General features: G+C 42.3%; 94 protein-coding genes, 3 tRNA genes and 1 pseudogene (1 of these 98 running past the window's edge). 45 read left to right on the top strand and 53 right to left on the bottom strand.

Translation table 11 applies throughout. The features are described from left to right. The 4 genes from leuB to leuC all read right to left on the bottom strand — a co-directional run. Positions 1–70 carry the 5' end (the start) of a 3-isopropylmalate dehydrogenase gene (gene leuB / locus IPZ60_RS06990; protein ID WP_194197112.1) on the bottom strand. The gene continues 1,034 nt to the left of window position 1, outside the view, so 70 of the gene's 1,104 nt are visible here — the first part of the coding sequence; its start codon is at positions 68–70; its stop codon lies beyond the left edge, outside the window. 167 nt (positions 71–237) lie between these two features. Further along, positions 238–990 carry a hypothetical protein gene (locus tag IPZ60_RS06985; protein WP_194197111.1) on the bottom strand — a complete coding sequence of 251 codons (753 nt, stop codon included), beginning with the start codon at positions 988–990 and terminating at the stop codon, positions 238–240. 139 nt (positions 991–1,129) lie between these two features. Then, positions 1,130–1,780: a 3-isopropylmalate dehydratase small subunit gene (gene leuD / locus IPZ60_RS06980; protein WP_194197110.1), complete on the bottom strand. Its 651-nt coding sequence runs from the start codon at positions 1,778–1,780 to the stop codon at positions 1,130–1,132. Between the two features lie 42 nt (positions 1,781–1,822). After that, positions 1,823–3,241, bottom strand: a complete 1,419-nt coding sequence (gene leuC / locus IPZ60_RS06975; protein ID WP_194197109.1) for a 3-isopropylmalate dehydratase large subunit — start codon at positions 3,239–3,241, stop codon at positions 1,823–1,825. 447 nt (positions 3,242–3,688) lie between these two features. Here leuC and IPZ60_RS06970 point away from each other — a divergent pair, with 447 nt between their 5' ends. Continuing rightward, positions 3,689–4,561, top strand: a complete 873-nt coding sequence (locus IPZ60_RS06970) for a LysR family transcriptional regulator (protein WP_110922529.1) — start codon at positions 3,689–3,691, stop codon at positions 4,559–4,561. 501 nt (positions 4,562–5,062) lie between these two features. After that, positions 5,063–6,562 carry a sodium/proline symporter PutP gene (gene putP / locus IPZ60_RS06965; protein WP_194197108.1) on the top strand — a complete coding sequence of 500 codons (1,500 nt, stop codon included), beginning with the start codon at positions 5,063–5,065 and terminating at the stop codon, positions 6,560–6,562. A gap of 564 nt (positions 6,563–7,126) precedes the next feature. Here the strand turns inward: putP and IPZ60_RS06960 are convergent. The 3 genes from IPZ60_RS06960 to IPZ60_RS06950 form a co-directional block, all read right to left on the bottom strand. Beyond that, positions 7,127–8,551 (bottom strand): outer membrane protein transport protein, encoded by a 1,425-nt coding sequence (locus tag IPZ60_RS06960; protein WP_194197107.1) that lies wholly within the window; start codon positions 8,549–8,551, stop codon positions 7,127–7,129. 404 nt (positions 8,552–8,955) lie between these two features. Continuing rightward, on the bottom strand, positions 8,956–10,164 hold the full coding sequence (locus IPZ60_RS06955) for an OmpP1/FadL family transporter (RefSeq protein ID WP_194197106.1): 1,209 nt from the start codon (positions 10,162–10,164) through the stop codon (positions 8,956–8,958). Between the two features lie 209 nt (positions 10,165–10,373). After that, positions 10,374–10,670: a SlyX family protein gene (locus IPZ60_RS06950; RefSeq protein WP_194197105.1), complete on the bottom strand. Its 297-nt coding sequence runs from the start codon at positions 10,668–10,670 to the stop codon at positions 10,374–10,376. 226 nt (positions 10,671–10,896) lie between these two features. Between IPZ60_RS06950 and IPZ60_RS06945 the strand changes: the two genes are divergently transcribed. The 6 genes from IPZ60_RS06945 to IPZ60_RS06920 all read left to right on the top strand — a co-directional run bounded on the left by IPZ60_RS06945 (position 10,897) and on the right by IPZ60_RS06920 (position 17,239). Continuing rightward, positions 10,897–12,846: an ATP-binding cassette domain-containing protein gene (locus IPZ60_RS06945; protein ID WP_194197104.1), complete on the top strand. Its 1,950-nt coding sequence runs from the start codon at positions 10,897–10,899 to the stop codon at positions 12,844–12,846. Between the two features lie 472 nt (positions 12,847–13,318). Continuing rightward, a complete protein-coding gene (gene petA, locus IPZ60_RS06940; RefSeq protein ID WP_194197103.1) occupies positions 13,319–13,903 on the top strand; it encodes a ubiquinol-cytochrome c reductase iron-sulfur subunit in 585 nt (194 codons plus the stop codon). Between the two features lie 7 nt (positions 13,904–13,910). After that, positions 13,911–15,131, top strand: coding sequence for a cytochrome bc complex cytochrome b subunit (locus IPZ60_RS06935; RefSeq protein ID WP_370463022.1), 1,221 nt, complete (start codon positions 13,911–13,913; stop codon positions 15,129–15,131). Further along, complete coding sequence (locus tag IPZ60_RS06930) at positions 15,131–15,844, top strand: cytochrome c1 (RefSeq protein ID WP_194197102.1); 714 nt, start codon at positions 15,131–15,133, stop codon at positions 15,842–15,844. The genes IPZ60_RS06935 and IPZ60_RS06930 overlap by 1 nt, the downstream gene beginning before the upstream one ends. 208 nt (positions 15,845–16,052) lie before the next feature. Then, on the top strand, positions 16,053–16,667 hold the full coding sequence (locus IPZ60_RS06925) for a glutathione S-transferase N-terminal domain-containing protein (RefSeq protein WP_194197101.1): 615 nt from the start codon (positions 16,053–16,055) through the stop codon (positions 16,665–16,667). Positions 16,668–16,801: 134 nt separating this feature from the next. Next, positions 16,802–17,239: a ClpXP protease specificity-enhancing factor gene (locus IPZ60_RS06920; protein WP_194197100.1), complete on the top strand. Its 438-nt coding sequence runs from the start codon at positions 16,802–16,804 to the stop codon at positions 17,237–17,239. An 81-nt stretch (positions 17,240–17,320) separates the two neighbouring features. Here IPZ60_RS06920 and dcd read toward each other — a convergent pair whose 3' ends face one another. From dcd to IPZ60_RS06890, 6 genes are all read right to left on the bottom strand, one after another. Beyond that, complete coding sequence (gene dcd / locus IPZ60_RS06915; protein WP_010199897.1) at positions 17,321–17,896, bottom strand: dCTP deaminase; 576 nt, start codon at positions 17,894–17,896, stop codon at positions 17,321–17,323. A gap of 197 nt (positions 17,897–18,093) precedes the next feature. Then, positions 18,094–19,326, bottom strand: coding sequence for an iron-sulfur cluster carrier protein ApbC (gene apbC, locus IPZ60_RS06910; RefSeq protein ID WP_194197099.1), 1,233 nt, complete (start codon positions 19,324–19,326; stop codon positions 18,094–18,096). A 481-nt stretch (positions 19,327–19,807) separates the two neighbouring features. Then, positions 19,808–20,608, bottom strand: a complete 801-nt coding sequence (locus IPZ60_RS06905) for a 3-hydroxybutyrate dehydrogenase (RefSeq protein ID WP_194197098.1) — start codon at positions 20,606–20,608, stop codon at positions 19,808–19,810. 157 nt (positions 20,609–20,765) lie between these two features. Next, on the bottom strand, positions 20,766–21,395 hold the full coding sequence (locus IPZ60_RS06900) for a 3-oxoacid CoA-transferase subunit B (protein ID WP_194197097.1): 630 nt from the start codon (positions 21,393–21,395) through the stop codon (positions 20,766–20,768). 103 nt (positions 21,396–21,498) lie between these two features. Continuing rightward, on the bottom strand, positions 21,499–22,200 hold the full coding sequence (locus IPZ60_RS06895; RefSeq protein WP_194197096.1) for a CoA transferase subunit A: 702 nt from the start codon (positions 22,198–22,200) through the stop codon (positions 21,499–21,501). Positions 22,201–22,350: 150 nt separating this feature from the next. Next, a complete protein-coding gene (locus IPZ60_RS06890; protein ID WP_194197095.1) occupies positions 22,351–23,691 on the bottom strand; it encodes a short-chain fatty acid transporter in 1,341 nt (446 codons plus the stop codon). Between the two features lie 410 nt (positions 23,692–24,101). Between IPZ60_RS06890 and IPZ60_RS06885 the strand changes: the two genes are divergently transcribed. Both IPZ60_RS06885 and metG read left to right on the top strand, forming a co-directional pair. Continuing rightward, entirely contained in the window at positions 24,102–25,517 is a 1,416-nt protein-coding gene (locus IPZ60_RS06885) for a GntP family permease (protein ID WP_194197094.1), read from the top strand. Positions 25,518–25,828: 311 nt separating this feature from the next. Further along, positions 25,829–27,934 carry a methionine--tRNA ligase gene (gene metG / locus IPZ60_RS06880; RefSeq protein ID WP_194197093.1) on the top strand — a complete coding sequence of 702 codons (2,106 nt, stop codon included), beginning with the start codon at positions 25,829–25,831 and terminating at the stop codon, positions 27,932–27,934. Between the two features lie 88 nt (positions 27,935–28,022). Here metG and IPZ60_RS06875 read toward each other — a convergent pair whose 3' ends face one another. Beyond that, complete coding sequence (locus tag IPZ60_RS06875; protein ID WP_194197092.1) at positions 28,023–28,424, bottom strand: hypothetical protein; 402 nt, start codon at positions 28,422–28,424, stop codon at positions 28,023–28,025. A 558-nt stretch (positions 28,425–28,982) separates the two neighbouring features. Here IPZ60_RS06875 and IPZ60_RS06870 point away from each other — a divergent pair. The 5 genes and pseudogenes from IPZ60_RS06870 to IPZ60_RS06850 all read left to right on the top strand — a co-directional run. Beyond that, positions 28,983–30,029: an ABC transporter substrate-binding protein gene (locus IPZ60_RS06870; protein WP_194197091.1), complete on the top strand. Its 1,047-nt coding sequence runs from the start codon at positions 28,983–28,985 to the stop codon at positions 30,027–30,029. Positions 30,030–30,136: 107 nt separating this feature from the next. Next, the gene (locus IPZ60_RS06865) at positions 30,137–31,174 is read left to right on the top strand and encodes an ABC transporter substrate-binding protein (protein ID WP_194197090.1); all 1,038 of its coding nucleotides are present in this window, start codon (positions 30,137–30,139) and stop codon (positions 31,172–31,174) included. A 356-nt stretch (positions 31,175–31,530) separates the two neighbouring features. Next, the gene (locus IPZ60_RS06860) at positions 31,531–32,430 is read left to right on the top strand and encodes an ABC transporter permease (RefSeq protein WP_194197089.1); all 900 of its coding nucleotides are present in this window, start codon (positions 31,531–31,533) and stop codon (positions 32,428–32,430) included. A 31-nt stretch (positions 32,431–32,461) separates the two neighbouring features. Then, positions 32,462–33,256, top strand: coding sequence for an ABC transporter ATP-binding protein (locus IPZ60_RS06855; protein ID WP_194197088.1), 795 nt, complete (start codon positions 32,462–32,464; stop codon positions 33,254–33,256). Positions 33,257–33,389: 133 nt separating this feature from the next. Then, positions 33,390–33,536 (top strand): annotated as a pseudogene (locus tag IPZ60_RS06850) (IS5/IS1182 family transposase); the annotation flags it as partial. A gap of 27 nt (positions 33,537–33,563) precedes the next feature. Here the strand turns inward: IPZ60_RS06850 and IPZ60_RS06845 are convergent. Beyond that, positions 33,564–33,959: a VOC family protein gene (locus tag IPZ60_RS06845; RefSeq protein ID WP_194197087.1), complete on the bottom strand. Its 396-nt coding sequence runs from the start codon at positions 33,957–33,959 to the stop codon at positions 33,564–33,566. Between the two features lie 279 nt (positions 33,960–34,238). Beyond that, complete coding sequence (locus IPZ60_RS06840; protein ID WP_194197086.1) at positions 34,239–34,847, bottom strand: LysE family translocator; 609 nt, start codon at positions 34,845–34,847, stop codon at positions 34,239–34,241. 147 nt (positions 34,848–34,994) lie between these two features. Between IPZ60_RS06840 and IPZ60_RS06835 the strand changes: the two genes are divergently transcribed. The 7 genes from IPZ60_RS06835 (at position 34,995) to IPZ60_RS06810 (ending at position 43,010) form a co-directional block, all read left to right on the top strand. After that, on the top strand, positions 34,995–35,885 hold the full coding sequence (locus tag IPZ60_RS06835; RefSeq protein WP_194197085.1) for a LysR family transcriptional regulator: 891 nt from the start codon (positions 34,995–34,997) through the stop codon (positions 35,883–35,885). Between the two features lie 417 nt (positions 35,886–36,302). After that, positions 36,303–38,651 carry an FdhF/YdeP family oxidoreductase gene (locus IPZ60_RS06830; protein WP_194197084.1) on the top strand — a complete coding sequence of 783 codons (2,349 nt, stop codon included), beginning with the start codon at positions 36,303–36,305 and terminating at the stop codon, positions 38,649–38,651. 112 nt (positions 38,652–38,763) lie between these two features. After that, on the top strand, positions 38,764–39,705 hold the full coding sequence (locus tag IPZ60_RS06825; RefSeq protein WP_370463021.1) for a formate dehydrogenase accessory sulfurtransferase FdhD: 942 nt from the start codon (positions 38,764–38,766) through the stop codon (positions 39,703–39,705). Positions 39,706–40,654: 949 nt separating this feature from the next. Continuing rightward, positions 40,655–42,295 carry a sodium:solute symporter family protein gene (locus IPZ60_RS06820; protein ID WP_320108725.1) on the top strand — a complete coding sequence of 547 codons (1,641 nt, stop codon included), beginning with the start codon at positions 40,655–40,657 and terminating at the stop codon, positions 42,293–42,295. A gap of 107 nt (positions 42,296–42,402) precedes the next feature. Beyond that, on the top strand, positions 42,403–42,537 hold the full coding sequence (locus tag IPZ60_RS14185) for a putative transporter small subunit (protein ID WP_220034714.1): 135 nt from the start codon (positions 42,403–42,405) through the stop codon (positions 42,535–42,537). Positions 42,538–42,725: 188 nt separating this feature from the next. Beyond that, positions 42,726–42,799 (top strand) — tRNA-Cys (locus tag IPZ60_RS06815). Positions 42,800–42,923: 124 nt separating this feature from the next. After that, a tRNA-Leu gene (locus tag IPZ60_RS06810) sits at positions 42,924–43,010 on the top strand. Between the two features lie 366 nt (positions 43,011–43,376). Here IPZ60_RS06810 and IPZ60_RS06805 read toward each other — a convergent pair. The 3 genes from IPZ60_RS06805 to IPZ60_RS06795 all read right to left on the bottom strand — a co-directional run bounded on the left by IPZ60_RS06805 (position 43,377) and on the right by IPZ60_RS06795 (position 45,406). Further along, a complete protein-coding gene (locus tag IPZ60_RS06805) occupies positions 43,377–44,438 on the bottom strand; it encodes a hypothetical protein (protein ID WP_194197082.1) in 1,062 nt (353 codons plus the stop codon). A gap of 71 nt (positions 44,439–44,509) precedes the next feature. Then, complete coding sequence (locus IPZ60_RS06800; protein WP_194197081.1) at positions 44,510–44,944, bottom strand: hypothetical protein; 435 nt, start codon at positions 44,942–44,944, stop codon at positions 44,510–44,512. A 30-nt stretch (positions 44,945–44,974) separates the two neighbouring features. Continuing rightward, a complete protein-coding gene (locus tag IPZ60_RS06795) occupies positions 44,975–45,406 on the bottom strand; it encodes a hypothetical protein (RefSeq protein ID WP_194197080.1) in 432 nt (143 codons plus the stop codon). Between the two features lie 470 nt (positions 45,407–45,876). Here IPZ60_RS06795 and IPZ60_RS14355 point away from each other — a divergent pair, with 470 nt between their 5' ends. Then, entirely contained in the window at positions 45,877–46,044 is a 168-nt protein-coding gene (locus IPZ60_RS14355; RefSeq protein ID WP_369074414.1) for an IS3 family transposase, read from the top strand. A gap of 70 nt (positions 46,045–46,114) precedes the next feature. On the opposite strand, the gene IPZ60_RS06790 is transcribed toward IPZ60_RS14355, so the two are convergent. The 13 genes from IPZ60_RS06790 to IPZ60_RS06730 all read right to left on the bottom strand — a co-directional run bounded on the left by IPZ60_RS06790 (position 46,115) and on the right by IPZ60_RS06730 (position 63,206). Then, a complete protein-coding gene (locus IPZ60_RS06790; protein WP_194197079.1) occupies positions 46,115–46,864 on the bottom strand; it encodes a hypothetical protein in 750 nt (249 codons plus the stop codon). A 15-nt stretch (positions 46,865–46,879) separates the two neighbouring features. Next, positions 46,880–48,670 carry a hypothetical protein gene (locus IPZ60_RS06785; protein WP_194197078.1) on the bottom strand — a complete coding sequence of 597 codons (1,791 nt, stop codon included), beginning with the start codon at positions 48,668–48,670 and terminating at the stop codon, positions 46,880–46,882. A gap of 2 nt (positions 48,671–48,672) precedes the next feature. Further along, positions 48,673–51,585, bottom strand: coding sequence for a contractile injection system protein, VgrG/Pvc8 family (locus tag IPZ60_RS06780; RefSeq protein ID WP_194197077.1), 2,913 nt, complete (start codon positions 51,583–51,585; stop codon positions 48,673–48,675). 89 nt (positions 51,586–51,674) lie between these two features. Then, a complete protein-coding gene (tssA, locus tag IPZ60_RS06775) occupies positions 51,675–52,826 on the bottom strand; it encodes a type VI secretion system protein TssA (RefSeq protein ID WP_194197076.1) in 1,152 nt (383 codons plus the stop codon). Then, positions 52,826–55,738 (bottom strand): type VI secretion system ATPase TssH, encoded by a 2,913-nt coding sequence (gene tssH / locus IPZ60_RS06770; RefSeq protein WP_194197075.1) that lies wholly within the window; start codon positions 55,736–55,738, stop codon positions 52,826–52,828. The genes tssA and tssH overlap by 1 nt, the downstream gene beginning before the upstream one ends. Before the next feature lie 149 nt (positions 55,739–55,887). Continuing rightward, entirely contained in the window at positions 55,888–56,928 is a 1,041-nt protein-coding gene (tssG, locus tag IPZ60_RS06765) for a type VI secretion system baseplate subunit TssG (RefSeq protein ID WP_194197074.1), read from the bottom strand. Beyond that, complete coding sequence (gene tssF / locus IPZ60_RS06760) at positions 56,892–58,715, bottom strand: type VI secretion system baseplate subunit TssF (protein WP_194197073.1); 1,824 nt, start codon at positions 58,713–58,715, stop codon at positions 56,892–56,894. Before tssF ends, tssG begins: the two co-directional genes overlap by 37 nt. Before the next feature lie 54 nt (positions 58,716–58,769). Next, entirely contained in the window at positions 58,770–59,261 is a 492-nt protein-coding gene (gene tssE, locus IPZ60_RS06755) for a type VI secretion system baseplate subunit TssE (RefSeq protein ID WP_194197072.1), read from the bottom strand. A gap of 101 nt (positions 59,262–59,362) precedes the next feature. After that, on the bottom strand, positions 59,363–59,866 hold the full coding sequence (locus IPZ60_RS06750; protein WP_025651832.1) for a type VI secretion system tube protein Hcp: 504 nt from the start codon (positions 59,864–59,866) through the stop codon (positions 59,363–59,365). A 52-nt stretch (positions 59,867–59,918) separates the two neighbouring features. Then, positions 59,919–61,409 carry a type VI secretion system contractile sheath large subunit gene (tssC, locus tag IPZ60_RS06745; protein WP_194197071.1) on the bottom strand — a complete coding sequence of 497 codons (1,491 nt, stop codon included), beginning with the start codon at positions 61,407–61,409 and terminating at the stop codon, positions 59,919–59,921. 3 nt (positions 61,410–61,412) lie between these two features. Then, entirely contained in the window at positions 61,413–61,925 is a 513-nt protein-coding gene (gene tssB, locus IPZ60_RS06740; RefSeq protein ID WP_110922487.1) for a type VI secretion system contractile sheath small subunit, read from the bottom strand. 27 nt (positions 61,926–61,952) lie between these two features. After that, positions 61,953–62,660: a hypothetical protein gene (locus IPZ60_RS06735; protein WP_194197070.1), complete on the bottom strand. Its 708-nt coding sequence runs from the start codon at positions 62,658–62,660 to the stop codon at positions 61,953–61,955. A 105-nt stretch (positions 62,661–62,765) separates the two neighbouring features. Continuing rightward, on the bottom strand, positions 62,766–63,206 hold the full coding sequence (locus tag IPZ60_RS06730; protein WP_194197069.1) for a tetratricopeptide repeat protein: 441 nt from the start codon (positions 63,204–63,206) through the stop codon (positions 62,766–62,768). A gap of 198 nt (positions 63,207–63,404) precedes the next feature. Between IPZ60_RS06730 and IPZ60_RS06725 the strand changes: the two genes are divergently transcribed. From IPZ60_RS06725 to IPZ60_RS06700, 6 genes are all read left to right on the top strand, one after another. Continuing rightward, entirely contained in the window at positions 63,405–66,293 is a 2,889-nt protein-coding gene (locus tag IPZ60_RS06725; protein WP_194197068.1) for a contractile injection system protein, VgrG/Pvc8 family, read from the top strand. Next, positions 66,293–68,074 (top strand): phospholipase effector Tle1 domain-containing protein, encoded by a 1,782-nt coding sequence (locus tag IPZ60_RS06720; RefSeq protein WP_194197067.1) that lies wholly within the window; start codon positions 66,293–66,295, stop codon positions 68,072–68,074. The genes IPZ60_RS06725 and IPZ60_RS06720 overlap by 1 nt, the downstream gene beginning before the upstream one ends. A gap of 17 nt (positions 68,075–68,091) precedes the next feature. Then, complete coding sequence (locus tag IPZ60_RS06715) at positions 68,092–68,523, top strand: hypothetical protein (protein WP_194197066.1); 432 nt, start codon at positions 68,092–68,094, stop codon at positions 68,521–68,523. Between the two features lie 198 nt (positions 68,524–68,721). Beyond that, complete coding sequence (locus IPZ60_RS06710; protein ID WP_194197065.1) at positions 68,722–69,771, top strand: DUF2931 family protein; 1,050 nt, start codon at positions 68,722–68,724, stop codon at positions 69,769–69,771. A 219-nt stretch (positions 69,772–69,990) separates the two neighbouring features. Continuing rightward, positions 69,991–71,364 carry a hypothetical protein gene (locus tag IPZ60_RS06705; RefSeq protein ID WP_194197064.1) on the top strand — a complete coding sequence of 458 codons (1,374 nt, stop codon included), beginning with the start codon at positions 69,991–69,993 and terminating at the stop codon, positions 71,362–71,364. Between the two features lie 88 nt (positions 71,365–71,452). Further along, positions 71,453–72,616, top strand: coding sequence for a hypothetical protein (locus tag IPZ60_RS06700; RefSeq protein ID WP_194197063.1), 1,164 nt, complete (start codon positions 71,453–71,455; stop codon positions 72,614–72,616). Between the two features lie 201 nt (positions 72,617–72,817). Here IPZ60_RS06700 and acnB read toward each other — a convergent pair whose 3' ends face one another. Next, positions 72,818–75,421, bottom strand: coding sequence for a bifunctional aconitate hydratase 2/2-methylisocitrate dehydratase (gene acnB / locus IPZ60_RS06695; RefSeq protein WP_194197062.1), 2,604 nt, complete (start codon positions 75,419–75,421; stop codon positions 72,818–72,820). 457 nt (positions 75,422–75,878) lie between these two features. Here acnB and IPZ60_RS06690 point away from each other — a divergent pair, with 457 nt between their 5' ends. Further along, positions 75,879–76,283 (top strand): carboxymuconolactone decarboxylase family protein, encoded by a 405-nt coding sequence (locus tag IPZ60_RS06690; RefSeq protein WP_194197061.1) that lies wholly within the window; start codon positions 75,879–75,881, stop codon positions 76,281–76,283. Positions 76,284–76,431: 148 nt separating this feature from the next. After that, the gene (gene lipA / locus IPZ60_RS06685) at positions 76,432–77,475 is read left to right on the top strand and encodes a lipoyl synthase (protein WP_110922474.1); all 1,044 of its coding nucleotides are present in this window, start codon (positions 76,432–76,434) and stop codon (positions 77,473–77,475) included. Positions 77,476–77,729: 254 nt separating this feature from the next. Here lipA and IPZ60_RS06680 read toward each other — a convergent pair whose 3' ends face one another. From IPZ60_RS06680 to IPZ60_RS06670, 3 genes are read right to left on the bottom strand one after another with little or no spacing between them, the layout of a single operon-like run. Beyond that, the gene (locus IPZ60_RS06680; RefSeq protein WP_201590347.1) at positions 77,730–79,772 is read right to left on the bottom strand and encodes a TRAP transporter permease; all 2,043 of its coding nucleotides are present in this window, start codon (positions 79,770–79,772) and stop codon (positions 77,730–77,732) included. After that, the gene (locus IPZ60_RS06675; protein ID WP_194197060.1) at positions 79,744–80,307 is read right to left on the bottom strand and encodes a DUF1850 domain-containing protein; all 564 of its coding nucleotides are present in this window, start codon (positions 80,305–80,307) and stop codon (positions 79,744–79,746) included. Before IPZ60_RS06675 ends, IPZ60_RS06680 begins: the two co-directional genes overlap by 29 nt. Further along, positions 80,285–81,307: a TAXI family TRAP transporter solute-binding subunit gene (locus tag IPZ60_RS06670; RefSeq protein WP_194197059.1), complete on the bottom strand. Its 1,023-nt coding sequence runs from the start codon at positions 81,305–81,307 to the stop codon at positions 80,285–80,287. The genes IPZ60_RS06675 and IPZ60_RS06670 overlap by 23 nt, the downstream gene beginning before the upstream one ends. Before the next feature lie 503 nt (positions 81,308–81,810). Between IPZ60_RS06670 and mtnP the strand changes: the two genes are divergently transcribed. Further along, positions 81,811–82,704, top strand: a complete 894-nt coding sequence (mtnP, locus tag IPZ60_RS06665; protein WP_194197058.1) for an S-methyl-5'-thioadenosine phosphorylase — start codon at positions 81,811–81,813, stop codon at positions 82,702–82,704. Positions 82,705–82,896: 192 nt separating this feature from the next. On the opposite strand, the gene IPZ60_RS06660 is transcribed toward mtnP, so the two are convergent. The 5 genes from IPZ60_RS06660 to arsS form a co-directional block, all read right to left on the bottom strand. Then, positions 82,897–83,940: a methyltransferase domain-containing protein gene (locus tag IPZ60_RS06660; protein WP_194197057.1), complete on the bottom strand. Its 1,044-nt coding sequence runs from the start codon at positions 83,938–83,940 to the stop codon at positions 82,897–82,899. 130 nt (positions 83,941–84,070) lie between these two features. Beyond that, the gene (locus IPZ60_RS06655) at positions 84,071–84,745 is read right to left on the bottom strand and encodes a TIGR04282 family arsenosugar biosynthesis glycosyltransferase (RefSeq protein WP_110922469.1); all 675 of its coding nucleotides are present in this window, start codon (positions 84,743–84,745) and stop codon (positions 84,071–84,073) included. A gap of 130 nt (positions 84,746–84,875) precedes the next feature. After that, positions 84,876–85,592 (bottom strand): TIGR04283 family arsenosugar biosynthesis glycosyltransferase, encoded by a 717-nt coding sequence (locus IPZ60_RS06650; protein ID WP_320108724.1) that lies wholly within the window; start codon positions 85,590–85,592, stop codon positions 84,876–84,878. 73 nt (positions 85,593–85,665) lie between these two features. Further along, positions 85,666–86,487 (bottom strand): DUF547 domain-containing protein, encoded by an 822-nt coding sequence (locus tag IPZ60_RS06645; protein ID WP_194197055.1) that lies wholly within the window; start codon positions 86,485–86,487, stop codon positions 85,666–85,668. 128 nt (positions 86,488–86,615) lie between these two features. Further along, positions 86,616–87,611 carry an arsenosugar biosynthesis radical SAM (seleno)protein ArsS gene (arsS, locus tag IPZ60_RS06640; protein WP_194197054.1) on the bottom strand — a complete coding sequence of 332 codons (996 nt, stop codon included), beginning with the start codon at positions 87,609–87,611 and terminating at the stop codon, positions 86,616–86,618. A gap of 542 nt (positions 87,612–88,153) precedes the next feature. On the opposite strand from arsS, the gene IPZ60_RS06635 reads away from it, so the two are divergent. The 6 genes from IPZ60_RS06635 to IPZ60_RS06610 all read left to right on the top strand — a co-directional run bounded on the left by IPZ60_RS06635 (position 88,154) and on the right by IPZ60_RS06610 (position 93,787). Further along, complete coding sequence (locus IPZ60_RS06635) at positions 88,154–89,110, top strand: alpha/beta hydrolase (protein WP_194197053.1); 957 nt, start codon at positions 88,154–88,156, stop codon at positions 89,108–89,110. A 153-nt stretch (positions 89,111–89,263) separates the two neighbouring features. Further along, positions 89,264–90,085 carry a 2,3,4,5-tetrahydropyridine-2,6-dicarboxylate N-succinyltransferase gene (gene dapD / locus IPZ60_RS06630; RefSeq protein ID WP_194197052.1) on the top strand — a complete coding sequence of 274 codons (822 nt, stop codon included), beginning with the start codon at positions 89,264–89,266 and terminating at the stop codon, positions 90,083–90,085. Positions 90,086–90,326: 241 nt separating this feature from the next. Further along, positions 90,327–91,073, top strand: coding sequence for a radical SAM protein (locus IPZ60_RS06625; RefSeq protein ID WP_194197051.1), 747 nt, complete (start codon positions 90,327–90,329; stop codon positions 91,071–91,073). Between the two features lie 61 nt (positions 91,074–91,134). Next, a complete protein-coding gene (locus IPZ60_RS06620) occupies positions 91,135–92,280 on the top strand; it encodes a multidrug resistance efflux transporter family protein (RefSeq protein ID WP_194197050.1) in 1,146 nt (381 codons plus the stop codon). A 102-nt stretch (positions 92,281–92,382) separates the two neighbouring features. Then, on the top strand, positions 92,383–93,018 hold the full coding sequence (locus IPZ60_RS06615; protein WP_194197049.1) for a trimeric intracellular cation channel family protein: 636 nt from the start codon (positions 92,383–92,385) through the stop codon (positions 93,016–93,018). A 103-nt stretch (positions 93,019–93,121) separates the two neighbouring features. Further along, positions 93,122–93,787, top strand: a complete 666-nt coding sequence (locus IPZ60_RS06610; protein ID WP_194197048.1) for a trimeric intracellular cation channel family protein — start codon at positions 93,122–93,124, stop codon at positions 93,785–93,787. 102 nt (positions 93,788–93,889) lie between these two features. On the opposite strand, the gene recJ is transcribed toward IPZ60_RS06610, so the two are convergent. Then, positions 93,890–95,701 (bottom strand): single-stranded-DNA-specific exonuclease RecJ, encoded by a 1,812-nt coding sequence (recJ, locus tag IPZ60_RS06605; RefSeq protein WP_194197047.1) that lies wholly within the window; start codon positions 95,699–95,701, stop codon positions 93,890–93,892. A gap of 643 nt (positions 95,702–96,344) precedes the next feature. Here recJ and IPZ60_RS06600 point away from each other — a divergent pair. From IPZ60_RS06600 to IPZ60_RS06590, 3 genes are all read left to right on the top strand, one after another. Then, positions 96,345–96,944: a YbhB/YbcL family Raf kinase inhibitor-like protein gene (locus tag IPZ60_RS06600; RefSeq protein WP_227669260.1), complete on the top strand. Its 600-nt coding sequence runs from the start codon at positions 96,345–96,347 to the stop codon at positions 96,942–96,944. A gap of 267 nt (positions 96,945–97,211) precedes the next feature. After that, positions 97,212–97,727 carry a hypothetical protein gene (locus IPZ60_RS06595; RefSeq protein WP_194197046.1) on the top strand — a complete coding sequence of 172 codons (516 nt, stop codon included), beginning with the start codon at positions 97,212–97,214 and terminating at the stop codon, positions 97,725–97,727. Between the two features lie 299 nt (positions 97,728–98,026). Continuing rightward, positions 98,027–98,431, top strand: a complete 405-nt coding sequence (locus IPZ60_RS06590) for a hypothetical protein (RefSeq protein WP_194197045.1) — start codon at positions 98,027–98,029, stop codon at positions 98,429–98,431. Between the two features lie 131 nt (positions 98,432–98,562). On the opposite strand, the gene IPZ60_RS06585 is transcribed toward IPZ60_RS06590, so the two are convergent. Both IPZ60_RS06585 and IPZ60_RS06580 read right to left on the bottom strand, forming a co-directional pair. Next, a complete protein-coding gene (locus IPZ60_RS06585; RefSeq protein WP_227669259.1) occupies positions 98,563–98,946 on the bottom strand; it encodes a hypothetical protein in 384 nt (127 codons plus the stop codon). A 174-nt stretch (positions 98,947–99,120) separates the two neighbouring features. After that, positions 99,121–100,173, bottom strand: a complete 1,053-nt coding sequence (locus IPZ60_RS06580; RefSeq protein WP_320108722.1) for a histidinol-phosphate transaminase — start codon at positions 100,171–100,173, stop codon at positions 99,121–99,123. A 462-nt stretch (positions 100,174–100,635) separates the two neighbouring features. Between IPZ60_RS06580 and IPZ60_RS06575 the strand changes: the two genes are divergently transcribed. After that, complete coding sequence (locus tag IPZ60_RS06575; protein ID WP_227669258.1) at positions 100,636–101,202, top strand: hypothetical protein; 567 nt, start codon at positions 100,636–100,638, stop codon at positions 101,200–101,202. 88 nt (positions 101,203–101,290) lie between these two features. Here IPZ60_RS06575 and uvrB read toward each other — a convergent pair whose 3' ends face one another. Further along, entirely contained in the window at positions 101,291–103,402 is a 2,112-nt protein-coding gene (gene uvrB, locus IPZ60_RS06570) for an excinuclease ABC subunit UvrB (protein WP_194197044.1), read from the bottom strand. 390 nt (positions 103,403–103,792) lie between these two features. Between uvrB and dps the strand changes: the two genes are divergently transcribed. After that, the gene (dps, locus tag IPZ60_RS06565) at positions 103,793–104,275 is read left to right on the top strand and encodes a DNA starvation/stationary phase protection protein Dps (RefSeq protein ID WP_194197043.1); all 483 of its coding nucleotides are present in this window, start codon (positions 103,793–103,795) and stop codon (positions 104,273–104,275) included. 154 nt (positions 104,276–104,429) lie between these two features. On the opposite strand, the gene IPZ60_RS06560 is transcribed toward dps, so the two are convergent. The 8 genes from IPZ60_RS06560 to IPZ60_RS06525 form a co-directional block, all read right to left on the bottom strand. Then, positions 104,430–104,993 carry a DUF2059 domain-containing protein gene (locus tag IPZ60_RS06560; protein ID WP_194197042.1) on the bottom strand — a complete coding sequence of 188 codons (564 nt, stop codon included), beginning with the start codon at positions 104,991–104,993 and terminating at the stop codon, positions 104,430–104,432. Positions 104,994–105,005: 12 nt separating this feature from the next. Continuing rightward, complete coding sequence (locus IPZ60_RS06555) at positions 105,006–106,097, bottom strand: cation diffusion facilitator family transporter (RefSeq protein ID WP_194197041.1); 1,092 nt, start codon at positions 106,095–106,097, stop codon at positions 105,006–105,008. 190 nt (positions 106,098–106,287) lie between these two features. Then, positions 106,288–106,833, bottom strand: a complete 546-nt coding sequence (locus IPZ60_RS06550; protein WP_194197040.1) for an acyl-CoA thioesterase — start codon at positions 106,831–106,833, stop codon at positions 106,288–106,290. Between the two features lie 77 nt (positions 106,834–106,910). Continuing rightward, on the bottom strand, positions 106,911–107,321 hold the full coding sequence (locus IPZ60_RS06545; RefSeq protein ID WP_194197039.1) for a DUF2177 family protein: 411 nt from the start codon (positions 107,319–107,321) through the stop codon (positions 106,911–106,913). 207 nt (positions 107,322–107,528) lie between these two features. Further along, positions 107,529–108,983, bottom strand: coding sequence for a cyclopropane-fatty-acyl-phospholipid synthase family protein (locus tag IPZ60_RS06540; RefSeq protein WP_194197038.1), 1,455 nt, complete (start codon positions 108,981–108,983; stop codon positions 107,529–107,531). A gap of 140 nt (positions 108,984–109,123) precedes the next feature. Then, positions 109,124–110,074 (bottom strand): DUF1365 domain-containing protein, encoded by a 951-nt coding sequence (locus IPZ60_RS06535; RefSeq protein ID WP_194197037.1) that lies wholly within the window; start codon positions 110,072–110,074, stop codon positions 109,124–109,126. Positions 110,075–110,114: 40 nt separating this feature from the next. Next, positions 110,115–111,845 carry an NAD(P)/FAD-dependent oxidoreductase gene (locus tag IPZ60_RS06530; RefSeq protein ID WP_194197036.1) on the bottom strand — a complete coding sequence of 577 codons (1,731 nt, stop codon included), beginning with the start codon at positions 111,843–111,845 and terminating at the stop codon, positions 110,115–110,117. A 257-nt stretch (positions 111,846–112,102) separates the two neighbouring features. Beyond that, a complete protein-coding gene (locus tag IPZ60_RS06525; protein WP_194197035.1) occupies positions 112,103–112,840 on the bottom strand; it encodes an SDR family NAD(P)-dependent oxidoreductase in 738 nt (245 codons plus the stop codon). A gap of 669 nt (positions 112,841–113,509) precedes the next feature. Between IPZ60_RS06525 and IPZ60_RS06520 the strand changes: the two genes are divergently transcribed. After that, positions 113,510–114,712 carry a pyridoxal phosphate-dependent aminotransferase gene (locus tag IPZ60_RS06520; protein WP_194197034.1) on the top strand — a complete coding sequence of 401 codons (1,203 nt, stop codon included), beginning with the start codon at positions 113,510–113,512 and terminating at the stop codon, positions 114,710–114,712. Positions 114,713–115,001: 289 nt separating this feature from the next. Further along, positions 115,002–115,077, top strand: a tRNA-Asn gene (locus IPZ60_RS06515). Positions 115,078–115,343: the final 266 nt, after the last annotated feature.

The following is a 115,343-nucleotide window of genomic DNA, read 5'->3' as shown; positions in this document are numbered from 1 at the left end:
GCACATCAATGGCTTGAGTCATGATTTCAGGGCCAATACCATCGCCTGCTAATGTTAAAATCGTTGCCATACTGATCCTTGGGGGTAAGTAAGTTTTATTTATAATATTGCTATAAACTAATGATATTTTTTAAAATGAACCACTCATGCGATGAGCTACGCAAAAATTGCGATATATCTTCTTGAATGATTATCCGCATCAATATTAAAAGACTAATGCACTGACTTTACTGACTGTTAAGCTTTCGCTTTTGACGGTGCAGGCATAGCATTAGTGAGACGCGTTTCTACAAACTCGCCTTGATGCTCACTACCAATTTCTTTACAGAAGCGGCGCTGTACAATATTTCCTTGATACAGATCGACACACAGAGGTTCTGGTGATGCAGTGTCTAACAAACTACCTGAGTTATCGCTAGATTTCTTTTGATAAGCTCGAAGCTGATAGGTATCCGCCTCTACAAAATCATGAATCATCGCAAAACGCTCAACGTAACCCAAGTTGTTTTCTGGATAAAAATTCACTTGTACTTCTCGTTTGGCTGGCTTTACCCGTGCATAATAATTGGTTAGACCGACGATACCTGATGCAGACAAAGGTACAATTTTTATCTCGTTTTTATGAGCTATCGGTGTCATGTCCATTTTCATAGTGACTTTTGCAGGTTTATTACTATTGTAATTTGTCCCACTGCCACTTTCTCCGTTATCACTCGCTGCTGTCATCGCAACGACCATCGCAGAGTTAATAGGCTCATGGGTATCAGTACCTATTACTGGCACTTTGTCTATTCGCGCAATTTCACAATGATAAGTGCCTATGCAAGCAATATTCACCTCACCAGCAACAGGTTGAATCTTACCTGCCCACGCTGTTGCGTTTTCTGCCTCATCTATTTTTTGATAGCCACTCATGAGCTGACAGCCTGACAACCACAAGCTGGCAGCAACAATTGTACTTGTCCATAAAACATAACGTTTTTTATTCATAATGACGGCTACTATTCATAAGTGAAATAATAAAATACTTTACAAAACCATACTTCATTTTAGCCAGTTCGCCGCCATAACTCAACGCTACATTACTGTTGTTCAGCAGTTTTATGGGCAATAACTATCAATTGATTGTCTAAGCTCGCACTTCGTTAAAGATCCAAGGCGTTTTTTGCTTCATTTGTTGCTCATACTCTTTGATAGCATCACTTTGCTGCAAGGTAAGGCCGATATCATCAAGACCATTTAGCAAGCAGTGTTTACGGAAATCATCCACTTCAAAAGCGTACTCTTCACCTGTTGGCGTAATAACGACCTGACGCTCAAGATCAGCCGTCAGCTCATAGCCTTCATTGGCAACGGTCGCTTTCATCAATGTATCGACGATGTCTTCCGCCAATACAATTGGAAGCATGCCGTTTTTAAAACAGTTGTTATAAAAAATATCGGCAAAGCTTGGTGCAATAACCGTACGAAAGCCATATTCTGAAAGCGCCCATGGTGCATGCTCACGGCTAGAGCCACAGCCAAAGTTTCTGCGTGCCAGCAAGATGTTAGCACCCTGATAACGTGGCTGATTGAGAATAAAGTCTGGGTTGATAATGCGTGTGCTATTGTCCTGACCTGGATAGCCTTCGTCGAGATAACGCCAATCATCAAATAAATTGACGCCAAACCCTGTGCGTTTAATAGATTTTAGAAACTGTTTTGCGATAATTTGATCGGTATCGACGTTTGCGCGATCTAAAGGACAAACGATACCTGTTTGGGTGTTATAAGCTTGCATAAAATTTCCTATCAATGATGTTTTTATTGATGTGTATCTGTCTTAGAATGTGCGCACATCTACAAAGTGACCGGCCAATGCTGCTGCTGCTGCCATCGCTGGGCTAACCAAATGCGTACGACCACCATTACCCTGACGACCCTCAAAATTCCGATTAGACGTAGAGGCACAATGCTCTTGTGGCTCAAGCTTATCAGCATTCATAGCTAAGCACATAGAACAGCCAGGCTCGCGCCATTCAAATCCAGCATCCGTAAACAAGGTATTCAAACCTTCTGCTTCCGCTTGCAACTTCACTTGACCAGAACCAGCAACGACAATAGCTTCTTTGATATTGTTAGCCACCTTACGACCTTTGATCACCGCTGCTGCATCACGCAAATCTTCGATACGTGAGTTGGTGCATGACCCAATAAAGATACGATCTAGTTGAATATCGGTAATTTTTTGACCCGCTTCTAGACCCATATAGGTATAGGCACGTAACCAACCTTCTTCTTGTGCTTCATCCACAGCTTGGTCAGGTGTTGGTACTGACTGAGTGATGTCAACGACCATTTCAGGTGACGTACCCCATGACACTTGCGGCGCTATTTGGCTACCATCAATCTCGACCACGCTGTCAAATACTGCATCATCATCTGAATACAATGTGCGCCAATATTCTTCAGCTTGTTGCCATTGTGATTCCGTTGGTGCATAAGGACGACCTTTCACATAATCAATAGTGATGTCATCGACCGCAACCATACCCACGCGCGCACCCGCTTCAATAGCCATGTTACAGACGGTCATACGACCTTCCATACTCATCTCTTCAAATACTTGCCCAGCAAATTCAATTGCGTAGCCTGTGCCACCCGCTGTACCAATTTTTGCGATGATGGCCAATACAACATCTTTCGAGGTCACGCCAGCACCTAGCTGACCGGTCACACGAATTTGCATATTTTTTGATTTCTTTTGAATCAGGCATTGAGTGGCCAATACATGCTCCACTTCAGACGTACCGATACCATGCGCCAAGCAGCCGAGTGCACCATGGGTCGCTGTATGCGAATCACCACAAACGACTGTCATACCTGGCAATACAAGACCTTGCTCAGGACCAACAACATGCAAAATTCCTTGACGAGCATCGTTGATCGTAAATTCAGCGATATCAAATTTGGTGCAATTATCATCCAATGTGACCACTTGCAAGCGTGATACCTTGTCTTTGATACCAGATACACCTTCTAGGCGCTCTTTAGACACTGTGGGTACGTTGTGATCGGGACTCGCGATATTAGCAGACAAACGCCATGGCGCTCGATTGGCCAATTCCAAACCTTCAAATGCTTGTGGACTTGTCACTTCATGCAGTAGATGACGATCGATATAAATGAGGCTCGAACCATCATCACGTTTAGTGACTTCGTGAGCGTTCCAAAGTTTGTCATATAACGTTTGACTGGCCATGTTGCTATCCTTTATTGGTTGCTAGCTACTTAATTACTCGATGGCTTACACCATAATAAACGAGGATTCTATTTAAACTTTATGTATAACGGCTTGCTGCTATTTTCTTATCAATGTCTATTGGCTCAAAACTGAGACTTTTTAAACAAAACTTTCATCAAAACAGATCTATCAGAACATCTCTACTCTATAAATAAAAAATAATAATTTTCTATGTTTTTATATTTATTGCTGCAATTGAGGCTCAAAACAAGTTTTATAGCGTCATTTATCAAGTTAATCTAATAAATATGTCACAATACGTCCTGATGTCTTGTGATTATAGCAGGCTAATCCTATAATAATAATTGATGATTTTTAACCAGACGCAAACTTTTATTTCTAATACATTGTGATTAGGCCAGCCAACTTTTATTTATAGCTCGATAAGTAGCTAAGGACATCCGCTTGAACACCACAAACCTAACAACATTCGTCACTGTTATGCACACAGGCAGTATTTCAGGCGCGGCTGAAAAGCTGTTTATCACTCAGCCTGCTGTCAGTAAACGCATTAAAAATCTAGAAGATGAATTTAATATTACGTTGTTTGACACAGTAGGACGCGGGATTGTACCGACACAAGCAGCCAATGAGATGCTACCACATGCCAAACGTTGGTTAGAAGATTACGAAAATTTCAAAATTAACTTACAACACTCTCAACATATTGTATCTGGAAAACTGGTCATCGGTACCAGTCATCACATAGGCTTACATCATCTAGCGCCTGTGCTTAAACACTTTATTCAAGCTTATCCTGCCGTACAATTAGAAGTGCATTTTGTCGATTCAGAAAAAGCACACAAGGCCGTGTTAGATGGTGATTTATCGTTGGCTTTCGTCACGCTGCCACCTGTTTATGATAAGCGTTTGACCTATCACACGCTATGGTCAGATCCTCTCTACTTTATGACAGGTACTCTATCGCCTTTAGCGACCAAGTCTAATGTCACTTTAGAGCAATTGGCCCGTTATCCTGCTATTTTGCCATCTGCCAATACCTTTACCAGTCAGATTACCTTAGCTGAATTCGCCAAGCATAACCTCAAACCTTATGCCACGATGAGCACTAATCCACTTGAGTCTATTCGTATGCTCGTTTCTGTTGGACTTGGTTGGTCAGTGTTGCCACAGACCATGATCAGTCAAGATTTGGAACGTATCGATATGGCTGATAACGTTGAGCTACAGCGTCATTTGGGTGTTGTAATCAATCCAAAACTAACACAATCTAGTAGTGTGACAGCATTGTTAGACTTGCTTGCTCCTATCGAATAAAAACTGCTCTCTAAAGATAAATTTCTATAGTTACAATTGGGACAATTTATTGGGGCAAAAAAGCATGCTATTCGCATTTGCGTCAGTCATACGTTATAATACACTCGGCATTGTCTACATAACAAAAACTTACCATATGAACACTGATAGTCATATATTGAAGACTTCTAGTAAGATATGATGGTTAGTAGTAGGTTTGATGGTTTTAAATGATTGGTTATACAGGCGGCTTATATTGATATATAACGAGCAAATGCGAGCAATTAAGACAGATAGAAAGAGTGTAATATTTCTATTGCTCTCAAATGACTGCTTAACTAGTATTAGCCCTAAAACAGCATCAATCATATAAAACTAACAACAGATATTAAATAAAAGCCATTATGTCCTACTTAATGGCTTTTTTTGTCTTTAGATATTGTTTTGGACATCGTCTTGTAACACTTAATATTTATAGTTAAAAATAATTACAGCCAACATGGTTGGTTAAGGATCATTTATATGAACGGAGTTTCTAGTGGCGTGCTGATATCACTCGGCGCCTATTTCTTAGTGATGATTGGGATTGGTATTTACGCTTACTTTAAGCAAGCCAATGATACTGAAGGCTATATGCTGGGTGGTCGTAATTTAGGACCAGCAGTTACTGCATTGTCAGCAGGTGCATCAGATATGTCAGGTTGGTTATTACTTGGCCTACCTGGTTATATGTTCGCCGATGGTGTGGTCAGTATTTGGATTGCCCTGGGTTTGACACTTGGTGCATTCTTGAACTATCTCATCGTAGCACCCCGCCTTCGAGTTTATACCGAAGTAGCTGATAACGCTATTACCCTACCCGATTACTTCGCTAACCGCTTCGAAGATAAATCACATATGCTACGGGTTATTTCAGCCGTGGTTATCATCTTGTTTTTCACTGTTTACACCGCAGCCAGCTTAGTAGGTGGTGGTAAACTATTCGAAAGCTCACTCAACCTTTCTTACAGCACAGGCCTATGGGTCACTGCAGGCGTGGTTGTCGCATACACCTTGTTTGGTGGTTTCTTAGCTGTATCCATGACTGACTTTGTGCAGGGCGTTATCATGCTTTTTGCCATGGTTATCGTACCAGTTGTTGCTTTCACAGACTTAGGTGGTATTTCTGCCACCACAACAGCTGTTAGAAACATCGACCCTAGTTTGCTAGACATTACTAGTGGTATGACAGTTATTGGTATCATTTCTCTGATGGCATGGGGCTTAGGCTATTTTGGTCAGCCACATATTATTGTTCGTTTTATGGCGATTCGTTCAGTGAAAGACGTTCCTACTGCGCGTAATATCGGTATGAGCTGGATGGTAGTTAGTCTTGTAGGTTCATTAATGACTGGTTTTGCTGGTCGCGCTTATGTACAAAAAACTGCGATGACACTAGACGATCCTGAAACTATCTTTTTAGTATTCACTCAGTTTTTATTCCATCCACTGGTATCAGGTTTCTTATTAGCCGCTATTTTGGCCGCTATTATGAGTACGATTTCTTCACAGCTATTGGTGGTATCAAGCTCACTAACCAAAGATGTGTACAAATTGTTCTTTGATCAAGATGCACCAGAAGCTCGCCAAGTATTGGTTGGACGTATTTCTGTAGTCGCTGTTGCTTTAGTATCAATCTTACTTGCCTCTAATCCTGAAAGCTCTGTACTAAGCCTTGTATCTAACGCATGGGCTGGATTTGGTGCAGCATTTGGACCATTGGTTATATTTAGCTTGATATGGCGTGGTATGAACCGCAACGGTGCGGTTGCTGGTATGGTCATTGGTGCTTTGACCGTCATTCTATGGATATATGGTCCATTCGAGATGAATGGTATGGCATTGAATAGCTGGTTATATGCTATCGTTCCAGGCTTTGTATTAAGTACGATCGCAATCTTTGCTGTTAGTATCATGACTGGTGGTCCAAGACCTTCAGTATCTGCTAAGTTCGAAGAGATGGAGCTGAACCTAAACAAGTAACTTTGTTTAGCACTTTTAGCTTACTACAATAAAAAAACCTCGCCAACAATGGCGAGGTTTTTTTATTAACTGCAATTAATAAAAAAGTGAAAAGTAACTAAAACCTAAATCAACTGACTTCGAGCTTGTCGCTTAGTACCTACCATATATTGGCAATGCCAAATTACTACAACGACAGTATTAACATCTCTATCTTCTTTATGAGAGGCTAAAAGCAGTGAATAACTGATCTTGCAGACTATCATGTAAAGATTCCATCAATAGCTCACTATAGTATCCAATCTGAGTGATACACTTCTCAGATAACCCCACATAGTATACAAGCTAAAACTCTATAGCTTACCTTAAACCCCCTCTATAGCTTCAGTCTACCTAACCACAGTAATTTATCACTTATCTTATATTTACTCATAACGGTTGCAGCAATCAGCATTTTTTCACTGAACAGCATGTCCTATTATTCGTTATCAAATTCTTTATAAGAAAGTTCATATAAAAAACGCCATAAAAAAACGACCCTTTAGATGGTCGCTTTTTTTACTACACAACAGTTATCAGTTAATACTATTTTGCTTGATAGGAAACTTTTAGACCCGCGATGAAACCATCATTGTCTTGGAAGTCACCAACGAGTTTATCACTAGGTAACTGTCCTTTTGCATCACCGAACCACAGATATTTACCACCAGCTGATACGGCCCAGTTCTCAGTTAAATTGTATTTAGCGCCAAGACCAACGCTATAGTAACCTTCAACAGGGCCTAGTGAGGTCGTTGGGTCACCAGCGCCACTGTCCCAACCAACCGTACCACTAATTGCTAGTGCTGGTGCTACACGCTTCGCCAGGCCAAGCTCCACTACCCACTGATCATCAGTATACTCAACCAAGTTTAGACCATCAGGGCCATAACTTATTTTACTAGTATCATTATAAAGTGGTGGTGTAATGACGAAATCGCTCCACGGTACCCAACGTACTTTTGCCGTCGCTAGTGTCGTAGGATTGATACCAGTTTGAAAATCAAAGTTTACTGATTTAGGTGTAGTAATCTCATAGTTACTGGCTCTATTTGATAATGCCGTAGCCTGTTCTACAGTTGCTCCTGCTGCTACGGCTCTGATAGCTACTAACGGGTAACTCTCAGCGATATCTACATTGTGTTCAATCTCAGAACGGTACGTCAACGCCGCTTTTAGTGCAATTTCAGGCTTACTATAGGCAATACCTGCGATGTAACCATAATCCATATCAGGATTACTGGTTGAGGTGTAACCACTAGCAGGGCCGTAAGCCAGTCCACGTAGTTTGGTTTCTGCTTGAATACGCTGTGCCACTGGGCCGCCATAAATTTGGAAGTTTTTGTTAGCGCCAAACTTCATGCCAAGCATACCTGTTAGGCTTTGGCTACGAACTTCTACATTAGTATTTTCACCAGCAGTACTTGCTTCAGCTTGTGCTACTGCCACTGCTCCACGCAACCCATCTAATTGAGCTTGCTGTGCTGCGGTTAAAACACCAGCTGTTTCCCCTGCAGCCAGTGCACCGATTCCAGCTTGGGCTGCTGCAAGACTCGGAGCTGCGCCATCAGTGATAGAAGAAATGGAAGCATCCAAATCCCCTTGCGATACGAAGTTACTTTGAGTGTATTCAGCAGCCGCACCAAAAGGTTCATCGTATAAGACACCAACACTGAAAGTGTCATTGATGTCAGCTTTTACACCATAGCGGAAAAAGTCATAAGCTTCAGCAATATCACCAGTCTTGTCGCCACGTTCATAAGCATTTTGAGAAGGGTTAGTATTAGCACTGTCGTAACCACTCACATCAGCATCTATGTAGGTATAAACGGCTTCAGCATAGGTGCCATCTTGGAAAAAGGCGGTGACATCTTGACCTGAACGATCGAGACCAGCTGCATTTGTGACGCTGGCTATAGAAAGAGTAGCAATCGCTACTGCGAGGGTTTTCAAATGAAAGTGATTGCGCATTGTGTATCTCCAACGGTCCTTGTTGTATTACTACTTTAACAATCAATATGTAGCATTGCTGCGCTTAACATTGAGGTTATCAAAGTCGTGTCCTAAGTTGAATACTAATGCCTTTTTGACACTAAAACAACAATTAAAGTGCTTTATTTCCCAATTATGACTGGACAGTACAAATAGCATATAAATATAATACTGGTATATGTTTTTGAGATATGATTATTATTTAAACCATTGTTAGGGTTACTTAGATATAGCAGCTAGACAAGAATTTGATTGTAGTAAGGCATCTATAGGCTGTGCTTATTTTCTTCAAAAATAGTAATGCACGCACAAAAAAACGACCCATTATGAGTCGTTTTTTTTGCTGCTAAATTATACATTCAACAATATGAGGGACGTATGCCTTATAGCGCTTGGTAAGAAACCTTTACACCAAGTACAAAACCGTCGTTGTTTTCAAAGTTAGCAACAGTGTCACCAGTTGGTACCTGACCATCAGCATCACCAAGCCACAGGTATTTACCACCAGCTGAGATTGCCCAGTTTTCAGTGACGTTATACTTAGCACCTAAACCAGCACTATAGTAGCCTTCAGTAGGCCCTAATGAAGTCACAGGGTTGCCAGCACCACTATCCCAACCTACCGTACCACTGACAGCTAGTGCTGGCGCTAGGCGCTTCGCTAGACCTAGCTCGACTACCCATTGATCTTCATCGTAGCTGACTAATGGTAAACCATCTGGACCATAACTAAGTTGGCTCACGCCATTATATAGTGACGGTACGATAGCAAAATCACTCCATGGTACCCAGCGTACTTTGGCAGTCGCTAAAGTCGTTGGGTTAATACCCGTTTGGAAATCAAAGTTGACTGACTCAGGGGTAGTAATGTCGATACTACTACTTCTACTTGATGAAAGACCTAGTGCTGATATAGCAGAAGCTGGTATCAAACCACTATCAACGACAGGATAAATTTCAGCAGCATTAGCTGTATGCTTGATTTCTGAGCGATAGGTCAATGCTGCTTTTAATGCAATTTCAGGTTTGCTGTATGCAACACCAGCAATATAGCCATATTCTTGATCTGTACTAATATGCGTCGTATAACCATTAGCAGCACTATAAGCTGCACCGCGCAGCTTTACATCAGCTTGTACACGTTGAGCGACTGGGCCACCATATACTTGGAAGTTCTTGTTTTCACCAAATTTAGCACCAACAATAGCAGTAATGCTTTCGGTACGTACTTCTACGTTTGTACCTTCACCGCTTGCATCTACAAAGTTGTTTTCCCCACTATAGTCAGCCGCTGCACCAAAAGGCTCGTCATATAAGATACCAACACTAAAAGTATCATTGACGTCTGCTTTTACGCCATAACGAAAGAAATCATAAGATTCTGCAATATCACCAATTTTATTACCTGAGACGTCATTGCCTGTCACATCAGCATCGATATAAGTATAGACGGCTTCAGCATAAGTGCCATCTTGTAAAAATGCGGTGACATCCTGACCTGAGCGATCAAGACCAGCAGCACTAGCAATGCTAGTAATAGAAAGTGCAGCAACAGCTACTGTAAGAGTTTTTAAATGAAAGGTGTTGCGCATTATATGTCTCCAAACGTCCGCATTGTTTTACTGCTTTACCCATTTTTGACGAGTAAGTAGTATCCGAGATGGAGAATAGTAATGATTTTCGAACATTAAAACAACTATAAGAATACATTATTTCTTCATTATGACCAGATAGTCATAATATAGTGCCTTTATATAAATACGTGAATATAATTTTATTAGCGGTTCAATATTTATATATATCAATAATGAGGTGGTCTGTCTGCCATCACATCAAATGGTGCAATGCCAGTTTCTGTATCTTGACTATCCACTTGCTTATAAAGCAGCTGCAACTGTCGTTGTAGTGTCTGAATATCTTTATCTTGCCGTGCAATCACCGCATCGAGTCTCTCTACTGTCATCTCAAGATGCGCCATGCTCATTTGCAGGTCCATAATTTGTTGCGTTTGTAATTCAGCATGCACAGTTGAGTCATCGGTTTGAGCATCCTTTTGAGCATCGTTTTCAACATTGTCTTGAGTGTTAGATTGATTCATGTCTTTCTCTGAGTTATTGTAAATATAAAGCTAGTAGAATTGGTTAAATAAGCAAATGAGTAACCGATATATTACCGCTATTAAAAAATAAGACTTTTAAAACAGGTGCGTGTAAATAGTGTGTATAAAACTATTTACACGCACTACAGTCACGTAGTGGCATGTTATACTGCTAGCAATTCTGCAACAACCTCTACCTCACTATTATATAAGCTTAAGATATTCTATGGCACTGATACATTTAAAAGATATTCACCTTGCATTTGGCGTCGCCCCTGTACTTGATGGCATTGATTTTGCTATCGAAGCAGGCGAGCGCGTCTGTCTGATTGGCCGTAATGGCGAAGGCAAATCCACTTTATTTAAATTGATTAGCGGCACATTACAACCTGATAGTGGCGAAGTCATTATCAATAGTAGCGTACGTGTTGCGATGCTAGAACAAGACGTTCCTGAAACCAGTGGACGTATTTTAGATATCGTTATGGGTGGCAGCCGCCGCACGGCCGATCTGCTTATCAACTATAACGCCCAAACTGACTTATGTGCGAATGGCGATATGGATGCCTGCGAGCGTATGGCTGATTTGCAACATGATATCGATGCCGTACATGGCTGGGATCTAGAGCGCGAAGCAACCCGCCTTATCAAAACCATGGGGCTCAACCCAGACGATGATTTGTCTTCATTATCAGGTGGCCGTAAGCGCCGTGTACTACTAGCACGCTCGTTGGTAACCAAACCTGATGTACTGCTTCTCGATGAACCAACCAACCATTTGGATGTTGATAGTATTGAATGGTTAGAGCGCTTTTTATTAGACTGGCAAGGTCTGACACTGTTATTCGTCACGCATGATAGAGCATTCGTTAATAAACTATCGACTCGCATCATTGAGCTTGATCGTGGTCAATTGACCAGCTATGACGTCACTCAAGGCGAAGGTGGCTACGCACGCTATCAAGAGCTAAAAGAGCTACAGTTATTGGCTGAAGAAAAGAATAACGCTAACTTTGATAAAAAACTGGCACAAGAAGAAGTTTGGATTCGTCAAGGTATTAAAGCCCGTCGTACCCGTAATGAAGGCCGTGTCCGTGAGCTAAAAGCCTTACGTGAAGAGCGTAGCGATCGCCGTGAGCAAGTTGGTAATGTAAACATTACGATGGGTCAAGGCGAGAAAAGCGGTAAGCTCGTCTGTAAAGTTAAAAACTTACATCTTGAGTATGACGGCAATGTATTGGTTGAAAACTTTACGACGACTATCATGCGCGGCGATAAAATCGGTATTGTTGGACCTAACGGTGCTGGTAAAACCACCCTTATCAAAGCCCTACTCGATATGTCTGATGACGAAGTCACAAAATCTGGTAGTGTTGAATTAGGGACCAACCTAAAAATCGCTTTCTTCGACCAGCTACGTGATCAGTTAGATCTTGAAGCCAGTGTGGCGCAAAACGTCTCAGAAGGCTCGGATTTTGTAGAAGTGGGTGGTCGTAAGACACACATCATGAGCTATTTACAAGACTTCTTGTTTGCCCCAGAGCGTGCACGTACGCCCGTTAAGGCCTTGTCTGGTGGTGAGCGTAACCGCGTCCTACTTGCCAAGCAATTATTGAAACCTGCCAACATTCTGGTACTTGATGAGCCGACCAATGATTTGGATATGGCAACCCTTGAGCTACTAGAAGAGTCAGTCGCCAGCTTTGGTGGTACGATTTTGCTCATCAGTCATGATCGTTCATTCATGGACAACGTCGTTACCTCAACATGGGTCTTCGGCGAAGATGAAGATGGCAAAGGTACTGTCAGCGAGTATGTCGGTGGCTATCAAGAATATCTAGTACAGAAAAACCGTGCGCAAGCCGCACAAGCAGCCAGATCAAACAATAATGGTGCTGCAAACAGTAAGCCTGCTAATAAGTCAGCACAAGCGGTTGCTGCCAAGCCTACTAAAGCAGCTAAAAAGCTCAACTATAATGATCAGCGTGAACTAGACAATTTGCCAAAAGAAATTGCGGCATTAGAAGCTGAACAAAATCAGCTACAGGAAAAGCTGGCAGATGGCTCTTGGTTCAATAGCGACTTCGATGCGGCGACTGCTGCTAGTGAGCGTCTCTTGACTATCGAAGACGAGATGATGAACAAGCTTGAACGCTGGAGTACGCTAGAGGGTTAAGTATTCGTTTTAAGTTCTTTGATAAGTGTTCATTTGATGAGCATTTATAGTGATAAATCGTTAGATATTACAAAATAATCACCACTTGATTGTACAAAGTGGTGATTATTCGTTTATAGCGACTTACAAAGCAGTTAGATAGTGAAAGTTACCTTAATTTCAAGTATCATTCGCTATTGCTAAATATCCTTATTAATTATAAGGTCATCCGCATTTATAATCCTTGCTAGAAAACAGAGTCCAGATAGTGATAAACCTTCTGCTTTACTTGGGTTATCACTTTCAACCTTATAATATATCCTATTAAGGTTGCTTTATTTTTAACGCAATAATTTATTTTATCACCGAAATAGCTTAGAATAGCAACAATTAGCAAAATTAGGCATAGCCAAAGTGGCTTGATATTATATATTTTATAAGTCACAAACCCAGTGTGGGATAATCCCATTTCATTCACCTGGAGGAAGTATTAATGAGCCAAGCCGAAGGCGTTAATGTACAACGCCGTAGAGTTCTTATTGCCTCAACTGCCGCGATTGGTGCAGTTGGAGTCGCTGCTGTGGCAACACCTTTTGTCCGTTCTTGGTATCCAAGCGCTAAAGCTGAGGCTGCAGGGGCTGCAGTGACCCAAGACATTGGTTCTATCGAAGCAGGACAGATGATTGTTGTCAAATACCGTGGTAAACCTATCTATGTGGTTAAACGTACCGAAGAAATGATTGCAGGACTAGAGTCAGTCAAGCCATTATTGTCTGATCCTGAGTCTGCAGCATCGTTACAGCCTGAATATTGCAAAAATCCTACTCGCTCTTTAGAACCAACTGTGTTGGTCGTCGAAGGCGTTTGTACGCATCTAGGCTGTGCACCGAACTATCGTCCTGATGTTGGTGCAGCTGATTTGGGTGGTAATGACTGGTATGGTGGGTTTTTCTGCCCATGTCACGGGTCTAAATATGACTTAGCCGGTCGCGTCTTTAGTGGCGTTCCAGCACCGCTTAATTTACCTATTCCAGAGTACAACGTGGATGGTACCATCTTGACGGTTGGGGAGGCTTAATATGAGTATGGGTAAAAAGTTAATGCATTGGGTGGACGCTCGCTTCCCAGCGACCGAAACCTATGAATACCATATGTCAAAGTACTATGCACCAAAAAACTTTAACTTTTGGTACTTCTTTGGCGTATTGTCAATGATTGTACTGGTTAACCAATTGGTGACTGGTATTTGGCTGACGATGATGTATAACCCAAGTGCCGAAGGGGCGTTTGCATCTGTTGAATATATCATGCGTGATGTAAAAGGCGGTTGGCTCATTCGTTATATGCACTCGACTGGCGCATCAGCGTTCTTCGTCGTGGTATATTTGCATATGTTCCGCGCATTACTATATGGTTCATACCAAAAACCGCGTGAGCTTATTTGGCTCATCGGTATGGGTATCTACCTAGCGCTAATGGCAGAAGGCTTCTTTGGTTATCTATTACCTTGGGGTAACATGTCATTCTGGGGTGCACAGGTTATTTTGAACCTTCCTGCTGCCCTACCTGTGATCGGCGATGGTCTTGCTGAATGGGTACGTGGTGATTATATTATCTCTGGCATTACGCTAAACCGTTTCTTTGCTCTACACGTTGTTGCTATTCCATTAGTACTGGTAGGCTTAGTATTTATGCATTTGGTGGCACTGCATCACGTGGGTTCGAACAACCCTGATGGCATTGACATTAAAAAGCTAAAAGATAAAAATGGTGTGCCATTAGACGGTATCGAATTCCATCCGTACTACACTGTGCATGACATGGTTGGTATTGTTGTGTTCTTCATCTGCTTCTTTGCAGTGGTATTCTTCTTCCCAGAAGGCGGCGGTTTCTTCCTTGAGCCACCAAACTTTGAGACAGCGAACTCACTGAAAACACCAGCACATATTGCACCAGTATGGTACTACACGCCGTTCTACGCTATTTTACGTGCAGTTCCTGATAAGCTAGGTGGTGTGGTCGCGATGGGTGCTGCAATTGCCGTACTATTCTTGATACCATGGTTGGATAGATCACCAGTACGTTCTATACGCTATAAAGGCATATTGTCTAAGATTGCTTTAACAGTATTCGCTATTAGCTTTGTCGTACTAGGCTACTTGGGTGCAACACCAACGACCCCAACAGCAACTTTAATGGCTCGTATATTTACGGTCTTGTATTTCTTATTCTTCTTATTGATGCCGTTCTACACTGCTATTGAGAAGTGTAAACAGCCACCAGAACGCGTTACCGGAGGTCACTAATGAACACGCTAATTAAATCCCTAGCTGGTCTAGGCTTGGGCGCGGCATTAACCTTGACTGCTGGTACCGCAATGGCCGAAGGTAGTGGCTGTGGTACGTTCACTAATGCCGATGGCGTTGATGAACATCTGGCTTGTAGTACAGCTCCTATTGATTTTACCAATAAGGGCTCACTACAAAACGGTGCTAAAATCTTTATGAACTACTGTGCTGGGTGTCACTCAGCAGAGTATGTTCGTCACTCTCGTATTGCTCAAGATTTAGAGATACCGCCTGAGCTTGTTGAAAAGTATCTAATGGTAACGACTGATCAAATCGGTGACCATATCGATGCTGAAATCGATTCTGACGTTCAAGCATCTTGGTTTGGCGCAGCGCCTCCGGATTTGTCACTTGAAACCAGACTACGCGGCGATGACTGGGTCTATACTTACTTGCTATCATTTTATGAAGATCCAAATCGTCCTTGGGGCGCTAATAACTTAGTGCTAGCCAATGCTGCAATGCCTCATGTTTTGCATAATATGCAAGAAAAACTGAGCCAAGAAGAATTTGAATCTGAGGTTGGTGATTTGGTTAACTTTATGGCATGGATGGGCGAACCTGCTCGTCATGACCGTCAAGTGATTGGTTTCTTTGTAATTCTATTCTTATTGGTACTACTCATCCCAGTTTACTTATTGAACAAAGAATTCTGGAAAGATGTAAAATAAGATAGTAGTAGAAACATAAGAGACAAGCACAATATTAGGCACTACTTCGGTAGTGCCTTTTTCTGTTCTGATAAACCATCAAATAATAGAGCTATCGCCAAAGAAGTAGACAAATAAAGCGCTCACAAGCAATGTTTACGTACGTTGCCTTGATAATCAGGGTAACTTTGTTTACGATGATAGTCTTTACTATTAACATTAGGCTTTCATGATTGATGCGAACGACATTCCAAGTAGTCAGCTGATTTTATACGCTGATGACGGCTACGACAGTCATGTGGTACGCCTATTACTTGAAGAAAAAAAGCTCGCTTACTATTTATCACGTTTACACTCTGAGCGTCCTGAAGATTTGACTGAGCTGAACCCCTATCATACTTTGCCTGTCCTACAGCAGCGTGAGATTGCGCTCTATGAGATCAATGTTATCTTTGAATATCTCGAAGAACGTTATCACACAAACAAGCTATTACCTGATACCCCACAAGAGCGTGCACAGTTCAGACAGTTAGCGTGGCGTATTCAGCGTGATTGGCTCTCACTTGGTAAGCGCCTACTCGTACACCCAGATAGCTTTAATAAAGCACAAGCAGCAATTGCTAAAAAGCAGCTGAGTGACTCGCTGATTACCTTGTCGCCTTTGTTTGCTCATAAGCCTTATTTTATGGCAGATGAGTTTGGCTGGTGTGACATATTATTAGCACCGTTATTGTGGCGACTTGAAGAGATGAATATAGAACTGCCTCGTGCCATTAGTCGCCCATTGTTTGATTATCAAAAGCGTGTCTTTGAACGCGATAGCTTTCAAAAAAGTGTGCGTTGATTAGACAGCTGGTTTAGAATAAAAAACTATTAGAATAGAAACTGAGCAACATTTATTTAGGTTTTTTCAATGAATAAGCTACTCCAAGAAGTATCTGTTCACTATTAAAAATAATTCGTATAGGAAATCATCAAATGAGCGAAACTACCTCTATTACCCCAACACGTCCCTATATGGTGCGCGCGCTATATCAGTGGATAGAAGACAATGCCCTGACCCCGTATCTAATGGTCGATGCCACTGCTGAAGAAGTACAGATTCCAAGAGAGCATGTGCAAGATGGTCGTATCGTGCTCAATATTGCTAGCCGTGCAACTGGTAATATGAGTATGGGAAACGACTATATTAACTTCAGTGCCCGCTTCGGTGGTGTATCACAAGAAATTTGGGTGCCATTGACTGCCGTATTGGGTATCTATGCGAAAGAGAACTCACAAGGCATGTTCTTTGATCCTAACGAATATGATAATTATGTACCTGAAGAAGACTCAGACGTTACTGTTAAGAAAAGTCCCACTGCTGCACCTAAGCCAAAACGTGATAACAGAGCCGGCTTAAAAGTCTTAAAGTAGTCGATTTTTCTGTATAAAAAAGGCCAGTCATATAAAATATGACTGGCCTTTTTTTGTACTACGTATCGCCTAAGACCTAATCTAGGTTCTTGGTAATGTCACACCGCGTTGACCTTGGTATTTACCACCACGATCCTTATAACTGGTCTCACAAACGTCATCAGCATCACTTTGGAAAAACAGCATTTGTGCCACACCTTCTCCGGCATAGATACGTGCTGGTAGATTGGTAGTATTACTAAACTCTAAAGTGACGTGCCCTTCCCACTCAGGCTCAAGCGGCGTTACGTTGACAATAATACCGCAACGCGCATACGTTGATTTACCTAGGCAAATAGTCAATACGTCACGTGGAATACGGAAGTACTCCATGGTACGAGCCAATGCAAATGAGTTTGGCGGAATGATACATTCGTCACCAACGATATCAATAAAACTTTTTTCATCGAAGTTTTTAGGATCTACTACGACTGAATGTACGTTGGTGAATACCTTAAACTCAGGGGCACAGCGCACGTCATAGCCATAGCTTGATGTACCATAGCTAACCAAACGCTCGCCAGCATCGTTAAAGCGTACTTGACCCGCTTCAAATGGCTCAATCATGCCATGCTCTTCGGCCATTTTACGAATCCAGCGATCAGATTTGATAGACATTGTTATTCCTTAGCAAATATTTAATAGCGACGATTATACGGAATTGATGACTCAATTTATAGGGTAGCGATGACTTTAAAATCCACCACTCCATTAGATTGATAAATCAAATTGATGATTAGACAACTCTCAACACCTTCATTCCATACATGCCAAATGTTAGGCGTTGAGATTGAGACATCTACACTGAATAACTATCAGAAAATTCGCTTGTCATCGACAGGCTTTGCAAATTTATTAATATTGGTTTCAATGTTTTTAGCAATGCTCAAATAGTATGGCGCAAACTCATCATCAGCCAATACACTTGGTTCGCCTTTATCCACTTGTGCACGAATACCGCTGGCTAAAGGCAACTGCCCTAATAATGGCACATGATATTGTTCAGCAATTTTTTCACCGCCACCCGTACCAAAAATAGCTTCGGTATGGTTACAGTTGCTACAGGTATGCAGTGCCATGTTTTCAACCACACCAAGCACAGGGATGTTGGTTTTGTTAAACATCTCGATACCTTTTTGTGCATCCAGTAGCGCAACATGCTGCGGTGTCGTCACAATCACAGCTCCGGTGACTGGAATACGCTGTGCCAATGTCAGTTGTATATCGCCAGTACCGGGCGGCATATCAATGACCAAATAATCTAGCTGTGGCCAGTTGGTTTGATTATAAAGCTGCATCAAAGCACCGGTCGCTTTAGGTCCACGCCACGCGACAGGTGTGTTGTCGCCATCGAGTAAGCTACCAATAGACAGCATCGCAATGCCATGTGCATCAACAGGTACGAATTGCTCGTTTTCTAGTTGTGGTTTTACATCGGCGACGCCCAACATCGTAGGCATACTAGGACCATAAATATCAGCATCAAGCACACCAACACGATTGCCAAGCTTTTGTAATGCCAATGCGATATTGACTGTCGTTGTAGACTTACCAACGCCGCCCTTGCCTGATGCTACTACGATAATATGACGAATACGTGGATGTGCCGCAAGCGATGCTTGTGTCGGTGCTGCTTTAGTAATCGGTGGCTCAGCATCGGTATTGTTAGCACTGCTATCAACGTTCGATGATGGTTTAGATTGAGATGCCATCGCGTCAGTCGTTTTTGGCATTTTCTTTGGTAAGCTTGAACCAGCACCTTTCGCTGGTGCAGGCAGACGCACATTCATATGAATCGTCGTAATACCATGCGGATGCAGCAGCTGACCAAGCTCTTGCTGAATAGTTTCAGGCTTACTCTCTGGTGGCAGACGCAAATCTAACGTGAGTTGATCACCGTCGCGACTGAGACCCGTTACCATCGTCGCAATACTGACCATACCAACTTCATAACCAAGCAATACCTTGTCCACGGCACTATCTCGAGCCGCCCGCTGCTCTGGTGTTTCTGGTTTATTAGTGGGAGTTTTCTTCATAAAGTTAAACATAGCGACCATTACTGCCTATACAAGTGGGTTGGTATGCTAAAACAGCTCGTTCAATACCATAGTAGATATGATAAACCATATAGTCGGTTCAATATAATTTGAATACAAGGAAGGCGAGTGAAAGTGCTACAAGTAGTAGACTAAGCGAGCCTAACACCGTATCCAATTTATAGAGGATTGACTATATAATATATGAGCGTTTAGCCAGACCTTTTATCGTGATAGTGTAGCTGAATTACAAGCATAAAAAAACCACAACGCCAGTAGGACTGAGCTTTGCTACATATGTTTTACGATAGGCTATATTTGCTAACAGCTATTCCTTAGATTAGCTCAATTATTAGTCAAAAAATAGACAGGAATAAGCAATAAAAAAGAGCCAATTTAATTGGCTCTCATGTGCATAAAACAAGATGCTAATCTGACGAGAATCTAAAAGAAATCGAGTGTCTATTTCATCAAATGAATAGTTACTAATTTCTTAGTTCATAAACCAACCATGGCTGGCCACGATAGATTGTCCAGTGAATACATTGGTTGGGAAAGCCGCTAAAAATAGCGCCAATTGCGCAATGTCTTCTACTGTCGTAAATTCTTTATCTACCGTGTTAACTAGCATGATATCGTTAATGACAGACTCTTCACTGATACCTTTTTCAGCCGCTTGCTCTGGAATTTGTTTTTCTACCAAAGGTGTTTTGACAAACCCTGGACAAATTACATGCGAACGTACCTTATGCTCTGCACCTTCTTTGGCCAATACACGACACAAACCTAACAGTCCGTGCTTGGCGGTCACATAAGGGGCTTTATATAATGAGGCCTCATGCGAATGAGCAGAGCCCATATAAATGACCGTGCCGCCTTTATCGCCTTTATACATGTGCTTAATCGCTGCTTTAGTCGTCAAAAATGCACCATCCAAGTGGATGTTTAGCATTTTCTTCCAATCGCTGAAGGCCATTTTATCAATAGGGTCAATGATCTGAATACCAGCATTGGAGACGAGAATATCAATACCGCCAAAGATATCTACTAGTTGCTGCACACCGTCGTTTACTGCATCTTCTGACGTCACATCCATGGCAATCGCCAGAGCACGCCCACCAGCGGCTTCAATCGCATCAACGGTTTTCTGTGCCGCTTCTAGATTAATATCTGCAATACCAACTGCTGCTCCTGCTTTTGCATAGGTCTCAGCGATGTCACGTCCGATACCACTTGCAGAGCCAGTGACTAATGCTACTTTGCCTGTCAAATCTTGTTGTAATTGAGTCGCCATACATATTCCTTATAATGGTCTAAAATATTATTTGAATTTTATAAAAATAGAACTGAATGAATACGCCACTATAATTATAGTGGCGTATTCATCTGAGGGATGAAGCTCATTGATGTTAAAACAGTCACATGACAGTAAAGAGCTTACTGTACAAAGTTTACTGGATAATGTTTACTGGCGTTTTTTCTTGTAACGCTTCAAAGCTAACACCATCTGCTAATTCAACCAATTTTAACCCGCTGTCAGTCACGTCTAATACGGCAAGCTCAGTGATGATACGATCAACCACGCCTTTGCCTGTCAATGGTAGCTCACAATTGGCCAGAATTTTTGGGTCGCCATGTTTATTGACTTGTTCCATTAGGACAATCACACGCTGCACGCCTGCAACCAAGTCCATCGCGCCGCCCATGCCTTTGACCATCTTTTTTGGAATCATCCAATTGGCCAAATCACCATTTTCTGATACTTCCATTGCGCCTAATATCGCCAAATTAACATGACCACCGCGAATCATTGCAAAAGACTCTGAGCTGCTAAAATAACTGGAGCCTGGCGCTGCTGTGACCGTTTGCTTGCCAGCATTAATCAAGTCAGCATCGACTTTATCTACTGTTGGAAACTCGCCAATCCCTAGTAAGCCGTTCTCTGATTGTAACCACACATCCACGCCTTCAGGAATATAGTTGGCGACCAACGTTGGCAGACCAATGCCTAAGTTCACGTAATAGCCGTCTTGTAATTCCTGTGCAGCGCGTTGCGCCATTTGCTCTCTTGTCCATGCCATGCTGATTTCCTTATTTTTTACGATATTCTATTTTTACTTATCTAAACGATGAGCTATCTAAACTGTCATGAATATAAAAACTGATTATTAGTTTCAAACACAATTAAGCTTTAGTCGTGGTTTTTTCGATACGTTTTTCAGGGCTATTATTCAATACAATACGTTGAACAAAGATACCTGGCAGATGCACTTCATCTGGATCAAAGGTGCCTGTCTCGACGATTTCTTCGACTTCGACGATGGTGATTTTACCCGCCATTGCGCAATCTGGATTAAAGTTGCGAGCTGTTTTGTTAAAGATTAGATTGCCCGCTTTATCTGCTTTTTGCGCTTTGATCAATGCCACATCAGCACGCAGTGTATGCTCTAACACATAAGTGCGACCATCGAAATCACGTGTCTCTTTACCTTCAGCAACAAGTGTACCAACACCCGTTGCGGTATAAAATGCAGGAATACCTGCACCACCTGAGCGTAATTTCTCAGCCAATGTGCCTTGCGGGGTCAGCTCAACCTCTAACTCGCCTGCCAAGTACTGGCGCTCAAATTCTTTGTTTTCACCCACGTATGACGAAATCATTTTTTTGATTTGGCGTGTCTGCAATAACAGACCAAGACCGAAGTCGTCGACACCAGCGTTATTACTGATACAGGTCAAGCCTTTAACCTTGCTATCACGCAATGCTTCGATTAACGATTCTGGAATACCGCATAGACCAAAACCGCCGATAGCAAGTGTTTGCCCGTCAGTTACGACGCCTTTTATCGCTTCTTCGGCACTGCTATATATTTTTGATTGACTCATGTTTGTCTCCTATGATTATCATTTATATTTTTAATCCGTGCATAAACTAATGCTGAATTAGATGTATCAAGCATTCATTTGCTTGTTGCTTTTAATAAAAACTAACAGTGAATCTGACAGTGCTTATTTTTTCTTTTAAGTGCTGTAACGTTATACCACCAGCCAAAACACACCCATGATAACAGCACCAGATACCGCAAGCACTATCAGGCAATAGCCCATAATGGCTCGCGCATCTAAACCTGCGATACCCAGCAATGGCAAGGCCCAAAACGGCTGAATCATATTGGTCCACGCATCGCCCCATGCTATCGCCATCGCAGTGATTGCTGGATTCACACCCAGCTCAATACCAGCAGGAATCATAACAGGACCCTGTACCGCAAACTGTCCACCGCCTGACGGTACAAAGACGTTGACCAAACCAGCACTCAAAAAGGCAAAGATTGGAAAGCTGTCTGCGGAGGCAGAATTGACGAAAAATTCGGTCACTTGCGTACTGATAGAGATACCATCAACATTTGCACCAGTCATGATACCCATGATACCGCCATAGAACGGGAACAATAGCACAATACCCGTGATGCCACCTATCCCTGAGTGTACTGCCCGATAATAGCGCTCTAACGTGCCATGCGATAGCAAACCTATAAATAAAAACAGCCCAATGACGATGTTTAGCCCTAGGTTAAAACCGTTACTACCAAACTCGCTGATATAGTACATCAGTGCCAAGGCTAATAGGATAACCGCAATAATGCGACTGTCATCTAGTTTTTGTGCAGGCGTGTCTCTTGGAGGTGCGATATACACTTCTTGTTTGATAAGTTTAGGATCAATAACCGTAGGGTTTTTGGGATGCATAAAGCGATTAACGAGTGGCAAAATAATGATGAGCAAACCTACAAGCAACAAGTTATAGCCTGCAAATACCGTCTGTGACAGAGGCACTGCTTCGGTCATGGTATTGCCTGATAGCGTCAGCAGCGTATCACCGCCCGAGCTGAGCGTCAGTGGTATCGACCCTGAAAAACCACCATGCCAAATAACAAAACCTGAATACGCGGCCGCGACCAGCAAAGGATAGTCGACGTTGGCAACTTTTCTAGCTAGTGCTTTCGCAAAGATAGCACCGATGATAAGACCAAACCCCCAGTTTATCCATGAACCAACCAGTCCAACCAAGGTAGATACGATAATAGCCGTCGTAGGAGAATGCACTCTACTGGCAAGATTGTCTAACAAACGCTGAATAAATGGTGCGCTGGCAAATGCGTAGCCTGTCACTAAAACCAACGCCATTTGCATGGCAAAGCTATGCAGTGACCACAGTCCGTTGCCCCAATGCCCCGCCATCGCAATCATATCTTGGCCAGTGATAGCCAGTCCTACAGCAAATGCAATGAGTGTCAATACGATTGAAAACACGAATGGGGATGGTAGATAGCGATTGACTAACTGCACGCTCATATTAGTGATGGCACTAAACATATTCACATTCCTTGTAAATTTAATGTTTGGTTTTAAAAATTATAGTTAGAACTATGTTGAACGATTATCATATTTGAGAGTAATTACTGTTTACTGCACCTAATAAATGGAAAACATTGTATTTTATATTATCATCCATAACAATACATTTTATATCGCTATATCATGCATGAAATACTTATGCTAACTTAACATATTATTTTCGTAGCGACTAGAAAATAACAGTCAGCGCATGTGAGTCAACGCTGTGCAGTATATAGATCGGTAAAATATTAATGATGGATAGTGCATGAGTCTAGATTTATGTTTGATGAAACAGACGAAATAGACCTGTTTTGATTAATTTTATTGACCTATATGGACAAGCACGGCATACTCGCTGCCTTATTTTTTTGCCAAGGAGGGCCATCATGTTTAGTACGCTTGCTATTGTCATTACTCTATTGTTACTCATGTTCTTTGCTTATCGCGGTTATTCTGTGCTGATCTTAGCACCGATTATGGCGACATTAGCCGTATTTCTTTCAGGTGATTTTTTAAGCAGTATTCCCGCCTATACCGATGTCTTCATGGGTGCTTTGAGTGGATTTTTACTCAAGTTCTTCCCTATTTTCTTATTGGGCGCGCTCTTTGGGCGTTTGATGGCAGACTCTGGTGCAGCGACAGCGATTGCCAATACTGTGGTTGAAAAGCTTGGTGCTAGCAAAGCCATTTTGGCCGTTATCTTAGTCTGTGCTATTTTGACCTATGGCGGTGTGTCATTATTCGTCGTGGCATTTGCTATTTATCCAATCGCCAAAGACTTGTTCAAAGCTGCCGATATTCCTAAGCGCTTGATACCAGCAGCGATTGCTTTGGGCTCATTCACCTTTACCATGACAGCATTGCCAGGTACGCCTGCCATTCAGAATGCCATTCCAATTCCTTATTACAATACCAACGTATTTGCCGCGCCTATTTTGGGTATTATCGGTGGTCTGGTTATGTTTATTGGTGGTTGGTTGTGGTTACAGTCACGCGCCAGAAAGGCTAATGCAGCAGGTGAAGGCTATGGTCAGCATGATGAAGAGGATGTGGGCGGTATCAGTTCAACTGCAAAAGAAACTGAAGCGTTAAATACGCATCACACCTCATTTACCGTTGCGATGATTCCATTAATATTGGTCATTGGTTTAAACGCTATATTGACGTACGCTATCTTTCCATCGATGGACTTTAGCGGTTTGCAGACACAGTTCCCTGACTTAAATATCGCAGGCTCACTCGGATTATGGTCAATTATTCTCTCATTGGTTGTGGCTTGCGTGGTGTTAATCTTGCTACGTATTGGACATTGGAACAATCTACAAAAAACCATTAACCGTGGTACTTACGACTCTATGTTACCGATTTTTAACACGGCATCGGAAGTCGGTTATGGTGCGGTCATTGCCTCGTTGGCAGGCTTCCTTATCATTCGTGATAGCATCTTAAACCTAAGCCCTGAAAACCCACTCATCTCAGAAGCGGTCGCAATGACCACACTGGCGGGTATTACCGGTTCATCATCTGGTGGTTTGAGTATTGCTCTATCCACCTTGGGCGAAGATTATCTCAGAATGGCCGTAAATGCTGGTATCGATCCAGAGCTCATGCATCGAGTCGCCGTCATGGCAGCTGGTGGTTTGGATACCTTGCCACACAGTGGTGCAGTCATCACTTTGCTAGCAATTTGTGGTCTGACCCATAAACAGTCATATCTAAACGTTGCCATGGTCACAATGGCTATTCCTTTGGTCGCGGTCGTCACTGTTATCACTTTGGGTACTATGTTTGGTTCGTTTTAATTTTTAATCATAAAATCTGAATAACAGTACCTAACAAAAAACCCACTTAGAGATTGCTCGGTGGGTTTTTTATGGCCAGCTGATAACGTCTAAATTCGATGTAAGCCTATTGTTTATGGTTAGTAGATACCTGACGAATGAGAAGTAATTACCAAGGAATATCACAAATTTAGCCGAATTACGGTATCATAGGCACACTTTTTAAATTTTCATTATTTTTGGAAGTTTTTAGCATTGATAACATCGCGTCCAATAGCCATAAGCTGCTTAAGACGTTTGATAACTAACCCGTTTATATAAAAATATAGGTGATGAAAGTGCGTGAGATTCTAGTAACCAGTGCGCTGCCCTACGCCAATGGCTATATCCATTTGGGGCATCTTGTAGAGTATATTCAGACAGACATTTGGGTACGTGCGATGAAAGCGCAAGGCCATCAGGTCACTTATGTCTGCGCAGATGATGCACACGGTACCGCCATCATGCTAAAAGCAGAAGCCAATGGCGTGACACCAGAAGAACAAATTGCGTCAGTAAAAGCATCACATGAAGCTGATTTTTCTAAGTTTTTGATTAATTTTGATAATTATCATTCTACTCATTCAGAAGAAAATAAAGAGTTTTCTGAGCTTATTTATCGTCGTCTTAGTAGCGCTGGACACATCAGCACTAAAGACGTTGAACAGTTATTCGATCCTGAAAAGCAGTTATTTTTAGCCGATCGATTTGTCAAAGGCACCTGCCCTGAGTGTGATAGCCCAGACCAATATGGTGATAACTGTGAAGTATGCGGCACCACATACAATGCCACCGAACTTAAAAATCCACAGTCTACGCTGTCTGGGTCAACACCTGTACTCAAAACCTCTAAGCATTATTTCTTTAATTTGCCAGAGTTTGAGCAATTCTTAAAAGACTGGACACGCAGTGACAACCGTTTGCAAACGTCAGTGGCCAATAAATTGCAAGAGTGGTTTGAGGCAGGCTTAGCGACTTGGGACATCTCACGCGATGCGCCTTATTTTGGCTTTCAAATTCCAGATACCCCAAGCGATGAGCCAGATAAATACTTTTATGTATGGCTAGATGCACCAGTCGGCTACATGGCAAGTTTTAAAAACCTATGCGACAAACGCGCAGGTACAGAGCAAGCGCTTGATTTTGACCGCTATTGGGCACAAGAAAACGAACACAAAACCGAGGTTTACCACTTCATTGGTAAAGATATCGTTTACTTCCATGCGTTGTTTTGGCCAGCTATGCTTGCGGGCAGCGAGTATCGTACACCAACAGGCGTCTTTGCCCACGGCTTCTTGATGGTCAATGGCGAGAAGATGAGTAAGTCACGCGGTACCTTTATTAAGGCCGAAACGTACGCTGAGTATTTACACCCTGAGTACCTGCGCTATTACTTCGCCAGTAAACTGTCTGACAAAGTCGAAGATATCAATCTAGATTTAGAAGACTTTATGCAAAAGGTCAACTCTGATCTGGTTGGAAAAGTCGTCAATATCGCCAGTCGTAGTGCAGGGTTCTTGGTTAAGAAATACGACGGCATGCTTTCAGAAGTTTGTGCAGAGCCAGAACTGTTAGAAGACATCACCAAAACGGGTGATGAGATTGCTGCTGCCTATGAAAACCGCGAATTCTCACGTGCTATGCGCTTAATCATGCAGTGTGCGGATAAAGCCAACGAGTATATTGATGAGAAAAAACCATGGTCGCTTGCTAAGCAAGAAGGCACTGAACAAGAAGTTCAAGACGTCTGCTCGGTCGCGATTAATATCTTCCGTCAATTGATGGTCTACCTTGCACCTGTACTACCTGAGCTGACCAATAATGCCAAAGAATTCTTAAACATTGACAGCTTAGATTTCGCCAGTCGTAACCAGTGGTTACTTGGCCATAAAATCAATAAGTTCAAACCATTGATGCAGCGTATCGAAGAAAAAGATATTGAAGCTATGGTAGAAGACTCAAAAGCCTCTCTCGCACAAGTAGACGCGCCAGCGCCAGCTGCTATCACAAACAACAAGCCAGCAGCGAAAAATGCAGCACCAGAAGCCAATGCAGACGCTGAGCAAGCTGACTATATTGGTATCGAAGACTTTGCCAAAGTTGAGATGAAAGTGGCGCACGTCTTAGCCTGTAACCATGTCGAAGGCGCGGACAAGCTTTTACAGTTTACGTTAGATGTTGGTGAAGACAAGCCACGCAACGTGTTCAGCGGTATTCGTAAGTTTTATGAGCCTGAACAATTGGTTGATAAAAAGGTCATTTGTGTAACCAATCTTGCCCCGCGTAAGATGAAATTTGGTATCTCAGAAGGCATGGTACTATCAACTGGTGAGCCAAAGACGGGCTTGACGGTCGTTACCTTACCGGATGCTTGTGTCGTTGGTGACGTATTAGCTTAACGGTTATTTTTAGTGTTAAAAAATAAAAAAGATGCCCTAGCGGCATCTTTTTTTATGGTTGATTTATTAAATGAATAAAAACCACGCCTTACCTATTCAAAATATCAATGATCTGCAACGTATCACTAATCACCGTCACAATATTATTTTCTGGCGTACGAATACGAACGTAGCGATCGTTATAACGGTCTAAAATGACTGAACGATCATAATTCCTTCTATCAATCTTGCCGACCACTCTATAACCGTATCTATCGATATCACGCTTAAATGAGGCGTTAGGGCTAGCATTGCGATAAGCATTAATATTTGGGTGGGCTTTGCCATTATGCTTATAGTTTTTACTGATATGGGCAGAATTACCCTTTGCGTTTCCATGTCCATTACCGTGCCCGTTTCCATGACCATCTTTTGCCACAGCCGGCAAGCAAATCAAGGAGGTGGCAGTAATACCCGCGATGGTTAATAGTTTGAGATTAGCAGTGTTCATAATGTTACCTTCATAATGTTACCTTCATAATGGTGCTTTCATAATGTTGCTTGCAGAATATTCGTTTAGACAATATCAAGTAGAGACCAGCGTGAGTTCTATATTCGCCACGTCAGCGCAATAGTAATGTGAATTTTGGACTTACTATCATTCTCGTATCAGAAAATTCTCTTATAAAAATCAGCTTACGTTAATTATGAAGGCAGTCCGTAATAGATGCGTTGCTAGCTTGTAAGCTTTTTGATGGTGACTTTACTGAATAAGATAGCCAACCTACTCCTTATTAGCACCGATGACGAACACGACTGAATTTTTTATTGCGATAACTTACATTACTGTCATAATATGAACATAATGATCGATGGAACGATTACTTTATTGTTAGCCTGCTATTTTGGCATCAACATAGCATTGACTCGGCTAACCTGCATTTTCCAATATCATGTTCAAAACCCAAGCATAACGAAGATGATTAAGGTCTCTTATAAATAGACTGAACACATCTAACGATATGTACTTGGTTTTTACGATTGATATAACCTATGAGTTAACCTAATAATGACTATTGCTTCTACCTTACGCTTAAGCCTATACGGTGCTGCTATCAGCGCCACTCTCGGACTGATCGGCTGCTCAAACGCTACAGACACTGCTGCAACTGATGACAGTGCCACTGCTGATGCTAGCAAGCCCGCCAAAACATTGGCCATTACGCAAATTGTTGAACACCCTTCGTTAGATGAGATGCGCCGCGGTATCATAGATGAGCTGGCTGACAACGGTTATGTCGAAGGCCAAAATCTAACGATTAACTTCCAGAGCGCTCAAGGAAACACAGCGACAGCGGGTCAGATTGCCAAGCAATTCGCAGGAGACAACCCAGATGCCATCGTGGCCATCTCAACGCCTTCTGCTCAATCAATCGTGGCTTCAACTAAAACCGTTCCTGTCATCTATACCGCTATCTCAGATCCTGTCGCGGCAAAGCTTATCGACGCAAACGCTGTGCCTATCCAATCTAATGTGACAGGCTTGTCTAGCGAGTTGCCTATCGAGCCGCAATTAGACAACATTCAGAAAATTGCGCCTAATGCTAAGACCATTGGTTACGTTTATAGCCCAGGTGAAGTCAACTCTGTATCAGTACTCAACCAACTGAAAAAAGCAGCGCCCGCGCGTGGCCTTAAAATATTAGAAGTCACTGCCAATCGCCCAACGGACGTTGCTATGGCAACGCGTAGCTTATCTGGTCGTGCTGATATTATTTATACTTCTTTAGACAACAATGTCGTCTCTGCCTTTGAAGCGATGGCAGGTGCTGCCAATGAGCTTGATATTCCCGTCATTGCTTCAGACGAGTTTAGTGTGAGACGCGGTGCTACTGCGGCGCTTGGTGTCAATGACTATGACTTTGGTCGTACTACAGGCAAAATGGTGTATCGAGTATTAAGTGGCGAAGCCGTCAATACGATCAAGCCCGAAGTCATGAATACGTTAACCTTATATGCCAGCCCAAAACATGCAGCTGAGCAAGGCGTGAGCTTGACCGATGAGCTGCTAAAAAATGCCATCAATGTCGACAAAGAAGCAAAGAGTGCTAAATAAGTAATCGTTACCTATCTAAGGCGTTTTATCAATATAAGAACCGCTAGCAATCATGTTTATTTATTAAATAATGTACGGACACATTATTATTTTCAGGAGTGAGACCCATGTTGTATCAAAATCGTTTTGGTCATTTCAATTTTAGTAAGGCGCTATTATTAGGCGGTGTTTGTACCGCTCTATTGACTGGTTGTAATCAGTCAGCACAAGATACTGGTAGTACTGACAGCCCCACTGGCGATGCCGCAACAGAGATGAAAAACGTCGCTATTACGGCTATTGTTGAGCATCCCGCGCTTGATGACGTACGCAAAGGTGTCATCGATGAGCTAAATGAGGCCGGCTTTAAAGACGGTGAAAACTTAACCGTTAATTTCCAAAGCGCACAGGGCAACACTGCTACTGCAGGGCAGATTGCTAAGCAATTCGTTGCAGACAACTCAGATGTTATCGTTGCCATTGGTACGCCATCAGCACAATCGGTTGCAGCTGCTACCAGCACTATTCCTTTGGTATTCTCTGCCGTGACCGACCCAGTAGAAGCCAAATTGGTATCAAAGCTTGATGGTTCTGGCACCAATGTAACTGGCGGCTCTGATGCGCTCCCTTACGAGCCACAAATTGCCTTGATGCGCCAAATTATTCCAAGCTTGAAAAATGTAGGTTATGTTTATAGCCCAGGTGAAGTGAACTCTACTATTATCCTAAAAAATCTAAAAGAAAAGCTGACACCAATGGGCATCACTGTACATGAAGCCCCTGCCCAACGCAGTACCGACATCGCGATGGCTGCACGTAGCCTCGAAGGTAAAGTTGATATGATTTACACATCAACCGATAATAACGTGGTATCTGCTTACGAGTCACTGTTCCAAGTCGCTAAAGAAAGTAAAATTCCGCTGATTGCTTCAGACACCAGTTCTGTTGCACGCGGTGCCATTGCTGCATTGGGCGTTGACTATTATGCACTTGGCCGCGAAACAGGTAAAATTGTGGTGCGTATTTTGAACGGTGAAAAGGCAGGCGATATCCCTGTTTATACGCCGCAAGCACTTGATTTGTATGTCAGTCCAAAAAATGCCACAGCTGAAGGCATCACATTGCCACAAGCAGTTATCGATAAAGCAAAAGAAGTGGTAGAATAGCGCCCTCTGAATGTAAGCATCACGTTAAACGATTATATTGATGGTTTAATCATAGATTGTTGCTTATATTTACTGCTATTATTTCAGTATAAAAATGACCCAGCTACTGGTATATGAGCTGGGTTATTTTTAATGTGATATAAGCATTAAAACCGAATTTCGAACCAAGGTATTTTATGCTCATTCCTCATAGGAAGATGTTTTGGTTTACCCTAACCGCAGATTGCTTAATCTGTTAAATTCACCGCTTAGCCGTTTGGGTTATATAGGCTTATAGGCAGCATGCTTCATACCTTTGCTGTTTTTTGCTTGTGATAATAATCGCTAAACGCTTGATGATAACCGACTAATATCTTATGTCCTTAATTGCTTTTTTTGGTGCGCTTGAAAGCGGTCTAATTTATGGCCTTGTTGCACTTGGCGTGCTGATTTCATTTCGTACGCTCGACTTTCCTGACTTGACCGCTGACGGTAGCTTTCCGCTAGGTGGCGCAGTCGCTGGTATATCCATCATCGCTGGTATCAACCCATGGTTGGCCTGTGCCTTTGGTATGCTAGCAGGCTCCGTCGCTGGTATCGTTACTGCATGGTTGCATGTCAAACTTGGCATACTGCAATTACTTGCCAGTATCTTAGTCATGGTTGCCCTATATTCTATCAATTTACGTATTATGGGGGCGCCAAACTTACCACTATTGGGCGAAACCACGGTATTTAGTACCTTGGTGACCGATGGTAATGGCTATTGGATGCGCTGTTTGATTATTGGTATGGTTGTGATACTTGCCATGCTGTTTTTAAACTGGTTTTATAGTACCGAAACTGGTCTTTCGATGCGTGCGACTGGCTCGAACCTAAGAATGGCGCAGGCTCAAGGTATTAATACCTCATGGATGACCATCGTTGGTATGGCAGTGTCTAACGGTTTGATCGCTTTAGCGGGTGCTTTGTTTGTTCAGACTCAGGGCGGCGCAGATATCTCGATCGGTATCGGTACGATTGTCATTGGTCTAGCAGCGGTCATCATCGGTGAAACCATAATTCCGGCCAAGCGCATTTGGCTGATTACTTTTGCTGTGGTCGTTGGTGCTGTGCTGTACAAGCTATTTATTCAGGTCGCCCTATCGAGTGATACGCTGCGTAGTATTGGCTTTGGCCCGCAGGATTTGAACTTGATTACAGCGCTACTCGTCGTATTTGCCTTGGTATTGCCAAAAGCTAAAAATAAATTTTTAAGTCGTAAAGTTCGAGCTTAATGTCAATGTGCAACCATAAGGAAGAATTATTATGATGCAAGCTACAGATTTGCGGTTGACCTTTAATCCTGGAACGCCCATTGAAAACCCTGCACTACGCGGTATCAATTTAAACATTGCAGATGGTGAGTTTGTGACTGTCATCGGTACTAATGGTGCTGGTAAGTCGACCTTTCTAAACGCAGTCAGTGGTACCACGCGCGTCGATAGTGGCTCAATCCTGTTAAACGGTATTGATGTCACCAAAAAGACTGCGCATCAACGTGCTCATTGGGTTGCTCGTGTGTTTCAAGACCCAATGGCAGGAACTTGTGAAGCGCTCACTATCGAAGAAAATATGGCGCTTGCTTATAAGCGCGGCGGCAAGCGTGGTTTGAGCTTTGCGCTAAACCCAAATAACCGAGACTTGTTTAGAGAGAAACTCTCAGTCCTAAAGCTTGGACTAGAGAATCGACTGACTGACCGTATGGGACTGTTGTCTGGTGGTCAACGACAAGCCGTCAGTCTACTAATGGCATCATTGCAACCGTCTAAAATTCTATTACTTGATGAGCATACAGCGGCACTTGATCCAAAGACAGCGGCTTTCGTTTTAGAATTGACCGATAAAATTGTAACGGACAATAAGCTGACAACGATGATGGTCACGCACTCGATGCAACAAGCATTGGCGCATGGCACACGTACTGTTATGTTGCATCAAGGCCAAGTCGTACTAGATGTCGCTGGTGATATTCGTAAAGGCATGACCGTGCATGATTTACTCGATATGTTTGAGCAAACGCGTGGCGAAAAAGTTGAAGATGACAGCTTGATTTTGAGCTAATCCGCAAAACAGCTGCATTTGAATGCTAAATAAAAAACGTCTATTAAATAGGCGTATTGAACATTATGAGCAAAAAAATAGCAAACGAGTAATTTTTAAGTTCTCACACAAAAAAGACGTCGTTTGCTATGCCTTGCTCAAAGAGCAATACTGGACAAGACTAAGGTCTATATTACTAGAGCTTAATATCTATAACACAGGGAATCTTAGACAAACGGTCGAAGGTGTACTGTATCGTATGCGTGTCGGCTATCCTTGGCGTGATCTACCCTCCTCATTTTTAATCATCATAGTCATTATATAAATTTTATAAAGAATGACAAACGACTTCAATCTTGTTCCCTGAAGGATCAATTAGGAAAGCGGCATAGTAACCCTCATGATACTCAGCTCGAAGTCCTGGCTGCCCAGCGTCATATCCACCATTAGCAATGCCTTGAACATGAAAGGAATCAACTCTATCTCTCTTATCGACTTGAAAACACCAATGGTTAGCATGGTTACGAGTGAAGTCTTGTGCCTCAAAGATAGTCAGATAGCTATTATGATGAGCATCTGGCGTGTTCCGAACGCCGTATTTTAAAGCCTCGGCTGAACCCTCTACTTTCTTAGCACCTAAAATAGGCATAATAGCATCGTAAAATTTTTCAGCATTATTTAAGTTGGCAACCGATAGTGAGATATGATCAATTTGTAGCGTCATGAAAGTTCAACCTTAAAGTTATTAGAGTGTTAGGGTGTGTTATCAATTAGCACATTAATACATTATTTATCTACAATTTTTCTTATTTTAAGCCTCATAATCTAATCGATGACACACCCTAGGTGATTTAAGAATAAATAAGCATAATAGAGATACTTCTCTACTTTGCGCAAAAGCTTTTAATACCTATCAGCCGCAATGCTTACATTAATTTCCATATCTCCGGAACTAAAACCCCTTCCATATCGATAAAGGTAACTTTATTCATATTTAATTCCTTTAGTTTAAGTTTGCAAAGAGCAAGAACACACCTAATAGACCTAATATAAAACCAATGACACGATTGATTGCGACTTGCTGCTGTAGCATTTTTTCTCGTAGCGTCCGTTGAGAGAACAATAAAGCCACCAAGGCGAACCATATGAAGTGAGCCACAGACATAAACAAGCCATAACCGATTAAAATAGACTTTGGAGTACTGGCGCTAACAATCTGCGTATACGTGCTAATGACAAACAATGTAGTTTTGGGATTCAAAGCATTGGTAAAAAAACCATAGCGCAATGCTTGTCCGGAGCTGATGCGCGCAGAAGCGCCGACGTCATGTACAGGCTTTTGTGTGAATGTCTTATAACCAATATAAATAAGATAAAGTGCACCAAGATATTTTACGATTGTCAAAAAATTTGGCGCAAGCTTCATGACAATCGCAACAGCTACTAACGTATAAGTCACGTGTACTAAGACACCTAGCGCTATACCAATAGACGTTAGCACACCGACTGAACGCCCGTATAGGTAGCTATTCTTAGTAACAATAGCGAAATCAGCCCCAGGACTAATCACAGCAAGAATGGTAATCATGATAACGGTAAAAAATTCTGTCATTTAATGAACTCTATAAAGAAAATACCAATATATAAAGAGTTTTATCTTTATATTAGTTTTTTCATATTGTTAATTTAAGTGCATTCTCCTACATTTACAGATAAACTAAAATTGAGTTTATTACATCATCATCTATGAGTTTTTGGCATGATAGAAAAAATATCGTTGAATTCATTAAGGTTCTTTTACTACGTTGCAGAGCATAATAGTGTGACGCTTGCTTCTCAGAAACTGTTTGTGACACAAAGTGCAGTGAGTAAACAGATTAAGAATTTGGAAGATGCTTTAGATGTATCTTTGTTTAACCGAATCAATAAGAAACTGGTACTCACAGCCAATGGCAATCTACTTTTCTCTTGTTGTCAGCAAATTTTTGCGAAATTAGATGACTGTCTTGTGGATCTAACGAGGCAAGATCATCGAAAAAAGCAACTGGTACTCTCCTGTGAGCCCACTATTTCAATGAAATGGTTGATACCGCGTTTGGCTGAATTTAATTCATTAAATTATGGGTTTGAAATTGTATTACTGACGGGTGGCGGAATAGTAGACTTTCAAGGGAAATCTATTGATATTGCTTTGCGCAGAAATGATTTTGAATGGGACAAAAATATATTTCATGAGAAAATTATTGAAGAATACATAGTCGCTGTCCGCAACCCTAGAACTGAACCAACGAACACCCTATTACTGACTTCTTCTCGACCAAATTTTTGGCATCACATAAATAAATCTAAGTTAGTCAGTAGCGAGATTTTATCGTACGAGACCATGGTGTTAGAGCACTTTTACTTATGTATTGAGGGGTGCTTAGCTGGTTTGGGAACCGCTATTGTTTCAATGTTTATGGTGGAAAAAGAACTTTCGCATCACTTTTTAGAATTAATCCATCCTCCAATGGCAGACAGCTCGTCTTATCATTTATTGTCTTATCATCCTTTTTACGAAGATGAGAGAAAGGTGGTGTTTAAAAATTGGCTGAAAAAAGAGATGCTGAATAGCAAAATGCAGTTTATGCAAACTTTGCAATGCGTATAGAAATTATATCGTGATATTTCGACAATACTTGCATTTTGTTATAAGTAAAAATATATATTGAGTAAGATGAACCGCCCCAACTTTATCGGAGACTTAATATTCTGAGAAAATTGACTATATTAGATCCAACCCTCTTCGAAAAGCTGCTCAGTATTACGCACTTTATAGGTTTAGGCTATAGAACGCCAAGACAGATGTGGTTTGACTTTTATTGTCAGGCTACGTAACTAAAATCTCCCAAGTGAATGTCTACATATTTGACAGCATAGGTCACTTATCAACCTTTGAAAACGCTCAATCTTCTCAAAGGTTTTTTGTTATCTATAGTTACTGATTCTACAAATTTCTCGCTCATCATTATATAGTTGTCGTCTATAACAACAACTTATCCATCACCATTTATCTATGAGGTTTGTCATGCGCAAAATTCCTGTCTACTCCCACCCTGCTGCTGGTTGGCCTGCGCTGTTTTCCTCTACTCGTAAACTGATGGACTATCAAACTTTTTTGCGTGGCAGTGTCAGCGTATTCAAAAGCAACCAACCTCAAGGCGGATTTGATTGCCCAGGTTGTGCTTGGCCTGACCACAAGTCCCACAAAGCTATCGACGTCTGCGAAAATGGTATCAAGGTCATCGCTAGTGAAACCATGACAAAAAAAGCAGATGCCCAGTTCTTTGCACGACACACCGTCACTGAACTACAAGGATGGTCTGGCTATGAGCTTGAACATAGTGGCCGCTTATCAGAGCCGCTATACTATGATGTCGCGCAAGACCGCTATGTAGCGATCTCTTGGGAGATGGCTTACCAACGTATCGCTGAACAATTCAAACAGCTGAGCTCGCCAGATGAGGCGCTCTTTTACACCTCAGGCCGTGTCACCAACGAGCCAGCCTTTATGTATCAGCTGTTCGTACGCTGTTTCGGTACTAATAACCTACCTGACTGCTCAAACATGTGTCACGAGCCAACCTCGGTCATGCTAGGTAAGCAGTTAGGTATTGGTAAAGCAACAGTCAAGTTAGAAGATTTTGAGCAAGCCAAGCTTATCTTGATGTTTGGACAAAATCCAGCGACCAATCATCCACGAATGCTTGAGATGCTCGCCCATGCTCACGAGCAAGGATGTCGAATTATTTCTATCAATCCCATGCGCGAACAAGGTCTCAGTAAATTTAGAAACCCGCAAAAACCCACACATATGGCAGCAGGTCAAAGCAATGACATGGTCGATGAGGTGGTTCAACTTCAGATCGGTGGCGATGCGGCGTTATTGACAGGTATCGCCAAATGGCTGATTGAAAACGATAAAATCAACCACGAGTTCATTGCCACTCATACATCAGGTTTTGAGCCAATTAAGCAGTGGCTAGCAGAGCAGTCATGGGCAGATATCGAGCTTGGTTGCGGTATTCTAGAAACAGATATTATAAATCTCGCCAAACTGGTTGCTGCTAGTCCTGCAACAATTTGCACATGGGGTATGGGCATCACTCAGCATGTGCAAGGTGATGACAATGTCGCGATGATTACCAATCTATTATTATTGATGGGAATGATTGGTATTGATGGCGCAGGCGCGTCTCCTGTTCGTGGGCACTCTAATGTACAGGGCGATCGCACCATGGGCATCCATGAGCGTCCTAGCAAAAGCTTACTAGACAGTCTCGAGCGTGTCTTTGAGCATCCTATGCCGCAAGAGCATGGCTATGACGTGGTTACTGGGGCCAAAGCGCTTATCGCTGGTAAACTAAAAATATTTATGGGCATGGGTGGCAACTATGCTGTGGCAGCACCTGATACCAGTGCCATTGAACAAGCTTTGACGACAACGCAGCTTAATATATTCGTAGGTACCAAGCTAAATGAAACCATGTTGTACCCAGGTGCAAACAATCTAATCTTGCCATGTTTAGGGCGTACTGAACGCATCGTGACTGCTAAAGGTGAGCAGTTTGCGACCATCGAAGATTCGATGTGTCAGGTAGTACCCACTCAAGGCACGCTCAAACCTGTCAGTGATACCTTGAAATCTGAATCACAGATCGTGGCAGACATAGCCACTCATGTGCTTGGCCCTGACTCTACCATTCCTTGGCAAGCGATGAGCGAGGATTTTGACATCGTTCGTGACTATGTTGCTCAAGCTATCAATGGCTTCGAAGATTTTAATCATCGTATTCGCACTACTGAACGTGGCTTTCATTTGTATCATGCTGCTCGCCATCGCGTATGGAATACTGACAGCGGTAAAGCACAGTTTGAAGTACCCAAATATCCAATTACTTATGTCGCCGCACAAATGGCAGAAACCACATCAGTTCTTGAAGACAATGCGAGAAAAAATGGCAACGTTGATGACGATCAAAACGATGGACAAAAGATTTGGCAATTGACCAGTGTGCGTAGTCATGACCAATTTAATACGATGATTTTTGGCTATAAAGATCGCTATCGTCAAACCAATCGCCGTGATGTTTTATTGATGCATCCTGATGAAATCAGCCGCCTAGGCTGGCACGCAGGTGATAGTGTCATGGTATCTCGACAAGGTAACCCAAATGGTACTAGCCAGCCGCGTACACTAGGGCCACTGGTGTTGACTGAGATGGATATTGCGTCTAATGCCGTTGCTGCCTATTACCCTGAATGTAATGACTTATTTGACTTAGACACGCATGCGCCCGATTCACACATACCAGCGTATAAATCAACGACGGTTGTCTTACAGCGGGTCAATGCAAGCATCGCTGAGCCAGTATAGTAAGTGGGAAGTAGATCGTAAAATGATGACAACTGAAACCTATGTTAAAGAGAATGAGCGCACCAGTGAACCGCCGTATGCAAACAATGTGTTTGAAACCGTAAATACATCGATGACACCATTGGTACGTACCCATTTATCAGAAAAGCATTATTATTCATCCGCTAACAACAACGATGACAACATTGCTCAAGTACATATTGATCGCCAACCCGCCAGTCTCGCTGTAGAGGCGGCGGTTGCCATCATCATCAATGGTATTCACTATGCGGTATTGATGGCAAGCCCGCATCAGCTAGAATATTTAGCTGTTGGGTTTTTGTTTAGCGAAGGCTTGATCCAACACAGCCATGAATTGCTTGATTGGGACGTCACTCAACTAACCGATACAGCAAGCTACCAACCCCTTACTCAAGAATCAGCTGATCTGGAATCAGAAGGTGTTGAAGCAGAAAGCTTTGAGCAAACCTTACAACAGCTACAGGACTATGATATTTATATCGTGGAACTGGTCTTAAACCAACGCTGCCATCAACGTATCCAAGCACAGAAACGTCAGCTCGCAGGGCGGACAGGTTGCGGTATGTGCGGTATCACTGGACTGGCACAAGCACTGCCTGATTTGAGTAGTTACACCCAAGATAATGTACCGAGTAGCTCAAATAAAAAATCCGCCACACCGAGTCTAGACGACTTATTAAAAATGCGACAACAAGTCGATGCCACACAGCACACCCATCAACTAACAGGCGCCGTACACGCAGCGGCGACGATGCATCAGCAGCAGTTATATTTATTCGAAGATGTAGGACGTCATAACGCCCTCGATAAACTGATCGGCTGGCAACTGCGTCAAAAGGTCGATGTCGACTGTGTACTAATGACCTCACGCCTATCAATTGAACTGGTACAGAAATCTATCCGTGGTCGCATACCTTGGCTGGTTGGCATGTCTGCGCCTACCAGTACAGCGGTACGTGTCGCTGAGCGTTATGGATTGGGATTAGCAGGATTCTTACGTAACGATAGAGTGACCTACTACTCGGGCATTTGATCCATCATCACGTATTCTGTAATAAAGACTAATTCCTAGAACTAATGAATACGCACCATCCTAAATCTACTCATATTAGCTTCTCGTAACAACTCCCAATACCACCGCTTTCACTAAACCCAGACTATCTATTGATGGCTTACCTTGGGCGTTCCGACGCTCAAGGATAGGCCGTGTCTATATTTTGAAGATATTAATAAAAGTAAGATAAGTTACAGTCAAATGAGAAAGCTAGCGTAGATAATATCGAGACATTGACTAGATTTCTGATGTCATTTGACAAGATTTAGCTACTTTTAGCCCATTTAGGTGGTAAGCAATTGAATTGAGAAAATGCTCTATTAATCTCGCATAACATTTGAGGTTAGCGACGTAATAGGTTACCCTAACCTCACGAACATGTTACATACACTTAACAGATCTGTAGTTTTATTTATTAATACTAAGTTCACTGTGCTGATTATTCACACAGTACTGGATTTAGTATTTAAATTACAGATGATGCATCAATGCGATAGTTGAGCAAAAACCTCTTAACTATTGCTTATTACAGCTGATAAGGCTGTCTAAACCGAGCTCAAGTCATGCCCTCATGGCTTAGTGCTCATTCGTAATTCTGCTATAGACGCTCATCATATGAGCTTTCTTTAGCACTCAGCTACCTTTGTGTATGCATATTAATAGCGTCATGGTTTATCCATGAACTGACGCCTATTGAGAGTAGCCCCTGTCGTTTTGATTTAACACGATGTGAGTCATAAAACAGCGGCACGACACTTAGTACTTGCTCAACACTACAGTTGGTATTTTTGCTATTTACATTAGCCACATACATCCGGTATGAGGGCTTTTTAGGTTATGTCGTATGCTCAATAGTTTGGAATAGATAATTTTAATAAACTTTATTTACTTAAAACAATTGCGAGGTATAAGTTTGAAAACTGAGTCATTGTTCCAATTTTCATCATTAACCATTATTTTATTACTACTAGCTTTTTATGGCGGCACTTACCTGCTTTCTTTATTGATAAAGAAGGACAAAGAGACAACTTCTGGGTTTATGGTCGCAGGCCACGGTGTTGGCTTTGGTATGGGTGCGGCTAGTATGACCGCCACTTGGATTTGGGCTGCTTCATTTTATGCTGCTGCTACCTCTGGCTATAAATACGGCGTGTCAGGACCGATACATTATGGCTTCTGGGGCGCGTTGATGATTTTATTCATCTACCCTTTTGGTATGCGCTTTCGTGAGCTTGCCCCCAATGGTCACACGTTAGGCGAGCTCATCCATGCCCGCCATGGTTCATCAAGCCAATTAATTTTAGCAATATCTAATATTATGGGCAGCTTAATTAGCTTGATGGTCAACTTCACTGCTGCTGGAGCACTGGTGTCAGTCTTGTCACCATTATCGTTCCAAACCGGTGTGATGATCGCGGGTATCGGGGTATTGAGCTATACGTTGACGTCAGGCTTCCGTGCATCCGTGTTTACCGACTTTGCGCAACTAGTCGCGTTGATGGCCATTGGTGTTGTCATTATCCCAGCGGTACTATTTGCCATGGGTGGGCCTGAAGTCATGGTTCAAGGACTGTCAAATCTGACATTGGAGCAACAAAACTTCTTTTCTTCTGAAGCATTCTTTCAGCAAGGCGCGCCCTATTTCGTTGCGGTATTGGCTTACGCGATCGGCAACCAAACCATTACCCAACGATTATTTGCGATTGATAAAACCAAGATTAAGGCTACCTTTGTCACAGCCACCGTCGGCTATGCGGGCATTGTCATTGGTCTAGGTATGATTGGATTGATGGCCGTCACCATCGGTATCGAACCACTTGATGGCAATATGAATAACCTGATTCCACAGATGGTCAGCACTTATCTGCATCCCGTCTTTATCGCTTTATTCTTTATTTTAGTGATTGGTTCATTGTCCTCGACTGCTGATTCCGATTTATCAGCACTATCGACGATTATGATGGCGGATGTCTATGGTAAAAACATCGCTAAAAAAGGTCATATTAAACCAAAAACCATGATGCTCGTTGGTCGTGGCACGATGATTGTCGCGACGGCAGCTGGACTGATTTTTGCCAGCTTTAAGCTCGATATTTTAGTGATGCTAGTCTTCGTTGGCGCATTATGGGGTGCGATCGTTTTTCCTGTCATTGCCAGTGTCTTCTGGAATCGCGTCACCAATACTGCTTTCACCTCAGCCGTCATCATCGGACTTTTTCTGTTCTGTGTTGTACGTTTTGAATTATTGCCAATTACGGGTTTCACTGCCCTATTCTTCGAGATATTGGCCAGTGTCGGTGGTGCTGTCGTGATTGGCCTGATGGTCTTTGGATTCTTAGGTCGTAAGATTGGTATGGGAGCCGCTGCTATCACGCTCGTACTGATGCTAATCTTTGCCACTGGCTTCCTACGTCAATACATGGTCTTACTGGCCTCACTGACCGCTTACGGTGCCAGTACTATCGTCTGTGTGATAGTCAGCTTGATGGGTGATGAACATTTTGACTTTGAATTAATTAAGCAGCGTGTCGGTGACTACGATAATAAGCCTGATACACCACAAACTTAAATTGTTTTAACTGAAATTATTTAACGCAAACAGCGGTTGGTCAGTTTGTCATAGCGTCATCAAACTGATCATCCAACAATTATTAAAAGAGACTATAAGGAGATAGTATGGATAACGTCTTTATCTACGGCTCATATATTTTGATTTGGCCAGTGATTACGCTAGGCGTGCTCATATTAATTTGCACCGCAACTTATCGTGATATCAAAAAAGCAAAACGTGATAACAAGGATATTGTTTAGCGTATCATCGCCATTATTTTTAGAAAACATCACTGAGCACTGGCTTGGTGATAGCGTTATAAAGCCTATTAATCGTATAAATAACTCTAAATTAGGGTCATTTATAGATAAGGTAGCAAATAACCTGTTTTTAATGAAAAAAGGACTTGTAATTTATTATAATTTTGCTAATATAGGCCACCTTGATTGGCTGGATGGCAGAGTGGTCATGCAGCGGACTGCAACTCCGTTAACGCCGGTTCGATTCCGACTCCAGCCTCCAATTATTTATTAACTTTACGTTAATTTAAGCTTGCATTATTATCATAACTGACTATAATAGCGAGCACTTATCTAGTAACTAGATGGTCTATCAGCTAGCTTACATATTAGATAAAACAAGTTTTGCCCGGGTGGTGAAATTGGTAGACACAAGGGATTTAAAATCCCTCGCTAGCAATAGCGTGCCGGTTCAAGTCCGGCTCCGGGTACCATTACATTAAGAGGCTTCCAAGCAATTGGAAGCCTTTTTCTTATGCCTTAATATTTATTATTAAACTAAATCTCTTCTTTAAACTCCCACTCCTTAGATGGTCTTCAGTAAGAATTTCATCTATATCTTTTTAGAACCATGCTTCTTTACATATCACATGCTACCAGCAGCAAATTTTATTGTCTTGTGTTTGCATGGCAGAGTAAGTAAGCATTCATACAAATAATACTGTATCGATTTTAAAGTTATTAGATTATAGTTTGAGTCCATTACTTAAAATCATTATTGATTTCATGGGTCTTCTAGACAAACCCCCTACTTATATTATTTACTCTTCAAATCAGGGACTGTAGTAGATAACTACTAGCTAAGCATTATAAGCCACTACCGCCCATACAAATAAACCAACATTAATAAGTATGATACATACCCATCTGACATTAACTTCCCAATTGCTACCTTCAAAGGCTAATTCGGCTTCATCAGTTATAGACTGTATCGGATAGGGATTGTTTTGACCGTCCCAGGTTAAAAGCTTTTGCACGTCAGGATGTAATATGGCTCGCTTGGTACATTGATAATGATTAGCCTGAAATAGATTACCCAAAGCTATTATTGAGCCTATTATAAAAACCATGATCTGATCACCGCCAGAATGATTGCTAGGCAGTATGCCGTTTTTGCGAAAGACAATATCAGCGCAGGCAAATAGTGAACCACTTGTATCAGCTGGATAAGCCTCACAGAACTGAGCGTCTACTGGCAGATCATCCGCAGGGCTTTCCATATAGGTGCGAATAAACGCCCATTGCACTCTTGGATTGACGTTATAGTCCTCTAACTTTAGATGATGGGTGATGTCGCCTGTCTCAGGATCGGCGACATACAGATTAAGCGGTGTGTAGGCTCGATTGTATGGGTCTTGATGTAAGTCTGGATGCACATCTTTATAGTCTACTATCTTAAGCTCGTAGGGCTGTCGAATCTTCCAAAACGGTCGATAGTAATAAGCTATCTTTTGCTCCTTTTTTAAGAAATAGTACTGAGTACGGAAGGAATATTTTCTAATTAATTGATAGAAAAGGAGGATGATAGGTATTCCAGCTGCAACAAGATATAGTAATGTACCTAAGATATTAATTGCACCCCATCCTTCAGGTCTTATATAAAAATAAGTGATGTCATCATAAACGAAATTTGTTAAGAAAATCGCTGATACGTAAATCCAGCCAATAGCAAAATAAAATACCCAGAAGTATGCTGGTAGGAAGGTTAAGTAATCAGGATTAACATCATGAATTTCTTTGTTAAGATGTTCAATCTCTTCAGTGCTCTTTAATAAGCTTTTGTCTATACTGGCGGTGTAAGGACGGTCAATAGGATTGTGAAGCTCACTGATATGCTGGGCAAAGTCGTCGCGTAATTGCATTTACCGCCTTCTTATTTTTATTTAAACTATCTCACACATCAATGAATCCGTGCATTAATGATAGCGCTATATTAACTACCTGTACCTGCTCTTTTTGCTAAAAGCATAAAAAGCGTACTACCAAAGAACCAGAATAATGCCAGCCCTAAAGATATAACATTTAGTACTAACCATTGATAATGATCCTTGATCAGTAAAAGTGTATTTTTTTCGTCTAAGCTATTGTGCATGGTACTAGTACCATTTTTGAACATAGGAAAATATCCTTTCCTTTTATATATGCAGTGATATTGAATAAATATAGGAGTTGCTATGAAAGTCATAAACAACATTTCATACATATTCAACTTTCCTTTGTAAAAATTTTCACTACCATAAAGATACTTGCATAAAGGTTTTAAATTTTTCTGGGTATAACGAATAACTAGTTGCTGCGAAATCATCCATAAAATCATACCTCCCAAAAAAATAAGAGAGCCAATATCTACTAATAGATCATAAGTCATAATATATTATTTACCTCATCACCAATATGCCTAACTACCTACTCGCTTCGCCCACATCATGAAAAAACCGCTTCCAAATAACCAAAAAAAACCAAGCAATAAAGATATGAAGTTCAAAACCAACCATTTATAGTGTTTCTTAACTAATAAAAGTGCATTTTTTTCGTCTAAATTAGCATGCATCACACTAGTACCACCCTTAAACATTGGCAGATACCCTTTTCTTTTATATACAAAGTGGTACTGTACAAAAATAGGGCTAGCTATAAAGGTCATAAAAAACATATCATACATATTTAGCTTACCTTCGTAAAAGTATTCATCTCCATAAAGGTAATAACACAACGACCTTAAATTCTTTTGTGTATAACGGATTACAAGTTGTTGCGATATCAACCAAATAATTATACCTACAACAAAAATAAGAACGCTAATATCTGCTAAAAGGTCATAAGTAATCATAGTTTATTCACCCCATCTCCGATTCGTTCTCTAGCGAACTCTCCAATTTCACCCCCTGCCAAACCGCCAACTGTACCACCTATAACTGCTACAGCACTCAATACAGCAAAGCCTAATCCAGCAGTAATTACTCCAAAAACTATTGCTAAAATGCTATCCCTACCATAGCACCATAATATCCTTCATGGACACTACCACCAAATTCAAGGGTTCCTGTCACAGTTGTTTTTAACTGTGAGTGATATCTGACTGTTGATATCAGTGAGTTGTCCAGTAGGATCGTACTGGTGCTGAGATCCAACGACGATATAGTCGTTGTAGCTACTATTTTGGTTGGTGAGTCGCCCCATGGAGTCATAGGTGTAGACACTGTCAGGAACACCTTGTTAACAGATGGCCCTGACATGGAGTTTGTTACGCTAATTATGGCATATCTCAATATGCTGATCGGTACTTTAGTAATATAGGCTTTGGTTGTAGAAAGCTTTTGGGAAATACTAAAAAATGATTCGGTATATAACCATCTGTATAAAACTAAGCGCCATACTACTTGCAATATTATTGGCTATATTAAGCTGTATGACGATCATACTAGAATCCAAAAGAGTTTGGGCTATAAATCGCTAAGGCAGGTGTAGTTTAACTTTTATCGTCAGGACGCCTAACTAAAGCTTCCAAATGTAATGTCCATGGATTTGACGGCAAGGTTCAATCATCTAACTGTATTAGCGCAATTACTTTAAGCAATTCTCTCACTGCAAACGTTATTAAAAAAACGCCTAAGGCAATAGAAACAAGGCACATAACAATGTAAGCTAAAAAATCTTGATTACTGTCCAAAATAATTCTAGCAGATATTAGAGGGTTTCCACCGAAAAAACCTATTATAAGTACAGGAACTGTCAAAATAAGAAGTATGTATATTGATATGCCACTGCCCAAATTCGCAGATGAATTCTTTAGAGCTGTAATCCAAATATCAAATGAGAAAATAGATGCTTTATCATCAATACCTATAACTGACTTTTCTATTAATTGTTGGTATACATCAATTTTATTTCTGAACTGATACGACTCTATACTGAATATAGAAATGTACATAATTATTGTACTTACCACTAACATGGGTATTGATATATCAATATCTATAATTATAAAAAAAATCCATCCAATATAATAAAATACTAATGAAGTAGATAAAATACCGATAAAAGAGCCAATAAAAAAACGATAGACATTCTGCATATACCATTTAGTAGGAATAACCGCATATATGAAAAAAAATCCTAATATCGCAAGTGTCCATAACTGACTAATACCAATTAAATAATGACCTAATGCTAAAAACCAAGATACCATTACTACAATTATAGGAATACCAAATTTACCTCCAAAATGCATGTAAAGCTTTTCCGGAAACTTTACTGGATCAGGTAGTTGACAAGGTATGTTTTTCAAAAAATTACTCCAAGTTTAGTAGCCCAGTTCATTTATATAATCTTTGGCTCTGTTAGTTATTTGAAATTTTGTATCTAGTACTTCAAGACCGAATGAAACACCTATCACTGCCAGAGCACCAATCCCAATAATAACAATAGCTGGAGCTGCTGCTGCCGTAAAAGCGATTGCCATACCTCCAACAGCCAACCCTACTGCGGTAGCAATAACTGCCTTAATAGCACTACTACCAAGCCCCATCCATAAGTCTGACCAGTTGTTAAACGGATCGTCTGAAGTGAGCCATTCTGATATTTCAAAAACAGCAACGATGCCGAATCCAATACCTCCTAAGCTTCGTCCTGCTGTAGATGCTGTCGTCTTAGCTGCTGCTCCTAGACCTACTGATGCTGCCGCTGTATAAACGCTAGATGCGGAAGCAATCATTCCTACTTTCATATTATCAATACCATATCTTGTACCCGTTAAAAAACCTCTAAGACCAGAGTAGCCTTTAAATACAATCATATTGGCTCCAGTTTTAGACTTTTTAATATAAAATCTTAATATATCTTGCTTATCTTTACCGACTTTTAGTTTTCTTAATGCATCATAGATAAAGCTTCGATTATTAGCTCTTAGCGCGTTTTGCGCCTCCCCTACTGTAGGCAGTAAAACACCATCAAACGCTATTGAACCAAAGATAGTATTAGCAATTTTTTTTAAATCACTTGTAGAGCCTTTACTGTTTTCATCGAAGGTATAACTACCCTCCGCTAACGCTTCTTTGGTCTGAAAATGCCACATCATTGGTTCTAATTCATTAATACTATTAAGTGATGACTTTTGTTTTGCTACTGGTGTCGATTTATTACTTAAACAAAAAACAATTGGCACATTTTTTTTATTAGGGTCCAAATTTTCTAGTGGAAAAGTAGCTATAAGTTTACTGCCTTTTTTGAGTAGTAGTTTTCCGTTGTACTTTTTAGGAATGTAGACAGTGTGCGATGTACCGTCTTTAAAGTCTGATTTTCTAGTCTCAGATAATTTGTTATCGAAGAACTTAGCGTTATCTTCTCGAGTTATGGTATAGGTTGCTCCAGCTGTGATATCAATATCAAGTATAACTGTCCTACTCTCTTTTTTTTCTTGTAATTGAAGCTTGCTTTGAGTACTCGTTGTAGTACTAGACGCTAACTGAATTTGAAATTCACGATACTTTTTATCAGCACCTACTGGAATGACTCGTTTTGAGTCGACAAATCTCTCTCCTGTCAAAGGCTCGATGAATACGACTTCGACATTAGGCTGAGAACTTAAAGCAAGTTGGTTAAATCTTACTTTCGCTGTATTTTCATGCTCTTTTGCCATTGGCATTTTTTGTGAGTCATAAACCTTAGTTTTACCTTCTTCGTTCAATACACCTTTTAGGGTAATTGTTTTATTATTATCTCCTTTGAATATTACCTCGTACTTCCAAGGTTTCTTGAAGGTTACCCATTTATTAGCCATTAATTTGGCTTGAAAATAACAGTTGGAAACTATTACATTACCTGTTTGCCCTGATTTGGTCGCTGTAAAACCCATTCTTTTATAAGGATTGGGTGATTCCCATGTATTAGTCGAGATGTCTTTTAATTCAAGATAGAGCTTTTCCCCTTTTTTAACTGTAGCTTTAGCTGTTTCCCCATCTTTATCAGCTTTACCCATTCTGAGTACTGTTCCTCTTTTATCAACTATTCTATAATTAGCACCGCTAAAATCAATATCTCCGTTAGAGTTTCTATATTTTATCTGAAATTGCACTTCTACCTTTTGTATACTCATGCTTAACTCCCTGATCTGATAATCTCAACACCGCTCAATAACTCAGCAACGAAATGAATGGCAACCTCCTCAGGTTGTTCAGTTTGAAACTGTTGCGTTTCACCGTTAGCGTTAGTAGCACCTGAGACAATTTCTCCATTTTCTAAAAAAGCAATGTATTTAATATTTTGTTGCGGCTTTTTATCAGAGCCTAGTAACTGGAATCGCGTTGTGTATAACGCGTTATCTGATATTTCAGCTTGTATCAAATGAACTGCAGCATTTTCAACTCCACCCCCACTGCCCCGATCCACCTTACTAGCCTTATAGCCCACTTGAGCAGGCGTGATAAACGTCACATTACCACCTGTTATCTCAATACCACTGCCTGCCGCTTTTAGAGTCAACGTGTCAGGCGCGATGATCTCTATACTGTCTCGGCTATGGATGCGCAGCACTTGCTCACTGTCGAGTCGCATCTCGTTTTGGTGCGCTTGTATGGTGACATCCCCATGAGCTGCGGTATGGGTTTGGGCTTTGTTTGAGTAGTAATGGATATCGCCTGCCACCAGCTGATTCATCTGGGTTTGACTGTGATGATGGGTGCTGCCTGTTGCGTGGCTATGCGTATTCTCAGTACTGGTATGTTGGCTGTGTTGTCCTGTGAGCATGGCAAGGTGACGCTGAGAGTCGATGAGCAGGTTGGATTGTTGCCATTGCCCTGCATCATTTAGTGCACTGTCATTGGTGTCTTCGCTAAATTGACCAAATGGCGTTTGTTGCTCTCCTCCTTTGCTACTGCTTTGACTGCTGCCGTCTATGCCGACAGGTTGATGGGCTTCTGCTAGGCTTTGGTAGGCTATTTGATGTTGATCAGCAGTTTGCAGTTTGCTATGACTGTCATGACTCATGTGAGGGTTTGATGAGGGGTCTGACTGCCTGCTACTGATATGAATACCGGTGCTGCCTTGAATGTTGGCAGCCGCTTGGGTCTCGATACTGATACCTTGTCCACGTGCTTGACCACGGGTATGGTCAGTGTGTTGGTAGAGATGACCAATGGTTAGGCTGGACTGGTAGCTGCTGCTATAGACGTTGATCTGTGGACTCTCAGGATGGGCATCAAACATGAGCTGGTTGTAGCCATTAGTGATGCTGTCTTTGGTCGCATCGCCTGTACGACTGCTGTCGATGCTTTGGGTTTTGATACCGTCTATGGGGTAAGCATGGCTTTGGTTGATGAACCAAGCTGGACTGGTGGCGTCAAGGGAATCTGAGTCACTGACGATGCTGTTGTGCTGAGCATCAGAGTTGCCTTGGCCGTTATGAGTGCTGCCGATGATGATGGGATGGGTGATGTCACCACCGATGAAGTCAATGAGGACATGCTGTCCATGACGCAGAGGATGGGTCTGTCCCATGTGGTCGGCGACGAGGTGACTGGCGATGGGTATCCATTGGGCATCATCCTGACTATTGTCGCTTTCACTACTGTCATCAGATTGCCAGTGATATCTGATATGAGCACGATGATTACGGTCATGGGTGATAGCACTGCTGTCTGTGTCTATGATACTGGCACTCATGAGTCCTGTGAGACTCGGATGTGGTTGCCCAAGTTCGCTTAACTGTGCGCCATAGGGAATATGGTGATGATGCGGAAACGGTAGGTAGCAGGCATTGATGTGATGGACGTTGTCGTCGCCGTTGTTATCATCATTCTCATAATTGGCACGGTTGGTATTGGGCTGCAAGGTAATAGGGTCAAAGGCGACTGCGCCCAACCAATCTGCAGGTATGTGGTTATTAATGTGTTGATGAATGGAGACGAGACTGAGTGGATCGGTCAAATAAGGGTTGCCATCGATATAGTGGGCACTTGGTAGATTCAGGTGACGGATATTACCAGTTAGGCTGCCAATATTGGCAAGCTGCTCAGCGTTCTGCTGATAGCGAGTAGCAAGCGCGGTGAGTCCGTCATCATTTAGGTGACTATGACTTTGTAAGAAACGACTGTGAACACTGGGACTGTCCGAGTCAATAGGTTGCTCACTGGTGCTACTGCCAATATAGGTGCCAACTAAGCGGTTGTCATAACGATATAGACCTGTTTGCTGAGTGTGCTGGGCAACTTGCGGACGAATAGCGGTGATGCGGTCTTGCCTGTCAGCGAGGTTGGCTGGGTTTTGACTCAAGATGCTTTGAATGTCATTGGCATCAGGACGCAGTATTTCACCATCATGGGGTAGTAACACCAGCGTGTGACTGTCGGCTTCGTGACGGTAATAGCCAGTGATACCGTAAAGAGTGAGATACTGCGTTAAGTAAGCGAGATCAGTTTGGTTGTATTGCACGCTGTGCTGAATATGATAGTTGCTGTCATCACTGAGACGCTCATCAATCTCAACATTCATATCGTATGGACTGAGAATATCGGTGATCAACTCGCTTAGACTGAGATGATGATGGCGGCGGTTATGACTAGATAGGCGTAATTGATTCAGAGCGGGTTCGCAGATGATACGATACGCCGCCATACCACTGTTGCTACCCAAAGCTACAACTTCGGTGATGATGCCGTGACGGATCTGACTGGTTAACAGCGCGTCACCAGTATGCCAGTGAATGGCCAAACTCTGCCCTATCCAATCTTTGGTAGCCAGTCCTGCTTGCGGATGCAGTAGCGTAGTGCTGATACGGTAGCCGCAATAGAGCGCAAGTTGACGCTGCTGATAGGATTGCGCTCGTTGATCTTGATGATAAGGGCTTGGGTAAGCATCGGGCGTTGGCATCAGCGCGGGCTTACTCCACACGCTATCAGGCAGTGGCATGCCAAGCAAACTCTCTATAATGTCAGCTTGTTGAATAAGGCTAGTAGCAATATCAGGATGGGCACTACTAATTTGCAGATGCCGCTTCGTTTGAGTCCATACCATGACAAGCCCTTCTCTATCAGTCCAAAGGTGTAAACATACATTAAAAATGGCACACAAATTGCCAGTTAAGCCATAGCCAAATTGACTCTTTAGTTATAACTGTCATCAGATGAGTCACGTTTTGGCTGAATCCCAATCATGTCAGAGAGCATCGATAATTGGTCTTCATTTTTGATGATATGTGTGAGCCATTGATCTAGCGGCATATCAGCCCAATTAATCGCTCGACCGAGTAAAAACGTCACTGGGCTGTGCGGCTCATTGGTCGCAAAGTAGTCTTGGATTTGACCCAATAGTTTAAGCGCTTGCCGGCGATTGCTTTGATGATCGCGATTGTTCGGATTAAAGCTGGTTGATGCGCTTGTTTTGGCACCAATTGCTTGTCCATCATTTAGCACTGCATTGGCAGTAGAAAAATCTTCTTCCATATCGTCAATACCTTCTTGACTATTACTGTCTACTATATCAGCCTGCTCTGGTATCAATGAGTGCAGGTGTTGCTTCAGTCCAGCCAACAGCTCTGTCACTGGCGCGAAGACAGGCGCATCGATACCCATGAGATCATTTAGTTGGTCAGACAATGCCTGCCACTGCTCGGTAACGGTACTCAGAGTCGTCATCAATGCACGTTGCCATGATTCGCTACTGCTTTTGATGGCTTGGTTATAATCACTAAGCGTCAATTGGCTGGACGATTCGCTATCAGGATTCTGCTGACGCTGCTTGTCATGGTCACGAGCGGTTAGATAATAGTTATAATTATATTTTTCTGTCTTTGTATCAGAGAGCGATAGCTGTTTTAGATCATCAGTGAGCGCTTTTACAAACCATGACAATAGCCCTGCCCTAATATCCATGCTGTCTTCTTCACCATCCAATGGTGGGTACATGGTGAGCCAGTACTCGTCATTGAATGCTTGCAATACGCTTAGCCCATGACTAATACCTGCCAGATGATCTGTATGACTCAAGGCATCAACGTACCAAAGCGCCAACTTCATGTCCTTACTGGTATGGCTCAGCAACTCTGCACATTGGTTTTTGACAAAATCCCAATCAGCGACTTTTAATTCAGTGACCCAGTTGCCTTGTGCCAGCAGTGGATCGTCCTCTTGACGAGCAGCAACGATGGCATCGATACGTAAATCAAAAGTCAGGTCTTCGCCGACACCATGATGACTGCCATCAATAGGAGCGATAAGGGCATCCATATTGGTGGCTAAAGAGTTCTCAGTGCTCATTATAGTAATTCCTCTTTAACAGGTTTTTTGCGTGCTGTTTTTTTAACTGTTGGCTTTTTAGCAGCAGGCTTTTTGGCTGAAACTGGTTTGCTTGCCAACTTTTTACCCTTATCCTCAGTCTCATCTTCACTGTATTGCGCCATTTGATTCAGTGGCACAACCGCATCGGTATCCAGACGATACGCAAAATTATCTTCATCATCAACGAATACAGTGATTTTCTTTAGCACACTCTGACTGTCATCGTGAGCCAGTAGCTGACCTGCCAGCTGCGGTAGCAAGGTATGACTGATGATGGCATCGGCATTGCGTGCACCAGAGTCGACCTCATGACAACGCGATAAAATGAGCTCAATGACTTCATCGTCAATGACACAAGGCACATCATAATTGTCACGGATGCGGGCAGTAATTTTATCCAGTTTCAGGCGAATGATTTCTGCGAGCGCGTCATCCGTTAACGGATAATAAGGGATGACCGTTAGACGACCCAAAAAGGCAGGCTTAAATGATTTATATAAATGCGGATTGATCACCTGTTTTAGGTTGTCACTATCGGGCAAGCTAAAGTCAGTAACGGCTGGATCAGTATTGATGCACGCTTGCATAATCTGTGATGAACCCACATTACTGGTCAATAAGATCAGGGTATTTTTGAAATCAATTAAGCGCCCTTCACTGTCTTCCATGACTCCTTTGTCAAAGACCTGATAAAACAGATCCAATACGTCTGGATGGGCTTTTTCTACCTCGTCAAGCAAAAGCACACTATAGGGACGACGACGGACGGCCTCCGTTAGCACACCACCTTCACCATAGCCGACATAACCTGGAGGCGAGCCTTTTAAGGAGGCAACACTATGCGCTTCCTGATACTCTGATAGATTGATGGTAATAAGATTACGCTCACCACCATACAATACCTCTGATAGCGCCAATGCGGTTTCTGTCTTACCCACACCGCTTGGCCCGACGAGCATGAACACCCCTTGCGGGCGATTGGGGTCATCTAACCGTGCTTTTGCAGTATGAATCCGCTTCACGATAGCAGCCACAGAATAGTCTTGGCCAATCACGCGCGTCTGCAAAGTGTCAGCCAAGTTCAAGATATGGTCTTTTTCATTACCTGCCATATCGTTGAGTGGAATTCCTGTCCAATCCGAGATAATCTGCTTAATAACTTGCCTGTCTAATACAGGATGAATGAGGCGATGTGTCTCTTGTATTTGTTTTAGTGACTGCTCAATGCTTTGGTATTCAGACTGTTTGTCTAAGCGCTCTGTTGCACTGAGCATATCAGCACCATTAGCCTTACTATTCAACTGCTGATTAAGTGCATCAAGCTGATCATTAAGCTGACGTTGCTCATGCCAGCGACTGGTCATGTCAGCAATGCTTTGCTGATTGGTTTGACGCTGTTCATCAAGCACGGCAATTTTTTGACTGACTTTTTCTTTTTCGTCCACGCCGCCGATACGCTCAAGCTGTTGACTGAGATTATTGATATGCTGCTCTAATTGCACACCTTTGGCTTGTAATCTATCCAACTGATTGGGCATGGCGGTTTTCGATAAGCTCACCCGTGCGGCTGCCGTATCTAATACGCTGACCGCTTTATCAGGCAGTTGTCGATCACTGATATAACGTGCTGACAGCTCAACGGCTGCTTGTAGCGCATCATCGTCTATCAATATGCCAAAGTGCGCCTGCATCTTGGCACTCAAACCACGAATCATCGCCACTGCCGTATCGATATCAGGCTCATTGACTTTGACTACCTGAAAGCGACGTGACAATGCGGCGTCTTTTTCAAAGTATTTTTTATACTCTGACCACGTCGTTGCCGCAATGGTTCTCAGCTCACCACGAGCGAGCGCAGGCTTAAGCAAATTCGCCGCATCGTTTTGACCTGCTTGCCCGCCAGCGCCAATTAAGGTATGCGCTTCATCGATGAACAAGATAATCGGCTGTACCGAGGCTTGTACTTCTTCGATGACTTGCTTGAGACGGTTTTCAAATTCACCTTTGACACTCGCACCAGCTTGCAATAGCCCCATGTCGAGACTACGTATCGTCACGTCTTTAAGCTGATCAGGTACTTGACCAGCAACTATCTTCTGCGCCAATCCCTCTACCACAGCAGTTTTACCTACACCTGCCTCACCTGTCAAAATAGGATTGTTTTGACGACGACGAATCAAAATATCGATCAGCTGATGAATTTCAAACTCACGGCCTATCACTGGATCTATTTGCTCCGCGCTAGCTTTAGCAGTCAAATCATAAGTATATTTATCTAACGCAGGAGTTGGCTTAGTATGAGTTTGCTTAGCGTCTAAAGATTCTTGATTGTTAGTATCATTGTCTACACTATCATCAGCACCCTTATTTACGCCTTTATTATTGCTTGATCCACTACCCTCGGTACTACCAAGACATTGGCGTTCATAATCATCTTTTAGGGTAAAACGATCAATATACTGTAGCTGTTCAGGGAGGGTTTTGAGTAATGACTGATAACGCTCATACGCCAATAGCACGAGCAATATATGCCCAGAACGGATTTCGAGTGGGCTGTTACTGTCATTACTTTGGCTATGTTGGCTGCTGGCTAGCTCCCACGCATCTTCTAACAACGCCATCAGACCTTGACTGAACACAGGGGTCGAGCCTGTTGCCTGACTAAAAGTACTGAGCAAGTCTGTGATATCTACTAGCAATGCCTGCTGATTAATCTTATTGAATTTCAGTATTTGAGCCACATCATTGTGCGGCGTCGCAATCAACTCATGCAATAGATGGACAGTATCAACTTCACGATGCCCATTATTGATACAAAGCCTAGCTGCCTGCTGCAAACACTGTCGGCAGCTCGGACTCAAGCGGGTAATTACAGCTTTTAACTGGCTCATAAACCTTTTCCTTTGGCATTCTGATTAGACTTAACATTATTTTTATAAAACTGACGTATAAAACTTAGCGCGACTTCTTATAACCACTAATGAACAGGCCGTTTTTAGCCCATTTACTGTTTAGGGTTCAGACTGACGACACGCCCTAGCTATTGAATAGGCAACGCATAGCGAGTGTCGTCATGATGCTGGGTCGCGGGCTGAGATACCAAAAACCCGCCTCGCCCTAAGCCACCAAAACTGCTTTCTGATAATGACAGAGGAGTAATATACTTCTTGTCTAATTCCAGCTGCATTTCAACGGCAAGACAGACACCGCACCATTTACGGATAAAATCAATGATGACTTGATACATATCACCGGCTGGTAACAATCTCAAATAACGCTTGGCATCCAACTGGTGAAATACGATTCTAATTTTGCTATCGAACTGTACGACGCGCGCACCGCAAAATGCAGATAAGCCAAGTGCCGCATGTTGTCCACCAAGTGCGGTCTGCTCACTGGCTGGCAAGTCAAACCATTCTGGTACGAACTGCTCGACACTGACCGTACTATCCAAAAAGTGCGACAGTACATATGCTAACTGATCAGCGGTCAGACGTCCTGGGGCAATCATGCCAGCATAGGCAATCAAGCTATCGATTGCCGTTAGCTTTTTCGGCTGACGTGCCAGCGCCCGCAAGCTCAGCAAATAACTGTCTTTTTTATTGTTTATCTCATACTGTAATGGCAAATTATAAAACCAACTCGCTTGCACATATAGATCTGTCAAACGATGGTTGAATAAATCCAGAAAGGCTGGTGCTGCTTTGTCCTTTGCATGATTGACTCGCGATGCTAGATGGTCGGTATACATAGCGGGCAAAGCCGATAACGGACCTGTCAGTCCAATAACTGCTGGGCAAACCTCTACCTGCCTGGCCTTTAATGAACTGGCCTTTATTTGACCATCCTTTACTGAACTAACACTGCCTCCCATATTGTCTTGGGCAATAAGCGACATTGACTCAATTTCTGCTTGCGGATACGCTAACGACAGTGAGGCACGGTAGCGCACCTCAATAGGCGCATATCCCATACTGACTTCATGCTGAACCAAGCGCAGCGCTTGCAATAGCTCATAAGATTGCGGCGCCGCTAGTAAATCCGTTAGATAAGAGGACTGAGACCGCTGCGTGGCTGACATCTGTATATCTCCTCTTTCGTAACGGCATCACTAATGGCGACCTCAACGAAGCTATTCAAGCTAGCGTGATAGCCAAAGACATGAGCTAATAAATGGGCAAACTGGCGGATACTCACTCCAGCAAAATTCTTTTGGTTAATCTGAATATCAATGACCGTACCACGCACAAACCCAGGTTGTGGCAAGCGCTGAATACGTCTCGCCTCAATACTGGTCTCGACAGAGACAATACCTTCGACCAATAGCTTATTAGATGCAGACTGCGTAATATCATAAAGCGACAGATACTCTTTCATCAGCTCCGCATCTTGGGCCGCCAATGATAAAAAGTTCAGGCTAATCAGCGATATCAAACGCCAACGCTCCTCCCCTGTGTATTCAAACCGTGCCGTTCTGGTTGGCTGCTTCAATAATGACAGACTACTGAACCCCGACATCCCTTCACTAAACAAATCACCACGGCTTTGGCCGAATACCACTTGGGCGGGCAAATCTCTATTGGTACATAACAAAGACGCACTCATGCTCACTGCACCTGACAAGTCTTCACGGTTTTTTTCTACAAACATAATCTGATATTCAAAACCCTGCTTAAACTCGGCCATGTCTTTATCACGTTTGATATGATAATAACGACCTTCATCTTGCTGCTCGTAATGATTGAGCGCATAAAACGGATGGTACTCACGTTGTATCAGACGATTGTCGCTTTGTTTGGACTCTATGACTTTTTTTACCTCATAGATTTCATGCTGAAACAGCGCACGGGTATCGGGCACCAAATCGTAATAGACAGAACGATGGGTTACTTGGATAGGCTTGGCAGCTGCTTTGAATAGATTGACAACAGGCGTGCAAAACAACTTGATGCTGCTAGCACTTAACTGCTGCAAGTTTTTTAAACGGATGCTGTTTTTTTTATCAAACTTAAAATAACAACGAATCTCAAAGCCATTACTGTCAATTTTTAAATTCGGGCAAGCATGACCAAAATTCAGACGTAAAAAATTGAATTTTTCGGGAAAATAAAAGTACTCTTTTAATAAAGCAGAGGCCGCGTTACTCACTCGATGACTGGGCAGAATCTGCTGCTTAGGATCGAATCCTATGATCTCAAATGGACTGCCGGTTATCTTATTAATCTGCCTACCATGAAGATGCGTTTGCTTGACATCACACCATAATAAATCCCAGAGACTGGTGCCCTGACTGGCATCTTCGTCTATATACAAATCAAGCGAGTGATTTAATAACGCCTGATAGTCAAAGCTTGGGTTCAATGCTTTAAACTTAATACTGATACAACCATTCAATAGACCATGCTGATTGTCGTATATTTCTTGGCGCGTCTCAAAGCTGACGCTATCTATTTCTAGGGGTAGCAACGTCACGTCTTGGGTTGACTGAAACTGGCAAGGCGTACCGTTTATTTTTTGAGTGGCAAACGTACTTTGTTTCGGTGCTACGACGACTTCACTCATCGCATTGCCCTGCACGCCCAGATTGAACTGTGCGATAGAAACGGATGGAAAAGGCTTGAGATAATCAGGATAAACGACTTCTAATAGTGACTCAGTAAAATCAGAATACGAGTCATCTAGTTTCTTATTGATACGCGCGCTAATCAACGAAAAAGACTGTATTAACCGCTCAATATGAGGATCATCTACCGTGTCATGACCCATCAGCAGCCGATTGGCAATTTTTGGGTACTTTTTGGCAAACTCTTTTGACTGTTTATTAAACAGGCTAAGCTCATGCTCAAAATAAGGAAGTAGACTGTCCATGAGGCCTCAATATGATTAGCGCCGCTAACGGTGTTAGCTGAGCATAGATATAGGTTATTTTATTAAGTAACGTTGAGAGCTTGGCTCAAAAAATGCATCAAAACTGACCAGCTCTTGTGCTGGATAAACCTTTAATAACGCTTCAATAGAAAAACACAGCTGATTGACATCAACAGCGCCAATATCTAACGATACTCGAACGTTTCTCAGTCGGGTATCTTGCTGTTCAACGGTTGTTGCGATTTGTCGACAGATATAACCACAGTCGGTAGGATTGGCACTACTGAGCCCCACAAAATCCAAGATGCCAAAATTTAATATCGATGAGCGCACATGCTGATACTCTTGCAGCTTATTAGACACCACACAGCGCGTATTTAATAAAGCTTCAAGATCTCGTGCAACAGAGGACTTTAACTCCTCAATGTTGAGACGACGAACCACGAGCTCATGCGCCAAATGACGAGGCTGATCATCAAATAACTGTTCGAACAAATTTGGGCGAAACCCAAGTTCTTTGTTAGATGCGTTAGTAGCGTAGTTCATTGATAAGATCATTCCTATTTAGAAAAGTAAAAAAGAAAGGCCTAGATATAAACCTTTCTTTTTCGGTACGATAAGATAGACAACACCTGATACAACCTGACTTAGGCAGTATAAGTAGCAGTGTTATTGGCTAGTGACCATTTCTTAGTCACAGCACCTTTAGCAGTACCATCGATATCTTGCTGGGTATAAGTCCATTCAACAGCTGCATACTTGATACCGACTTTTTCGATTGGCACGCCTTCAGAGCGTACTGTTGGCTCAACACTTGCGATCAGCGCATGCTTGAGTTTTACTTCAAGATATTTAACACGTTTGTCACCGTTGGCACGATAAAAATCAATTTGAATCTCATCGAAAGTGTAACCAGCAGAACACGCTTCCCATAGCTTAGGACTGGTCGAGTCCAAGTCTTTCATAAACGTCATGTCAGCATGCTCACAACGCTCAGAAGTATGACCACCAACGCTACTTGCTGTCGCTGATTTTGGCTGACGGATCAAATGATCCCAAGTATTTACTTCAAGCCAACCTTTATGCTCGCTATCACGAGACTCGCCATCAATTTTATATTTACCACGGAACTGAATATAAATATCTTTCATATCTCATACCTTTTTTAAAAATTTAAATTTAACGTTAGTTTTTAATAAACGATTAGCTGTTGCTAGACTGCGGCAACTGAGTCACCAGACGCAAAGAAACAGACAATTCGTCAAGCTGAAAGTGTGGTCTCAAAAAGACCACTGACTTGTAGACACCAGGCTTACCCGGCACTTCTACAACTTGTACAGAAGCTTCGCGCAGTGGGTACTGGGCTTTTGCTTCTTGTGAGGCTCCGTCATCTAGCAAGACATAACGAGAAATCCAGTCATTCAAAAATGTCTCAACATTACCAGGTGCTAAGAAACTACCAACCTTATCGCGCATCATCGCTTTTAGATAATGAGCAATACGTGACACGGCCATAATGTACTGAATCTGCGTTGATAGCGCAGCATTGGCATTGGCATCATCGTTTTGATAAGTTTTGGCTTTTTGTACTGACTGCGCCCCAAAAAAAGCGGCATAATTGGTATTTTTGCAATGAACTAGTGGGATAAATCCTAAGTCACTGAGTTCTTTTTCACGGCGATCCGTAATAGATATCTCAGTTGGACACTTGAGTGCCAAATCCCCTTCATCTGTCTTAAAGGTATGGACAGGTAAACCTTCAACCAGACCACCGCCCTCAACACCGCGAATAGCAGCACACCAACGGTAATCAGAAAAAGCAGCTGTCAAGCGTGACGCAAATGCATACGCCGCGTTTACCCATAGATAATCACTATGATCGCTACCTGACACGTCTTCGGTAAAGTTGAACCCTTCAACCACTGTGCCGTCTTTAGGATCATAAGGCAGACGCCCTAAAAACCTAGGTGCAGTCAGCGCTACATAACGAGCATCTTCTGACTGTCTAAACGCGCGCCAGCGTATATATTCAGCGGTCTCAAATATCTTCGATAGATCTCGAGGACGACCAATATCGGTAAACGAATCTAGACCAAACATCTCAGCAGAAGCAGCTGATACAAAGGGCGCGTGAGCAGCAGCGGCGACATGAGACAGTTGCTCGAGTAGATACATGTCTGAATTTTGGCGAGTGAACTCAAAATCGCCAACGATGGCAGCATAAGGTTCACCACCAAAGCTACCAAACTCTTCTTCATAGATTTTTTTGAACAAAGTACTTTGGTCAAAATCAATTGAAGACTGAAAATCTTTGGTCAGCTCACGTTTGGTAGTATTCATCATGCGAATTTTCAGCATAGATTCTGATGGCGTTTGACTACATAGATAATGCAGTCCGCGCCAGCTAGACTCTAATTTTTGAAATTCAGGTGCATGCATGACAGTTGTCAATTGCTTAGATATCAATGCGTCAATTTGCGCAATACGAGCATCAATTGAGGCTGCTAAATTATCTGATAGCGTCACCGTACCTTGCATGACTTCATTTGCCAGCTCTGCAATTTGTGACTTCGCACGGTTTTTTTCGTCATCGGACTTGGCAACGTTACTTTTATTGACGATTTCTTCGAGTAGGTCGTAGTTTTCACTACTGACCGAATCCGTTGCTATATTCTGCTGGGCTTGGGCACTCATCGATTAATCCTCACCGTCAATTTGGTTTTGTTCTGCCATTTTTTTGACTTGCTCAGTGTTTTTGAGCACATCATCTAACAAATCTTCGAGTTTTTCATTGGCTGATATCTTGTTACGCAGGTCTGCTAAGCGATCTCGTGCTTGTACCAATTGTTTTAATGGCTCAATCTGATCAGCAACCGCTTCTGGACGAAAGTCATCGATACTATTAAATGCCAAGTCAACGGCAAACTCGCCACCCTTATCACTCAAGTCATTGCTGACACGGAAAGTCGCACGTGGTGCTAGGCCTGACATCACCTCGTCAAAGGTATCCAAATCCACTTCGACGAACTTTTTGTCTTTAAAGCGAGGCTGCTCAAGTTTAGAATCTCCCGAAAACTCTCCCAGCACACCGACGACGAAAGGAATCTCTTTCGTTTCGATTGCATCACCAACTTCGACGTCATAGGTAAGATGTACACGAGGAGCACGTACTTTTGCGAGTTTCTTTTGCACACTGTCTTGCTTTGCCATAATTAATTACCTCAGCATTTTTTGGTTTTAACGCAATATACTAAATGGATCAGTAGATACAGGAGTGTTGCTTCTAGGAGATGATGTTTGTGCCGGCTTAGTAACAGGCTTGACGTAAGTTGTTTTTGGTTTCACGACTGTTTTTTTCTTAACAGAAGCAGCTGATTTTTTTGTGCTGCTTGTTTTTTTAGGGACGTTACGCCTGATAACTTTCGGTGGTTTTGGCAAAGACTCATCGTAATTAAACCCGTAAACATCACCTGCTATCTTACTTAAGGTGTGCTGGTACTCTGTTTTAGACGCCGCATCCACATTATTTAAGTAGCCTGACTGCAACTGCTTTTGGGCGATGATGGCGCTGCTATTTAGCAAAATATTTTTGAGCTCAGCAGTGCTTTGACCTCGATCCATTGCCTCACTAGCGGCATAAACAGCATAGTCATGATAGCCATTGTTATAGTAAATCTGCGCCAAAATATCCCATGCCAAAGCGTCATTAGGATTGACAGCCAGTCTTTGATTCAAATCTGCAATCAGTTGGTGTAGCTCAGGTGATTGGGCATTCGCATTTTTGAGTGTGGCGAATTGATTGGTAATACTAGAACCAGGATCTCTTTCTTGAATCACCAATTCACTGTGTGCTGCACTCATCGCGGACCCCATGACTAACAAACCCGCCAAGAGTGCTTTCGGTAGCGTAAAGCTGACGTTAATACTACGTTGGATACTGGTCATTGTAAGTTGGTGCTCGTCATTATTAGTATTGGATGGGTACATTACTGCTTTATGTGTATTTACACTAAATATTGCCAATCAAACCAAAGGATTGAATTAGAAGCTCTAATTAGTGGATTGGATCATGGTTGTGATATTGGTTAACTTGTCTTTCAACAGGTCTTTATCATCGCTATCCATTAATGCATCGTTGTGATAAGCACTGATATTGCCTTCTGTCACTTTGATAGATGAGAGCATCGCAATTTGACGTGCTTCAACCGCTTGATTATCGATAGCAAGAGCTTCATTAGCAGCTCTGAGTGCTCGTGCGTATTCTTTTGAATCATAGTTAGTTTTAGCAATGGTCATCCATGCTTCAAAATCGCGTTGCACGGTGTTGGGACCAGACAAATAGACAAGTGATGGTGCACTCAATGCTTTAACACTTGCACTTGCACTCTTTTTTTCACCAGTCGTGTTACAACCAGTTATCAATACAGAAGCGCTCACCACTACGGAGAGCAATCCCATCTTTGTTAGATTGGTACGATAAATAGGGTTCATAAGTGCAGTATCATCACTAAAAGTGTCAAAACAAAGTCTGACTAAAGTTTGTTAAGTATAATATATTCGGTGAGATTGATTATACATACACTTGACAATATTTCAATAAACTCTATACTTTTATTGGTAAATAATTCAGTAACAATCCAATTCGGGCCATTCCCTTGGTATAAAGCCAGTAGTAACGGTACCCCTCTCATGCCCTCTCAGACCAATCGTTTACATACAATTACTATCCAAACCGATATATTAACGACAAATGTCTTATATCCTGTCGCGTTTTCTGGTATTAGTCGTATCAATCAAACCGACATTATTGACATACTAGTGTTCAGTTACGATTTTTTGGACTCGGACGCTTGTTTATCATTGGTCGGTACGCCTATCTGTCTGACCACGCTATCGGTCAGTCGTACTCCTACGAGTCGTACTGGACTGGTACGAGGTATCCGTTATCAGCAGTCTGATGGCGCGATGCATTTTTATGCGTTAGATATCGTGAGCCCTGATTGGCAATTGACGCAGTCGATACATACGCGCAGTTTCATTAATCAATCCACCCTCGATATCGTGACCGCTATCCTTGGTGATTATGATATGACGTGGGAAATGTCTGAGGCGCTTGTGTCATCGGACAGTAGTTCAGCAGAGCGATTATCTGCAACACTGCCTATGCGTATTCAGGCGGATATCAGTGACTATGAGTTTGTCATGGGTCTGCTTGCGGATATTGGTGTCTCTACTTTGTGGGTATCAGGGGATGCGGTAGATGAGCTTGGCACATGGTGGTTGGTCAGTGGTTTGGATGAGAGTGAGCAAATACCGCTGACCTACAGTTATGCCCAGTCATCGGTACAGTCAGGTCAAGACAGCGTCAACGCACTACAAATGAGCTCGCAGCAGCTAGGTAGTCATAGTGTCATGGTACGGGCAGATGGCCTTGCCGCTGATACCATCTATGAAGGTCAAGCAGTAGATGAGTCACCGCTTGCGATAGATGATACGACGATTCTGATTGCCGCACCATCACGTGTGTATAGCGATGACGCGGCGACTGCGATTGCTGAACAATGGATCGCGGCCAATCGCTGTCAGCGTGAGACGTATCAAGCGACTGGGGCCGTGCGTGGTCTAAGTGTCGGTAGTCCAGTAAGTATCAACAACCTACCCTCCATTGGCAGCTTGTCGACGCATTGTATCGCAGTGACATTGATCGGTATTGAGCCTGACAACGATAGCGTGTCGTATCATTATCAGACCTTTATCAAACAGTGGTTACAGCAAACGGTGCAGCAGATGCAGCGCTGCACCACAAACGCGACCCTATCATCAATGCCCGATCATGGCTTTGATATCGCTCGTGATACTGGTGTTTGGGTCTCTGCCACATTACTTGATGCGACTATTCCCTATCATCCTTATCCCAGCGCTCTGTCTTTTGCCAGTAGTAGCTATCACGGTCTGACGCAAGCACGTACTGGAGACACGAGTAGCTCGCCCTCTCCTAGTTACGCGTCTAGTATCACTGATGACAACCTGCAACAAACCATTACCACACCCGTCTGGTCAGGACTCAGTCCTCATGATGACGGCACAACTCCACCGCTACGCTCCTTGCAACTCTCCTCAGGCTCTACTCACGGCTGGCAGTTCGCCCCGCGTATCGGACAGTCCGTACTCCTTAACCACTGGTATGGTGATATTGACAGCCCCGTGATTAGCCGTGCGCTCTTTGACGGTATCGGTATGGGTGATGTAGATGAGAAAGACATTACTACTCAGGATGCAGGTTTATCTAATCGACATAACCTCAAAGGCGGTGCCTCTCCCAGATGGCATGGCGGTGGCTTGGGTCACTCACAAATCAGTGACGATGACACCCATAGCGGCTGGATCTCTGGTATTGCTCAGTACGGACTGACGGCTGACTCTGAAGTGGCGATAATCTTTGATGATACGCCAAACAAGGTCGGTCTACAGTGGACAGTAAATACTGGCACACGCGCCAATGCAGAGACGCCAACCATCACTTCTAGCGCTACCTTTGCTCCTGATGAGCATATCGTCGCATTGGGCACGCTACGTCATCGCTTTAGCAATCATCAATCAGGTGATAGTGGTCAAGGCATCAATGTCGCTACCGATCATGGGCTACAGATTAGTGGTGATACGGGAGTGCTACTCTCTACCTTTGATATCAGACACACGCAAACTGAGCATGAGTCTGCGTGGGTCAATGATGCAGGACAGCAGCAGCTTAAGTTAGGCGCTGAGCTGAGCGAGACGTTAGCGGAGGCCAAGCACGCACATCTGCAATCGACCGAGGCGCTCAGTGATGCCCGAGCGTCGATAGAAGGCTTTAAGAGTACGGCACAAATCATCGATGAGACGCTAAATACGGAAGTACTTGGCGCAGCGGATGTACTACTGGTGAGCAAAGATAGTATCCTCGCATCAAGCAGCAATACGCTGTGGACAGCGAAAACCATCGTCAGGCAATCAGGCAGCACGCAATCAGATGTGGTGGCAGGCAATTATACGCTGACGGCAAATACGATTGACTCACTCTCAGGGGTTGGTGGTCAAGCGGGTCAATCAGGACTACATATCAGTGCCAATACCAAACCTGTGGCGATACAAGCACAGGGCGGTGAATTGCAATTGCACAGTCAGCAGTCGATGACGATTGGCAGTGAGTCAGGACAGGTCAATGTATCGAGTCCTAAGCGGATTAAGCTGCAAACGTCAGGCGGAGCTTCTATTACCATCGATGACAGTGGTATTAAACTGGTATGTCCGGGAACGGTTAAGATTAAGGCGGTGAAGAAAGAGATGGTTGCGGGGGCTTTCGCAAAACACGGCATACTTGATTATCAAGATCCTCACGATGAGATGTTTGTCATTCGTGATCAAAATGGCGATCCTGTTCAAGGCTTCCGATATAAGATCGTTGATGATCTTGGTAAGATATTCTATGGTCGCACAGACGAAAAAGGTCAGACGGATCGCATCTTTAGCGGTGCTAGCAAGACCAAGCTAAAGGTATACCCAGATAGGCGTGGTAGTAGTTATGAGGATGATAAATAATGAGGGGCTATAGTACTCAAAAAGAAGAACCAATAAACGGCGAAGACGATCTAACCAATCCAGAAGAGAATTCGTCTGTAGATCTTACTATCGCTAATCTGACATTTAATATTTTCTTTGATGGTACATGGAATAGTAAAGAAAACTCAGATCTATATAACAAAATTGCACCAGAGCAGGTAAAAAAGCTAAAAGATAGAATGGATGAAAGGTATAACCCAGAGCCTATGATTGGCTCATCGCTCAGCTTTGCCCGAGCGCCAAGCGTAGTGGATCAGTTACATAGAGCGGCCGATAGCGATAGACCACACGTTATCAACCTATATACCGACGGCTCAGGTATCGAAACCAGAACAGAGTCAGACGATGCATCAGCTCCCGTACCAGGATGGGAGTATCATGCTGATAACGGCATAGGTTCAGGGTTAGGAATGGGAAGCACTGGTGCTAAAGCGAAGCTTGAGCGTATGTTAGAACATGTAAAGACGGCTTTAGCGTCTTATGTTGGTAAGGGCAATAATCCCCAACGGCTGGTATTCAATGTCTATGGCTTTAGCCGGGGGGCAGCAACTGCTCGTATGTTCTGTAAACGTATCTTTAAAGAGAGAGGTACTCCAGAAGTTAAGGAGTTCGTCGATCTAACAGAATATAATGTAGTCTTTGACTTTGTGGGTTTATTTGATACGGTGTCTTCTATCGGCACCAACCATGATGACGATATGGAAGAGGAAGGCCAAGAGCTAGATTTTAAAGAAATAGATGGAACTAAAGTCGTGCATATCGTTGCTGGTGACGAGTACCGTCAGAAATTTAATCTAACCAGTATCGGACAGTCTGTGCGAGCTAGCGTCGGACTAGAGTTCGTCATCCCTGGTTGCCATACTGATATCGGTGATGGCTTGAGTACTTTGGGAAAGGTGCATCCAAAAACCAAAAAATGGTACATCAGCGGTCAAGATGATGATAGTCAAGTCGTCCTCAGCAAAGGCCGTCATAAACTACCTCAGTTTGGCTCCCCTAGAGAAAGAAGAAAAGAACCTGCTCGTTATAGAGACATTGAGCCTGATCCTAACAGAGACATTGAGATGAGTAGCTTTTGGAAAGTATTTACTCCAAAAGTTCTCGAATATCAAAGTCAATCCTTTAGCGCACAAAAGTACGCGGACTTCGATATTATATTACAATCGTTAAAAGAAGAGGGCTGGGCAGACAATACAGGCAAAGCAGAATATCAGTGTATTGGGTCAACCTGTGAGGTTGATACCTGTAAAGTCAAAAGAAAGCAAGAAGAGCATGAAGCTGCTGGACTGAAACCAGTAGCAAAGTCAGAGACAGAAGCAGAAGCAGAAGCAGAAGCAGAAGCAGAAGCAGAACTATTTATCCGCTGTACTGGCGATAAAAACCAACTCATTGTCAATAGAACACAAGTCTCTCCAGACTACCCAAAGATACCTGCGCATTTGATGCTAACCTTTATCAAGAAATACTGTGCCGACTTTTATCTTCCTAATAAGCTAAAAATGTATGCAGTGCCAGCAGAGCTATCTTCTACCTTTAAAAAGTTAAAGTCGCAAGCGCTGGCATTAGACGGTAAAAAAGACTATGTGAATAAAAACATGCACAAAGCCGATGGCAACCCTCATCGATTGCACTTTAGCGACTTGACCATCAAAAATCGCTATCTACATGTTAGTAGTAGCATCAGCGGCCCTGTATATGTGAGTGTCCCCAATATAGACAATAAGGGAAATATATTTTTCCGCTACGTCATTCAAGGTTAACCAACAGGAATAAAATTATGAAAATCGTCAATATTATTATATCAGGTGTTTGCCTACTCTCTCTCACCGCCTGCGGCAATCTTCAAAACTGGAATAGTGACTATTTATCAGGTGGAGAATATCTATCAGACGATCAGGGACTGGTAATAAACTGTTATGGGAACCTCATAAGCACGAAGCATAATTCTGAGTCAGCAGCTAATCGATTCTGGCAAGCTAATAATTTACCTAAAGGAACCACTGACTTTATCTGTAAAGACGGCAAAGCCTACTTACCTAGCAAAGTGACGGACTGTCAAGGCAACCTCATCGCCAAACAGCCAGGTGGCATTGCGCAGTTCAAGCTCAACAATGATTTTCCCAGATATGAAGATGGTGAAATGGTTTGGTACACCATGTTTAACTGTCAAGGTAGTAACGTGGTTCCTGTAGATTATACTAATAAATAGCTCATCTTAATGAACGCAACTTTAAATGCTGCTTTAAATAGTTGCTGAATCGTTCAACGCCTGTTGTTATCTCTACGAACAATAATAAAAAATTTCCGCTACGTCATTCAAGGTTAATTAACAGGAATAACATTATGAAAATCGTCAGTACTATCATAGTCGGCATATTTACCAACCAACACTTTAGAGGATAGCCCCGTGTTTGACAACGAAATCCCTGTTAAATGGTCTACCCATATCTTCGCGCCTCGTCACTTCGGTGTGTGGCTTATTTCGGGGGAGTGTTTTTGGTATTACACCGAAGAGGCCGGACAAGGTCTAGGATTTTCGGCAGATACTGGTGGTGGTTGGCGTAGTACAGGCGTATTGGCATCAGGCGGTTCACCACCTGCTCTAGTGAAGCTTCCCTTAGGTGTACAGCTCACTTGGCTCTCCACCACTGAAAAAAAGTACTATCAAGCCAGAATCACGCTACCTAGAGATCTAATGCTTGCTGAGTTTGCAAAGCGCTTTGAGGTTGAGCTTTATGATCGATCAAAAACAGCTCAATATACGACGATTGATTTCGCACTAGCTCCTGGTGGCTATATTAGCCTGCGTCTAGGAGGTATAAGTGTGACTGAAATCGCTAATTTTCAAGCGCGAGAAATACAAATGTCATGGGATTTCTTCGCGCTTACCCATCACTTTGCACCAGAGACGTATCCTGAGGCTGAGTTTATGGATGACTATTATAAAAAGCTACCTGACGATATCAAAGCCATGGTCAAAGAGGATACATTTCCGCTGACACGCTGGAAGAATTATTCAGACAAGTTCAATTGGTATCTAACGACTCAGATAGAGATGGAGGCCTGCAAAATATGGTCGATAAACGGTAATTCGCAATTCTACACTAAAGAAGAGATACAAAAAAATGGGGGTATCCCGCAAGAGTATGTACCGGCATGGTTGCGTTTAGAGTATAAGAAATCAGGCATATTTTATAGCCTTACCATCAAATTCACCGAACAAAAACAAGGCAAAGCAGAACAGCCAGATGATGATCTTGTCATATATCAAGAGTTTAAAGATTTCTTTAGCTCAAATCAGTTATCAACAGCAATAACACTGGTCATTGAAGACGAAGCCAATAAAATCCGCACTTATCTAACTGACGGCTACATAAAACAATACCTCACTATTACTCAATTTTTCACCCAAGAAACTAATGTTGGAATATTGAAGTGGTTTGATTCTGATAAATAATATTTTACTACTTAATGATGCTATTGAATGATTGTTGAATGCAAAAAAGCACTTCTTGCTATTGAGAAGTGCTTTTTTAGTATGAATTATTTCCATTTCACCTATTGTCATGATACCAAGTAAAGGAACGTGTGCAGCTCATGTACATTTTGAGATATTCATAATAAGACACAACAAAATTATGCATACGTAACGTATATTAAAGATAAGGCATCTATAGTGAGAATCATAGCCACTCTCTTTTCCATTTTTTTATTAGCATCATGCACAAATAACTACGGTGATACTAATACAAACGATGACGCTATCAATAAAACTGATATTAAAAATGACAATACAGTCACAACAAATATTGAAAATAACCCTCTCTTAGAAGATAACAGCAACCCGCTTATCTTTAATAAAATAAATTCATTAATAACCTATGATGAGGGTCAGGACAAAGTTGACATTAAACATGATAATACTGCCATCTCTATCAACTTATTTGGCGATGATCAGTCTGATATAACCTTAATGATGGATGGTAGTGTTGTCAGCAAAGGGCTTGATGGGCTCTTTAATTATACTTATGGGCTCTTTAATTATACTTATGAAGTAGATTTACAAAGCGCATTAAAGCGAATTAGTGTTTTCGCTAATGATGCTGATAGGCAAATTGTGATATTACCTGCGACAACAGAAGAATACCTGTCATACAACGCTATTTTGTTCGATGATAGTGGATTTTTACACACTTATGAGTTTGAAGTAGCTGAGCGGGATTGTGGGAATATTGAATCGATAACTGCAAACACCAAAGGCGATGCTAACACCATTAAAGTTACAGATAATACAGGTAAAAATTGTAGCACCCGTACTTATCTGATTGATGGGGAGTACTTAAAGGAAGAGCCTAAATCACTTTCGTTTACAGATATCGAAGCAAAGTATGATGAAAACACACATAAGATCTTCACTTTTGATGTTAATGCAGATGGCATTGACGATAAAGTTATATCCTCTATCAATGATGAGAATAATAATACATATCAAGGTGATGACTTAATCGTCTATCTGAAAAATACAGACGGGTTATATCGGCTTAGTTTAGAAACCACAAATTTTACAGATGAAGTTGGCTGGTTCTTATATGATATTTATCCTTCTGCAAATCACTCTGGATTCATATTAAAAATTATTTATTCTCCACGTGGACGCTCTAATCAGTATTTTTATTTTTCACAAAAGAATAAAGATTGGAGAATAGAAAAATATATTTCAGAGGGCGCGCTTATTACAGGAGAGGATTATTACTGTATAGAAAACAACAATGTTGCCTTATCTGAATTTGAGTACGCAAAATCCGCTACTTATTCTGAGAACCAATTTCAAAATTTGTGTCCTCCACCTCCGACCAAGTACGTTATCAAAACAGATCAAGCAGAAATTCTTGATGAAAAATTCGAATCACGGTCGAAACCGAACTATTATATTAAAGGTGATTTGATTGAAGCTTTTGATCAAAATGAGGACTGGGTGAAAGTCTCTTATAAAAATGGTACTAAATTCGGCTGGATTGATAAGCGTGATCTAAGCCCAGTAGCGGACTGATCTTTAGTGTTTTTTAGAATGTATGTCTATACTATTATCTATAAATTGAGAATGCCGTAGATTACGCTCAAGAAAGGATCAATAAATTATGAATCTTGATAAAATTTTGATCATAGTTATATCTACGTTATTCTTAACTTTAGGCTGCGAAAGCTCTGTCAGTTCCTCCAATCCAGAGATGGAATCGTCTTCGACCAATGTTCAAAGTAAAAAGCCATCAAACCACTCTCAAGTCTCAGATACGACTACGCAAGAGTGTGTAATGGATAACAGCAAATCAATAAATATCTACTACCCTCAAAGCCTTAATAAATTAAAAATAAATGGCTATAGCACTTTCACATTAGAAAGTATCGATGAGATAGAAACAGGTCAAGGTCGCCCTCATGAATTCACTCGTATATATCAGAATGATCGAGGATACACGGCAACTTTAATGTCTCAAAATTTCATTAGAAATTTAGAATTGACAGACGCAAAAGGTCAAACCACATCATATTCATTCAATTTTGGATTAGAATGTAATACTTTGCCAAGTACTAATTATTCAACTTATATATTTAGTGCAGATGAAGCTTTTATCTATAAACAACCAGATTTTAACAATAAGACCTCTTCATATTTTATTGAGGGTGATGAGATTGACGTACTATCTACTAAAGATGACTGGATACAAACGTCTTATTTAAGAGGCTCAAAAACAGGCTGGTTACGTCTTAGCGATCTTGAAGAACAGAAAAGTCTTGTCTCCTCTGACAGAGTGACACTCGATAGTAATAAAATCATTTCAGCTAATGGCACCGAAAACCTTACTCTACATACTACTATCGAAGAAATAGAATCTAAATCAGGTATGTCTTTAAATTTAAAGCACACTATCAATGAGTGCTCTATGGATAGTAGCAACTCAGACTTTCAATTGCTATTTTTGCGTGACACTCTAATCTCAGTTGAATTTTTCGATTCTAGCTACCAAACCAGTAAAGGCTTTAAGGTAAACGATAATATATCTAAACTCTTGAGTACCCACCCAGAAGTCGAGTATCACGAATATACAAGCAATATGGGTGATGAAAGCTATTATATGACAAATAGATATTATACGACCCGACCCAATGCTCAAGGTAATACATTGACTTTTAATGTTTCAGACAGATATCCTGATACTATTACAGACATGGATCCTGATACTATTACGAGTATATCCGTATCCAATAATTTAGATGATAGTAGTATTTGTAGTGTCTACTAAAGACTATGCTTAACTCACGATAAAAACATTATGAATACTAAGGCATGTGACTAGAATAAAATTTTTAGAATATATCACTCATAGCAAACGAATATGGCTTATACCTACCCACACCCAACAAAAAACCCCGCATCATCATGACACGGGGTTTTCTTGTTTTAAGTGTAAGGCTTTCAATTTTAAAAGCTTATGTACTCAAGATTAGGTCAACTGAGCAACGTTAATTTTATCAGCTTCTTCAGTATACTCTGACATACGGTCGAAGTTCATGTATTGATACACTTCCTCGCCCATGCTGTCTAGCATACCAGCATACTGCTGATATTCGTCGTTGGTTGGCAGTTTACCAAGTACCGCTGCTACTGCTGCAAGCTCTGCAGAAGCAAGGTATACGTTAGCACCTTGACCTAGACGGTTCGGGAAGTTACGCGTAGAGGTAGATACGGCGGTAGACTTCGGAGCGATACGTGCTTGGTTACCCATACATAGTGAACAACCTGGCATCTCAGTACGAGCACCGGCTTGAGCGTAGATGTTGTAGTAACCCTCTTCCATCAACTGACGCGCATCCATTTTAGTTGGTGGCGCAATCCATAGACGAGTCTTCAAGCTTCCTGCTGGTACATCTTTTAGCAGTTTACCAGCGGCACGGAAATGACCGATGTTGGTCATACATGAACCAATGAATACTTCATCAATGGTATCACCAGCGACGTCAGCTAGTGTTTTAGCATCATCTGGATCGTTCGGGCAGCATAGGATAGGCTCTTTGATGTCAGACATATCGATAGTCATATCGATCGTGTATTCTGCATCTTCATCAGCACGCAATAGGCTTGGGTTCGCTAGCCAATCTTGCATTTGCTCGATACGACGACTGATGGTACGTGCATCGCCATAGCCTTCTGAGATCATCCACTTAAGTAGCGTGATGTTTGAGTTTAAGTACTCAGTCACTGACGCTTCAGATAGAGTGATAGTACAACCAGCAGCACTACGCTCAGCTGAGGCATCAGATAGCTCAAATGCTTGCTCAGCAGTCAAGTCTTCTAGACCTTCGATTTCAAGAATACGGCCGTTGAATTCGTTGATTTTGCCTTTCTTATCGACAGTCAATAGACCTTCTTTGATTGCTTGATAAGGAATCGCATGTACTAAGTCACGTAGTGTGATACCAGGCTGACGTTCGCCAACGAAGCGTACACGGACAGACTCAGGCATATCAAGTGGCATAACACCAGTTGCTGCGGCAAATGCGACTAGACCAGAACCCGCTGGGAAAGAGATACCCATTGGGAAACGAGTATGCGAGTCACCACCAGTACCAACGGTATCTGGAAGTAGCATACGATTCAACCATGAGTGAATGATACCATCGCCTGGACGTAAGCTTACGCCGCCACGGTTCATGATAAAGTCAGGTAGTGTGTGCTGAGTTTCAACGTCAACTGGCTTTGGATAAGCCGCAGTGTGACAGAATGACTGCATCACTAGATCCGCTTGGAAACCTAGGCAAGCCAAATCTTTTAGCTCATCACGAGTCATTGGACCAGTAGTATCCTGGCTACCAACAGTTGTCATTTTAGGCTCACAGTACATACCAGGACGTACGCCTTCTAGACCACAAGCTTTACCAACCATTTTTTGCGCTAAGGTAAAGCCTTTACCAGTGTCTACTGGCTCTTCTGGCTTAGCAAAGATGTCTGAATGGCCAAGACCCATGTATTCACGAGCACGATTGGTCAAACCACGACCAACGATCAATGGAATACGGCCACCGGCACGAACTTCGTCAAGCAAAGTTGGCGAGTTTAACTCAAACGTTGACAATACTTCGTCAGAGTCATGCTTAGTGATTTTGCCTTCATACGGATAGATGTCAAACACATCACCCATGTTTAGGTTATCAACATTCACTTTCTCAATTGGCAATGCACCAGAGTCTTCCATCGTGTTGAAGAAGATAGGCGCGATGTTGTTACCCAATACTAGACCGCCGCCACGTTTGTTTGGCACGTTAGGGATATCATCACCCATTAACCAAAGTACTGAGTTGGTCGCAGACTTACGGCTAGAACCAGTACCAACGACATCACCAACATAAGCCAATTGATGGCCTAGTTTTTTCAGCTCTTCGATTTGCTTCATTGGACCAACAACGCCTTCGTCATCAGCATTGATGCCGTCACGAGAGTTTTTGTGCATGGCTAATGAATGCAATGGGATGTCTGGACGGCTCCATGCGTCTTGCGCAGGTGACAAGTCATCGGTATTGGTTTCGCCAGTTACTTTAAACGTTGTATAAGTTGTTTTTTCTGGTACTGCAGCGCGGTTCAAGAACCATTCTGCATCTGCCCAAGATTGAACGACTTCTTTTGCAATAGTGTTGCCCGCTTCTGCCTTTTCAGTCACGTCATTGAACGCGTCAAATACTAGCAAAGTCTTTTTCAATGCTTCAGCTGCGTCTTGTGCAACATCGCTATCATCTAATGCAGCAACCAATGGCTGAACGTTGTAGCCACCTTGCATAGTGCCTAAGATTTGAATGGCTTTTTGCTTGCTGATAAGTGGTGATGATGTTTCACCCTTAAGGATCGCAGCTAAAAATGCAGCTTTAACGTAAGCAGCTTGGTCAACACCAGCAGGAATACGATTTTCTAGCAAGTTCATCAAGAATGCATCTTCGCCTGCAGGTGGCGTTTTTAATAGCTCAACCAACTCTGCTACTTGTTTTTCATTCAGTGGTAGCGGAACCGTTCCTAGCTCAGCACGTTCTTCGACATGTTTACGATAAGCTTCTAACACAATAGTCGTCCTCGTCAGTTGGTGTTTAGCACATTACGTTGGGTAGTCAGTATGACAGCCTGCGTCCATGTACTAGATGGAATAATTATCTGTGCAATCATAGCTCAAAACGCTCTAAATGTTAATGGCTCAGCTTGGAAAAGGCTTAGAATAAGGCCATATTGGACATTTATTATAAAAATAGTACCGTCAACAATACGCTTGAACGGTTATTTATATCTTATATGTCGCTCGCTATGCTCATTGACTGCTTTATGATTTTCAGTTAAATAGAAACTGTGTGACTGCTATACTCTTTTGTAAGATATTATTTTTCAAACATACCTTTTTTCAAATGCGCTTTAGTCATTTAATGCACTCTAGCACAGCAGCTTAATAAAGTAGCACATATCATTAGCATACATATATCATTAGCATACATAGCTAGCACATATAAACCGCCAGTGAGGATAATAAAATGAATGATAAAAAAAACAATGCCAATTATGACAACGGTCTAAAAGTTCGCACCGAGGTAATGGGTGAACAACATGTCAAACGCTCACTTGATAGCGCAACTAGGTTCACTCAGCCATTACAGGATTGGATCATTGAGCATGCGTGGGGTAGTACGTGGCAAGATGACTCAGTACTGCCGCGCAAATATCGCTCATTAATCACTATCGCTTTTTTAATTGCCCAAAAAAGCCCCAATGAGCTAAAAGGACATATTCGAGGCGCTATCAATAATGGTGCTAGTGTCGCTGAGATTCGAGAAGTGCTCATGCACAGCTTACCCTACTGCGGCGCACCCGCTACCCAAGAAGCGTTTCGTGCTGCCATAGAAATCCTGAATGAGTTAGATATTGACATAGATATTTAAAACTATGGTAAAGAGACAAGTCGTAGTAATCTTAACAAGATTGATTAAAAGCTACCCCTTGAATTTCTGTTATAATGTCCTCACTCACAACACATTCTAATAATTCCATAAACCCTTATAAGATAAAGGGTTAAGAGATAATTTTATTATGACAACTGCCGTACAAACCTATGTACCTGCTGCTAAGGCCAAACCCAAAAAAGCCATTCAAGGCGAAAAGCTGCGTGGCTACGATAAAGTTGCCCGTATCCCAATTAAAGTGATCCCGACCGTCGAGGCAAAGAAAAAGCCAGATTGGATTCGGGTCAAGATGTCATCGCCTGCTGAAGTAGCCCGTATCAAAGCCACGTTGCGTGAGCAAAAGCTTTATACCGTCTGTGAAGAAGCGGCCTGCCCTAACCTGCCACAGTGCTTCGCTGACGGTACGGCGACCTTTATGATCATGGGTGATATCTGTACGCGTCGCTGCCCGTTCTGTGATGTCGGCCATGGTCGTCCAAACAAGCTAGATGCTGATGAACCACGCCATACTGCTGAGACGATTGAAGGTCTAAAACTCAAGTATGCAGTCATTACTTCTGTGGATCGTGATGATCTAAAAGATGGTGGTGCCATGCATTTCGTTGAAGTACTCAACGAATCACGTGCGCTTAGCCCGAACTGCTTAATTGAAATATTGGTACCTGATTTCCGTGGTCGTATGGATATTGCGTTGGATTTGCTAACGGAAACGCCGCCAGACGTCTTTAACCATAATATTGAAACGGTACCGCGCCTATATAAAGCGTTCCGTCCGGGTTCTGATTATCAGCATTCACTCGACTTGCTCAAACTATATAAAGAGCGCCGTCCTGATATCGCGACCAAATGCGGCTTTATGGTCGGCCTTGGTGAGACCGAAGAAGAGATTTATGCGCTACTTGATGATCTAAAGGCACATAATGTGGATATGATTACGGTTGGTCAGTATCTACAACCTAGTAAAAACCATGCGCCTGTTGATCGTTATGTCCATCCAGATGAGTTCCAACGTTATATGGACTATGGCAAAAAAATCGGCTTCTTTAATATCTGGGCAGGCCCAATGGTACGCTCAAGCTACTTTGCAGATCGTCAATATTATGGTGAAGACTGCCCTGCACCAATCCGTAGCAAAAAGGCATTGGCGGCAGAAGGCAAGCTTGGCTGCTAATCTGAACATACAGCGAATGTGAAAGCATTCGCTAAGAAAAGCTATTAAGCATACAAAAAGGGTGAATAACAAATTTGTTATTCACCCTTTTTTTGTGACTTGATTAAATATATCGATGTAATAGATATGAATGCCTAAAACTTAGACATTCATATCATTCACAAAAATTTGAGTAGTAAGGAAAACAAGTGCAAGTACTACGTATTGTAGACTAAACGAGTTTGACACAACTAATCAACTTTTTGGGGTTGATACTAGACACTTAACGTCGGTGTCGGTGCTTCACTCGTCTTAATATTAAACACAGCAATACCAAGAACGATGACGGCGCCTGCAACACCAGTGATGATCTCAGGGTAAATCAATAACAATGCGCCAACCACCAAGATGACACGGGTAAGCGTATTCATTCCGCCTCTGAAATATCCTTCAAGCGCAGCGCTTAAGGCGATCACACCAGTGATTGACGTTACTACCACGGTGATAATATCCACAATAGGAGGCAGTGGGAAATCTTTCGCCGTGACTGCCAAACCTGTTGGATCGATCATTAGCATCGTTGGGTTATAAATAAACATAAACGGCACGATGAATCCAGCCAGTGCAAGTTTCAATGACAAGAAACCTGTCTTCATCGGATCACCGCCGGATATACCAGCACCAGCAAAGGCTGCCAGACACACAGGCGGTGTAATATTGGCAAAGATACCAAAATAGAATACAAACATATGCGCTGATAAAATTGGAATATCAAAGCCAGCTAATGCTGGAGCCGCCATTGTCGCCGTAATGATATAGGCAGGAATAGACGGTAATCCCATACCTAAAACCATCGATGCTAGCATGGTTAAAATGAGCGTAAAGAATAATGACCCTGCGCCTAATGTGACAATAGATGAGGTCATCACCGTACCAAAGCTAGTCAAACTCACGACCCCGATGATAATACCGACGACCGCACACGCTGCCATTACCGCTAGCGACTGGCGAGCACCATCTTCTAGTGCGCCTAAGATATCAGACAACCCCATGCGAGTCTCAGCACGTAACATACTGATTACGACGGTGAACCCAATGGTATAAGCCGCTGCATAGCCAACAGGAACATTTTTGATTAATAAGAAAACCAAAAATACAATCGGTAGTAGCATATGACCACGGGCTTTTAATACTTCTTTTACCGCTGGCAAGTTTTCTTTAGCAATGCCTTTTAGATCACGGCGTCCAGCACGGAAATGCACCTGTGCAATCACACCCAGATAATACAAAATCGCGGGCAATAATGCGGCCAACGCAATCGTGCTATAAGGTAAGCCTGTTGTCTCCGCCATAATGAATGCACTCGCACCCATAATTGGCGGTAATATCTGCCCGCCAACTGAGGCACTTGCCTCAACTGCACCGGCAAAATCTTTGTGATAGCCGACCTTTTTCATCAACGGAATGGTGAAGGCACCTGTACTGACCACGTTTGATAACGCAGAGCCGTTGATACTGCCCATAAAGCCACTAGAGATGACCGCTACTTTTGCAGGGCCGCCTTTTTTGTGACCAGCGATGGCCAATGCCAAATCATTAAACAGCTGTCCCATTCCCGAGCGTGCTAAGAACGCGCCAAAGAGAATGAATAGGAAAATGAACGTTACCGACGCGCCAATCGCAACAGAGTATAAGCCTTCAGTTTTTAAAAATAATTGACCAAATATATCACCCATGTCATAAGGACGAGTCAATAATCTATCAGGCATAAAGTCCAAATGACTGACAAATGGATACGCCAAAAATATCCCTGCTAAGATCGGTAAAATCCAACCAGTGATACGGCGACTGCCTTCTAGCACGCAGACCACGGTAATCAGAGAAAATATCACATCGACCTGATTTGCCATGCCGCCACGCGAGGTCACAATATCTTGATATTCATAGATTAGATAGCCCATGCCAGATAACGACAGCGCAAACCAAATCCAGTCATACCATGCCACACTTTTTCGGCTACTTTTTTTGCTAGCAGGGAAAATCAAGAATATTAATGCAAAACCAACACCTACATGCACAGAGCGTTGTAGCAATGCTGGCATTGGATTAAAGGTGATATAAAGGTGAAATAGCGAATAAAGTATACAAATTCCAGCGATCAAATACTTCACTGGTCCTTGGGTAATATGACGCGTGATTGACTCTCGGTCATATTTTTCCAATACTGCTTTGTTGATTGCCGCAGCTTCAGCGTCGGTATCAACATGAGCGTCTGGCTTGGTAGTTACGCTACCGTGATCCGTCACTTGGGATGTCATGACAAAGGTCCTTGTTAAATCTATCAATGAAACCATACATTTTCGGCATGATCGTTACTTCAGAATAATCTGGCACCAACTGGTGAATTAAAACACGATGGTCGCCATAATCAATCTCACCTTTGGTCAGTCTGGATACCACCCAATTGAGATTAGGTAAACTCTCATTGATTTGGTAACCCAGATAGCCAGGTTTTTGTACAGGAGCAAGCATTTCGGTGGAAGGAGTACCTGCACCGAAAGCTTCAAAATAGGTTGTGGTCAGTAGCAGCTCAGCGGCTTCTGTACTACTGCCGTCTATGCGTTGATACTGCTCCTCCCACCATTGTTTTTCTACAGAATGTATCCATCGCAGTTGAAAGTCAGGCTCAACGAAATAACAAACCGTATCATCAGCGCCCTCTACTTCTGCGACACGCACTTCAACAACAGGCTGGAGAATAACCCCCATCCATAACGTAAAAAAAACCAGCGCGGCAATAAATGCTGCGCCAGCTGTTAGCCCTAATGAATTACTTGGCTGCTTGTTCGTCATAGTATTTTTTAGCACCAGGATGGATTGGAGCGACCATACCTTCACGAGCGGTTGCTAGGCTGATGTCATTGGCTGCTTGGTGAGCGGTTTTTAGACCCTCTAAATTATCAAATAACGTTTTGGTTAACTTATAACCATCAGCTTCAGATAGATCAGAACTAACCAATAGCGCATTCATAATTGCTGCCGTTGGGATAGCGGCTTCGTTACCATACGTGCCAGCAGGAATCTCAAAGGTTTTGAAATAAGGCTTGCTTGCGATGATTTCTTTTAGCTTGTCTTGGTCGATGCTGACAATCTGTAAGTCTAAGCCCTGCTCTAACTCCATCAAAGATGAGTTTGGAAGACCACTACTGAAGAAGGCCGCTTCAATTTTACCTGCTTTCATGCCATCAGCTGCTTCTGCAAAGCCTAGATAATCAACGGTGACATCGTCATACGTGATACCAAACCCTTCCAATAACGTGCGAGCATTGACCTCTGTGCCAGAGCCTTGATCGCCGACAGCGATACGCTTGCCTCTTAAATCTTCAATAGTTTTGATGCCAGATTTTTTTGACGTGACGATTTGCACGACATTAGGGTATAAAACAGCAATCTGTTGAATGTTAGTGATTGGCTTCTCAAAGTTGTTTTTACCTTCGATTGCATCGGTGACCACGTCACTGAGTGCCAATACCATGTCGACTTTGCCTTGGGTCAATAGATTGACGTTCTCAACTGAAGCGCCCGTGGTTTGTGTCTTTGAGTTTACACCGAAGGTTTTGACATAAACTTCAGACAATGACGTACCAATGATGTTGTAAGGGCCTGACGCACCGCCAGTAGCGATGGTAAGGAACTTGGTATCTAGCTTATTATCAGCAGTATCAGTCGCAGCACTATCTGTTGCGGTACTATCGGTGGCTGTAGTATCACTACTTTCTGAGCATGCTGCTAGGCCTAACGTAGCGCTTAGCATCGCTGATAATAACAATGGAGACTTGAAAGAGTTGAGCATGGAATTCATCCTTGAAATAATCAATTTAATACATAGAGTCGCATTAACTTATGCTTATTAATGCGTTACAGACTTGTAATAATATAGCAATTTTTACAATAAATAAACCACAGACTGTTTTCTCTTTTGCTTTCAATACCTTATATTTGAAGCTGTTTGAAGGCATGCTAGCGTTTTATCATCAAATCTGAATATATACATAGTTTCTCTATGTAAAACTGAGTTCCAATCATCAACTATCTAAGCAAGGTTTGAGGGTATTACAAACCTTTATCAAAACCAGATATAGATGACACATACTGCCTATTTGAGGCAGCTTCTACTTTAATTGTGACAATATCTCGTTATAGGTAACACATAAAATTTGACCCAGTACTTATTTTTGATTGCTTTCTATTACCACTCAATTTCTGCTATATTTTCAATATTAATAAGCTCCAATAACAAGAAGGTTCTTCTATATTAGCAAGGTTGTCTTTGACAACTAAAATTGGATAACACTTATGACAACCTCTATAGAACAAGCACCACTATCTGCGGATATCGCCATCATTGGGGGCAGCGGGTTGTATCAAATGGATGCACTAATTAACAAGCGTCATATCACTATTGACACGCCCTTTGGCAGCCCCTCTGATGATATTATCCTTGGTGAGTTGGCAGGTGTGACCGTTGCTTTTTTAACACGGCATGGTCAAGGTCATAGACTGACGCCGTCTGAAGTGCCTTATCGTGCCAATATTTATGCGTTAAAAACGCTTGGGGTGCGCTACATCGTGTCCGTATCAGCAGTAGGTTCTCTACAAGAATCGCTTAAGCCACTAGATATGGTCATTCCAGATCAAATGATTGATATGACCAAGCAGCGAGTGAGTACGTTTTTTGGCGCGGGCGCAGTCGCTCATGTATCAATGGCCGATCCGCTTTGCCCTGCCCTAGCAGAACTCTTGACTCGTGCCTATGACAATGCAGATATTGCAGAAGGCACCAGTCACTCAAAAGCAACCTATGTCTGTATTGAAGGGCCACAGTTCTCCACTCGTGCAGAGTCTCAGTGGTATCGTCAGATGCAGGCGGATATCATCGGTATGACCAATATGCCAGAAGCCAAATTGGCACGTGAAGCCAGTATTGCTTATGCGACCTTGGCACTGGTGACAGATTTTGATTGTTGGCATCCGACTGAAGAAACCGTCAGTGCAGACTATGCGATAAAAAATCTCATGAAAAATGCAGATAATGCTCAAAAAGTGATTAAGGAAGCGGTCGCTTTGATTGCCGCTGAATCGCCTGACTCAATTGCACATAATGCGCTTGCTCAGGCACTGGTGACATCAGTAGATATGATGGATAATGCAACCAAAACTCGATTGGCAGCACTGCTTCCTAAATATTAATAGACATGTCGATAAATGAGTATTTAACCGAAAATCAATCGATTAAACAGTAAAACACTATTTTTATAGCGTCTGCCAATATACAAACATCAACAACGAATGACTCATAAAAAAGGCCATTAAGTAAATTAATGGCCTTTACTAATGTCAATCTCTATATCTGGAACGCAAACCAATTACCTACCTCTAGTTTTAACAACAACTGCCTAACCCAGAGGTTGGTATCACAGAATGGTTAAATGGCATCAGCTCACCGCAGCCTGCAAAAATACCATAGTGACGACTGTCATCACCGATAAACTCAAAATGCGGCGCAAAGCGAGACTCTTTTAGCATCCTAAATGTATTGCCACACACTGGAAATACGCGACCCGCTTCAATAGCATGATGCTTATCAAGATCAAAACGATGCGGTGACTGTGCAATAGAGCCTTTGTATATAACCGCTTGACCATGATCTTCGCAAGCGTCTTCGAGCGCTGCAATCTTAAACAAACGATAAGTGGCAGAGAAAAACTGGATATCGCCAATTTTGGCAGCCAAGGCAGGATCAGTAATCTCAAGCGGACGATCCTCAACCAAACGTACGTCTAAAAACCCTGCGTCTCGTGACAAACGGGTAAAATCTTTCCAGTACAATGCGCCGCTCAAGCATTCGCCATACAAAACTGGATCATTGATCAGATGTTGCGGAATACGGCGGTCAGCATACACATCAGAAAAATAAAATTCGCCGCCAGGCTTAAGCAAACGCTGGACACTGGCCATAACGGCTGCTTTGTCTGGTGAGAGATTAATCACGCAGTTTGAGACAATAATGTCGAAGCTACCATCTGCAAGATTGAGCTCATTTAGCTTTTCGATATAGCCATGTAAAAAAGTCACATTGTCATAACCAAACTTGTCGATATGATACTGCTGATGCTGTTTGGCAACGGCTAACTGCTCATCGGTCATATCGACGCCGACCACATGCCCACTCTCGCCCACCAATTGCGCCAATGCATAGACATCTCGGCCTGACCCACTGCCCAAGTCCAAAATTCGGCAACCCTCGAGCAGTGCAGGACATACTAGCCCGCAGCCATAATAGCGACTCAATACTTCATCGTGGATATTGGCCAATAATGGCTTGAGCCATTCTGGCATATTGCTCACATCACAACACGCTGAGGTTTTTAGATCATCGGTACTTTGTAACTCTTTACCATAGTAATCTTGCACGACGTCATGCATAACAATGTCCTTATTGAGAGTAAAACCTGGTTAAAATCTGAGTAAACATCATAAAAGGAAAGCGATACGATATAAGTACATCTATAACAAGCGTATCCTGACAGTCGCCCAGTTGTTCGTATGATCATAACTATTGAGCAAATTTAAGCCAATCTGATGGCAGATGTGCTAAGTCCTCAGGCTCATCAATGTCATGTAACGGTGCTAACAGTGCCAATGTCCAACCCAAATCCGCCACACGCTGCCGAGTCACAGTTGCCACACTAGCTGTACTCCAGACGATATCTGAAAACAGACTGTCATCAACTTGTCTAAACCCGAGTAGCACATAGCCACCATCAGTCGCTGGAATCATAACCGCATCATGGTCATCAAGCTGCTGTACCGCTGTCTGAATACGCTCTGCCGTCAGACTAGGACAGTCAGAGCCTATCAATACGATTTTTTGGTGTTTTTTCAGTGCATCTTGACTTGCTGTGATTAAACGCGTGCCCAAGTCGCCATCCGCTTGAGTCGACCACTGCAGTAAGTCAGGTAAGTTGAGGGTTTGCCAGCAAGTGTCTGTCGCTGCTGGACTGACACATAACTCAACGGTAAAATCCGTAGCGACCGCTTGTTCGATACTATGCAACAACAGCTGCCTTGCCATACGGGCAGCACCCTCTACGCCTAGAGCTGGCTGCAAGCGAGTCTTTGCCATATCACGTGCTGGATATTTGGCAAACAAAATGACACAGGTGTCTGGGTGTTGTGCTTGTGCATCAGTTATCGTAAGGGTTGTGTGAGGGCTTGAATGCTCAGTCATGCTAGGGCGCATCCTTAATCTAAAGGGGTATTAATATTTATATAGCTGATTCGGTTTAAACGAGCGTCAAGACAACCCAGTGCAAATGTATAGCTTGCACTCGGCTTCCTTATATCAAAGTCATTTGAATTCAACGATAGTAGCGCTGCCTTAATACTTCAGGGGATACACCGCGCCAATAATCGAATCGTAAATGCCACATCAAAAAAATAGTGCGCCATGTGCCATGTTGCTGCCAACGCCGCGCTGAGGTCGTCACTTTACTTTTTAGGCAAGCAGGCTTAGCAATACTTTTTAGACGTTTGCAAAGTTCAATATCTTCCATCAATGGCTGATCGGCATAGCCATTCATTCGCTCAAACAAAGACCTTTTGATAAAAATCGCTTGATCACCCGTGGCGATACTCACTAAGCGTGAACGCTTATTGATCATCATGGCGACGATTTTTAATAACGGATCACGGCTGTCTAGACGTACATCGAAACGTCCCCAGACATACTGAGTCATTGCCTGTTGAATGTTATCTATCGCATACATTGGCAACAGGGTATCAGCGTGTAAAAAGAGCAACGCATCCCCTTTTGCTTGCTGAGCGCCCGTATTCATCTGCCGAGCACGTCCTGCTACGGATTCGATAAACTGCCAATCTGTAGCAATCTGCTCAACACTTGAAAAATCATTTAATAAACGTCTAGCAATGCCAATCGAATCATCCGTCGATCCACCATCCACCACTATCACTTGCGACGGCGGTGGATATAGACCATTAATATGAACAATGAGTTGCGGCATATTGTCCGCTTCATTGAGCAAAGGAATGATGATAGAGATGTTCAATAAATGCACCATTGTGATGAGTCATCATCAGTTTAGCCTGTCTTTAATAAAGACCAGCACCTGTACTGACCAAAGTCTAAACTTACTTTTTATTTAAGTTCCAATTGTAATCGGTATAACTGATTTTGATTTTGCCTTGCTTCAAATCAGCGGTTTGGGCTTTGCTTAATCCCAATGATGAAGAGTAACGACCCAAAAACCCTTCTAAATCGTTTGTACTACGCCAATTGGTCGCAAAGTCTTCTTTGTACCATTTGAAGATTGGCGATACACTCAGCGTATTACCTTTTAGGCTATTTCGGCTACTGTCTGCCAAAAATTTCGAGGTCGCTTGCTCTAATTGACCGTCCAAACCTTTGCCAGTGAAAGCATCATCTTGCAATGCAGGGCAGCCAATACTGGCACAGTTAACCGCGAAGTGAATGCGCGGATCATTGTAGCGCTTAGAGCCACGGATCAAGGTGTGCTCGATCTCATCTAGTGAACGAGTCTTACCCAATAATGGAATAAACTTTTGCTTCCATGGCGAGCCAAATGTCCCACCGATGTCCTTGATAGATTTGATATTAGGATATTTAGTCAATACCAAATCGACAGTACCCGCATTGTAGACATTGATTAAAAATGCCAACTGCTCATTTTTGTTCCAACGATTAAACTCAGACTGAGACACCTTGCTCGTGGCATTCAAATAGCTTGTGAGCTTGCTACTATCTGCTTTCATGCCAGCATAGTTGACGACCGAGGCTTTGCCACCATTGGTCATGGTGACATGCTTGTTAAGCAAACTGTCCCAGCTTTGATGGTTAAAATCAGCATAAGCGGCGACACTGGATAATAGAATTGCTGTCGCAATCACGGGCTGTACCACTAGGTTTTTGACTGAAAAGTTAGATACTGACATAAGATTGGCTCCATTTGAATCGATGATGTTTTGCTATTTAATTTTTGTCTGCTTCAATAGTATTTACTGACAAAAACTGTTTATTTATTTTTGTTGATTTTCAACGTGTGATAATTTGAGATAAATTATTAAATAATCGTCTCTTCTGCTGGGTGACCTATCTCCTCTTCCTCTAACGCGCCACCACAGCTACTGCCCTGTCCTGCGGTGCAGCCATAACAATGATCAGCAATAGCAATGTCATCACCAGAAGGGTTTTGGGTCAACAGATCGTTTAGATGTCGACGCGATTTATTGGGTACGGGTATCTCTAACTGTTGATTAAAATCACAGTCAAATAGTTCGCCCAGCCAATTGACGCTAATGGTTGAGCGGCACATAACCCCAGCTAAATTGGCAGTGACATAGTTGTCTTTGAGCAGTGTCATATAGGGGTGAAATTGATCTTTGGACAATAGCACTGCACCAAAACGCTGGATCGGCATATTAGTCAGTGCAAACAATTGATTAAACTCGATATCAAAATGCTCTTTTAGCTCCCGCTTATAGTCGGCTTCAAGCTGCTGCTGATTGGGTGGCAGTGTCGCACCTTGTGGATTGAAAACCAAATTCAGTGTCAGGCTTGAGTCAGGCTTGCCATAGCCCAAGCTGTTGAGCTTTTGCAATCCCAATATACTGTCGTCAAATGCACCTTTGCCACGCTGTTTGTCTACATTCTCTAGGGAATAGCATGGCAATGAGGCCACTACTTCTACTTGATTGTCTGCTAAAAACTGCGCCATGTCCTCATAACCCTCTTCCATGAGAATAGTCAAATTGCAGCGATCTATTACTGTGACGCCGAGTGCGCGAGCCGCTTTTACTAAATACTTAAAATCTTCATGCATCTCAGGCGCACCGCCCGTTAAATCAAGCGTGTCAATATTTTGCGCTTGTAGCACCTTAGGTATCAGCTCAACCAATTCTCGTGACATCATCTCAGTTCGATAAGGACTGGCGGCCACATGGCAATGCACGCACGACATATTGCACAAGTACCCCATATTGACCTGCAATATGGTTAATTGTTGGCGTTTTATCACTGGAAATTCAGTATGCTCAAGTAACTCGATAGTTGATTTCATGGTGGTATAAAATCCTGTTGACGGTACAACTAAAAAAGGATGGCAACGCAAAAATGAACATTAGAAAATAATGGCAACACATTGCTTTTACTGACTATTTTAAAAAATAACAGCTTAGATCTTACTTGCCCACTTTAACATTTATCTAATCAATCATACCTGATTATGAATAATCATTGATAACTAATCATATGGATTTTATCTTTTATTCCAAATAAGCATTAGGGCGTATTTGATATTTACCAAATAGGTATAGCTTTAAAAATTCATTTAAAAATAGCATATAAATAAAACAAATCTGTTGCAGGCTAACAGTAAGAGCGTAAATGTCTTATCTAGCTTCAAGAGTACTTACTGCGCTAAGGCATGCTCTTATTTTGAAAATGGTGATAAAAACAATAAAATAGGGTGAAATTATTTACTAACGACCAGTACAATAGGACATTATTATAGCCGCATGATAGATTGCTCTGCGTAGCCTATCATCTGAACATAACCATCGAACCCCTTAATGACAATTATAAGTAATCAAGGAATCTTATATGAGTGCCAACATCGATACCGCTAACGATCACATTCTCTCCTCTGATAACATTCATTATTTGCATCACGATTTTTTTGAGCCTAGCGATGAAAAGACAGAAGTAAAGGCCACATTATTAATCGTGCATGGTATGGCAGAGCATAGCGGACGTTATGCAGAATTTGCTCAGTTCTTGGCAGATCATGGCATCGCGGTAGCAACTTATGATCATTTGGGTCATGGGCAAACAGTAAAAACAGAGGCAGATTTAGGATTTTTTGGAGATGAGCATCCAGTGCAATCATTGTTGAAAGACGTGATAATCATGGCCGATACCTTAAAAAATCGCCATCCTGACGTGCCGCATTTTGTCTTGGGTCATTCAATGGGTTCGTTCATTATTCGCAACGTCCTCAAGCATCATGCAGGCACCTTTTCTGGCGCTATTTTAATGGGCACAGCAGATGCCAATCCATTGACCAAAGTACTACTGCCCGTCAATAAAATACTGGCAAAAGTCGCCTCAAGGAAACAAAATCCTGTGTTTGCCAAGGTGATGAATAAGGTATTGAATAGCAAGCTTGAAGATCGCATCTCTTCATCAGAATTTGCATGGTTAACTGAAGACCCTGCCGCCATCGAAATATACGAAGCAGATCCATTGACGGGCTTTGACTTTACCAATAATGGTTTTATGACGTTGTTTTCTCTAATGGAAACAGGCTTGAATAAAAACTGGGCGACAACCATTGCTAAAAACTTCCCAATGCTATTTATCAGTGGTGAAGATGATCCCATTGGAGATATGGGTCACGGTATCCGCAAAATCGTCACTCGCTTAAATAAGAAAAATTTTAGTAACGTAGACATCCAGCTTTATCCAAATATGCGCCATGAGCCACTACACGAAAAAGATCATGAAATCGTCTATCAAGATATCTTGGAGTGGATTGAGAGTAATACGTCGGATAATTAAGCTTAATGCCGAGGTTCACCGTGAACTCGTTTGCTAAAAGTTGTTAAATTAGCGACAATACGGCAAGTAAAATCTTAGTCCGAAACTAAGCAAACATTTAACTATAAGTACGATTTATTTTTTAATTACCTTTAACTAACGTTAGGATTTTTTATGTCATTACAACAAACCATCGAACAAGCTTTTGAAAACCGTAACGAATACAGCCCAAGCACTATACCACAAGACGTGCGTGATGCTGTCGAGCAAGTGCTTGAGCAACTAGATAACGGTAGCCTACGTGTTGCAGAAAAGAAAGATGGTGAATGGATCGTCAACCAATGGGCGAAAAAGGCGGTATTATTGTCTTTTCGCTTGAATGACAACTACGTTCAAGCCGCTGGTGAGCATGTGCAGTTTTATGACAAAGTGCCGACTAAATTTGCTGATTGGACAGAAGCACAGTTTAAAGAAGCTGGCGTGCGTGTAGTACCACCAGCCGTTGCTCGTAAAGGTTCGTTTATCGCAGCTGGTGCAGTATTAATGCCTTCATACGTCAATATCGGTGCGTATGTCGATCAAGGCGCTATGGTAGATACATGGGCGACCGTTGGCTCATGTGCGCAAATCGGTAAAAATGTGCATTTATCAGGCGGCGTTGGCATCGGTGGTGTATTAGAACCATTACAAGCCAACCCTACCATCATCGAAGACAATTGCTTCATCGGTGCACGCTCTGAAATCGTCGAAGGCGTAATCGTTGAAGAAGGTTCTGTCATCTCTATGGGTGTGTTCATCGGTCAATCTACCCGCATCTATGATCGCGAAACTGGCGAGATTCATCGTGGCCGTGTACCAGCTGGCTCAGTTGTCGTACCAGGTAGCTTACCGTCAGAAGATGGTACTCACAGCTTGTATGCTGCTATCATCGTGAAAAAAGTAGATGCGCAAACTCGTGCAAAAACATCAGTCAATGAGCTATTACGCTTAGCCTAGTATTTCTGATACTTATAGTCTCGTACCCAAACAGTACGGACAGCGACAGATCACCTTTATTAAAGACGCTGAAGAAAACTTCAGCGTCTTTTTTGCAGCTTAATAGAGGGTGGTGCGTTATAATCCTTTTCTTTAGTTTGGCTTTATCCAAACGCAAAATCCCCATATCAGAACCCGCCTTTTTATTACGATTGATAGATGCCTAATCGCCTTATCAATCTTTAACTGTATTTGACATATTATGAGTGAATCACTATTACGCACAGCCGCCATCCCTGTCACTGATCCTGAAGCGGGTCTACGTCTGACAGAGATTTTTTATTCCTTGCAAGGCGAAGCCATTACCTCAGGTTTGCCAACGATATTTGTTCGCCTAACGGGCTGTCCACTGCGCTGCGTGTATTGCGATACCGAATACGCATTTACAGGTGGTGAGCGTCAGTCATTAGAAACTATCATCGAGACCATCAAAGGCTATCCATGCAAGCGCATCTGTTTGACTGGTGGAGAGCCATTAGCGCAGCCGAATGCCATCGAGCTGATGAAACGGTTGCTCAGTGATGGCTATGAGATATCGCTTGAGACTGCAGGGGCACTCACGGTAGAGAATGTACCGTCAGCTGTCAGCAAAGTGATGGATCTTAAAACACCAAGCTCAGGCGAAGTCGATAAAAATCTATGGTCTAACCTCGACTATCTCACTCAGCATGACCAAATAAAATTCGTCATTATGAATCGTACCGATTACGACTGGGCAAAAGCTATGTTAACCAAGCATAAGCTGAATGAATTGGTCGGTACGGTTTGGTTTTCTCCGATGTTCAACGTCGCAGATGACATCAGTGAAGATGCTAGTAAAAACTTACCTAGCCCTGAAGTACCCGTACTAGCACGTGAGCTTGCAGAATGGATGCTGGTGGATGCGCTACCTGTACGCTTCCAATTACAGTTGCATAAAATTATTTGGGCAGATGCCAAAGGCAAATAGCAATATAAAAGTCTAAATAGCTACTTTAAATAACTAGCGAAGCAAGTGTAAGGATAGAGTTATGATCAAACTCATTTTATTGGGGTTATTATCGGGCGCATTTTTTAGCTCGACGTTTATCCTAAATGAGCTAATGAGTGCGGCTGGTGGACATTGGTTTTGGTCAGCCAGCCTTCGCTATTTATTTATGTGGTTGATTCTCACCGCCATTATCGTTATGCAACATGGCTTTGGACGTATTAGAGAGCTGCTCACTATCTTTCGTCAACATTGGGGCTTTTGGTGCATTACCGGTAGTATTGGCTTTGGTGTTTTCTATACAGGCATATGCTACGCGGCTGATCATGCTGCGGGCTGGGTCGTGGCGGCAACCTTTATGTTTACCGTTGTCGCAAGTCTGCTCGTCTTAATAGTATTTGGCCAGCGGTTTGATAAGAAATTCATCGCTTATGCACTATTGGTGTTTTTCGGTGTGGTGCTGGTTAACATTAGTGAAGGTATACATGCCGCCTCTGTATTGGGTGCTGATGCCGTACCTATGAAAGACATGCTGCTTTACGGTGCTTTGCCTGCGTTAGTAGCAGCCTTTAGCTACCCCATTGGTAACCAGTTGGTTTGGCAGGTCTCTTATAACGCCAAACAGAAAAATACTGAATCACAAGCTCCGACGCAAGCAACCTCTCAAGCGACTGACCTGATGGCGGAAACTGAGCTGCCGCCTTTATCTGCTATTGATACTCACTATCCAGCAGACTCAATCAGTATTGCTCATACGACAGATGCTGTCTTAGCCGAACCAACCCCTTCTCTACTGCAAGACTTAATTGCAAAAATTCCCGCTATCCAAACCACTTTACTGCAAAATGCTTTTAATAAGGTATGGCTCATGACCTTGGGTACTGTGCCATTTTGGTTGGTATTGGGTCTTATCGTTCATCCTGAATTGCCCGAGACGAAGCAAGTATTTAATACGTTACTGGTTGCTTTATTGGCAGGTGTGGCAGCCACTAGTATTTTCTTATATGCCCGCGAAAAAGCAGAAACCTCAAGCGAAGTGGCTGGTGTTGATGCCACGCAAGCCAGTGAGGTTATATTTGCCTTGATTGGTGGCATGTTATTGCTCAATAGCAGTCTGCCGTCGATGATGGGATTAATAGGTATTGCTCTTATTATTGTCGGGTTGATTCTATTTGCAAAAGATGGCTAAACGGTCTGGGTCTAATACTCAGCCTTCCGTCTGAATCACGCACATAGTGACAGCTCAAAAAACACTTAATCACTTTGATAAACACGATTTGGTAATATAACCATGGTTAATGCTTTAATTTTCCCTGATATTTTATTATATTTATTGGACATGATTGGTATCATTGCGTGCGCGATTGCAGGAACTTTGCTGGCGCAGCATAAAGGTTTTGATATTGCGGGTTGTATCTTGGTAGCCATGGTCAATGCCATCGGCGGTGGTACATTACGTGACATGGCGCTAGACCGTCATCCACTATTTTGGATGACTGACCTCAACTATGTGATTGTCATTACTGTGACATCTCTTATCTTACAAATATTTTTCCATCTATATCATAAGATCGATAATGCGTTAAAACTCTTTGATGCCGTTGGTCTGGCAGCTTTTAGTGTCATTGGCTTTAAAATCGCGTTGACGCAAGACATGTCGCCTATTATTGCCATCATGATGGGGGTATGGACGGCTATTCTCGGTGGCCTACTACGCGATATTATCTGTAATGAGATTCCCTTAGTGCTGCAGCGTGAGATTTATATTACTGCCAGTATCGCTGGGTCTGTCACTTATTTATGCTTACAGTATTTAGGAGTGGGTACCAGTATCAACGAATTTATTATGCTCTTCGTCATCTTTGCGGTCCGCATGTTAGCGCTTAAATACGACTGGCACCTGCCTTCTATTCGCCTAGTTGCTTAGTCACCTAGCTGCTTAGTCGCTTAGCCACCTAAAATAAAAACGGTTGTAGATTTAGCAATTATCATATCGATTTATCATCATCAAAAACTAGTGAGACTTTCTTATGCTATCTATCGCATTGGACCCTGCCGTCCTAATCACTACTTTTGACCCGCGCTCTTTGATATATTTATTTGATATGATCGGCATCATCGCCTGCAGCGTTTCAGGCACGATACTGGCCAAACATAAGAATTTCGATGTCTTTGGTTGTTTGCTAGTGTCTATTGTCACAGCTATCGGCGGTGGTACTGTTCGTGATGTGATTTTGGATCGTCATCCGCTTTTTTGGATGGTGGATATGAGCTACTTGACCGTTATTACGATATCGTCACTCGTGATGCAGATATTCTTTCATCCCAACTCTAGACGCGTTGATAAGTTTCTCAAACTCTCAGATACTATCGGACTGGCAGCTTTTACCTTAATCGGTATCAAGGTTGCCGATAGCATGGGCACGAATGTACCCGTGGCATTATTACTTGGAGTTATTACCATTATCGTCGGCGGTATCATCCGCGATATGATCTGCAATGAGATTCCACTGGTATTACAGCAAGAGATTTATATTACCGCAGCCTTGACTGGTGGTATTCTCTACTTTGCACTAAGCAATTTGGGTGTAACAGACTGGATTACTGATATCGCCACCATGAGTACGATTTTCACCTTACGCATGATGGCGATACGCTACGATTGGCAATTTCCAGCCCTGGAATGGAAGTACTGATATCCCATCAACAAGCAACAAGCAACAAGCAACAAGCAACAAGCAACAAGCAACAAATGCTATTAGTGCGCTTAAACTTAAACGCACCGATACCTTATAACCTTAGCCCTGCTCTACCACAGCCAAGTCTTTGACCATCAGCTGTAGGCTTTGCTTACCATTCCACTCGTTGATGTCTAGCTGAAATAACAAATGTACCTGCTCGGCACGGTAATCCCATACATCGCTATCAAAATTAAAGTAAATCGCTTCAATTGGATACTGCACATCGGGATAGCGCAACGACAGTTTCAGATGTTTATCCTTTAAAACTTTAAAACTTAGCACTTCGAATATCCCATCAAATATCGGCGGTGCAAAACCATGACCCCAAATACTGGCATCCGCTAAGTGCTCAGCAAACCATAAACTAAAGTCACTCGCCTGCAATGCCCCATCTGTGAATTTCTGCTCAGCGAAAACGTCATCATTCATCTCTGCCATGACTTCATTAAAGGCTGTCACAAACCTATCGAAGTTACCGCGCTTAATCGTCAAACCTGCGGCCATCGCATGACCACCAAAGTGAGTGATCAACTTAGGGTAACGCTCAGCCACTTGCTCAATCGCATCACGAACATGCACACCAGCAATAGACCGTGCGGAGCCTTTAATGGCATCATCTTCATCTGTACGTGCGGTATCTGCTGGTGCAAAGACAATACTAGGCAAGTAGTGACTTTCTTTTAATCGTCCCGCGACGATACCGATCACACCTTGATGCCAATCGTCTTGATATAACACAATGCTTCTTTTAGCACCGTTAACAGCCTTCTTTTTAGGCTTACTTTGGATAATGACATCACTGGCTTCATCTATATCATTATCCGTCTCCACTGCTAACGCTGCCACAATGCTATCTGCTTGCGTCCGCATCTCACCCTCTACCTGACGACGGGTACGGTTCAATTGCTCAAGCTCTTGCGCCAATCGCTGTGCGGTGCTCCAATCCTCAGTCAACAAGCACTCAATACCGATGCGCATATTGTCCATGCGCCCAGCTGCGTTGATACGTGGTCCTAAGACAAAGCCAAAGTCCTGTGCATGCAACTGCTTAGGGTCACGGCCTGCCTGTTCAAGTAACGCTAAGATACCTAGGCAACATCGTCCTTGGCGAATAGCATTCAACCCATGATGTACTAAGATACGATTGTTTTTATCTAGTACCCCAACATCAGCAATCGTCCCAAGCGCTACCAAATCCAAATATTGACTGACTTGTACGGTGGACTTTCCGGCCTCTCGGCGCAGCTTGGCTAAGCGTCCCAGTACATAGAATGCCACGCCCACCCCAACCAGTGCCTTACTGGTAAAGTCACAACCAAGCTGATTTGGATTGACCACAGCCTCGGCAGGCGGCGTCTGTTTGGTCGTCAGATGATGGTCAGTGATAATGACAGTGATGCCATCGGCCTGCGCACGAGCCACACCCTCATGGCTTGAAATACCATTGTCCACCGTCACTATCATATCGGGTCGATAAGTTTCGATACCCAACTCGACAATCTCTGGCGTCAGACCATAGCCGTATTTAAAGCGATCGGGCACTAAAAAATCAACGACTGCACCCATCTCTGTGAGCGCGCGCATCATCAGTGCGGTACTGGTTGCACCATCACAGTCGAAGTCACCCACAATCAGGATACGTTGACCATCATCAATGGCAATATCTAACAAGCGCACTGCCTCAGTAACGCCATGTAGCATCTCTGCAGGCAGTAGACCTGATAGTCCTGTCTCAAGCTCATCGGGCTCAGTGATACCTCGACCAGCATATAGCCGAGCAAGCGTTAATGATTGAGCAGCAAGTGGCTGCAGCGCGGTGGGCAACTCGTCGACGCGAGTGCTGGTATAACGGGGGGTTAAATTTAGCATGGGTGTATTCTACTGGCTTTAGCAAAAGGTCACAATGGTCATTTATAGCGGGACGGTTTATCATTTTTTATGTATGACGTTGCTATAGTTGATTCAGTTTAAAAGAGAGACAAGGCAACCGAGTGCATTTGTATATATGATACTTCAAGCGAGGTTACAGGTCATTCTTAGGCCATCTCAATACGCTATAAGACAGCCAGTTTACAAAAACGGTGTGTAGTGTCTGTATTTTTCTGCATTTGCTACAAGCAATAATTGTCTGCCTCTTATAAATCTATAAAATAGACAGCAACTGAGATATTTGTTATTCGTTAAAACTACAATTCGATATTTTAGAGTATTGGATTTGAGGGTTTTTCGTGTGGTAGTCAGTCGCAATGGGTGAAAATTTTTATTTAAAATAAGGATTTTAGCGTTATTTAACTGACTAAAATAAAGCACATGCTTACGTTAATGTTTACATCCATAACCAAGCGCTCCTATCCAATCTATTATCTACGTAAACAGCTCACAACTTAATGCCTTATCACTTAATAAAAACAAAAAAGTTTAAAACTACATAATTGCCCTACATTTAAGAGCTACACTCTTCATAGCTAATTCTTTCTATGTATCTGGATCGTGCTGATCTTTGGATTTTTAAATGATGAAAAATACCCATGCCTTTTTACTCAGTGCACTGTGCTGCGTAACCTTAAGTGCCTGCAACGACCAAAGCAGACAATCGCTTGAACAATCAAACCTCAATGATTTTACGCTAACGAGCTCAGAAGTAAGTGATGGCGGTAACTTGCCTATAACTTATACGTGCGATGGGCAAAGCATTAGCCCTCCGTTAAATTGGAGCGATGCACCTAATGCAACCAAATATTATGCGTTAATTATGGATCATAAAGCACCAGAGGGAATGCATTGGTATTGGACCATGTACAACATTGCCGCCGATAAAACGCAAATTAAAGCGGGCGAAACTCTCGGTGAAGTAGGCTCTAATAGCGTAAACGATTTGAACCAATACGCGCCTCCTTGCTCTAAAGGCTCAGGTGAAAAAAGCTATACTTATACTGTGTATGCGTTATCTGCACCGGTTACCTTTAATAGCAATACAAAAGTAGATCGCTCAGCATTACTAGCCGCTATAAAAGATATTACTCTTGATACTGCAAGTATGACGGTTAAATACTCACGAAGCACTAATAGTGCCGAGCACAAGCCGGATTCAAAACCAACACCAGAGGGGTAATCAACGCCTGATAAATCATATTTCAATGTCTATATAAAACAGGCCATTCTTGGACCATCTCAAGGCACTACAGGACAGCCAGTTTACAAAAACGGTGCACAGTAACTGTATTTTTCTGCATTTTGCTACAAAGCAATGATTGTATGCCTCTTATAAATCCATAAAATAGATAGCAACTGAGATATTTGTTATTCATTAAAACTATAATTCGATATTTTAGAGTGTTTTGTTTTAATTACTTACTTCAATTATTTATAAGGAACCTTTATGAAAACCACACCAAACGCTGAAAAACTACCAAATACGATAGATCCTAGCTTAGACCTCGAACAAACAAAAAAAGAATGTCAAAAGCTAGTCAAAAAACGCGCTAAGTACTCTGCTGGTGTCGCAATTGTTCCTGTGCCTTTCTTTGATGTCGCTGTGGATGCTGGCATGCTTACCCAGCTATTGCCTGATATCAGTGAGCGCTTTGGTTTAATTGAAGATCGTCAGTCAGCTGTTGATTTAGAGTCACGAGCCGTTCATTGGGGCGCTTTAAAAGACCGTACCGTTGACTTCGCAGGTCTAATGGCGACACGTGGTATCGTGAAAAAGACAGTACAAGGATTCGGTGGTCGTATCGCTGCCAAACAAGTGACGAAATTTATCCCATTGGGTGGTCAAATGGTTGCAGCAACCATGGGCTATATGATTTTCAAAAAAATCGCTAATGACCATATCAATGAATGCTACAAGCTAGCAAAAGAAATTCAAACCAAACAGCATGGTAAAAATGTATAAAAGTATTCATTAAATAATATCAATAACCAGCTTAGACTATTTGTCTTTGCTGGTTTTTTTATGTTGTTAACTGGCGAGACATGTCGGTTTTGAATAGCATGATCACTATCATCCTTATGCATGGCTGGATTAACATAAAAAGTGATTTGATTTTTCTTAAGTAACCATTGATAGTGTTATTAATGTATTTTGCTGATAATATACGACTTGCTCAGGACGAAAATAAGTTTCGACTGACAAATATAACTGCTATCAAATATACGCTTCAAAAGCTCATAAAAACTTTAAAGGATAACTCTGTGAAAAAACTTCTAGCTTCGACCGCTATGCTTGCCACTCTTGCTCTAGCTGGCTGTACATCAACAGGTACTGGCACGACTGCAGGTACTGGCACTAGTGCTAGCACAGCCATGACGACTGCAAGTAGTATTGGTATGAATATATTTACATCAGCCATTGACACGCAATGCCGCAGCGAAATCGAAAAACAAAATGCATGGCGTGTTGCTAGTGTTGCGATGACTGATGCGCAGCAAGAAACTGTTAAAACCAATGTTTGTGGCTGCGTCAGTGAGCAAGCCCCTCAACAAGTAACCATGATTGAATTGGGCAATGCAGCAATAGACTCAAGCTATCGCACTGAATTGGTCGCTAACGTGGTCGCTAAATCACTACAAAGCTGCTATACCAGTCTCGTTAAATAAGTCACTTATTGACTGACGATATGTAGACGAATAAAAAAGGGCTAGGTTATCATCGATAACCTAGCCCTTTTCTTATCAATGTTATAAATCATAATAACAATTGAATGATCAAAATCAGTTAAAGCCAGTACCTAATATTTATCAGCCTCTGTAATAACGGCATCACTGCCTCCTAATGCAGGCGTAAGAGGCAAGACTTTGCTGCGACGGAAATACTTAGAGTGACTGTCTATAATATCATTTACATTACCTACCACATCGTCAATGACATCATCATAAATTCCATGATGTAGCTCAGTCGCAAAAGAAGTAAAAGGATGCTTTCGAGCTGCGGCTCTGACGTCAGTAATTCCTGCCTTAGTATAAAAAATATTGACACTACCATCGCTATTTAGCACGCAGGTCAGCTCCCCTTCCTCAACCGTCATCTCTATTAGCTCAGGCTTAAATATATAGTCATCCACATCTAGTAACTGTTTTTCTATGCCCTTTTTAAATAATGCTTTAACGTCCATTATAATTATGTCCTTTTTATCCAATATTTTTTGATCTTGATAAGTCAAAAACAGCTATACACTGTGTTTGCTTATCCTATTAGAAGGACGGATGATTGTTAAGGGGTAATGTGTAAAACTGCGTTTAAGGTTGGTAAAAACCAGATGCAAACTAACCGCTTAACCCAATGAAAATCACACCCAACCTTTCTCACGAAATGACTTGAGTACCTCAACGAATACCACCATCTCATCCGGTCTGCCAAGCGTCAAGCGATTGAAACCAGTAATAGGCGCAAACTCACGACCGACGGCAATGCCATGTTCGCGCATTCTATCGATATAGATTTGTACATCGCCTTTTATCTCATGGAATATAAAGCTGGCCTGCGATGGCAAGTAACGCAGACCAAGCTCATCTAACGTCTGCTCGACCATCTGGCGGGACTGGTTGGCAGTACGTAAACTCAATGCTAAAAATGCGTCGTCATTTAAGGTCGCCATCGCGGCCACAGCACCTGATAGATTGGTATTATCAATTGATATAAACGCCTCTAGCTTAGCAGTCATTTGCGGGCTAGCAACTGCATAGCCGATACGCATGCCTGCGAGCGCGCACAGCTTTGAAAAAGTACGCACTACAACGATATTTTCTGAATACTCCTCTCGTATCCAGGCAACACCACTCTCAAAACTTGAATCGGTCACATACTCTGAGTATGCCTCATCTAATAAAAAATAATGATTGTCTGGTGCCACCCCTACCCATTCTTTAAGCGTATTCGTATCAGTAATCGTCGCAGTTGGATTATTAGGGTTACACAGATAAAACAAGCTAATTCCGTCAAAGTCATCAGCCACTTTTTGCATTTTTTGTAAATTAAGAGAATAGCTTTCAGGCGTTAATGGAACTTTTACCACAGGCACATTAATAGAAGTCGCATATAATTCAGCATAGGCAAACGTTGGATGCGGTACGACTATTTGAAAGTTTTTTCCTTCTCTCAAGGCTTTGTTTTTCAGCATCTGTACAACCGTACGGATGTTTTCGCTAGAGCCGCAGCCTAGAGAGATTTGGTTTTCCGTAACGCCGTTTATATCAGCAATTCGGCTGATAAGGGCAGCACGTTGTTCGTCCGGATAACGAAACCCGATGTTTAAAGAATCGATAACGGCTTGTTTGGCAGAGTTTGCCATACCTAGTGAGTTTTCGTTAGAGTTTAATTCTATTAAATTATTGGTAAGCACAATATAAATACGCCTAGTTAGTACTCATACCAAATATTGAATTCGCAGTGTCAGTATTAGGCTCGCAAAGTCTATTGGACAAAATGCTTGCGACTGAAAGTTCTTATGACTGTTAGTCACTGCTCTCATTATTTGGAATGATATGATTTATGGATGGAAAGACTCACTTGCATAAGTGCTGATATGGTAAGTGGCATCGATTATTATTACAAGGATTCTGATATCAAATGATGCATAAAAAAATGAGCCACAGAATATGCAACTCATCTCCTCTAACATTGAGTAAAACTATAAAGTTGCTTTTACTATTAAAAATCATATAATGTTGAAATTATAGATTGAAGTATGAATTAACGATAGCATAGCCACTACAAATCGCTCTTAACCATCATAGGCTAGTTATAATTTACTATCCACACACAGATTTTCCCAAATATATAAGTAATTAAAGGTATATATAAAATGATGAGTGAAACAGAACGTTATCTGCATGAACTTCGTATTGCACAAGAAAGAAAATCCTTCTTCTTGCATCATAATTTAGGTGCTGAAGTTCACTGGTTATTTACTCAAGCACTTTCGGCATTGGACTCTGAGCTTTATTTACCAGCTTGCACAAGCTTTATAAATGGTATCGAAGCTTCTCTCAGAGTAACTATGTCTCAAATTAAAAAGCCATGTATAGTGACTGAGCTTGATAATATACCTACTTTAAGCAATAGTCTGTTGCTAGCAGCTCGAAATAATGGATTACCTATAGAAGCTTTGGCCTTTCCAAAAGAAAATCTATTTTTGGCTAATTTAAACTCTAAAAAACCAAATAAAACTGACGTTGAAATTGTTCGAATAAGACATAATCTTTGTCATGGAAATTTTTTAGAATATACAAACACTGACCTTGGTGAAGGTAATTACTTTTTTACTCCTGAATGTTGTCGTCCATTAGCGCACCAACTTCATGATTTGTGTTGTGAATGGACAGTACAGCTAGGTGGGTTCAGAAAAGAATTAATTGAAAAATCTAATTAGATCTAATATAGCTATTAAGTAAAAAGGTGAGCTGCGCTGTAGGCAACTCACCTTTTCATTGCTATTTGCAACTTAGTAGCATTGCCTTCTAAATTAAATGTGCTTTTAATTCTAATACTTTGTCACGCGTTTTTGCCGCATCCTCAAACTTCAAATCACGAGACATTTGCTTCATAAGCTTCTCAAGACGGCTGATTTCTTTGGCAAGTAAATCAGGGCTACGTAAGATACTAATGTCTACATCAGGCAGATTGCTCTTGATTGGAATCACTTGATTATCATTGGCATTCTGATCGTCACCGGTATCGATTTTATCCGTGATACTACGACGCGCACCTTTCGGCGTGATATTGTGCTCAAGGTTAAACGCTACTTGTTTTTCACGGCGACGGTCAGTCTCGTCTATCGCCTTTTGCATACTATTGGTAATGCGGTCCGCATATAGAATGGCTTTACCATTGATATGACGTGCAGCCCGTCCAATGGTCTGAATCAAAGCACGCTCAGAACGCAAAAATCCTTCTTTATCGGCATCAAATATCGCAACCAACGACACCTCTGGCATATCCAGACCTTCACGCAGCAGGTTAATACCGACCAGCACATCATGCACACCAGTCCGTAGCTCATGAATGATTTGCATACGCTCGACGGTATCGATATCAGAATGCAAATATGCCACTTTGACATCGTATTCTTTTAGGTAGCTGGTCAAATCCTCTGACATGCGCTTGGTCAATGTGGTAATCAATACGCGCTCGTCTTTTTCGCGGCGTTTGGTAATTTCTGATAGCACATCATCGACTTGCGTCAATACGGGACGTATTTCAATCTCTGGATCAATCAAACCCGTTGGGCGCACCACCTGCTCGACCACTTGCTCGCTGTGCTCTAACTCATATAAGGCTGGCGTGGCACTCACATAAATAGTTTTTGGCTTGATACGCTCCCACTCTTCAAACTTCATCGGACGGTTGTTCATTGCACTTGGTAGACGGAAACCGTAATTCACCAAGTTTTCTTTACGTGATCTATCGCCTTTATACATCGCGCCAATTTGCGAAACGGTTACGTGTGATTCATCAAGGAACAGCAGTGCGTCTTCTGGAATATAATCGAACAAGGTCGGTGGCGCCTCCCCTGATGGGCGACCAGAGAGATGCTGCGAGTAGTTTTCGATACCGTTACAGTAGCCGAGCTGCTGTATCATCTCAAGATCATATTGCGTACGCTCTTTGAGACGCTGTGCTTCAATCAGTTTATTATTTTCGCGGAAGTACTCCAATCGTGGCTCTAACTCCTCACGAATGGTATGGCTGGCAGCTTCTAATTTATTGCGCGGCGTCACATAGTGCGATTTTGGATAAATGGTAATACGTGGCACGCTACGCACGGTCTTGCCCGTTAATGGGTCGAACCAAGTGATCTTTTCCACTTCATTGTCAAATAAATGCACACGAACGGCCAATTGCTCAGACTCAGCCGGATAGATATCTAGCAGCTCACCACGCAAGCGATACGTACCACGGCCAAAATCCAATTCGTTACGCATATATTGCATTTCAACTAGGCGCTTAATCGTCGCCGTACGATCTATGTTGTCGCCCACGACCACATGCAGTAGCATTTTTAGATAGCTTTCAGGATCACCCAAACCATATATACAAGATACTGACGCCACGATAATCGCATCACGACGCTCTAGTAAGGCACGTGTTGCTGACAGACGCATCTGATCAATATGATCGTTGATGGCACTGTCTTTTTCGATAAAGGTATCACTCGCCGCAACATAAGCTTCAGGCTGATAATAATCATAATAACTGACAAAGTACTCAACCGCGTTGTTAGGGAAGAACGATTTAAACTCACCATATAGCTGAGCAGCAAGGGTCTTATTATGCGCCATAATAATGGTTGGGCGCTGGGTTTCAGAGATTACCTTCGCCATGGTATAGGTCTTACCAGAACCCGTCACACCCAATAGCAACTGCTCATCCATGCCCGAATTAATACCGTTGACCAGCTTTTTGATGGCTTGTGGCTGATCCCCTGCTGGCTCAAAATCTGTGACCATCTCAAAGGCACGACTTGATATTTGCGTCCCTGACGCATTGACACCACTAATTTCAGCTTCACCTTGGAGCTGAGTGGCCAATTGATTTAACTGACGCGATGAACGCGGTTCAGGCATACGCATAATGGCTTTCTTCCTAATTCTTATAATGAGGTAAGGTTTATAACAATATGGGGTCTGAGTGATGGTTTTTAAAGGACAATCATGGGCTGTATACGATGCTAACGGGTATCAGTTTTAGCCCATATAAAGGTACATAAGACCGATATTGTATACGCCTGTTTTGTCAAAAAGTCTAAGGCAGTTATAAAAAACTCACATGATTTTGGCTATATTTACAAAGCTTTTCATGGTTAACAAACTCTTTACACGACCACTCAACAAAGCCTAACGCTTAAGGGTTCCAATAGCGATTTAAACTGCTATTATTTATAACGAATCAACAAGTAGTTCATATAAAGAATGTCAAATAAGAACAAATCAAATATTCAATAATAGAAAATGGAGTAAGATATGAGAGAACGCTACGCAAGTGGAATATCAGACGAAACAGCCAAAGGTATGGTAGAGCTGTTAAATGCAAATTTAGCCAACGTCATTGATTTAACCTTAGATGGCAAGCAGTGTCATTGGAACCTACAAGGTACTGGCTTCATCGGTGTGCATCAGTTATTAGATGACACATCAGACCGTATCCTCGAAGTATCAGATACTATTGCCGAACGTATTGTAATCTTAGGCGGTCAACCAAATGGTTTGGCCAGTCGTGTGGTAAAAGAGTCTATCCTAGACGATTACCCAACGGATATCACTGAAGTCGATCAACATGTTCGCGAGTTGACTAGCCGCTACAAGAAAGTAGCCGAAACATTGCGTAAAGCAATCGCTACTGCTGGCGATGCAGGTGACGAAGATACCGCTGATTTATTTACAGAAGCCAGTCGTATCATTGACAAAGATGCATGGTTCATCGGTGCGAATGCCCCTAGTAAGTAACCCTAGCAATCAATAAGCAGATAACTTACCGAGCATTTGAAACGTAAGTTTAAAACATAAAAAGGTCGCCAAATATGGCGACCTTTTTTATGCTTATAGACTTTTATATAAACGATTTCTGGAGTGAATGAGTCTAGATTAATAAGGCTTTACATTACTCTTCAAGTTTAAGGGCTTTAATATCTGCAGCCATTCTTGGCATAATATCTTGCACCTTTTCCATAGTAGACTCCATAACAATAGGCATTACTTTTGCCATATAATCTTTCATCATATCAGGCTGTTTATCAATGATACTTTGGCCCGTTTTGCTACTATAAAATGCTATCTGTGCATCAACCTCTGTTTGGTCAAAGTGCTGTTTCGCTGTTTCCATATAAACCTTGATAACTTGTTGATTCACGCTGTCCCTGTCGCTGTTGTCTGTCATCTCTTTACTATATTTACTGACAATACCTTCTAGACGTTGGCGCTGATCTGTACTCAAATTATCAACCGGCAGCGAAGATAACATGGACTGCGTCACTTGATCTGTGATGCCGCTATCACTAGACATGTCATTCATCATCTCAACGACCTTAGTGACCTTAATAAGCTTTAATAGAGAGGCCTCCGTCGGTACTGCCGCTTGTACAGATAGCATTGGCACCGCCATCAAACTGACAGCACTAATACTCAACGAGACAGCAAATACGGTACTTTTTAGTAGAGTTCTCATATGATTATCACTTTATGGTTTGTTAGGGCGTGTTGAACTATCCGGTAAAGTCAAAACATCTGCATCTGGTACGGATAGTGTCAAGATAACTTCTTGAAACAATGCGTCTTTGCGAAATTGGTTTTCGATAGCTTCAAACTTATGAGCGATTTCTCTCTCTTTTTGATTACCGGCAATGTCTACTGCCGCTACCATAAATATTTTTTTTGGTCCTACCCACTCTAGATGTAAGTACGAGACACTGTCAATATCTGAATGTTCGAGCAATTCGCTCAATGCGTAGTTATGTATTTGCTCTGATACTTTGTAACCAACCAAAAAGTCACGGTTACGGCTAATCAAAAATATGGCTACAGCGCCCAACAATATGCCAACGATAATAGAGCCTAGTGCATCCCAAAATGGCTGTCCAGTATAAGCATGCATGCCCATCGAAGCAGCAGCAACTGCCAAGCCAATGACAGCGGCCAAGTCTTCAAAGAACACACCACGTAACGTTGGGTTAGATGTATTGATCACATAACCGATGGCACTGACATTAATTGCCTCACCATGCTTTTTGCTTTGTAAATAAGCTTGCCCTAACGAAAATCCTTCGAGCACAAACGCGACCGCTAATATAATAAAACCGATGGTGTAATTGGTCTCGCTCTCCGCCGCATTCCACTCAGTGATACCCGTATAAATGGAGACAATAGAGCCTGCCATAAATACACCAAAGGCGGCAATCATCGACCAGACATAAGATTCCTTGCCGTAGCCTAGTGGGTGACTACTATCCGCAGGTTTGACTGCCTTTTTTTCTGCGACAATGAGCAAGGTGCCGTTGCCTGCATCTGCCCAAGAATGCGCGGACTCAGCTATCATAGAAGCAGAACCTGTCATAACTGCTGCAACAGTTTTTGCAATAGCGATAACGAGGTTAGCCCCGACGGCAATCAATACCGTCGTCAATGAGCCAGAGTGTGGCTCACTTTCATCGGTGGCAACATTAGCAGCATGATTAGAGTCCACAATACCCATACCAGCACCACGTGCGATTCGTGTTGTTGGTTGAGCGATAGGAGTGTCTTGCGAATTGGTTTTTGGCGGCTTCAGATTCATAGTAGCCTCGATACAGACGGGTTAAACATAGATATTTAGATACTCAACGATATAGTAGATTTAGGATAATCATCCTACGATAATCATCCTACGATAATCAGATACATACTTAGAAACTACATACATAGGAACATAGGAACATAGGAACATAGGAACAGTAAATTAACCCCTTACCTATATTCCCATTATTTTAACGTTCATGCTCACCATCGAACTCTCCGACCATCTCTTTTAATTCACAGCTTGGACGATGCGAGCTTTGCATACGCAAATTTTTACGATCTAATGCAGCATCAGCACGGCACTGTTGCAGGTTGTTTTTAATCTCAAGTGGTGGCACTGCTGTTGGCTTACCTTTATCATCGATAGCGACCATCGTAAAGTAGCAGCTGTTGGTATGACGGACGGTACGACCACGCACATCTTCCGCTTCAACACGAATACCAATCTCCATCGACGTATTTCCCACATAGTTGACACTGGCAGCAAAGGTCACCAGTTCACCCACATAGATAGGCTCTCGAAACATCACTTGGTCGACAGACAGTGTCACCACGTAGTTACCGCTATAGCGACTGGCACAGGCATAAGCAACCTGATCAAGCATCTTTAACAAATCACCACCATGCACATTGCCAATGAAATTCGCCATATCGGGCGTCATGAGTATCGACATATATAGCTCACTGTTTAAGGGAGCTTTCTGAGCGGATGTGCTAGTGTTAGATTGTGGCATGATGATCCTTATTTTTAGAAATTTTTATTTGTATATATTTGCATGCCAGTATGACAGATTTGATGACTTAATAATATTTAGCTGAGCCAATGAAAGCGATAAGCCAACCATGCAACAACAGCGCTTACCGTACCTGTCAAGACGCCACCCCAAGCAAAGTCTACTAACGCAGTATCTAAGGTAAACCCTTTATACAGTGCCAAGTTAGTAAAATCATAAGTACCGTAAGCCATCAGCCCGATTAAACCACCGAGCAAGAATATATGACCAATTGAAGCACCTGCTTTGATTTGCGGATACAGCACTAAGATACAAAGCGCCAATATATAAAACATATAGAACACGCCCGCAGCCATCATGTTTGGCTCATCAGCCAATAGATGTCCGATACGCGACTCATAAAAGGCTCCTTTCATGGTCGTCAGCCAAACAGCATCGACACCCAAAAAGATAACCACAGCGGCGAGATAAATGAAAACGTAACCCATGATGTCACCCCTTATAAAATGAATAAAAACGGATAAAACTTATAATATCGATGAGGCGTTAGCGGTAACACGCTATTCAGGTTTACTTGATAAGCGCGCCCTGGAAACATCATACAACCTTTCAATACATAGGTCTCAAACTGCAAGTGCGGTATGAGACCCTATGAATATTATGAACAAACCATATCCACATCCACATCAAAACATTTACACCGACGCTGTGTTTACCATATTTGCATAATTAAAGACTGTTTCATCGTTTGAAACCGCTTCATTATTCAAAACCGCAGATGGCAAATCAGAGAAATGCATTATATCGATGTTATTTGGTTTCACCGCCGTCACTTGTACCACGCCGATAGTACGCTCCAAGAATCCCCCTTCACAGTAGCAAAAGTAAAAATTCCACAAACGGATAAACGCCTCATCATAACCAAGCGTGACTATCTCTTCACGCTGCTCCATAAAGGCTAGGCGCCAATCTCGTAATGTGTGCGCATAATCAAAGCCGTAGTCATGAAGCTGCTTGATGACCATGTCGGTCTGCTCTGTGAATTGAGTAGTCAACTCTTGGTTTGAAAGCAGACAGCCACCTGGGAATATATGCGTTTGGATAAAATCCACTGACCCTACATAGTCTTGATAGTTTTGGTCGTTAAAGGTGATGGCCTGTAACACCATCAGCCCTGTTGGCTTGAGTAAACTATTACACTTGGCAAAGAACGTCGGTAAATATTCATGCCCGACTGCTTCGATCATCTCAATACTGACCAATTTATCATATTGTCCCGTTAGCTCACGATAGTCTTGCTTGAGTAGCGTAATCTTATCAGACAGACCTGCCGCTTCTACTCGACTCTTTGCCTCGTCATACTGGGCATCAGAAATGGTCGTGGTGGTGACATGGCAGCCATAATGCTGGGCGGCATAAATAGCAAAACCGCCCCAACCTGTACCAATCTCAATCACGTGATCGTCAGCACTAAGCTGTAGTCGCTGGCAAATGAGTGCCAGTTTATGCTGCTGGGCATCGCTAAGAGACACATCAGACGTACGATATACCGCTGATGAATACATCATGGTGTCATCTAAAAAACGCTGATACATGTCATTGCCCAAATCGTAATGGGCTAGAATATTTGACTTGGAGCCAGATTTATCATTGCTACGCAGTTGATGCTTTGCTTTTTCAAAGGCTTTACTGACACCTGCAAAACGATTTTCTAGTTTATTCAATACAGCCAAGTTACGAGCTGCCAACCGAATCAAACCCGTCAAATCATCCGTATCCCACTCGCCATTGATATAGCTATCTGCTAGCGCAATAGAGCCACCAAGTAGCAGTTGACGATAGACAGCTGGATCATGGATGGTCAAGGAGACATGTAAAGAGTGACGACCTACTGCCGAACTACTGGCTACGGTAGTAGACTCACTGCCAAAACAGCTAGTCTTAGGTGCTTCATCACCGAACGATTCAATGAGAGTAAGGCTGCCAAACTGTATATGCTGCAACGCGCGAAATATCAACTTTCTTGCCACTTTATTAACCCCGCCACTGACGGGTTTTAAGACAGCGCTCTCATTGACCACTTTACTCATCTGTGCAGTTAATTTCTCTAATGTTGAAACAGGTGCTCGATCGGTCAGTCTGGCTGGCATCGTGTATTTATCCTTGTCTAAATGCTTTATTGGTTGGTCTAACATTCATGAGATTTTTGGATTATTAATGGCTTCAAATGGCTAATGGCTAATGGCTAATGGCTAATGGCTAATGGCTAATGGCTATCTTTTACGCTGTTTTATTTTTGCTGTTGGCTATCTGCTAGCTTTTCATCGTAATTGATATAAGGAACTTTTTTGACGGCATAGAGTTTAAAAGCATGCCAGTAGATACGAGTCAAAGAAGTCAGATTCATCACTGGATTTTGTCGTAAGCTCTTGCGTATAGAGTCCTCGGTCATTGGCACGCCTGACATCTTTATACCCGTCTTTAGCACTTCACCACGCTCATCACTGATATTAATGGCGATACGAACCTGCAAACAGTTATCTGGCTGTTTTTTCACCTTAACCTGCCAGCGGTAGAGCTGATCGATAGGATTAAAAGGTGAGACATGAAAATCTTTATCATGACAAAACTCTGTGTCTTCACCGTCGAGTAAAAACCCATAACAATGACGCTTGTCCCATGGCGTATTAGAAACTTCAGCTAACAGATGCGTTGGGGTCTGCTGCTCGTCAAATCCTAAATAGAAATTGACTGGGCTAAAATACATGCCGACATTACGACAGACTAGCAAGCCGACCATATCGCCTTTCGGCGCGCTACCTGAATACTCAACGAAAACATCACGCAGACGATTATTGAGTGCTTGAGTAGGATTCAAATCAATATTGCCATTGGTACCGTCGTTGTCATTATCTTCATTGCCGCTTAAACCCTCTAATTTCTGCAAATAATCATCTGGGCAAAATTGCTGCAAGGCTTTTTTCTTTGCTGAAAACAACGGTAGTCCTTTTGCTAAAAGTCGTTTGAATGGTGATTTCTTTATTAGACTATTTTTGGCAAAAATATTTTTACTGACTTCAGGAAGTCCTTGTCCTGTCGCTAACGCACTTATATTGACGCCCCAATACCGATACGGGTAGACAAATTTATTCACACTAGGCAGTAGCCGGCTGTGCCATGTTGTCCCGTGGAACAACTGATGTGGTAAGGCATTATTAGACGAGTAGTCTTCGTTAGACATAGCACTCTCTTTAGTGGTGTTTTTTATTTTAATTCTAAAATTACTTCGAGTTACGATAGCCAAATAAGCCACGTTTTTTCTTCTGACCGCCATCTATGACGGTAGACTGTAAACGCTCAGCATACTCAACCAGCTCCTGATTGGTTGTCGCTGTGATGACTTCACGCTTATTAAGTTTGCGTAACTTGGTATCTGCTTTTACTGGCATGTCTTTGTAACGGAATGGCGTGTGTGCACTATCAGCATCTGGCAAGTGAGCCGGATCAACGTCGTCTTTTATCTCAATATCATGACCCAATGCCTGACAGACACGTAGACCACTACGCACACCATCTTCATGAAAACCATTGAACCAATAGGCACCGCAAAAATGCGTATGCAAACCGTTACCAGAGATACTTGACCATTGGGTTTGAGCGTCAATCATTGCAAGGTCAAATACTGGATGGCTATAGTCAATGCTTTTAATGATTTGCTTGTCATCGATATTTCTGTCAACGGTTTCTGGGTTGAGCGTGACTAGATAATTATGCTGCTTAGTGAGTCGCTGCAGGATATTCATATGATACGTCAGCACTGGCTTAGCAGGGCCTTGTACGCTTTTAGCAGCTTGCTCAATCTCCGTCATATTGCCCGATGCTGTTTCATCAATGAGGTAGTTCCAACTTGCCCATGCCAGCGGTTTTTTAGGTAGGATACTGGTGTCGGTATGAAGTACGGCGGTATTTTTAGTAAAGTGGAAATGTTTCAGTACTTCAGACTCTTCTGTACTGGCATCTTTTAGAATCTTCAGCGCAGTATCTGCATGACAAGCAAAGATAACTTCGTCAAATACAAGATTTTCGATCGTGCTATCAGAGTTATCTTTGTCCTGAACCATCAATAATACGTGCTCACCATCACGAACTACCGACTGTACTGGGCTGTTTACTCGCACTTCGCCACCCGCTTTGATAAAGCGTGGCACTAACTTATTGACGTACTGTTTTGAGCCGCCTTTAATCGTAAACCACTGCGGACGATTGACCACATCAAGCAAGCCGTGGTTGTCAAAGAACTGTGCAAAAAACACCAATGGGAAATCTTGTACCTCATCGAGGCTGGTCGACCAAATAGCAGAAACCATTGGCAGCAGATAGTTGTCTGTGAACAGTTTGCCGTAGTTTTTCTGTGTAAGATAATTACCAAGTGTTTGCTCAGTGAAGGTGCTGACATCCTGACCTTGAGCACGTGCCGTTTCGTAGTCTTGACGGAGCTGCTTGATGTGTTTATTGAACTGTAGGATATCCTTGATAAAACGCCAAAATTTTGGATTGAGCACGTTTTTGCGCTGCGATAGTAACGTGTTTAGCGTGTGACCGTTGTATTCAAAATGACGTGCGGTATTTTTTACCGAAAAGCTCATGTCTGTCGATTGGAACGGTACTTTTAAATCATATAACAAACGAAAAAAATTAGGATAGGTACGCTCATTGAACACAATGAATCCAGTGTCTATCGCACTAGTTTCCACATTACCCGTTTTTGCTTTTTTGCCATCCTGGAGTACCACATCAATCGTATTCACATGCCCGCCGATATAATCATTGGCTTCAAACACTGTCACGTCATGTTGTGCCACAAGGTAATGAGCACAAGTCAATCCTGACACACCCGAGCCGATAATAGCGATACGCTTTTTGGCTAGGACAGTAGACGTATTTTTCAAAACGTTGCTGGCTTCGTTGGAGACTGTTTCTGTGTTCTTACGTTTACAGCGGATAAACGACATACATGCGTTCCTTTGTAGGTTTTTAACGATCTGTTTTTAACTACTGGTCTTTAGCGATTTATTTTGAACGACTCTTTAGGGCGTGTCTTCATTTCAAAAATGGTGATAAAAATGAGATAAATTGCCGTCAAACAAGAAAAATAGCGCAGATAATATCGGGATATTAACCAGCTATTTGACGATGTTTGGCAAGATTTAGCCATTTTTAGCCCATTTAGATGACTATCGGGTGAATTGAAGACACGCCCTAGTATCAGTTATTTTTTATTAAGCTTTCCACTGACTTGCTGCCACACTAGGTCTGGCAATGTACCCAACGCCTTCAGTGGCAAGGTTAGCTTTTTAGGGAATTCAATCACATCATGTCCGCTCGCTATGCCGTCACGGATGGCTTGACTTGCCTGCGCTGGTGTCTGAATAAAGGGCATAGGAAAGTCATTTTGTTTGGTCATTGGTGTTTCGACAAAACCAGGCACGACTAAGCTGACTGATACATCATGTGGCGCTAAGCTAATTTGTAGCGTTTTCATTAGATAATGGATAGCAGCTTTTGAGCTACCATAAGCCTCGGCACGGGCAAAAGGCACATAAGCGGACGCTGAACCAATACCAACCAAGCGGCCTTTCGAAGCAATTAACTTAGGTAAGACGCCTTCAATAGCGTGCGATAACGTTCCCATATTCACTGACATAACTTTCATAAATGACGCGCTATCAAAGTTTGGCATATCTAGATATTCACACATGCCTGCGCCGCAAATCGCCAAATCAACCACTTTAATTTTCTCAAAAGCTTCAACTACCTTTCCTCGATCCATGAGGTCCAAATCAATGGTTTCGGCCCCCAATGATTTGAGCTCAGCCAATGCCGCATCATCACGGCCAACAGCATAGACATGATGGTCGTCTAATAAGTAATCTTTGGCTAATTGGTTGCCAATACCTGACGTTGCGCCAGTAATGAGAATATGTTGTTTCTTGGGAGATTCGGTCATTGTCAGCATCCTTTGTTATGTCTTCTATAATATATAAGTCAACGCTTGAACAGATATTAAATACTCAGTTATTATTGTTTTTGGTATATAACATTAATCGCATTTCATTAAGATAATGTCTATTTTATTTAAGAAATCTAAATAATTATAGTGTACCGATACAGGTTTATTGTTGTGTCTTCGCAATTAAAATGCGCATAAGAGTACAAATTCTCTCGGTTTATCTAGTCAATGATAATGCTATGAATAATGACATTGATTCCTATTATTAAGACGCCACCCTCATTCTATAAAATATTGGTGAAAATTAGATAGAGGTTAGTTAGTTAGTAGAGAAAAACAACGCAAACAATATAGTGCGAATAACATAGAACCGCTAAGCAGCTATTTTGCAAAATTTAGTCATTGTTAGCTCATGTGTATAACTATCAATTAAATGTTGATTAAGTTGAATATGCGTTTTGGTGTCATAGGACGGCAAAATACTTGGATGCTACAATATTACAATCAAAGCACATTCATTATTGAGTATTATTTATAGTCTCAACGGCTTAAAAAATCACCTCATATTCGACATGCCTACAACGTTGTGTACTGGTTTCATGCAACACGTTATATAATCAATATCAGCTGTTCACCCACGCCACTCTAATATAAAAAGGATACCTCATGAGCGAGATACAACTGTCTGACCGCGTCAACAGCATTAAGCCGTCACCGACTATGGCCATTACCAATAAAGCCAAAGAGATGAAGGCTGCGGGCAAAGACATTATCGGCTTAGGCGCTGGCGAACCTGACTTTGATACACCAGAGCACATCAAAAAAGCAGCGATTGACGCCATTAATAATGGCTTCACCAAGTACACTGCTGTTGATGGCACACCAGAGCTAAAAAAAGCCATTATTGAGAAATTCAAGCGTGACAATGACATCAGCTATGAACCTAATGAAATCCTAGTATCGGCCGGTGGTAAGCAATCATTCTTTAACCTTGCCCAAGCCTTTATCAATCCAGGTGACGAAGTTATCATTCCTGCGCCTTACTGGGTCAGCTACCCTGACATGGTCATCATCGCAGAAGGTGTACCCGTCATTGTCAAGTGCCCTGCTGAGCAAGACTTCAAAATCACTGCCAACCAGTTAGAAGCAGCCATCACCGATAAAACCAAAATGTTGGTATTGAATAGTCCATCTAACCCAACTGGTATGATTTATACGTTAGACGAGCTAAAAGCTATCGCTGAAGTCTTGAAAAAACATCCACAAGTCTATGTAGCCTCAGATGATATGTATGAGCATATCCGCTGGACAGGTGATAAGTTCTACAATATTTTGAATGCAGCACCTGAGCTGAAAGAGCGTGCCATCATCTTGAACGGCGTCTCGAAAGCGTATGCGATGACAGGCTGGCGTATCGGCTATGCTGGCGGGCCTACCAAACTAATCGGTGCCATGAAAAAGGTGCAATCACAATCTACCTCATGTCCATCTTCTATCAGTCAAGTCGCTGCCGAAGCGGCTATCAGTGGCGACCAAAGCGTACTAGAACCCATGATAGCGGCATTTGAACAACGCTGTGATTTGGTCGTGAATGGTCTAAATGCCATTAAAGGTATTACTTGCCTGCGCCCTGATGGTGCATTCTATGTATATCCAAATATCGTACCGCTAATCAAAGCTGCAGGTCTGTCATCATGCACAGAGTTCTCAGCATGGTTATTAGACAAGGTTGGCGTGGCAGTCGTACCAGGTGACGCATTCGGCCTTGGCGGCTACATGCGTATCTCTTACGCTACTGATGAAGCCACACTAAAAGATGCCTTGTCACGTATTGAAAAAGCAGTTGCTGATTTGGACGTTGCTGAATAAATTTCAAAGGCGATAAGTTCAGAGATATATTGATAGATTAAGATAGCACTTAAAGAAGATGCCACATGGAAAATATGTGGCGTCTTTTTTATTCGCCTAGTAATGACTAATTCTTTGTGGGAAAAACCTTGAAAAATGCCTTATTAGCTAATTAAAATAATAAACTTTGAAAATTATGCAAAAAAAGCTTGACGTATTTTTTATCTTTGCTAGAATACGCCCCACTTAGCAAGAACTCGTTAGAGACTTTCTAAGCTCGTTGTAAGCGTATTTAATACTTGCAACCTATTCTCCAATAGCTCAGTTGGTAGAGCAACGGACTGTTAATCCGTGTGTCCCTGGTTCGAGCCCAGGTTGGAGAGCCACATTTTAGTAGTGAATTTTTTGAATTATTATTAATTCGATTATGGCATTTGCCAAAACCCTCATCAATTTGATGAGGGTTTTTTTATGTCTGCTATTTTCTTAATCGACATGCATAAGATAAACGATATGAGTCAAATAATAGGTACGACGCTCATAAAAAAGGCATTCATATAGTTACTATTTATATAGTTGCTATACGAATGCCCTTCTTATATTGCTGTCTGCTCGTAGAATCAATTCAAAGCTTCTACATACTTACCACAGC

Origin of the sequence: Psychrobacter sp. NG25, from assembly GCF_015234355.1 — a bacterium.
Lineage (GTDB): Bacteria > Pseudomonadota > Gammaproteobacteria > Pseudomonadales > Moraxellaceae > Psychrobacter.
This window is presented reverse-complemented; position numbering and strand designations above follow the sequence as displayed.

Bases quoted from the DNA above. Each gene is read 5' to 3' on its own strand.
- IPZ60_RS06985 (WP_194197111.1), bottom strand. From the start codon at position 990: ATGAATAAAAAACGTTATGTTTTATGGACAAGTACAATTGTTGCTGCC.
- leuD (WP_194197110.1), bottom strand. From the start codon at position 1,780: ATGCAAGCTTATAACACCCAAACAGGTATCGTTTGTCCTTTAGATCGC.
- leuC (WP_194197109.1), bottom strand. From the start codon at position 3,241: ATGGCCAGTCAAACGTTATATGACAAACTTTGGAACGCTCACGAAGTC.
- putP (WP_194197108.1), top strand. From the start codon at position 5,063: ATGAACGGAGTTTCTAGTGGCGTGCTGATATCACTCGGCGCCTATTTC.
- IPZ60_RS06960 (WP_194197107.1), bottom strand. From the start codon at position 8,551: ATGCGCAATCACTTTCATTTGAAAACCCTCGCAGTAGCGATTGCTACT.
- IPZ60_RS06955 (WP_194197106.1), bottom strand. From the start codon at position 10,164: ATGCGCAACACCTTTCATTTAAAAACTCTTACAGTAGCTGTTGCTGCA.
- IPZ60_RS06950 (WP_194197105.1), bottom strand. From the start codon at position 10,670: ATGAATCAATCTAACACTCAAGACAATGTTGAAAACGATGCTCAAAAG.
- IPZ60_RS06945 (WP_194197104.1), top strand. From the start codon at position 10,897: ATGGCACTGATACATTTAAAAGATATTCACCTTGCATTTGGCGTCGCC.
- petA (WP_194197103.1), top strand. From the start codon at position 13,319: ATGAGCCAAGCCGAAGGCGTTAATGTACAACGCCGTAGAGTTCTTATT.
- IPZ60_RS06935 (WP_370463022.1), top strand. From the start codon at position 13,911: ATGGGTAAAAAGTTAATGCATTGGGTGGACGCTCGCTTCCCAGCGACC.
- IPZ60_RS06930 (WP_194197102.1), top strand. From the start codon at position 15,131: ATGAACACGCTAATTAAATCCCTAGCTGGTCTAGGCTTGGGCGCGGCA.
- IPZ60_RS06925 (WP_194197101.1), top strand. From the start codon at position 16,053: ATGATTGATGCGAACGACATTCCAAGTAGTCAGCTGATTTTATACGCT.
- IPZ60_RS06920 (WP_194197100.1), top strand. From the start codon at position 16,802: ATGAGCGAAACTACCTCTATTACCCCAACACGTCCCTATATGGTGCGC.
- dcd (WP_010199897.1), bottom strand. From the start codon at position 17,896: ATGTCTATCAAATCTGATCGCTGGATTCGTAAAATGGCCGAAGAGCAT.
- apbC (WP_194197099.1), bottom strand. From the start codon at position 19,326: ATGTTTAACTTTATGAAGAAAACTCCCACTAATAAACCAGAAACACCA.
- IPZ60_RS06905 (WP_194197098.1), bottom strand. From the start codon at position 20,608: ATGGCGACTCAATTACAACAAGATTTGACAGGCAAAGTAGCATTAGTC.
- IPZ60_RS06900 (WP_194197097.1), bottom strand. From the start codon at position 21,395: ATGGCATGGACAAGAGAGCAAATGGCGCAACGCGCTGCACAGGAATTA.
- IPZ60_RS06895 (WP_194197096.1), bottom strand. From the start codon at position 22,200: ATGAGTCAATCAAAAATATATAGCAGTGCCGAAGAAGCGATAAAAGGC.
- IPZ60_RS06890 (WP_194197095.1), bottom strand. From the start codon at position 23,691: ATGTTTAGTGCCATCACTAATATGAGCGTGCAGTTAGTCAATCGCTAT.
- IPZ60_RS06885 (WP_194197094.1), top strand. From the start codon at position 24,102: ATGTTTAGTACGCTTGCTATTGTCATTACTCTATTGTTACTCATGTTC.
- metG (WP_194197093.1), top strand. From the start codon at position 25,829: ATGAAAGTGCGTGAGATTCTAGTAACCAGTGCGCTGCCCTACGCCAAT.
- IPZ60_RS06875 (WP_194197092.1), bottom strand. From the start codon at position 28,424: ATGAACACTGCTAATCTCAAACTATTAACCATCGCGGGTATTACTGCC.
- IPZ60_RS06870 (WP_194197091.1), top strand. From the start codon at position 28,983: ATGACTATTGCTTCTACCTTACGCTTAAGCCTATACGGTGCTGCTATC.
- IPZ60_RS06865 (WP_194197090.1), top strand. From the start codon at position 30,137: ATGTTGTATCAAAATCGTTTTGGTCATTTCAATTTTAGTAAGGCGCTA.
- IPZ60_RS06860 (WP_194197089.1), top strand. From the start codon at position 31,531: ATGTCCTTAATTGCTTTTTTTGGTGCGCTTGAAAGCGGTCTAATTTAT.
- IPZ60_RS06855 (WP_194197088.1), top strand. From the start codon at position 32,462: ATGATGCAAGCTACAGATTTGCGGTTGACCTTTAATCCTGGAACGCCC.
- IPZ60_RS06845 (WP_194197087.1), bottom strand. From the start codon at position 33,959: ATGACGCTACAAATTGATCATATCTCACTATCGGTTGCCAACTTAAAT.
- IPZ60_RS06840 (WP_194197086.1), bottom strand. From the start codon at position 34,847: ATGACAGAATTTTTTACCGTTATCATGATTACCATTCTTGCTGTGATT.
- IPZ60_RS06835 (WP_194197085.1), top strand. From the start codon at position 34,995: ATGATAGAAAAAATATCGTTGAATTCATTAAGGTTCTTTTACTACGTT.
- IPZ60_RS06830 (WP_194197084.1), top strand. From the start codon at position 36,303: ATGCGCAAAATTCCTGTCTACTCCCACCCTGCTGCTGGTTGGCCTGCG.
- IPZ60_RS06825 (WP_370463021.1), top strand. From the start codon at position 38,764: ATGACACCATTGGTACGTACCCATTTATCAGAAAAGCATTATTATTCA.
- IPZ60_RS14185 (WP_220034714.1), top strand. From the start codon at position 42,403: ATGGATAACGTCTTTATCTACGGCTCATATATTTTGATTTGGCCAGTG.
- IPZ60_RS06805 (WP_194197082.1), bottom strand. From the start codon at position 44,438: ATGCAATTACGCGACGACTTTGCCCAGCATATCAGTGAGCTTCACAAT.
- IPZ60_RS06800 (WP_194197081.1), bottom strand. From the start codon at position 44,944: ATGACTTATGATCTATTAGTAGATATTGGCTCTCTTATTTTTTTGGGA.
- IPZ60_RS06795 (WP_194197080.1), bottom strand. From the start codon at position 45,406: ATGATTACTTATGACCTTTTAGCAGATATTAGCGTTCTTATTTTTGTT.
- IPZ60_RS06785 (WP_194197078.1), bottom strand. From the start codon at position 48,670: ATGAGTATACAAAAGGTAGAAGTGCAATTTCAGATAAAATATAGAAAC.
- IPZ60_RS06780 (WP_194197077.1), bottom strand. From the start codon at position 51,585: ATGGTATGGACTCAAACGAAGCGGCATCTGCAAATTAGTAGTGCCCAT.
- tssA (WP_194197076.1), bottom strand. From the start codon at position 52,826: ATGAGCACTGAGAACTCTTTAGCCACCAATATGGATGCCCTTATCGCT.
- tssH (WP_194197075.1), bottom strand. From the start codon at position 55,738: ATGAGCCAGTTAAAAGCTGTAATTACCCGCTTGAGTCCGAGCTGCCGA.
- tssG (WP_194197074.1), bottom strand. From the start codon at position 56,928: ATGTCAGCCACGCAGCGGTCTCAGTCCTCTTATCTAACGGATTTACTA.
- tssF (WP_194197073.1), bottom strand. From the start codon at position 58,715: ATGGACAGTCTACTTCCTTATTTTGAGCATGAGCTTAGCCTGTTTAAT.
- tssE (WP_194197072.1), bottom strand. From the start codon at position 59,261: ATGAACTACGCTACTAACGCATCTAACAAAGAACTTGGGTTTCGCCCA.
- IPZ60_RS06750 (WP_025651832.1), bottom strand. From the start codon at position 59,866: ATGAAAGATATTTATATTCAGTTCCGTGGTAAATATAAAATTGATGGC.
- tssC (WP_194197071.1), bottom strand. From the start codon at position 61,409: ATGAGTGCCCAAGCCCAGCAGAATATAGCAACGGATTCGGTCAGTAGT.
- tssB (WP_110922487.1), bottom strand. From the start codon at position 61,925: ATGGCAAAGCAAGACAGTGTGCAAAAGAAACTCGCAAAAGTACGTGCT.
- IPZ60_RS06735 (WP_194197070.1), bottom strand. From the start codon at position 62,660: ATGACCAGTATCCAACGTAGTATTAACGTCAGCTTTACGCTACCGAAA.
- IPZ60_RS06730 (WP_194197069.1), bottom strand. From the start codon at position 63,206: ATGAACCCTATTTATCGTACCAATCTAACAAAGATGGGATTGCTCTCC.
- IPZ60_RS06725 (WP_194197068.1), top strand. From the start codon at position 63,405: ATGCCCTCTCAGACCAATCGTTTACATACAATTACTATCCAAACCGAT.
- IPZ60_RS06720 (WP_194197067.1), top strand. From the start codon at position 66,293: ATGAGGGGCTATAGTACTCAAAAAGAAGAACCAATAAACGGCGAAGAC.
- IPZ60_RS06715 (WP_194197066.1), top strand. From the start codon at position 68,092: ATGAAAATCGTCAATATTATTATATCAGGTGTTTGCCTACTCTCTCTC.
- IPZ60_RS06700 (WP_194197063.1), top strand. From the start codon at position 71,453: ATGAATCTTGATAAAATTTTGATCATAGTTATATCTACGTTATTCTTA.
- IPZ60_RS06690 (WP_194197061.1), top strand. From the start codon at position 75,879: ATGAATGATAAAAAAAACAATGCCAATTATGACAACGGTCTAAAAGTT.
- lipA (WP_110922474.1), top strand. From the start codon at position 76,432: ATGACAACTGCCGTACAAACCTATGTACCTGCTGCTAAGGCCAAACCC.
- IPZ60_RS06680 (WP_201590347.1), bottom strand. From the start codon at position 79,772: ATGACATCCCAAGTGACGGATCACGGTAGCGTAACTACCAAGCCAGAC.
- IPZ60_RS06675 (WP_194197060.1), bottom strand. From the start codon at position 80,307: ATGACGAACAAGCAGCCAAGTAATTCATTAGGGCTAACAGCTGGCGCA.
- IPZ60_RS06670 (WP_194197059.1), bottom strand. From the start codon at position 81,307: ATGCTCAACTCTTTCAAGTCTCCATTGTTATTATCAGCGATGCTAAGC.
- mtnP (WP_194197058.1), top strand. From the start codon at position 81,811: ATGACAACCTCTATAGAACAAGCACCACTATCTGCGGATATCGCCATC.
- IPZ60_RS06660 (WP_194197057.1), bottom strand. From the start codon at position 83,940: ATGCATGACGTCGTGCAAGATTACTATGGTAAAGAGTTACAAAGTACC.
- IPZ60_RS06655 (WP_110922469.1), bottom strand. From the start codon at position 84,745: ATGACTGAGCATTCAAGCCCTCACACAACCCTTACGATAACTGATGCA.
- IPZ60_RS06645 (WP_194197055.1), bottom strand. From the start codon at position 86,487: ATGTCAGTATCTAACTTTTCAGTCAAAAACCTAGTGGTACAGCCCGTG.
- arsS (WP_194197054.1), bottom strand. From the start codon at position 87,611: ATGAAATCAACTATCGAGTTACTTGAGCATACTGAATTTCCAGTGATA.
- IPZ60_RS06635 (WP_194197053.1), top strand. From the start codon at position 88,154: ATGAGTGCCAACATCGATACCGCTAACGATCACATTCTCTCCTCTGAT.
- dapD (WP_194197052.1), top strand. From the start codon at position 89,264: ATGTCATTACAACAAACCATCGAACAAGCTTTTGAAAACCGTAACGAA.
- IPZ60_RS06625 (WP_194197051.1), top strand. From the start codon at position 90,327: ATGAGTGAATCACTATTACGCACAGCCGCCATCCCTGTCACTGATCCT.
- IPZ60_RS06620 (WP_194197050.1), top strand. From the start codon at position 91,135: ATGATCAAACTCATTTTATTGGGGTTATTATCGGGCGCATTTTTTAGC.
- IPZ60_RS06615 (WP_194197049.1), top strand. From the start codon at position 92,383: ATGGTTAATGCTTTAATTTTCCCTGATATTTTATTATATTTATTGGAC.
- IPZ60_RS06610 (WP_194197048.1), top strand. From the start codon at position 93,122: ATGCTATCTATCGCATTGGACCCTGCCGTCCTAATCACTACTTTTGAC.
- recJ (WP_194197047.1), bottom strand. From the start codon at position 95,701: ATGCTAAATTTAACCCCCCGTTATACCAGCACTCGCGTCGACGAGTTG.
- IPZ60_RS06600 (WP_227669260.1), top strand. From the start codon at position 96,345: ATGATGAAAAATACCCATGCCTTTTTACTCAGTGCACTGTGCTGCGTA.
- IPZ60_RS06595 (WP_194197046.1), top strand. From the start codon at position 97,212: ATGAAAACCACACCAAACGCTGAAAAACTACCAAATACGATAGATCCT.
- IPZ60_RS06585 (WP_227669259.1), bottom strand. From the start codon at position 98,946: ATGGACGTTAAAGCATTATTTAAAAAGGGCATAGAAAAACAGTTACTA.
- IPZ60_RS06575 (WP_227669258.1), top strand. From the start codon at position 100,636: ATGATGAGTGAAACAGAACGTTATCTGCATGAACTTCGTATTGCACAA.
- uvrB (WP_194197044.1), bottom strand. From the start codon at position 103,402: ATGCGTATGCCTGAACCGCGTTCATCGCGTCAGTTAAATCAATTGGCC.
- dps (WP_194197043.1), top strand. From the start codon at position 103,793: ATGAGAGAACGCTACGCAAGTGGAATATCAGACGAAACAGCCAAAGGT.
- IPZ60_RS06560 (WP_194197042.1), bottom strand. From the start codon at position 104,993: ATGAGAACTCTACTAAAAAGTACCGTATTTGCTGTCTCGTTGAGTATT.
- IPZ60_RS06555 (WP_194197041.1), bottom strand. From the start codon at position 106,097: ATGAATCTGAAGCCGCCAAAAACCAATTCGCAAGACACTCCTATCGCT.
- IPZ60_RS06550 (WP_194197040.1), bottom strand. From the start codon at position 106,833: ATGCCACAATCTAACACTAGCACATCCGCTCAGAAAGCTCCCTTAAAC.
- IPZ60_RS06545 (WP_194197039.1), bottom strand. From the start codon at position 107,321: ATGGGTTACGTTTTCATTTATCTCGCCGCTGTGGTTATCTTTTTGGGT.
- IPZ60_RS06540 (WP_194197038.1), bottom strand. From the start codon at position 108,983: ATGCCAGCCAGACTGACCGATCGAGCACCTGTTTCAACATTAGAGAAA.
- IPZ60_RS06535 (WP_194197037.1), bottom strand. From the start codon at position 110,074: ATGTCTAACGAAGACTACTCGTCTAATAATGCCTTACCACATCAGTTG.
- IPZ60_RS06530 (WP_194197036.1), bottom strand. From the start codon at position 111,845: ATGTCGTTTATCCGCTGTAAACGTAAGAACACAGAAACAGTCTCCAAC.
- IPZ60_RS06525 (WP_194197035.1), bottom strand. From the start codon at position 112,840: ATGACCGAATCTCCCAAGAAACAACATATTCTCATTACTGGCGCAACG.
- IPZ60_RS06520 (WP_194197034.1), top strand. From the start codon at position 113,510: ATGAGCGAGATACAACTGTCTGACCGCGTCAACAGCATTAAGCCGTCA.